Source organism: Pseudomonas sp. PDM04 (genome assembly GCF_014851765.1).
Lineage (GTDB): Bacteria > Pseudomonadota > Gammaproteobacteria > Pseudomonadales > Pseudomonadaceae > Aquipseudomonas.
The window spans coordinates 457,694-538,773 of the sequence record NZ_JACVAI010000006.1 but is presented as its reverse complement, the minus strand read 5'-3'; the positions used below and the strand labels follow the sequence as shown (position 1 = coordinate 538,773).

The following is an 81,080-nucleotide window of genomic DNA, read 5'->3' as shown; positions in this document are numbered from 1 at the left end:
GGGCAGGTCGAGGTTCATCTCGGGCCACACCAGTTGCGAGGCGATCCACACCCCCATTGCCATCCCCACCACGCCCCAGAACACGGTCGCGATGACGAATTGGCGGACGACCTTGTAGTTGTAGGCCGGGTTATTTATCACTGTGCTCATCGTGCATATCCATCCATCAGGTCACAGGATGGTCACGGCATTGCTCGACGTGCGCTCGTTAAGAGTTGTGAATCGTTGTTGTTTGCGCCGCTGGCAGGGGCGAACCGGTTGCGGGAGAGTCGGAGCAATAATTGCAAAAAACTCAGCAATATGTGCAAAGCCCGGGACGCCAAATTTGTTGATAGTGAAACGGGTTTTACGATTAAGTTGTTGATTGAAAGCGTATTTATGCCTGCTTGCCGGTGATTGTATGGTCGGGTAGCCGCGAATAATAAAAGTCGTCAGTGGCAAAAGGGTCGTGGAGAACTCCTGCCATGACTACGGAGGTATACGCCTTGAGTGCAGCAGCAGAAGACGGTTTCGACGTGGTGTGGAGTTTTGGGCCCTTCCGTTTGTATCCAGTAGAAAGGCGCCTGGAGCGCTCCGGGGAATCCATCGCTATTGGCAGTCGCGCACTGGATATCCTGGTTGTCCTGGTGAAGGAAGCGGGGAGTGTCATCAACAAGCGAACGTTGATGATCAAGGCCTGGAAGAACATCGTTGTTGATGAAAGCAACTTGCGGGTCAACATCGGGCTGCTGCGTAAAATTCTTGGGGAGGGGGAAAATGGCGCTCGCTACGTCGCCAATGTCCCGGGGCGTGGCTACAGTTTTGTGGCGAAAGTCACCCGCTTGAATGTGATGGCTCGCCTGGAACTGAAGACCGATCAACGTGCCTCGGGTGACGCCGTACCTCGCCGCTCAGGTCAGATGGTCGGGCGAGGCAGTGACCTTTGTTTATTGGCGAACGCGATCCTGCTGCATCGCTGTGTATCGATTATCGGCTCGGGCGGCCTGGGCAAATCGATGCTGGCCGCGGCGTGTGCCAGTCATCTGCAAGCCGAGTTCTCCACCGCTGTGCATTACCTTAATCTTGATTCGCTCGGCCAGGCGCAGCCCGTGGTGCCCGCGCTGTTGACGATGTTCGGACTTGAGCAGGACGGGGCCGACCCGGTCACGGCCATCGCGGCAAAATTCGTCGCAAGCCGTGCTGTCCTGATCCTGGACAATTGCGATGGTTTTCTAGAGAGCGTCGCGACCCTGGTCGAGGCGCTCAGCGAAAGCCGCACTGAGTTACATGTGCTGGTGACGATCCGTGAAGCCTTGCGGGTCGATGGTGAGTTCGCCTATCGCCTCGGTCCGCTGGATGTGCCTCCCAGGGAGCTGAAGCTGTCGGCCGTGGAGGCGCGGGCTTATTCGGCGGTCGAGCTTTTTATCGATAAATGCCTGGCGAACGGGCACCTGTGCGAGCTGCCAGACGAAGAGGTGGCGCAGATGATCGAGATCTGCCTGCGACTCGACGCCAATCCGCTGGCAATTACCCTGGCGGCTTCGCGTGTGGCGACCTTCGGACTCACCGGCACCCTCGCGCTGCTCGATAGCAGCTGCCGGCTGCACTGGACCGGGCGACGCAATGCGGTCTCCCGGCACCGGACGCTGGAAGCGCTGCTCGATTACAGCTTTCACGCCCTCAATGCCCAGGAGCAGGCGTTATTCCTGCGCCTGGCGGATTTTGTCGGGGTGTTCAGCTTGAGTGATGTTCAGGCCATGGATCATTCCGACTTGCCGGATTTCGCCATGCTGATGGGCGTACTCGATGCGCTGGTCGGCAAGTCACTGCTGGTGCCTCAATCCACCGCCAGCGGCACCATGGACTTTCGCTTGCTGGAAACCGTGCGGATCTATGCGCTTGAGAAAACCATCAAACGCGAGGGCGGAAAGCGCGAGGCCACCTTGCACTACGAACATTCCGGTCATGGCCAGAGTCCTTGGTGCAGCGCCGCCAAACCAGATTTGGAGCTGGAACCGTTCAACCTGTTTGGCAATGCAGCCTTGTAGATATTCGGTCTGGGTGTCATGCCTTGTGGCGCGAGTCGGCTCGCACCACAAGGCAATCCCGGTTTGGCGACGGACGTTGTCAGTGCCTTAGCCGAGCGCCGCCAACGCGCTCGCGACGCCTGCACCGTAACCGACATCAGCCTTGTTGCAGTTGGCAATGTGGCGCAATTGAACCTCCCGTGTCACCGATTGCAGTGAACGTGCGGTGTTTTCGAATAGCGCCTGTTTCTCCTGGTCGTTCATCTGTCGGAACAGATTGCCGGGTTGTTCATAGTGATCGTCGTCAACGCGGTGGTCCCAGTGACCGGCAGCACCGGAGAGCTCCAGTGGCGGCTCGCGCCATTCAGGCTGATCCAGCCATTCGCCCCGTCCGTTGGGTACGTAGGACAGCGTGCCGCCATGGTTGCCGTCGACACGCATGGCACCGTCACGATGGAAGCTGTGCACCGGGCACTGGGGTTGATTGACCGGGATCTGGTTGTGATTGACCCCCAGGCGATAGCGTGCAGCGTCGCCGTAGGAGAACAGGCGTGCCTGGAGCATGCGGTCCGGCGAAAAACCGATGCCGGGTACGATATTGGCCGGGCTGAACGCGGCTTGTTCAACGTCGGCAAAGACGTTTTGCGGGTTGCGATTGAGCTCGAAGAACCCAACTTCGATCAGCGGATAGTCGCCATGGGGCCAGACCTTGGTGAGGTCGAACGGGTTCACCGGATGGGCCTGTGCCTGGGCCGGCGTCATCACCTGTATGTACAGGGTCCAGCGTGGAAAGTCTCCCGCTTCGATGCTATCGAACAGGTCGCGGTGATGACTTTCACGATCTTCACCCACCAGCTGTCTGGCTTGTTCATCGCTCAGGTTTGCAATGCCTTGCTGGGTCTTGAAGGTGAACTTGACCCAGTGTCGTTCATTGTTGGCATTGATCAGGCTGAAGGTGTGGCTGCCAAAGCCGTGCATGTGTCGATAACTGCGAGGAATCCCGCGCTCGCTCATGACGATGGTCACCTGGTGCAGCGCTTCGGGCAGTGACGACCAGAAGTCCCAATTGTTCTGGGCGCTGCGCATGCCGGTGCGCGGATCGCGTTTGACGGCGTGGTTGAGGTCTGGGAAACGCAGCGGATCGCGAAAGAAAAACACTGGGGTGTTGTTGCCCACCAGATCCCAGTTGCCTTGTTCGGTATAGAACTTCATGGCGAAACCGCGAATGTCCCGTTCGGCATCGGCGGCACCGCGCTCGCCCGCTACCGTGGAGAATCGGGTGAACATTGGCGTTTGTTTGCCGACCGCACTGAACAGGTCGGCCCTGGTGTAACGGGTGATGTCGTGGGTCACGGTAAACGTGCCGAAAGCACCCGCGCCCTTGGCGTGCATGCGCCGTTCAGGGATCACCTCGCGATCGAAGTGCGCCAGTTTTTCCAGCAACCAGACGTCTTGCAGCAAGGCAGGACCGCGGGGGCCGGCGGTTTGGGTGTTGAAGTTGTCAACGACGGGAGCGCCGTTGGCCGTTGTCAGTTTGTGATTCGACATGGCGTAGCCTCTCGATGGTGCAATAAAAAGAGCTACGGATAACGACGACAGAGTCCGGGCTGAGGTGATCACCAGTCGCCATCAGAATCTCTCGGGTTCATCCGGCATAAGCGGTAAGAACCTGGCGTTACCCGTAGCTAAAGAGGGGGGAGCGTACTGAGGATGCGTTGGTTGAGGTCAGCTGCGCAGGAAGGCCAGCAGGTCCTGGTTGCACTGATCCTTATGGGTCTCGGTCAAGCCATGCGGGGCACCCGGATACACTTTCAACAGGGCGTGGGGCACCAGCTTCTTCGAGGCGCGGCCCGCCGCGTCGATCGGCACGATCTGGTCGTCATCGCCATGGATGATCAGCGTTGGTTTGTCGAATTTTTTCAGGTCTTCGGTGAAGTCGGTTTCCGAGAACGCCTTGACAGAGTCGAAAGTATTCTTGAACCCGCCTGCCATGCCCTGCATCCACCAGGCGTCAATCATGCCCTGGGAGGTCTTGGCGCCCGGGCGGTTGAACCCGTAGAACGGCCCGGCCGGGATGTCCTTGAAGATTTGCGAACGGTCGGCCAGCATGCCGTTGCGGATGCCGTCGAAGACTTCGATCGGCAGGCCGCCCGGGTTTTTCGCGGTTTTCAGCATCAGTGGCGGTACGGCTGAAATCAGGCCGATCTTCGCTACGCGGGAGGTGCCGTGGCGTCCGATGTAGCGCGCGACTTCACCGCCACCGGTCGAGAAACCGATCACGGTCACGTTACGCAGGTCCAGCGTATTGATCACGGTGGCCAGGTCATCGGCGTAGTGATCCATGTCGTTGCCGTCCCAGGGCTGGCTCGAGCGGCCATGACCGCGGCGGTCGTGGGCAATCACACGAAAGCCCTTGGATGCCAGGAAAAAAGCCTGGTAATCCCAGCTGTCAGCGTTCAATGGCCAACCATGGCTCAAGGTTACGACCGGGCCATCCTTCGGGCCCCAATCCTTGTAGTAAAGCTCAACACCTTCTTTGGTCGCGATGGTTGCCATGCCCTGGGTTCCTTTTGCATTGGAGGGAGCGGTTTTAACGGAGGCCGCTGAAGCGGAAGCCGGCAAGGCAGCCACGACCGCCGTCGCCAAGCCACCCAGCAACAAGTTTCGACGCACTGTTTCGTCAGGTGAAAGTGAGGAATCGTCTGCCATGGGAAATGCTCCTGATTAATCCGGATCAAGCTGAACAATTTGCCTGCTTACTATGGTTTAGTCCGTTGTAATGCGGTGTTAAAGGGTGCAAATAGTTGTGATGGCTTGTTGGCTTCAGGGGTAATTCGATGTTTTGCTGATAGGGTGTTAATTGCTGTATTAGCGGTATTTTTCAATATGGGTGGTGCACGGTATTTATAGCTAAAAAGGCTCTGTGCCGAGGGTTTCACGAAATGGAATGATTGCTCGGGTTGACTTCGAGTAATGGGTTCGTGTTCGCCGTTACATAACGGTATCCAAAGAAAAAATATAAATGAATAAACAGTCATGTACGGATGCGCGAGAAATAAACGCATGCCTTGGCATTCGACCGTATTGGCAAATTGAGGTGACATATGGGTGAATATCGAAAGTTATGGTGGTACCTGATCGGGATATTAGGCGTGACTTTTTGCCTGCTGGGCTGGTTCGGGCGTGAGATCTATCGCCAGGCCCCGCCGATTCCCGAGCGAGTGCAAAGTGCCAGCGGCCAATTGCTGTTTCAGTCCGTGGACATTCTTGATGGCCAAACCGCTTGGCAAAGTGTCGGCGGCATGCAGCTGGGCTCGATCTGGGGTCACGGTGCGTACCAGGCGCCGGACTGGACGGCCGACTGGCTGCACCGCGAACTGCTCGCCTGGCTGGACTTGGCCGCACAGCAGGGTTATGGCAAGGCCTACGCCGAGATCGATGGCGATCAGCAAGCCTTGCTGCGTCATCAACTCAAACGCGAATACCGCAGCAACCGCCTGGTCGATGGCACCCTGGTGCTCAGTGAACGCCGCATCCAGGCGATCCGGCAGACGGGCGCCTATTACGATGCGCTCTTCGGTGGCGATCCATCGCTGAGTAGCAGCCGCCAGAGTTTCGCGATGAAAGAGGTGACGATGCCTGACCCGGCCCGGCGTCAGCAGCTCACTCACTTTTTCTTCTGGACCGCCTGGGCCGCCGCCACTGAGCGTGACGGACTGAACGCGACCTACACCAACAACTGGCCCCACGAACCCCTGATCGATAACAACGCCACGGCCGAGAACATGGTCTGGTCGGTCATCAGCATCGTCGTACTGCTGGCGGGCATCGGCTTCCTGGTCTGGGGCTGGGCGTTCCTGCGTAACCACGAGGAGGGCTCACCCACGGTGCCTGCGCAGGATCCTCTGAGCCTGATCACCCTGACACCGTCGCAAAAAGCCCTTGGCAAATATTTGCTGCTGGTCGGTGCACTGTTCGGCTTCCAGGTCATGATGGGCGGCGTGACCGCGCACTACACCGTTGAGGGCCAGGATTTCTACGGCCTGCCGCTGTCGAAGTGGTTCCCCTATTCGCTGACCCGGACCTGGCATCTGCAGAGCGCGATGTTCTGGATTGCCACCGGTTTCCTCGCCGCCGGGCTGTTCCTGGCGCCATTCATCAACGGCGGCAAAGACCCCAAATACCAGAAGCTGGGCGTGGACCTGTTGTTCTGGGCCCTGGTGCTGGTGGTCGTGGGTTCCTACACCGGCAACTTCCTCGCCATCGCGCAACTGATGCCCGTCGAATGGAGTTTCTGGCTCGGTCACCAGGGTTACGAGTACGTCGACCTGGGCCGCCTGTGGCAGATCGCCAAGTTTGCCGGGATCGTGTTCTGGCTGGTGCTGATGCTGCGCGCGATGGTGCCTGCCCTGCGCCAGCCCGGTGACAAAAACCTGCTGGCGCTATTGGCCTGTTCGGTGATCGCCATCGGTCTGTTCTATGGCGCGGGCCTGTTCTACGGCGAACGCACCAACCTGTCGGTCATGGAATACTGGCGCTGGTGGGTCGTGCATCTGTGGGTCGAAGGCTTCTTCGAAGTGTTTGCCACCACCGCGCTGGCGTTCATCTTCACCAGCATGGGCCTGGTGTCCAAGCGCCTGGCGACGACCGCGACGCTGGGGTCGGCCTCGCTGTTCATGCTCGGTGGCGTGCCCGGCACCTTCCACCATATCTATTTTTCCGGCACCACCACACCGGTGATGGCGGTCGGCGCGACGTTCAGTGCACTGGAAGTGGTCCCGCTCATTTTGCTGGGTTATGAGGCCTGGGAAAACTGGCACCTCAAGGAACGCGCGGCGTGGATGACGAAAATTCGCTGGCCGCTGCAGTTTTTCATCGCCACCGCGTTCTGGAACATGCTCGGGGCCGGTGTCTTCGGGTTCCTGATCAACCCGCCGATTTCGCTGTATTACATCCAGGGCCTGAACACCACGCCACTGCACGCCCACGCCGCGTTGTTCGGCGTCTACGGCTCGTTGGCTCTGGGTTTCAGTCTGCTGATCCTGCGTTACCTGCGGCCGAACCTGCAGTTCAACGATCGCCTGATGAACACCGGTTTCTGGTGGCTCAACGGGGGGCTGGCGCTGATGATTTTCACCAGCCTGCTGCCCATCGGCATTCTGCAGTTCTACGCCAGCGCCAGCCAGGGCCTGTGGTACGCCCGCAGCGAGGCGTTCATGCAACAGGACCTGCTGCAAACCCTGCGCTGGGTGCGCACCTTCGGCGACATCGTGTTCCTGATCGGCGCGTTTGCGGTGATCTGGCAAATCACCAAAGGGTTGCTGGGAACCTCCGAGAGAGCAGGGGCCTCAGCGGTGGGGATCATCACTCGGCCTTAGCCAAGGCTCAAGACGGGCAACGCCAGGCGCATCGAACCGCCTGGCGTTTTTGTGTCGGCCATTCGCCTGCCGGTTGCCAGGAAGGCGCCCGGAGTGTGAGACTTCGCCGGACCCTTGAACGACTGGGCCAAGAGAAGTCTCGATGCCGCTCCTTCGCTATAAACTCGAAAAATACAGTTCATCCGGATTGCTGCTCTCGTCGGCAGACCGCAACTGGATGGGCCTGCTTGCCGAAGTGCGCAGCCATAGCGACGGTGTTATCGCCAAAAACACCCGCCAACCGACCACCGAACTGGTACTCGATGCCCGGGGCGACAGCGGCTCGGTGGTGACTCGCAAGGCCTACGATGTCGTCGAGCAGACGCCGACCCGGCGCGGAATGGCGTGGATCTGCCCCAAAGGCATTCAGGAAGACCTGGTCCTGCTTTCGGCTCGCATGCCCGACCTGTTGCACGTGCACCTGGGAGCCGAGCATTTTTCTGCCGAGGCGCTGGGTGAATGTTTCGATGGCAGCGAGTATTTGACGATGCGCTTTGAGCGCGGTTTTGAAGACGATCTGATCGCCAGTATCGGCAATGCCATCCTCATGGAGATGCAGCATTCGACGCCGTCGGGGAAGTTGCTGGTCGAGTCGCTGGCGTGCAGCGCCGCCGCCCGGCTCATTCAGCGATTTACCAGTACCGCGCCGGCTCGCCTGGCATCACTGGAGCGTGTGCCCAATCCAGGGGTCAAACGCATTCGCCAGGTGATGGATTACATCGAGGACAACATCGAGGCGAATATCAGCCTCGACGACCTGGCTGCCGTGGCGTATCTCAGCCGCTTTCATTTCGCCCGTTCTTTCAAGGCTGTCACCGGCAAGACGCCGCAGCGCTATGTCAACGAGCGGCGTATGGAGCGCGCGAGGTACCTGCTCACCTATAGCGCTCATTCTGTCGCCGAGGTGGCGATGATCCTGAGTTTTTCTTCCCAGGCGACCTTCAGCCGGGCTTTCCGCCAGCACACGGGAAGGACGCCAAACGAGTTCGCACGGCAGTCACGGGCCAGACACCCGACCGTTCGTTGAGTCAGACGCTCTGTTCGATGTACTCGAGCATCTTCTGGTTACCATCGAGGATGTCGCAGCAAATCGCCTTGCGCGCCGCTGCGCCGTCGCGCCGTTTCAGGGCATCGAGCACTTCCCAGTGATGGTCGATGGCCATCCGCTCGTTGAAGTTGCCATAGGCCCGCGCGATCAGCGGACCGGTGCGCATCCACAGGCTGTCCAGCAGACCGGCCAGCACAGGCATGCCGGCGATGGTGGTCAGCGCGTAGTGAAATTCCTGGTTGCACTTGAGCGCTGCCTGCAGGTCCTGGGCGTTGATGGCGGCGATGTTGCGTTCGATGCAGCCTTGCAGGTCGTCGAGCTGGCTGTCGGTGACCAGCGACGCGGCGGTTTCAGCCGCCAAGCCCTCGAGTGCCAACCGGATGCTGCGGATTTCGCCGTACTGCGCGGCCGTGAGGATCGGCACGCGGATGTCGCGCGGGGTCTTGAGGATCAACGCCTGTTCCTTCGCCAGTTGCAGGATCGCATCGCGTACCGGCGTGACGCTGGTGCCCAGTTGCTCCGCCAGGTCGCGGATGCGCAACCGGTCGTCGGGCTGGAAACGTCCCGTGATCAGGGCCTCGCGCAGCAGCTCATAGATGCCGCTGCCCAAGTAGGAATGCTTGAGGGTCTGAATGGGGTAGGGGTTGCTCATTGGTCGCTCGTCTACGGCGGATGCCCGGCCCGAATGATGGGAGTTTCCGGCCGGGATTTCCAGACTATTTCAAACGTGCTGGCCTCCGTTGACATGGATTTCCGAGCCATTGATATAGGACGCGCCGCGGGTGCATAGAAAATGCACCAGGGACGCGACTTCTTCGGGCTTTCCAAGGCGATGCATGGGGATTTGCTGGTCGACGATCAGCTCCGTCCCGGCCGACAGGATCGAGGTCTCGATTTCGCCCGGGGCAATCGCGTTGACCCGCACGCCGTGGGGTCCGAAGTCGTGCGCCATCTCTCGCGTCAACGCGGCCAGCGCCGCTTTCGAGCAGGCATAGGCAACCCCGGCAAAGGGGTGTACCCGGGAGCCGGCAATCGAGGTGACGTTGATCACCGAGCCCTGCGCAGCCTTGAGTTCATCGAACAGCCCCTGGGCGAGCAGGGCCGTGGAAAACAGGTTGACGTTGAAGACGCTGAGCCAGGTGGCGTAGTCGGACTCCAGCACGCCCAGTCGCGCGCCGGCCTCGCCCTTGGGTGAAATGCCTGCGTTGTTGACCAGCGCATCCAGACGCCCGCCGAGTTTTTCGCGGATGGCCGGGAGGCTGCGGCGGACCTCGTCGATGTCTTCCAGGTCCAGGTGGATGTGGTTCAGCAGCCCCTCCGCCCAGGGGCAGCCTTCGGTCCAGTCGTGTCGGGACGCGGTGAAGACGCGCCAGCCTGCGGCGTTGAAGTGCTTCACCGTGGCATGGCCGATACCGCGGCTCGCACCAGTGAGGAGGAGGGTTCGTTGCTCGGACATATTAAAGGCGCTCCCGGGGTTGGATGGCAGTGATCAGACTATACCAATAAAAATTATGATGCATCATATTCTAAATATGGTACTAATGAGCCGCGCCTCGGGATCGATCCCGGGTGCCGGCCACCAGGTGCATGACACCCGGCGCTGACCGAAACACTGCTGCCAAAAACAAAAAAACCACCTGCCATCCCTTAAAGCTGCCGCCAACGCACGTAGCGAATCGGAGAGACGCATGAACCGGAAAATTGCAGCTGTACTGATGCTTGGAGCCCTTGCCGGCCCTCTGAGCGCAGCCGAAAAACTCACCGTGGTGTCGTTCGGCGGCAACAACCGCCAGGCCCAGGAAAAAGCGTTCTACAAGCCGTTCACTGCACAGAAGAATGTGGCGGTCACCGCCGATGACTACAACGGCGAAATGGCCAAGATCAGGGTCATGGCCGACACCGGCAAAACCAGTTGGGACGTGGTTGAAGTCGAGTCACCCGAGCTGCTTCGCGGTTGCAGCGAAGGTCTGTTCGAGCCGCTGGACTGGTCTCGGATCGGCAAGAAAGAGGATTTCCTCCCGGCGGCCGTCAGCGATTGCGGCGTCGGTATCTTCATCTGGTCTACCGTACTGACCTACGATCCGAAAAAACTCGCCAGTGCACCGCAAGGCTGGGCGGATTTCTGGGATGTGAAGAAATACCCCGGCAAGCGTGGCCTGCGGCGTGGCGCCAAGTTCACCCTTGAGTTTGCCCTGCTGGCAGACGGCGTCGCCAAGGAAGACGTCTACACCTTGCTCGGAACCGAGGAGGGCGTTCAGCGGGCCTTCCGCAAGCTGGACCAGATCAAGCCCGATATCCAGTGGTGGGAGTCCGGCGCGCAGCCGTTGCAGTGGCTGGCGGCGGGCGACGTGGTGATGACCTCGGCCTATAACGGGCGTGTCACCTCGGCGCAGGCCGAGGGGCAGTCCTTCGAGATGCAGTGGAACGGCAGCCTGTACGACCTGGATCACTGGGCGATCGTCAAAGGCTCACCGAAGAAGGCGCTGGCTGAAAACTTCATCGCGTTCGCCAGTGCACCGGTCCAGCAAAAGAACTTCGTCGAGGCCATCCCCTATGGACCAAGCAACACAAACACCATCGCGCTGGTCGATGAAGCCGTGGGCAAGAAGTTGCCGACATCACCGGACAACCTGAAGAATGCACGGGCGACGGACGCCGAATTCTGGATCGATCACGGTGAAGACCTGGAAGAGCGCTTCATCGCTTGGGCCAACAAATAATGCAAGGGGCCTGTGCCTGTGCGCGCAGGCCCCAGTCACCGAGGCGAGGAGTCATCAATGCCGCTTGAGAATGTATTTGCTGAAGCCTGTCTGCTGGAGGCGGCACCTGCCCGGGTCAGCGAGGCGCAGGTCCATGAAGCCCTCCGGCAGCACTACGCGATCAGCGGGAAACTTGAGAGGCTGGGCGGCGAGCGCGACCTGAATTTCCGGGTCATCCTCGCGGACGGTTCGTCCCGTCTGTTCAAGCTTTCCCATCCGCTGGAAAACCCGGACGTCGTCGATTTCCATAACCAGGCCATGCGTCAGATCGAGCGTCACGATCCCGCATTGCCCGTGCAACGTGTCTATCCGTCGCTGAGTGGCGGGTTCGTCGAATCGGTCGAGATCGAGGGCCAACGCATGCTGGTACGCTTGCTGTCGTTCGTCGACGGCCTGCCACTGCACCGCGTCGCCTGCACCTGCGAGGCGTTCCGGCAGAACCTGGGGCAAGCACTGGCCCGTTTCGATCTGGCCTTGAGCGGCTTCAGCCATCCGGCTGCCGGGCATGTGCTGCTGTGGGACATGCAGCATGCACAACGCCTCAGGCCGTTGCTCGACTACATCGAGCCGGGGTTGCGTCGCGACAGGGTTGAACACAGCCTGGACCGGTTTGAAGAGCAGGTGCTGGCGAGCGCCCCCACGCTGCGCCAGCAGGTGATTCATAACGACATGAATCCGCACAACATCATTGTCGACCCCGAGCACCCGGATGTCCTGCGCAACATCCTGGATTTCGGTGACATGGTCCGGGCGCCGCTGGTCAACGAAGTCGCGGTGGCGGCCTCTTACCAATTGGGTGTGTCGGGTGATGTCCTGGCCCCGGCACTGGACATGATCCGCGCCTATCACCGGGTCAACCCGCTGCTGGGCGAAGAACTTGAACTGCTGCCGGTGTTGATCTCGACGCGCCTGGCGTTGTCGCTGTGCATCAATTTCTGGCGGGCGGACCTGCACCCGGATAACCGCGCGTACATTTTGCGCAATGCCCACCGCGCCCAGGAAAGCCTGGCAGGCCTGTCCTTGGTATCCCCGGCGCATATCCACGACCGAATACTGGCCGCTTGCACTCAGGAGGTTGGCGCATGAGCATGATCAACGGTTTCACGGCGGGGGATGCCGATCGTCTTTCAGACACGGAAAAACGCCTCATCGAACGCCGGGAGCGCCTGCTCGGGCCGGCTTACCGACTGTTTTACGAGCGACCGTTGCACACGGTGCGCGGCGAAGGCGTGTGGCTGTACGACGAACAGGGTCGCCGTTATCTCGATGCCTACAACAACGTGGCGTCCGTGGGGCATTGCCATCCACGGGTGGTCGAGGCGATGACCCGGCAAGCCGCGCAATTGAACACCCATACCCGCTACCTGCAGGAAGGCGTGCTGGATTACGCCGAACAGCTGCTGGACACTTTTCCCGAGGACCTCGAGCGGGTCATGTTCACCTGCACGGGCAGCGAAGCCAACGACCTGGCATTGCGCATCGCCAAACAGTTCACCGGCGGCACCGGCGTGATCATCACCCGGTTCGCCTACCACGGCGTCACGGGCGATATCGCCGAGTTGTCGCCGTCCCTGGGCCCGAGCATGATCCTGCCGCCGCACGTGCGCACGGTCCGTGCGCCCGATGCCTATCGGCTGGGGCAGGGGGCTGTCGCCTCGACTTTCGCCGCCGATGTGCGAGCGGCGATCGAAGACTTGCGCGCGCACGGTATCCGCCCGGCTGCGATCCTGCTCGATGGCATCTTCGCCAGCGACGGTGTCCTGGCGGACCCTGCCGGGTGCATTGCCGAGGGGATTGCGCTGGCCCAGGCCGAAGGGCTGTTGTACATCGCCGATGAAGTGCAGTCCGGTTTCGCCCGGACCGGCCTGAACCTGTGGGGCTTCGAGCGCCACAACGTGCGCCCCGATATCGTCACCATGGGCAAGCCGATGGGCAACGGCCAGCCCATTGCCGGCCTCGTCGGGCGGGCCGAAGTGGTCGATCATTTCGGCAAGAACATGCGCTATTTCAACACCTTTGGCGGCAACCCGGTGTCCTGCGCGGCAGGCCATGCGGTGCTGAACGTCATCCGTGACGAACAGCTGCAACAGCGCTCGCACACGATGGGCCAATACCTGCTGGCAGGTTTCCAGCAACTGGCCGAGCGTTACCCGATCATCGGCGACGTGCGCGGCGCAGGGCTGTTCCTGGGCGTCGAACTGGTGACCGACCGCACGACCCAAAGCCCGGCCGCCGCCCAGACCCGCCAGGTGGTCAACGTGATGCGCGAGCTGGGGGTGCTGATCAGCGCCGCCGGACCACTGGAAAACGTGCTGAAGATCCGTCCGCTGCTGGCGTTTGAACGCGAACATGCGGATTTGTTGCTGGAGGTCGCGGGCAAGGCGTTAGAGGGTGTCGAACCGTAAGCGGCGGGCCCAACGCCTGTCAGGTCAGGCGGCCATCGGCCGCTGCCGACCCGCCTGATGCCCGCGTCAGACAATATCGTCAATCAGGATATGGTGCTCCCCACGGCTGCAGCGCTCGATTCGCGCCTCGACCCTGTACACCTCGCGCAGCATTTGTTCGTTGATCACCTCGTGGCTCGGACCGCTGGCGCGGGCGGTGCCATCGGCGATGACCAGCACCTGATCGGCAAAGCGCAAGGCCTGGTTCAGGTCATGGATCGCGATAAACACAATCACCTGGCGTTTGCGGGCCAGGTCTCGCATAAAGGTCAGCACCTGGACCTGACGATGCATGTCCAGGGCGCTGGTGGGCTCGTCCATCAGCAGGATGTGCGGCTCGCGCACCAGCGTCTGGGCAATCGAAACCAGCTGCTGCTGGCCGCCGCTGAGTTCACCCAGGTTGCGGAACGACAGGGCGGTGATGCCCAAGGCATCGAGAATTTCATCGACCAGCTTGAGTTCGTCGTCGTGAACGGCCCAGCCGGGCGTCAGTTGCTTGCGCGCCAGCAGGACCGATTCGTACACCGTCAACCGGGCGCTGGCGTTCAAACCCTGGGGCATGTAGCTGATGGCTTGCGGGCCCTGTTCCACGCCTTGCACGTTGACCCGGCCGGGCCCGTCGATCAGCCCGGCCATGCGTTTGAACAGGGTGGATTTGCCAGCGGCATTGGGACCGACCACGGCGACGACCTGACCGCCGACAAAAGTCGCCGTGCTGACACCGCTGATGATGGTGCGCTGACCATAGCCGGCGCCGAGTTCCTCCAGCTGGATCGTTACCATGAGTTTTTCTTCCCGCTGAGAATCAGAGATATGAAGAACGGCACGCCGATCAGCGAGGTGACCACGCCGATGGGGAAAATCGCCCCGGGGATCAGGGTTTTGCTGACCACCGAACTGGCGGAAAGGATCAAGGCCCCCGTCAGTAACGAGGCCGGCAGAAAGAAGCGTTGATCTTCGCCAATCAGCATCCGGGCGATGTGCGGGCCGACCAGTCCGATGAAACCGATGGTGCCGACGAAGGCCACGGGAAACGCGGCCAGCAGGCTGACCATGATCAGCGTCTGGAAGCGCAGGCTGCGCACGTTGATGCCGAAACTGGCGGCCTTGTCATCGCCCAGTCTCAGCGCCGTGAGCGCCCAGGTTCGCCTGGCGAAGACGGGCAGGGTGATCAGGATCACCAGGCAGATCACGCCAAGCTTGGGCCAGGTGGCCTTGGTCAGGCTGCCCATGGTCCAGAACACCACCGCTGCCACGGCTTGCTCGGTGGCAAAAAACTGCACCAGGGCCAGCAATGCATTGAACGTGAACACCAGGGCGATGCCGAGCAAGACAATGGTTTCGGCGGTGACGCCGCGGCGCATGCTCAGAAAGTGGATCAGCAGGGCGGACAGCATGGCCATGATGAACGCGTTGACCGGCACCATGTACTGCGCCGCCAGCGGAAACAGCGCCACGCCGAACGCCAGCCCCATGGCCGCGCCGAAACTCGCTGCGGCGGAAATGCCCAGGGTGAAAGGGCTGGCCAGCGGGTTGTTGAGGATGGTCTGCATCTGCGCGCCGGCCAGCGATAACGCCGCGCCGACGGCAACCGCCATCAGCGCCACGGGCAAGCGGATGTCCCACATCACGACCCGTACTTGCGGCGCCGCGCTGTCGGGTGAAAGCAGGGCGCCGAGCACTTCGTCAAGGCCGTAGCTGGCCGGCCCCAGGGCCAGGTCAAGCAGCACGCTGCCCAACAGCAGCAGCGCCAGGACGCCGAGGATCAGGCGTTTGCGCACCACCAGGCGACGGTAGGTGTCGCGCTGGCCGGGCGCGACATCGTTGAGCGCGTTCATGGCGTGACCCCAGGCTCGCGCAGGCTGACGAAGTAGCCCGGCTCATAGGGCACCGGCAGGAAGCGCTCGTGCAGTTGACGAAAGGCGGCTTGCGGATCGAGGTCGGCAAATAGCGTGGGATGAAACCACTTTGCCAGTTGCTGGATAGCCACGAACTGGTAGGGGCTGTTGTAGAACTGGTGCCAGATGGCATGGAATGCCTGACTGTCCTGTGCCTTGATCCCGGCGTAGGCCGCACGCCCGGTGTACCACGCCAGTTTGTGGCGCGCTTGCGTCAGGTCCGCTCCCGGCCCCACCCCCACCCAGTGGCCACCCGGCGCGAAGGCTTCCCAGTTGGCGCTGGTCACAACCACCTGGTCCGGATTGGCGACGATCACCTGTTCGGCATTCAACTGACCGAAGGTAGTGGGGATGATGTCCTTGGCGATGTTGTTGCCGCCGGCCATTTCGACGAAGCGGCCGAAGTTTTCATTGCCGAAGCTCAGGCAGCAATCGTCGGTGTAGCCACCGATGCGCTCGATGAACACGTTGGGGCGGGCAGGGTGCTGCGCGGCAATCACGTCGGTGACCCGTCGGATCTGCTCGTTGCGAAACGCGATGAAGTCCTCGGCACGTTGCTCTTTGCCGAACAACTGGCCGAACAGGCGCATGGTCGGTTCGGTGTTCTGCATGGGGTTGTTGCGGAAGTCGACGTACACCACGGGGATGCCCAGGGCGTCGAGCTTCTCAATGTAACGCGCATCCTCGGTGGCATGCCGGGCCTCGATGTTGAGGATGATCACATCGGGGCGCTGGGAGATCGCTTGCTCGATGTCGAAGGTGCCGTCTTCAAATCCGCCGAAGGTGGGGATCCTGGCTATCTGGGGAAACATGCGCAGGTAGGCGTTGTAGGTGTCGGGGTCGGACTGGATCAGGTCCTTGCGCCAGCCCACGATGCGTTCGAGGGGATTCTGCGTATCCAGTGCGGCCACCAGATACAACTGGCGTCCTTCACCGAGAATGACCCGCTTGACCGGCAGGTGCACCTTGACCTGGCGGCCGAGCAAATCGGTGACGCTACTGAGCGGTGCACTCGCCTCGGACGCCGAGGACGGCAATGAAACCCCCAGCAATCCTGCAAACAACAGCGCGGCCAGGGCGTGGCTGCGTCGAACAATGGTGAGCATGATCAAGGCCTTTGCAAGTGTCAGAAGTCGACCGTGGCCGACAGTAGAAGGGTGCGCGGCGCCCCCTGGGAAAACGCGCCATAGGAGGCGACCCCCGACCAGTACTCGCGGTCGAACACGTTTTGCACCGTGGCGCGAAACGTCGTGGGGCGCTGTGCAATCTGCGTGGTGTATCGCGCACCGACATCGAAGCGAGTCCAGGGGTCCAGCTCCTGGGTATTGGCCTGGTTGACGTACTGGCTGGCGGTGTAGATCGCGCCGCTGGTGAGTGTCAGCCCCTCGACCCAGGGCAAGTCCCACTCGGCCCAGAGGTTGGCTTGAGCGTCCGGCACGCCCACCGGCGTGTTGCCTCGGTTGGCGGCCACGCTGGTTTTGGTCAGTTGCGCATCCAGCAGCGTCACGCCACCGAGCAGGCGCGTGCCTTGGGCGACTTCGCCCGACAGGCTCAGCTCCAGGCCACGGTTGCGCTGTTCGCCCTGGACCGAAAACACCCCGGATGACAATTCGCCGCTGGGCTTTTTGATCTGGAACAGGGCGAGGGTCGACATGAAATTGCCGTAGTCGAGCTTGACCCCGATCTCCTGTTGCCGGGAAACGTAAGGTGCGAAGGTTTCGCCGGCGTTCGAGGCGGTGCTCGGGGCGACGTCACCCTTGCTCAGCCCTTCAATGTAGTTGTAGTAGAACGACACGTGTTCCCAGGGCTTGAGCACCACCCCGAACAGCGGCGTGGCCTTGCCATTGTCGAAGGACGCCGTCACCGCACCGGCCGTGTTGTAGTTGTGCGACCGGATGTTCTGTTGGCGCACGCCGAGCGTGAGCTGCGCGCGTTGTTCGAGTATCGACAGGGTGTCGGCAAGGGCGATGCCGGACAATTCACTCGCGGACACTTTCGGCGTGGCCGGTTCGGCAATCGACGGCTTGGGGCGGTGGATCGGGTGATAGATGTTCGACAGCGTCGGTGGTCCGGACAGGATGCCGCGAGATAATTCATCCCGGTAACGCGTCGCCTGCAAGGCAGTGCTGTGGCTGATCGGCCCGGTATCGAAACGCAATCGGGCACCGGCGTCGACCGTGTAGCGCTGGACTTCGAACTTGTAATATCCGGGTATCGACGAAGTATCACCCGCAGCGTTGATGATGCTCGGGGTCTGATCGGACATGCGCGCCACGGTCGACTTGCCGCCACCGGCATGGGCGAAGACGGTCAGGCTGTCGGTGAGGTCGTACTCGCCGCCGAGCAACGCCGATTTGTCACGGGTTTTGGACCATCCCCAATCCTGGCTGACGTTGGTCCGGCCGTTGGCGGCCGAAGGAATGTCCACGCCCGGGGCGATCAGGAAGGGGCGGGAGGCGGCATCGAATTGTTCCTTCTGGCTGACCAGGTCGAGGGTGGTGCGCAGGCGCTCGCCTTGATAGTCCAGGGACAGCGCACCCACGCCGACCTCCCGCTCTTGATCGTCAATCACCGTATCGCCCTGTTGCACGCTGCCATTGAGGCGTACGCCGAATCGGCGCTCTTCGCCAAAGCGCCGACTGAGGTCGATATGGCCACCCAGCTGTGAATCCTGGACGTAGCTGGTGGTGAACCGGGTCAGGTCCTCATCGAGGGAACGCTTGGGCACCACGTTGATCACGCCACCCACGGCGCTGTTGGGCGACATGCCGTAGAGCAGGGCCCCAGGCCCCTTGACCACTTCAATGCGCTCGGCGTATTCGGTGAACACCCGGTAATTGGAGGCCACGCCGTAGACGCCGTCGAACGCCAACTCGCCAAGATTGCCTTCGCCCACGGGAAAGCCACGGATGAAGAACGAATCGACGATGCCGCCAGTCTGGCCGGTGGAGCGTACCGATGAGTCCCGCTCCAGCACATCGCCCACGGTCGTCGCCTGTTGATCCTTGATCAACGCGGCGGTGTAGGTGCTGACGCTGAACGGCGCATCCATCACATCGGTATTGCCCAGCATGCCGAGGCGGCTGCCGACGGCCACCTGGCCCCCCGAATACACCGGCGGCAGGTTGTCGCTGCGTCTGTCGATACCTTCGACCGTGGTTGGCGTCAGGGTGACCCGGCGCAGTACCAACGTGTAGCTGCCGTCGCTGCGCGGGACCATGTCCAGCCCGCTGCCGGCCAGCAAACGGGTCACGGCCTCCTGGGTCGAATACGCACCGGACAGCCCCGGGCTGATCAGGCCTTCCGTGACGGATGGCTCGAACGACAGCGCAATGCCGGCCTCGACGGCGAAGCTCGACAGCGTGGCGCCCAGTGGTCCGGAGGCAATGTGATAGGTGCGGATTTCGACCGAATCCAACTGCACCGGCACGTCCGCCAGAACCAACGGACAGGCAGCGCTGATCAGGGTCAGGCTGAGCAGTGCGTGGCGAATGACAGGCATGGACGGGGAACCCTGTGGACGTGAGGGATGAAGGTTTCTTTGTTTGCCAGTCGAGATCCGCAAAAGTATCAGCCTGCGGCACTTATTTTTTTTGGCTCAGGCAGGAGACAGGGTGACCCAGTAACCACTCAAGTGACCGGTGACCAGCACCGGGTAGGTTTGCACCAGCATGTTCAAGGTGCGCTGGGTATCGCTGATCGGAAAGGCGCCGGAAATGCGCAGCTCGGCAATGGCCGGGTCACACCGGACGAAGCCCCGGCGATAGCGCGTCAGTTCCGCGACGAAATCCGCCAGGCGCATTTTGTCGGCCATCAACATGCCCTGGGTCCAGGCGCCGGCATGGCGATTCGCCTGGGTCAGCGCACCCTGGGTCTGCGCGGTAAATTCGGTGCTTTGCCCGGCGTTGACGATCAGCGGCGTGGATTCGCGGTTATCGGCCAACACCACTTTCACGGCGCCTTCCAGCACGGCGAGGTGGGTGAACGGGTTCAGTTCGCGGACGATGAAACGTGTGCCCAGGGCCTGCATGTGGCCCTGACGGGTGCTGACCAGGAACGGCCGGGCCAGGGCGGAGGTGTCTGCGGCAGTCTGCACCAGTATCTCGCCTTCACGCAGGCGGATCAGTCGTTGCTGGCTGTCGAACAGCACATCGACGGCACTGTCGGTGTTCAGGGTGATGCGCGAGCCATCGGCCAGGGTCAGCTCTCGTCGCTCGCCGACGGCGGTACGGTAATCCGCCGTCCACTGCTGCGACTGCGTCAGTTTCCAGCTGCCCCAGCCTACCGGCATCACCGCGAGCAACAGCGCCAGTTTGCCCAGTGCCGCGCGGCGTTCCGGGCTGCTCGGCCGGTCAAGCGCCGACATCGCCAGGGAGGGCGGCAAGCCGCCCAGCTTGCTTTGCAGCAACTGCGCCCGAGCCCAGGCGCGATCACGCTCGGGGCTGCTGACCTTCCACAGCTCCCATTCGGCGCGTTCACTGTCGCTCAGGTCGTTTTCGCTCAGACGCATCAGCCATTCGGCGGCTTCTTCGAGCACTTCGGGGGACAGCGGTGGCTCTTTGCGCAGCGAGAGCATTCACTCCACCAGCATCAGGCATTGGACGAACGCCTGCTTCATGTAGCGCTTGACGGTAATCAGCGACACGTCCAGTTGATCGGCGATGTCCTGGTATTTGAGGCCGTTGAGCTGCGACAGCAGGAACGCCCGTTTGACCAGCGGTGGCAGGGCATCGAGCATCGCGTCGATTTCGTGCAGGGTTTCGAGCACCACGAAATGCGATTCCGGTGACGGGACCTCTTGCGCCGGCAGGTGGGTGAGGGCCTCCAGATAAGCGCGTTCGAGGGCCTTGCGCTGGTACCAGTTGACCAGGATGCCCTTGGCCACGCAGCTCAAATAGGCCCGTGGTTGCTCGATCACCGTGACCTGGGAGGCAAGGATGCGAGCGAACGTGTCTTGCGCCAGGTCTGCCGCATCCATGGCGTTGCCCAGTTTTCTTTTCAACATCGCGTACAGCCAGCCGTGATGACCGCTGTACAGGTCCTCAATCGCACGCAGGTGGTGATTTTGGTTCGCGGGAAGGGTTTCGCTCATGGCGGCAGGCTGGCTTGTAATTGAGAAGTATTCCCAATGCTAGATGAGTCGTCGGTGGGAAAGCAAGCGAGATCATTGCTGCGTTTTCACGCCCGCAGCCAATGGTCCGGGGCGCAACAGAACAAGGGCGACCCACGCGACCCCATACGCCAGGCAAACGTACAGGTAGGTGTACTGCAGGCCGTAAACCTGGCTGAGCAAGCCTCCTGTGCAGATGCCGGAGATCGAGGCAAACTGTGCTGTGCCCTGGGCGATACCCAGTACGTAGCCTTGTTGCGAGCCATCGACGGTCTTTGAGATCAGCGCCATCAGCACCGGTGTCGTCGCGCCCAGCAGCACGCCCCAGAGAAAGTAGACGACGATGAACACACCGGCATGATGGGTCACCCCGGCCAGGGCGGTCAGGGCAATGCAACCGATGACGACGTAGCGAATGCGCTGCAGTGATTGCTGCGGTGTGCGGTGTTCGAAATAGCGCGACCAGGTTGTCGCACAGAGGATGAAACCCAGTGCCAGCAGGCCATAACACAGTCCGACCACCGAGTTGCTGACATCAAAGATCGAGCTGACGTACAGCGGAAAAGCGGTCTGCGGCAGCATTCGCGCCAGCAGCAAAATGCCCATGACCAACAGCAGCGGCAGCAGCGCGGAGTGGCGCCAGGCCTGGGTACGTTGCGGCGTTGACGGGTCGGGATGGGCGGGCGCGGTTTTCTTCACCGGCGGTACGTCCGGCAAGTTCACGGCGGCAATCACCGTGCAGACGGCGCACAACGCCGAGGCGATGAGGTTGATCCAGAAGAAGGTCGCGTAATCGAGTATCAGGCCGCCAACGACGGCGCCCAGCAACGAGCCGACGTTGGTCGATATTTGCAGAATCGCAAACAGCCGTGCACGCCGGGTGGGTGCCTCGATGCTGACGCCGTAGGCCTGCGCCGGGGCGATGTACCCGGCAAAGACGCCTTGCAGGAATCGCAGCACCAGGATCACCCAGATGTCGCTCGCGAAGGCCAGGCCGAGCTGAGTCAGGGACAGGCCGGCGAGGGCGCGGATCATCATCAGCTTGTGGCCGTATCGATCACCGATGCGGCCCCAGAATGCACTGGTCAGCATGATGCCCAGCATCGGCCCGACGTACACGGCGATGCTGGCAAAGCTGAAAAACCCTGCCGAGTCCGTCAAGCCGCGCAGGTGCACCGGCCAGAAAGGCCCGCTCATTTCCATCGCGCCCATGGAGACCAACTGGATCGCGAACAGAAGATAAATCAGGACTCTGACGCTCGATCCCTGAATGGCGCCTGCGTTGGGCATGAGACAACCTCGGTAGTCGAATGGAAGCGGGGGGCGGAAAAAGATCACTGCATCGCCAAGCCAAACGGCGTGCATTTGACCCGGCTGCGCCGATTGCCGCAACCGCTGAATGATGGGCATGGGCAGGGCTCGGAAAAAATCCGGGGAGGGTGATACTTTTTTCGACGATGGCTGGCATTAGGAGTGATTCCCATTTCCCTCCTTCAAGGAACCTCTCGTCATGCCTGTTGCCAGTCGCCCCTGCGGTGAGCGCGCATTAACACTCGCCATCCGCACCGCCATGCTGAATGTTGTCCTGGTTGCCGGGGCCACCAGTGCCTGGGCTGTCACCCCCGAGCAATCGCAGAAGGCTGAAGATCATTCGGCCGGCACGTCGAACGACACGCCGAACCTGACCCTGGACACCACCAACATCAACGCCCGATACGCCGGGCCTACCGCGCTGCCGGCAGAGTTTGCCGGTGGCCAGGTGGCCCGTGGCGCGCGCCTGGGGATGCTCGGCAACAAGGATGTGATGGACACGCCGTTCAGTGTGACCAGCTACACCGCCAAGACCCTGGCCGACTTGCAGACGGTGACCGTGGCCGATGCCCTGCAACGCGATCCTTCGGTGCGTTCGACCGGGCAAACCGGCGGCATCGTCGACTCGTTTTTCATCCGGGGTTTTGCCATCGGTGAAGGAAACCTCGGCGAGCTGGCCTACGACGGTGTGTACGGTGTAGCGCCCAACTACCGGGCGTTCACCGAGTACACCGAGCGTGTGGAAGTCCTCAAGGGACCGGGTGCCCTGATGTACGGCCTCTCACCGAACAGCGGTGTGGGCGGCGTGATCAATATCGTGCCCAAGCGGCCACTGGCCGAAGACCTGACCCGCTTTACCGCCAGCTATGCCTCGGACTCCCAGGTCGGCGGCCATCTGGATATCAGCCGGCGGTTCGGCAGCGAGAACCAGTTTGGCGTGCGCTTCAACGGCAGTCTGCAGGGCGGCGATACCGCGGTGGACGATCAGAATCGCGCGGTGGATATCGGTGCCATCGCCCTGGATTATCAAGGGGAGCGCTTGCGCCTGAACCTCGATTTCATCAGCCAGAAAGAAAGCTTCGAGGGTGCGTCGCGGCCGTTCACCATCGCGCCGGGGGTCGAGGTGCCTTCCGCCGCCAATGGCCGGACCAACGTATCGCAGGACTGGGGCTGGTCGGACACCAGGGAGCAGTCGGCCTTGCTTGGCGGCGAGTATGACCTGAACGATGCACTGACCGTGTTCGCCCACGCCGGTGGCGGCAAGTCGGATGTGAAGCGGATGTCCGACCAGGTGCCGCGTATCCTCAATGACGCGGGTGACACCAGCAACATCCCGGGCTACTACAAATTCAATGTCGATCGCTCGACTGCCGACGTGGGCATTCGCGGGCTTTTCGCCACCGGCCCGGTGACTCACACCACAACGCTGATGGCGACCCGTTATCAGGATGAACTGTCCCGGGGCATCACCAACGGCACCGATATCCGCTCCAATATCTACCATCCGCTGGATGCGCCCAAGCAGTACCTCGCCGCGCCCCAGGTGCTGCGCATTTCCGAGTCGGAGTTGTCCGGCGTGGCACTGACCGACACCCTGGGCATGCTCGATGACCGTATCCAGCTGACCCTGGGCGTGCGTCGGCAAGACATTGAATCGCGTAACTACAATGCCGCAGGCGGGGTCAGCTCGCGCTATGACGACAGCGCCACGACCCCCTTGGTCGGCGTGGTGGTCAAACCCTGGGACGACGTTTCGCTGTACTACAACTATGTCGAGGGCCTGAGCAAAGGGGATATCGCGCCAGGCACGGCAGCCAACGCCGGCGAAACCTTCGCTCCTTATGAATCCAAGCAACACGAAATCGGCGTGAAGTACGAACACGGCACGTTCATGACCACCCTGGCCTTGTTCCAGATTGAAAAACCCAGTGGCGAGACAGGCGCCGGCAATGTGTTCTCGGTGCAGGCCGAGCAACGCAACCGCGGCGTCGAACTCAGCGTATTCGGCGAAGTGGCGCCCGGCACGCGCTTGATGGGGGGCGTGACCTTCCTCGATGGCGAGCTGACGGATTCGGCCACGGCAGCCAACCGTGGCAATAAACCGGTCGGCGTCCCCGACATCCAGGCCAACCTCTGGGCCGAGTGGGATACCCCGTGGCTCGAAGGCTTTACCCTCACCGGCGGGGCGATCTACACCGACAGCCAATACGTCAACCAGGCCAACACCCAGGAACTGGACGCCTGGACCCGCATCGATGCAGGCGTGCGCTACGCGACTAAAATCGAAGGTCGCCCGACGACATTGCGCGCCACCGTGCAAAACGTCTTCGACCGCGAGTACTGGTCGGGTGTCGCTTCGTATGGGGCGTTTTCCCAAGGGTACCCACGTACGCTGCAACTGTCGGCGACGGTGGATTTTTGAGGCCGCTGTGACGTCGGCCAACGATCAGGCAGGGTTCCCTGCCTGACCCGTTCAGCGACAACGTAAATTCCGCGCGCCATCACCCAAACGACGCACATGGCGAGATTTTGATACTAGACGTCGAGTCGGCGAGAGCCACCAGGCGCTGACGACGATTATTGTTTTCCCACAAAAGCGGGAAACAATCATCATGCTGCCTTCGACTGAAAGAATTGATAGCCACGTCCACTTTTACACTTCGGATGATCTTCATCGGGTGGCGGGTTTGCTGCCCTATGACTTACCTGCACCGCATCCACTGACGGCTTATCTGGATAAACTCATCGATGCCGGTATCGCTCCGACGGTCATTAACAATGTCCATCTGAGTATTCTGCCGGATTCTGAAAATGTGTTTGCTTCCTTTAACGAGCTCAAACAACTTCAGGTCGCCAATCCTCTGCGCTATGGCAACGTGAAGTTGGTGGGGACGATCAAGGCAGACCCTGTTTACGCCACCCGTGAACGGCTCTCGCACCCCCAGGTGGTCGGCGCCCGGATCGTCCTGCACGATGCCCAGCCGCAGACGGTGGGCGCTTCGGACTTCAGTGACAGCGCTTGGTCGGCATTTTATGCCCGCCTGCTGCCACACCAGCACGTGCACATCTACGCCAGGGAGGCCGAGACAAACCTGCGGGTTCTGCGGCAGGTTCCGGACGGTGTGCGGGTCATCATCGATCATCTGGGCAGTTGCCACGCCGAGCGTGGGCCTGCCGAACCGGCCTACGCTGCGCTGCTGGCAGAAGCGAAAAGGCGCGGCAACGTGTGGTTCAAGGGGCCGGGCTACCGCACCTCGGTGCAGCCGGCGCAAACCGCGTGTTTCGTCATGCAGATCGTTCATGCCGTCGGCGCCGGGAAGGTTCTTCTGGAAGCCACCGACGCACCCCATGTTGGAACCGATAACAACGGTGTGCCGTATTCCAGTCAATTCGATTTAAACAAGACTTTCAGTTTTGTTGATGCTGTTGCACGTCATGTTTCCAGTGAAACCCGAATCCCTGTTGGCCAACTTCTGCGCGCAGCGTCCGGCCAATGGGTAAGTTGATCTACGCCCACGCTTTAACTTCGAGATAACAAGCGATGACAAACATTACTACAAAAGAAATCGACTTTACCGTTAAGTATGAGGACGAGACCCTGCGTCTGAAAGGGACGGTATTTACCCCGGAGCACATGGATACTTCGCTGCCGCCAGTAGTCTTCAACTCCGGTTTCACCGGAGGGGTGTCGATGTACGGTCAACTGTTCGGCCGTGCCTTGGCGGCCCGGGGTTATCGCGTCATGACCTACGACGTGGCGGGCTTTTTCACCAACAAGCACATTCGCAACACGATCAAGTCTGGTGACCAGCTGATCACCAATGTCTCCCTGGAAGACCAGAAAGACGAAGTCCTGGGGGCCGTGCAATGGGCGCGCGAGCATTTTGGCGAGATGCCGGTGGTGGCGTCCTGGGCGATGGGGTCGGTGGCGAGTCTCGGTGCCGTGGCTGAGCTGGCGGCTGCCGGCGGTGAGCAGATCCGTTTCTGGGTGCCGATGAGCTACACCAACATCCGCAAGCTGCAAACCTTGCGTGCCGATCAGGCGGCCGCCGATAAGGCCATCCAGCAACTGGCCGACGACGCGCCTATTCCACCGTTCGACACCGGAACCGCAGCGACGCGCCTGGGTTACTATCCGCTCGATCCGGATACTCAGGCCTATGTCGACCAGCAATTGGGTGGCTACACCGAAGCGGGTGGGGCCGACCGCTGGCCGGGCTGCACCCACGTCACGGCAAAGTCCTACAAATCCTATGTGGCCTACGATCCCGAGCGGTCCATCGAAGGGGCCAAAGGTTTCCCGCCTGCGCTGATCATCCACGGCGCGGACAACACCCTGCACATGCCGGCGGAGTCCGAACGTCTGCACCGTCATTACCCGGGTGACGCAGGAGAGGGCGCCCTGATCATCGCCAACATGCAGCACGGCCAGCAGAATCAGGTCGACAGCCCGGTGTTTGCGTCGATCATCCAGAACATCGACGAGGCGATTCGCGCACGCAGCTGATATCCGCCATCGACAGCCTGCGGGATCTCGCAACGAGGTCTCGCAGGGCTTCCCTGCACACCCGATCCGTTCCCGAAACGGCTCGGGTTTGTTCGTTCGTCTGGCTCAATACAGACCCAGGCCCTAACATGGCGTGTCCACAGCCACTTCCCCGGGCTGGCTCGAGCCGAGCTCCCAGGCGGCAGGACCTTTCCCATGACAAGGATCTGGCGATGATTGGCCCCAGTGAACCCGCACCCTCAGTGAACAGCTACACCACCAAACGCATTGGCCTGCTCATTCTCCCTCAATTCTCGATGATGGCCCTCGCCGGTGCCAGCGAGCCATTGCGCGCGGCCAATCGGTTGTCCGGCAAGACGCTGTACGAATGGACCGTCCTCACCGAATCGGGCGGGCCTGTCAGCTCCAGCAGCGGGTTCGAGATCCAGACCCTGCCAATTGATGACGCCCCCGATTTTGATCGGGTGTTCGTGTTGGCAAGCCTGGACATCGAACACCAGAAACCGCCGAAGATGCTGCGCTTTCTGCAGCGCGCGGCGGCACGCGGGAAAACCGTCGGGGCGCTGAGCACCGGCACGTTTATCCTGGCCCGTGCCGGGTTGCTGGAAGGCAAGCGTTGCACGCTGCACTGGGAGTCCATCGGTCAATTCTCGGAAGAATTTCCCACGATCGAGGTGACCCGCGAGCTGTACGTCAACCATGAAAATCGCTGGACCTGTGCCGGCGGCACCGCCGCCATCGACCTGATGTTGGCGCAGATCGCCCTGGATTTCGGTAACCCGCTGGCCGCGAGCATTGCCGAACAGTTCCTCCATGCGCGGATCAGGGCGCCGGAAGAACACCAGCGGATGTCGATCCAGTGGCGATTCGGTATTCACGACAAGCGCCTCACGGCGGCCATTGCCTTCATGGAGAACAACCTGGAGAACATTGTCGGCATCGAAGAAATCGCCGACCGCTGCAACCTGTCCCATCGTCAACTCGAGCGCCTGTGGCACCAGCACTTCGGCATGACCCCGAAGCGGTTCTACCTGGAACTCAGGCTCAATGAAGCACGTCGCCTGTTGCGTGAAAGTACCCAGCCCATCGCGTCCATTGCCTACAGTTGCGGGTTCGTCTCGGCCTCTCACCTGGGCGCCGCCTACCGTCGGGTCTGGGGGTGCACGCCCGGAGAGGAGCGGCGGAAATTTGATGATGCGCACTCCTGAATCCCGTTCATGGACGCGTTGAACAATGAACGACCGTTCCTTGAAATCCCGATGAATCAGTCCTCGCCGGCAAACCACATAGCTAGCTAATGACTTGGCCGGCCAATGGCTGTGGGCCAGGCGCGGCTGCTGGGTGGGCGGCCTGACATTTTCCTTGGCGGTACACCTCCTTCAGATTGTTCCGAGCACTGACAGGCTTCGTGACGTCGATTTTTTGATAGAAATCGTCGCACTCGAAGCGCAGGCTCAGGGTGGGAGCGCGGTAATGTTTCCTACAGAAACGGCGCCCACTTCCAGATGCGCAGCCGACAAAAACAACAATGACGTACAGAAGGCCTCACAACCATGGAAACCTTGAGTTTCATTCTGGAAAACGGCGGGCTGATCAGCCTGCTACTCGGTCAGCACCTGCTCATCGTCGCGGTGGCGGTGGGCCTGGCGATCCTGACCGGCGTGCCTGTCGGGATCGCGATATCCCAGCACCCCAGGACTCGGCGTTGGGTGTTGGCCTTTGCCGCCGTCCTGATGACCATCCCGTCTGCGGCGCTGTTCGGTCTGATGATCCCGGCCCTGTCCCTGATTGGCTACGGGATCGGTGTAGTGCCTGCGGTCATTGCACTGTTTCTCTATTCGCAGCTGCCGATCATCCGCAACACCACGACGGCGATCTCCAACATCGATCCTGCGCTGCGCGAAGCAGCCATCGGCATGGGAATGTCGACCTGGCAGAGGCTGTGGCAGGTCGAGCTGCCCATTGCCGTCCCGCTGATCATGGCCGGCGTGCGGATGGCGACCGTGATCAACATCGGCATCGCCGCCATCGCGGCCTATATCGGTGCCGGTGGCCTGGGCAGCCTGATCATTCGCGGCATCGCCCAGTCCGATACCCGGCAACTGCTGGCCGGCGCCATCATCATCAGCATCATTGCAATCGCGGCCGATTATGCGCTGTACGCCCTGCAGCGCCTCCTGACCCCCAAAGGCCTGAACAAGAACAAAATGGCCACTGGCCAAATGAAGGAAGCGACGACGTGATCCAGATCGAAAACCTGAACAAACAATTTGGCTCAATCACCGCTGTGGAAGATGTCTCCTTCAACGTTGAAGAGGGACAGATCTGCGTACTGCTCGGGCCATCGGGCTGCGGCAAGACCACGACGCTGAAAATGATCAACCGCCTGATCGCACCCACGTCCGGCACCATCCGCATTGGCGGGCGCGATACGTCCGAACTGGACAGCGTGACACTCAAGCGTTCCATCGGCTATGTGATCCAGCAAGTCGGTTTGTTCCCGAACATGACCGTGGAAGAAAACATCTGCGTGGTCCCCAATTTGTTGGGCTGGGACAAAACCAAGAGCCGCAAGCGCGCTGCCGAGCTGCTGGAAGTCGTTGCGCTGGATCCGTCGCGGTTCCTCAAGCGTTACCCGTGCGAGCTCTCCGGAGGCCAGCAGCAGCGCGTCGGGGTTGCCCGCGCCCTGGCAGCGGACCCGCCCGTGATGCTGATGGATGAACCCTTTGGCGCCATCGACCCGATCAACCGCGACGTGATTCAGGATGAGTTCATGCGCATCCAGCGCCAGGTCGGCAAGACGGTGCTGTTTGTCAGCCACGACATCGACGAAGCGGTGAAGATGGCCGATTGCGTCGCGCTGTTTCACAACGGAAGAATCGAGCAGTTCGGCACCCCCGACGATCTGCTGGCCAGGCCCAACAGTGAGTTCGTGGCGAACTTCATGGGCAGCGACCGGATCATGAAGCGCCTGTACCTGCTGCGCGCCGCCGACATCGCCAGCAAGATCGCGCCACGGGAACAGATGCAGGTCGTGGGCGGCAACAGCGGCATCGCGACCCAGTCGCCGCTGATCGTCAAACCCGCCGATGACCTGCGCCAGGTGCTCTCGCAACTGCTCGGTCGCGGTCAGGACTGGGCGTTGTGCAATGACAGTGACGGGCGCTTTGTCGGGTATGTCCACCAGGCCGACATCCTGGCGCGGCTGGTTGAAAACATTACGCCGGTGGTGCATTGATCATGTCCGAGCTGATCAGCAGATTTTGGCAGGGGCTCCAGTATTACTGGGGCGATATCAGCTACCTGACGGTTCAGCACCTGCAGATCGTCGCCGTCAGCGGTGTGCTTGCGCTGGCCGTGGCACTGCCGTTGGGCGTGTGGATGAGCCGTCCCGCGAACCAGCGTTACGCCATGGCCAGCATGCAGTTTCTCAATGTCGGGCAGGCGATACCCAAGCTGGCGCTGCTGGCCCTGGCCATGAGCCTCATCGGCGTGGGCAGCGGCGCGGCCATCATCGGCTTGTTCGTCGCCACGCTGTTGCCGGTGGCCGTCAACACCTACGAAGGGTTGCGCTCGGTACCGGCGCATCTGATCGAAGCGGCGGAAGCCATGGGCATGACGCCCGCCGAAACGTTGTGGAAAGTTGAAATCCCCAATGCGATGAACGTCATATTCGCCGGCATCCGCACGGCGCTCGCCATCAACGTCGGGACTGCGCCGTTGGCGTTCCTGGTCGGTGGGGGAGGACTGGGCGAGTTGATCTTTACCGGCATCGACCTGAACGACTTCGGCATGATGCTGGCCGGAGCCGCCTCGACCGCCATTCTGGCCATCGCCGTGGACCTGGGTTGTGGCGTGATTCAAACGCTGGCGGTGTCGCGGGGCTTGCGGTTGGCCGGGCGCGATTGAGCGGCAAGACAATGTACATAAATCAATAATTACGAGGTGCATGATGACGGATCGAATCCTGGCCAGGCTGTTGTTTACGCTGAGTCTTGTTTTGGGGTTTATGGGCAGCGCTTCTGCCAACAGCACGATTGTGGTGGGCGGGAAAAAATTCACCGAGCAGCAACTGGTGGCTGAAATGACCTCCCAACTGTTGCGCGCCAATGGCTACAGTGTCGACAAGCGCGCGGACCTGGGTTCCTCCGTCCTGCGTGCAGCGCAGGAGAATGGTCAGGTCGATGTGTATTGGGAATACACCGGCACTTCGCTGGTGATCTACAACAAGGTGACCGACAAGCTCGATGCCGATGAAACCTACAAGCGGATCAGTACCCTTGATGCACAGAAGGGCATCACCTGGTTGAACCCTTCGAAAGCCAACAACACCTATGCTTTCGCGATGCGCAAGGATGAGGCTGAAAAAGAGGGCATTGCCTCGATCAGCGACCTGGCGAAAAACATCGGCGCCGGCAAAAGCTACAAGTTCGCATCCAACGCCGAGTTCTTTTCGCGCACCGACGGCTTGCGTCCTCTCCAGGAAATGTATCAGTTCGAGTTCGAGCGCAAGAATGTCGTACGAATGGACGGCGGCCTCACGTACCAGGCGCTCAGGGACGGTCAGGTGAATGTGGCCCTGGTGCTGTCGACCGATGGGCGGATTCCGGCCTTTGGATTCGTGGTGCTCAAGGACGACAAGGGCTTTTTCCCCAGCTACGCGCTGACGCCCGTCATTCGCACTGAAGTCTTCAAGGAGAACCCGAAGGTCGGCGAGTTGCTCAATGCTCTGTCTGCCAGGCTCGACGACGACACCATCGCCGGTCTCAACTCCCGCGTCGATGTCGGCCGCGAGTCGATCGAGAGCGTGTCCAGGGAATTCCTGCAGCAGAACAAGTTGATCCAGTGATTTGCCAGTGACGTTCCCGTCACTCAGGGCCAGCTGAATCCCGCTGGCCTTTTTTTCGATCCGTTCACAGCCCTGCGCCAACCCCGGGAGGCGTGGTCTCATTGCGTTCGCCTGTCGTTCTTCGGAGATATATCCCATGCAGTTGAATAAACAGTTTGTGGCTTGCTCGTTGCTGGTGTTGGCGGCCAGTGCCCATGCCGATAACGGCATCGATCGCATGACCCTGGCCGATATGCGCCAGGCACTGGACAAGGGCGACATCAGTTCCGAGCAATTGGTCAGGCACTATCTGGACAACATCCGGGCGAACAACCACCAGGGCCAGAACATCAATGCGCTGGTGACGGTCAATGAACAGGCCATCGAGCAGGCCCGCCAGTGGGATGCCCGGAGGCAGAAAACCCCCAATGCGCGATTCGCACCGCTGGCCGGCATTCCTTTCGTGGTCAAGGACAATTTCGATACCGCTGGCCTGGTCACTTCGGGAGGCTCCTACGTCCTGCGCTCGTCCGTGCCGAGCCAGGACGCATTCACGGTGAAGAAGCTGATCGACGGGCAGGCGATTCTGCTGGGCAAAGCCAACCTGTCGGAGCTGGCCGCGTCGTTCGGCTGGTTTGGCTACAGCTCGTTTGGCGGCCAGACGCTCAACCCGAAAAACACCCGGCGCGATGCTTCCGGCTCCAGCAGTGGCTCAGCCGCGTCCGTGGCGGCGGCGTTTGCGCCGTTTGCGCTGGGGTCGGACACCAGCGGTTCGATACGCGCTCCGGCGAGCGTCACCGGCACGGTCGGTTTCCGGCCGTCGCTGGGGCTGATCAGTCGCAGCGGCATCATTCCGCTGTCGCTGGCGTTCGATACCGGTGGCGTGATTACCAGCAGCGTTCTGGATCAGGCCATTGTGCTGGACGCGATCAAGGGCCCGGACAACCACGATGCCGCGACCCTGGACCTTGCGTCTGACACCATCAAATTCGAGCAAGCGCTGAAGGGGGCTTCGCTCAAGGGCAAGACCATCGGCGTGATCAGCAACTTCAAAGGCGCCAATCCCGAAGTGGATCAGGTGTTCCAGTCTGCGCAGGAAACCCTCGGCAAGCGCGGTGCCCGGGTGGTCGCCATCGAGTTGCCAAAGGCCTTTGAAACGCTCTGGAGCGATGTGCTCGGCCCGGTGGGGGAAAGCGAGTTCAAGCCGCAGTTCGAGCGCTACCTGGGCACCCTCGATGCGAGTCAGCCGCGCACGCTGGCGCAGTTTCTCGAGCGGGCCAGAAGCAACCAGGCCGAGAACGGCGCGCACGGCATGAACCCGGCACGCCTGGCCGGGCTGGAAGCGCTGGCGAAAACCGACAGCACCGATTCGCCGCAGTACATCTCGATCCTGTCGCGCAAGATCCCGCAGTTGCGTGCGCAGCTGACAGACATCATGCGCAGGAACAAGGTGGACAGCCTGTTCTTCGCGACCATCAATTGCCCGGCCTCGGTGGTGCATGGCGTGACCGATGACAGTTACGTCTGCCATGCCGGCGATACCTACGCCTCGTCTTACATTGCCTCGGCGACAGGGTTCCCCGAGATCACGGTTCCGGCCGGCACCATCAAGGGCAATCTGCCGGTCGGTGTGTCGTTCCTGGGCGGCTATGGCGAAGATGCCAAGGTTGTGAGCCTTGGCTACGCCTTCCTGGGCCGCTGACCCTGCGATTCAAATCTGCTCCAGCAGCCACGAACGAAACGCCACGAGCGAGGGCAGCATTTCGTTGCGTGGCGGGTAGGCCAGGTAGTAGCTGCGCTGGCTGGCGAACGGCAGGTCGAGGCTGATCAGCTCCGCGTTCGCCAGTTCGTCGGTCACCAGGATGCGTGGCACCAGGCCGATACCGATGCCGGCCCTGACCGCCTGGATCAGGTGTGAGGTGAGTTCGAAGCTTGGCCCCAGGCGCATCATGCGATGGGGCAGGCCGTGGTGGCTGAACCACTCGCCCCAGACGTTGGCGTTGTTCGCGACATTGAGCAAGGTCTGCCCGCCGATGCGCTCCGGGGTCCAGTTGTCCTGGGTTTCGGCCGCTTGCGGGGAAATGACCACCATCAGTTCTTCGGTGTGCAGGCGATGGCTGATCAAACCTGGCATGTCGGCCGAACCGACGACGATGGCGGCGTCGATGCCGCTGGATTCAAAGTCGACGGCGTCGATCCTGGAATGGATGTGCACCAGCACGCCCGGGTGATTCCTGTAGAAATCATGCAGACGCGGCAGCAACCATTTCGAACCGAACGTCGGCAAGGTGGCCAGGCGCAAGGTGCCGCTGCCGGATTGATACGCCATGGCCTGCAACGTGGCGCTGCGGATGCGTCCCAGCGCTTCGCTCATTTCCCGCTGGTAAAGACGCCCGACGTCGGTCAACTGCACCTGCCGGCCTTCGCGGCGGAACAAGGTCAGGCCCAATTGCTGCTCCAGCGCCTGGACCTGGCGGCTGACCGCACTCTGGGTCAGCGACAGTTCCATCGCGGCGCGGGTGTAGCTTTCATGCCGGGCGGCGGCCTCGAAGGCCAGCAGTAACGACATCGAAGGGGTGAGATGGCGGTAATTCATTCAAAAAAGTCATCGATAGCGGGGAATTTATCCGTTTGTCCTGCGCCGGAGCCTGCGGGATCATTGGCAAAACCAACGACCTGAGGCTGACCTATTAATGCTCAGGCGACAAGTATTTTGACAGTCCCGTGATGAGATCCGCCACGATGATCGCCCAACTGACGACCGTTACGCCCGCGCAGCACTACCCGGAATTTCTGCAGGCCCTGCAAGCCAGCGGCTTTCGCGGTCAAATCAGCGCCGACTACGCCACCCGCACCGTGCTGGCGACCGACAACTCGATCTACCAGCGCCTGCCGCAGGCGGCGGTGTTCCCGCTGGACGCGGACGACATCGTGCGTCTTGCGGCCCTGATGGCCGAACCGCGTTTTCAGCCGATCAAACTGACGCCACGGGGCGGCGGCACCGGGACCAACGGCCAGTCATTGACCGACGGCATCGTTGTCGACCTGTCGCGACACATGAACAAGGTGCTGGAAATCAACGTCGCCGAGCGCTGGGTCAGGGTGCAGGCGGGGGTGGTCAAGGACCAGCTCAACGCCGCGCTCAAGCCCCATGGGCTGTTCTTCGCCCCGGAGCTGTCGACGTCCAACCGCGCCACGGTGGGTGGCATGATCAACACCGACGCCAGCGGCCAGGGCAGCTGCACCTATGGCAAGACGCGTGACCACGTCCTCGAGTTGCACAGCGTGCTGCTCGGCGGGGAACAGTTGCACAGCCAGCCGCTGACCGAGGCCGAGCTTGCGGCGGCGTGCGCCCGGTCCGGTCGCATCGGCGAGGTGTACCGCACGGCGCGCCACATCCAGGAAACCCAGGCCGACCTGATCGAATCGGTGTTCCCCAAACTCAACCGCTGCCTCACCGGCTACGACCTGGCGCACCTGCGCGACGAGCAGGGCCGCTTCAACCTCAACAGTGTGCTGTGCGGCGCGGAAGGCTCGCTGGGCTACATCGTCGAAGCCAAGCTCAACGTATTGCCGATTCCCAAGTATTCGGTGTTGGTGAACGTGCGCTACAGCAGCTTCATGGATGCGCTGCGCGATGCCAACGCGTTGCTGGCGCACAAGCCGCTGTCCATTGAAACCGTGGACTCCAAGGTGTTGCTGCTGGCGATGAAGGACATCGTCTGGCACAGCGTCGCCGAGTATTTCCCGAGCGACGCCGAGCGCGCGACCCTGGGCATCAACCTGGTGGAGTTCAGCGGCGAAGACGTGGCGCAGGTGAATGCCGACGTGGCCGCATTCGTGGCGCACCTGCAAGCCGATACGACCATCGAGCGACTGGGCCACACCCTGGCCGAAGGCGCTGAAGCCGTGACCCGCGTCTACACCATGCGCAAGCGTTCGGTCGGGCTGCTGGGCAACGTCGAAGGCGAGGTTCGCCCGCAGCCGTTCGTGGAAGACACCGCGGTGCCGCCGGAAAAACTCGCCGACTACATTGCCGAGTTCCGCGCCTTGCTCGACAGCCATGGCCTGGCCTATGGCATGTTCGGTCACGTCGACGCCGGGGTGTTGCACGTGCGTCCGGCGCTGGACATGAAAGACCCGGCCCAGGCTGCACTGGTCAAGCCGATTTCCGATGCGGTGGCCGAGCTGACCCAGCGCTATGGCGGGCTGCTGTGGGGCGAGCACGGCAAGGGGCTGCGTTCGGAATACGTGCCGGCGTTTTTTGGTGAGCTGTACCCGGCCCTGCAAGCGCTCAAGGGCGCCTTCGATCCGCACAATCAGCTCAACCCCGGCAAGATCTGCACGCCGCCGGACGCTGCCCAGGGTTTGCTCAAAGTCAATGAAGTGACCTTGCGCGGCGATCTCGACCGGCAAATCGACGAGCGTGTCTGGCAAAGCTTCGGCAGCGCCGTGCACTGCAACGGCAATGGCGCCTGCTACAACTATGACCCCAACGACGCCATGTGCCCGTCGTGGAAAGCCACCCGAGAACGCCAGCATTCGCCCAAGGGCCGGGCGTCGTTGATTCGCGAGTGGTTGCGCCTGCAAGGCGCAGCCAACATTGACGTACTGGCGGCCGCACGGAGCAAGGTGTCGTGGCTGCGCGGCCTGCCCACCCGGCTGGCCAACAACCTGGCGCGTTCCCGTGGCCAGGCGGATTTTTCCCATGAAGTCTACGACGCCATGGCCGGCTGCCTAGCCTGTAAATCCTGTGCCGGGCAATGCCCGATCAAGGTCAACGTTCCGGAATTCCGTTCGCGCTTTCTCGAGCTTTACCACGGTCGCTACCAACGTCCGCTACGCGATTACCTGATCGGCTCGCTGGAATTCACCATCCCTTACATGGCTTACGCGCCCGGCCTGTACAACGCCGTGATGGGCTCGAAATGGATCAGCCGCTTGCTCGAGCGTCACGTCGGCATGGTCGACAGCCCGCTGCTTCATCGCTTCGACTTGCAGACCACGCTGACCCGTTGCAAGGTCGCAGTCGCCAGCGTACCGGCCCTGCGCGAGCTCACCGCCGCGCAACGTCAACGCAGCGTGGTACTGGTGCAGGATGCGTTCACCCGCTACTTCGAAACCCCGTTGCTGGCGAATTTCATCCAGCTTGCGCATCAACTGGGCTATCGGGTGTTCCTGGCGCCGTACAGTGCCAACGGCAAGCCGTTGCATGTTCAGGGGTTCCTCGGAGCCTTCGCCAAGGCGGCGATCCGCAACGGCAATCAGCTCAAGGCACTGGCCGATTGCGGCGTGCCGCTGGTGGGCCTGGACCCGGCGATGACCCTGGTCTACCGCCAGGAATACCAGAAAGTGCCGGGGCTTGAGGATTGCCCCAAGGTGTTGTTGCCCCAGGAATGGTTGCTGGACGCCTTGCCCGACAATCCCCGCCCGGTGAGCCAGACCTTCCGCTTGTTGGCCCATTGCACCGAGAAAACCAATGCCCCGGCCAGCACTTCGCAGTGGCAGGCGGTGTTCGCAAAACTGGGGCTCACACTGGTGGCGGAAGCGACCGGCTGCTGCGGCATGTCCGGCACTTACGGCCATGAGGCACGGAACCGGGACACTTCGCGAACCCTCTTCGAGCAGTCCTGGGCGAGCAAGCTGGACAAGCCCGGGGAGGCGCTGGCGACGGGTTATTCCTGCCGCAGCCAGGTCAAGCGCCAGGCGGACAGGCAATTGCGTCATCCGCTGGAGGCGTTGTTGGAGCATTGCGGGCGGGTAGGGGGCTGATCCGCATTTTTTTCTCCGGCCTGGTACTGTCGCCAGGGGCAGCAGGCTTCTAAAGTCGAGGGGTGTCTCTTCAGGGAAACCCCGCTCATGTACAGCCCATTCGCTGTTCCAGGCACCGCTCGGCCGTTCCACGACCGCATTTATGCCGGCGAGATCCTGCGCATCAGCGATTCGCCGTCCATGGCCGCGTTGGTCGGATACGCCCGGGAAATGCTGGAAGCCGCGCTGCATCCCTGGCTGCCGCAACACATTCATCGCCACTTGAGCCATGAACAGCAGACGGTGGTGTTCGCAAGGTGTCAGCAGCAGTTTGCTGATTCGCCTGAAATCCACAGGCTGTGGCGGGACGTCATCGAAAGCCTGGGGTTCGATCGACAGACACTGGCCTTCGACCGCTTGCACCTGCGTTTCCAGCCGCACCGCGAGCCTGATGCGCTCGGGCCGCGTGCGCGCACCACGGCGACCATCGCCTTCCACCGCGATACCTGGGGCTCGAACCTGTACGCGCAGACCAACTGGTGGGCGCCGATCTATCCGATCACGGCGGGGCGCACGTTTGCGCTGTACCCCGGGCTTTGGCAGCGGCCGCTGCACAATTCGAGCGCCGGTTTCGATATGCGCGCCATTCTCCAGCGCTCTCACCAGGACGGGCGCAACAGCGTGGACGCCGACGAGGCCATCCCGCATTTGTTGGAAGCGATTGCGGCACAGGAGGGGAATGCGGTGGAGATCGAACCGGGCAGCCTGATCGCCTTTTCCGGAGCCCATGCCCATGCCGGCGTCGGCAACAGCACCGGGCTGACCCGGCTCTCGTTCGAAACCCGTTCGGTGCTGATCGCCGATGTGCAGGCCGGCCTCGGCGCGCCGAACATCGACGGCCATGCCCCTTGGCAGACCCCGGGGTTGTTCCGCCGGATGAGCGACGGCAAACGCCTGAACGAAGTCCTGGGCTGTGGCTTCATCGAACCGTATCACCGGCCCTCAACCGTTGCCGATACCTGAGGGAGCGAGCCCGGATAACGCCAGACCAGTGGGAGCGAGCCTGCTCGCGATGGTCGCCAACGATGACGCTGGACATCTGACAGCCCGCGGTGCGCTTGTGTCATTCGCGAGCAAGCTCGCTCCTACAGGAAACAGGTGGGAAAAGGGTTGAGATGTTATAGGGTAACAATATAAGGTGCTCGCCCCTGTCCCGCCGTGCGAAATGCCCATGACCCTTGTACCACCCCGTCCCGCCGTTGACCGTCTCCTCAGCATCGATGCACTGAGGGGCCTGGTGATCCTGTTCATGTTGCTCGACCACGTGCGCGAGACCTTCTTCCTGCATCATCAGGTGGCCGATCCCATGAACATCGCCACCACCGAGCCTGCGCTGTTCTTCAGCCGCACCCTGGCGCATCTGTGCGCGCCGGTGTTCGTGCTGCTGACTGGGCTGTCGGCCTGGCTGTACGGCGAGAAATACGCCGGCAAGTCCGATGTCTGCGGTTTCCTGTTCAAGCGCGGGCTGTTCCTGGTGGTGCTGGAATTCACCCTGGTGAACTTCGCCTGGACCTTCCAGCTGCCTCCGACCGTCATTTACCTGCAGGTGATCTGGGCCATCGGCCTGAGCATGATCGCGCTGTCGGCACTGGTCTGGATGCCGCGTCCGATGCTGCTGCTCCTGAGCGTGGTGATCATCGCCGGGCACAACCTGCTGGACACGCTGCATTTTCCCGTCGAATCGGCGCTGCACGTGCCGTGGGCGGTCCTGCATGATCGCGGCTGGATCGAACTGTCCGAAGGCTTGCGGCTGCGCACTTCGTACCCGCTATTGCCGTGGATCGGGGTGATTGGCCTGGGCTACGCCATGGGGCCGTGGTTCGGGAAAATGGCCGATGCCGGCGTGCGCCAACGCGCCTTGCTGATGGGCGGTATCGTCGGATTGGCCGGGTTCCTGGCCCTGCGCTTTCTCAACGGCTACGGCGAAAAACCCTGGAGTGCGGGCGAGTCGTCCATGCAAACGCTGATGGGTTTTTTCAACATCACCAAGTACCCGCCATCGCTGCTGTTCCTGGCTCTGACCCTCAGCATCGGCTGCCTGCTGCTCCTGGGGTTCGAGCGGGCGCAGCAGCGTCGGTGGTTGCGTCCCCTGGCGGTATTCGGGTCGGCGCCGATGTTTTTCTACCTGCTGCACCTGTACGCGCTGAAGGTGCTGTACCTCATGGCGGTGGCTCTGTTCGGCCTGAACCAGGGCAACTGGTTTGGTTTCAGCTCGATCGGCGCGGTGTGGCTGGCCGCCGTGGTACTGGCCATCGCCCTGTATCGGCCGGTCAAGGCGTTCGCAGGCTTGAAAGCGCGTCGTCGGGACATTGCCTGGCTCAAATACCTGTGAACGTGCACTTTTATAAAGCCGCGTCGCCCGGTTTTGCACTATGCGAAGGCAAACGCGCCGGTGTTCTCGAGCGGATGCCTGAAGCCCGAATGCCCGTAGGACGGGGCGCTCAGGCACGGTTGGCGCGATCTGGCACAATCACTGCAATACACCTGGCAGGCCCACCACCAACGCAGTCGAGTGGGCAGCCCGCCCGGTCAACGACGATCGAATCGTGGGCAACATCGGTGGATCAGGCATAGCTGTCTGGGCTCAACACCGCAAAAGAACAGGCAAAGACGCCTGGAACCGCAAGGTTTCAGGCGTTTTTTTTTGCTTTTTGAACCGTTTTAGCCAGGTGCTCCTTATGAACTCCAATGTTGCCGCGTTGAACAAATTGCAAACGCTGGTCGTAATCGGCAATGGCATGGTCGGCCATCATTGCGTCGAGCAGTTGATCGAGAAGGGCGCGCTTGAGCATTACCGCATTCACGTCTTCAGCGAAGAACCGATGCGGGCCTATGATCGCGTGCACCTGTCCGAATACTTCACCGGCCGCGACGCCGAATCCCTGGCCCTCGGTGACGCCGCGCTGTATCAACGGCCGGGCGTGACCCTGCACCTGGGTGTGCCGGTCGTGGACATCGACCGCGCCGGTCGCCAGGTGGTGACCGCCGACGGCAACACCGCTTACGACAAACTGATCCTGGCCACCGGCTCCTATCCGTTCGTGCCGCCGGTCGAAGGCGCAGAGGGCGATTCGCGCCTGGTGTATCGCACCCTTGAAGACCTCGATGCGATCCGTGCAGCGGCGTCCAATGCGCGGCGGGGTGTGGTGGTCGGCGGCGGCCTGCTGGGCCTGGAAGCCGCCAACGCCCTGAAAAGCCTGGGTCTGGAAGCCCACGTGGTCGAATTCGCCCCGCGCCTGATGCCGGTGCAGCTGGACGAAATGGGCGGTTTGGCCCTCAAGGCGCAGATCGAACGGCTGGGCGTTGGTGTGCACCTGTCCCGTGCCACGCAGTCGATCAGCGCGGGCGAGGCCTATCGCTACCGGATGAATTTCGCCAACGAGCTATTCCTGGAAACCGACCTGATCGTGTTCTCGGCGGGCATCCGCGCCCAGGATGCGCTGGCCCGGCAATGCGCGCTGGAGATCGGCCCGCGGGGCGGGGCGGTCATCGACAACCATTGCCTGACCAGCGACCCCTCCATCTACGCCATCGGCGAATGCGCCTCGTGGAATGGCAGCCTGTTCGGCCTGGTCGCGCCGGGCTACCAGATGGCGCGCAATGTCGCGGCGCAACTGTGCAACGAAGTCGCGGAGCCGTTCATGGGCGCCGACATGTCGACCAAGCTCAAATTGCTGGGTGTCGACGTCGGCTCCATCGGTGATGCCCAAGGCAGTACGCCGGGCTCGCGCAGCTACCAGTTCATCGACGAAACCACCGCCAGCTACCGGCGCTTGGTGGTGGACGCGAGCGGCAAGCACGTCATCGGCGCGGTGCTGGTGGGCGACAACAGCTATTACGACACCCTGCTGCAGTACGCGCAGAACGCCATTGCCCTGCCGGCAGAACCCGCCGCCCTGATCCTGCCGTCTTCCGAAGGCGCACCGACCCTGGGCCCGGGCGCGCTGCCGCAGTCGGCCACCCTCTGCTCGTGCCACAACGTGACCAAGGGCGCCGTCTGTTCGGCCATCGACAGCGGTTGTACCGACCTGGGCGTGCTCAAGACGCAGACCAAGGCGGGCACCGGTTGCGGCGGTTGTGCCAGTTTGCTCAAGCAAGTTTTCGAGCATGAACTGACGGCGCGTGGCGTCAGTGTCGACAAGAGCCTGTGCGAACACTTCGCCTACACCCGCCAGGAGTTGTACGCGCTGGTGCGGGTCGAAGGGGTGATCAGTTTCGAAGAACTGCTGGCCAAACACGGCCGTGGTCACACTGGCTGCGATATCTGCAAACCCGCCGTGGGCAATATCCTCGCTTCCTGCTGGAACCAGCCGATCATGGATGCCTCGCTGGTGCCGCTGCAGGACACCAACGACACCTTCATGGCCAACATGCAGAAAAACGGCACCTATTCCGTGGTGCCGCGTATCCCCGGTGGCGAAATCACCGCCGACAAGCTGATCGCGATTGGCGTCGTGGCGAAGAAATACGACCTCTATACCAAGATCACCGGCGGCCAGCGCATCGACCTGTTCGGCGCCCAGTTGCACGAGTTGCCGGACATCTGGGCGGAGTTGATCGCCGCCGGTTTCGAGACCGGCCATGCCTATGGCAAGTCGACCCGCACGGTCAAATCCTGCGTCGGCAGCACCTGGTGCCGCTACGGTGTGCAGGACAGCGTGCAAATGGCCCTGACCCTCGAGGACCGCTACAAAGGCCTGCGCTCGCCGCACAAGCTCAAGTTCGCGGTGTCCGGTTGCACCCGTGAATGCGCCGAGGCGCAGAGCAAGGATGTCGGCGTGATTGCCACCGAGAAGGGCTGGAACCTCTACATCGCTGGCAATGGCGGCATGCGCCCGCGTCATGCGGAGTTGTTCGCCACCGACCTGGACGATGACACCCTGATCCGCTACATCGATCGCTTCCTGATGTTCTACATCCGCACCGCCGACAAACTGCAGCGCACCTCGGTGTGGCGCGAGAGCCTGGACGGCGGCCTCGATTACCTCAAGGACGTGATCATCCACGACAGCCTGGGGCTGGGTGCCGAACTCGAAGCGCAGATGCAATGGGTGGTGGACCGTTACGAATGCGAGTGGGCCAACGCCCTGCAAGACCCGGAAAAACTCAAGCGCTTCCGTACCTTCGTCAACGATAAACGCCCGGACCCGGACATCCACTTTGTCCAGGAACGCGGTCAGCGCCGGCCGATCATGGCCGCCGAACTCAACCTTATCCCGGTTACCGAGGAGACAGTCTGATGAGCCCACTCAATACCCAACGCGTACAGGCCCTGAACGACACCGACGCCTGGCAGGCCGTGTGTGCGCAACAGGACCTGGTCAGCAACTCCGGTGTGGTCGTCTGGCTCGACGGCGCCCAGGTGGCGCTGTTCTACCTGCCGGGTGCCGAGGGCAAGACCCTCTACGCCATCGACAACCATGACCCGCAATCCGGGGCGAACGTCATCGGCCGTGGCCTGGTGGGCAGCATCAAGGGTGATCTGGTGGTGGCTTCGCCTATCTACAAACAGCATTTCCGCCTGGAGGACGGCACCTGCCTGGAATACCCGCAACAGCGCCTGCGGGTGTGGCCGGTGCGGTTGAACGGCGACGCCGTGGAAGTCAGCGTTTATTGAAGGCAAGCGCCATGGCGCCGGCGCAGGAGAGACGTACATGAAAACAGCCGCACAGTTGCTCAAGACCAAGATCGTGCAGAACCAGCAGGTCCACAGCATCGCCCCCGACCAGATGGTGCTGGAGGCGCTGAAGCTGATGGCGGAAAAGAATGTCGGCGCCTTGCCGGTGATCGAGGCGGGGCAGGTGGTGGGCGTGGTCAGTGAACGCGATTACGCACGCAAGGTGGTGCTGCAGGGGCGTTCGTCGGTGGGCACGCCGGTGCGCGACATCATGAGCGCACCGGTGGTGACCGCCGACAGTCAGCAGAGCATCGAGCGCTGCATGGCGGTGATGACCGACAGCCATCTGCGCCATCTGCCGGTGCTGGAGGGTGGGGCACTGATCGGTCTGCTGTCGATCGGTGATCTGGTCAAGGAAGCCATCGTCGAGCAGACCGAGCTGGTCCGCCAGCTGGAGCATTACATTCGCGGGCATTAGCCGCCATGTCGCCAGGGTGGGGCTACCTGGAAATGATCCCGTGATCGATGGCGTATTTGACCAGCGCCGCCGGCTTGTCGATGTTGAGTTTGCGACGGATGCTCAGGCGGTGGGTTTCCACGGTGCGCACGCTGATGTCGAGGTCCCGGGCCATTTCTTTGTTGTTCATGCCCTGGGCCATTTTGTACAGCACCTGGCTTTCGCGCGGGGTCAACTCGTTGTCGGTGCTTTTGTCGGCGATCAGCCGTTGGGCGATCTCGGCGCTGTAGAAGGTCCCGCCGCTGGCAATCGCTTCGATGGCCGCGATGATTTCCCGTGACGGGGCGTTCTTCAGCACATAACCGCTGGCGCCCGAACGCACCGATTCGCTCACGTATTCGTAATTGTCGTACATGCTCAGCACCAGCACTTTCAGCGCCGGATACTGGTTGCGCAGCAGGCGGGTCAGCTCCAGGCCGTTGATGTCCTTGAGGCTGATATCGACCAGCAGCAGGTCCGGCTGGCAGCGCCCGACCATCTCGATGGCCTCGGCACCGTTCTCGGCCTCACCGACCACTTCCAGCGGGGCCATGACCGACAGCAACGCCCTGATGCCGTCGCGGACCAGCGAGTGATCGTCGACCAGGGCGACGCGGATCGGGGAGGGCAGGTTCATCACGGGCATCTCTCTCTTGTTGTCGAATCAGCGTTTGGTGCCGGGCATTTTCATGGGCAGCAGCACGTCCAGCCCGGTTCTGCCCGGAATCGAGATCAGCTCGAATCGCCCACCGAAATGTTCGACGCGTTCACGGATGTTGCGCAGGCCAATTCCGGCCTGATGGCGCTCGGCCTGGGCGACATTAAAGCCGACGCCGTCATCGATCACCGTCAGTTGAATGGATTGTGCCGTGCCGCGCAGGGTAATGGAGACGTTTTTTGCCTGCGCGTGCCGTTCGATGTTGGTCAGGCCTTCCTGCACGATGCGAAACAGGGCCACGGCGGCGCCGTCCACCAGGTGGCAATCGAACTCGTTGTCGTTGTAGGTCACGGTCAAGCCGCTGCGTTGCTCGAACTCTTCGGCAAGCTGGCCAATGGCAGCGGAGAGGCCGAGGGTGTCGAGCAGGGAGGAACGCAAGTCGTGGGAGAGGCTGCGAACTTCGCCAATCGCTTCGCCCAGGCGTTCGGTGGCCTCGCGCAAAATGCCCAGGCCCCGGTCCTGGCCCTTTTCCAGGACCAGGCTGGCCAGCTCGAACTGGAACTTGATGGAGACCAGCACCTGACTGATGCCGTCGTGCAGTTCCCGGGAAACCCGCGAGCGCTCTTCCTCCTGCAAGCTGACGATGCGCTGGGTCAGGCGTTGCAGCTTCTTGTCCGCCAAGCGGTGCTCGCTGACGTTGAGGGTCATGCCGCTGGCAAACACGAACAGCACCGCCACCAGTGCGACCGCCGCAATCGCCAGCATGGTGGTGCGGATGCCCTGGGCCACCTCGTCGCGCGCCTGTTGGGTGGCGCGCTCCACGTCTTCCAGGTAAATGCCGGTGCCGAGCATCCAGCCCCAGCGGTCGAGCATCACCACGTAGGCCAGTTTGTCGGTCACCTGGCCGGAGGAGGGTTTGTTCCAGGCATAACGCTGAAAGCCTTCGCCCGATTGCGCGCTTTTGAGCAGGGCCTGGATCACCGGCAGGCCATGCGGGTCTTTCATGTCCCAGAGGTACTGCCCGACGAGGTCCGATTGCCGCGCATGCATCAGGCTGCGGCCATCGCGGTCGTAGACAAAGAAGTAGCCATTGATGCCAAAGCTGAGCTTGCGCAGCTCCTCCAGCACCTGCTGCTGGGCGTGTGCGTCTCCGCGACCGTCGTCGTACAGCGGCGCGATCAGGCTCTGGGCCATCTCTACGTAGTTTTTCAGCTCGGCACGCTTGCTCGCCAGGATGCTGTCTTCGATCAGTTGCGCCTGTTGATCGCCCAGATGGCGATTGAGCGAAATCACCAGCGCGCAGATGACCGCGACCGCCAGCACCAGCGGCAGAATCCCGAGGGCGACGATTTTGTGTTTGAGCTGCATGTGTACTCCTGCCTGGCTCCTGCAGGGGACTGGGGCGGGGCGGCGGTGGGCGAAGGCCGGCATCATAGGCCAAAGATACGCTTCTGGAGTAGTGCTGCCGGGCGGAATGACCGATGGCTCGCCGTTGAAACACGGATCCCACAGGGTTTGTATTTCGAGGGGGATTAGAGGCTATCTACGTAGTACTACGTAGATGCCACGTACGTAGTAACGCGGATTTATTTGTAGACGCCATGCGCAGATATTGGGCCAGCTCCGCACAGCGGACACAATTATAAAAATTACCGCCGCAGTCACGAGCTGTCGGCAGGAGATCTTGTATGCCCCGTCTGGCTAAACACCTCGCCTGGTTTGCCGTGGCTGTTCTGGGAGCGTTCGCGCTGAGTGTCGTGGCCCTGCGCCGCGGCGAAGCGATCAACGCCCTCTGGATCGTAGTCGCCGCTGTCGCCATCTACCTAGTCGCCTACCGCTACTACAGCCTGTTCATCGCCAACAAGGTGATGCAACTGGACCCCAATCGAGCCACGCCCGCCGTGCTCAACAACGACGGTCTGGACTTCGTTCCAACCAACAAACACGTCCTGTTCGGTCACCACTTCGCAGCCATCGCCGGTGCGGGGCCGCTGGTCGGTCCGGTCCTGGCGGCGCAGATGGGCTACCTGCCCGGCACGCTGTGGCTGATTGCCGGCGTGGTGCTGGCCGGTGCGGTGCAGGACTTCATGGTCCTGTTCCTCTCCACTCGCCGCAACGGTCGCTCCCTGGGCGACATGGTGCGTGAAGAGATGGGTCGCATCCCCGGCACCATCGCGCTGTTTGGCTGCTTCCTGATCATGATCATCATCCTCGCGGTGCTGGCGCTGATTGTGGTCAAGGCTCTGGCCGAGAGCCCATGGGGCATGTTCACGGTGATGGCGACCCTCCCGATCGCGATGTTCATGGGCATTTACATGCGCTACATCCGTCCGGGCCGCATCGGTGAGATTTCCGTCATCGGCGTGTTGCTGTTGCTCGGTTCGATCTGGTTGGGCGGGCAGATTGCCGCCGATCCGGCCTGGGCCAAGGCGTTCAGCTTCACCGGCGTACAAATCACCTGGATGCTGATCGGTTACGGTTTCGTGGCCGCAGTATTGCCGGTGTGGCTGATCCTGGCTCCACGCGACTACCTCTCCACGTTCCTGAAAATCGGCACCATCATCGCCCTGGCGATCGGTATTCTGGTGACCATGCCCGAGCTGAAAATGCCGGCACTGACCCAGTTCATCGACGGCACCGGTCCGGTGTGGAAGGGCGGTCTGTTCCCGTTCCTGTTCATCACCATTGCCTGTGGCGCGGTGTCCGGTTTCCACGCGCTGATCTCGTCGGGCACCACGCCCAAGTTGCTGGCGAGCGAAGGTCATGCTCGCTACATCGGTTACGGCGGCATGCTGATGGAGTCCTTCGTCGCCATCATGGCCATGGTTGCCGCGTCGGTGATCGAGCCCGGCGTGTACTTCGCCATGAACAGCCCGGCCGCCATCGTCGGTTCCGATGCCGTGACCGTGGCTCAGACTGTCAGCAGCTGGGGCTTCGCCATTACCCCCGAAGCGCTGCAGGCCGTGGCCAAGGACATCGGTGAAACCACCATCCTGGCCCGTGCCGGCGGTGCGCCGACCCTGGCGGTCGGTATCGCGCAGATCCTGCACAGTGTCCTGCCGGGTGAAAACACCATGGCGTTCTGGTACCACTTCGCGATCCTGTTCGAAGCGCTGTTCATCCTGACCGCCGTGGATGCCGGCACCCGTGCCGGGCGTTTCATGCTTCAGGACCTGCTCGGCTCCTTCGTCCCGGCGCTGAAACGCACCGAATCCTGGACCGCCAACCTGATCGCCACCGCCGGTTGTGTGGCGATGTGGGGATACCTGCTGTACCAGGGCGTGATCGATCCGCTGGGTGGCATCAACACCCTGTGGCCACTGTTCGGCATCTCCAACCAGATGCTGGCGGGTATCGCGCTGATGTTGGCGACCGTGGTGCTGATCAAGATGAAGCGACAGCGCTATGTCTGGGTGACCATGCTGCCTGCGGTCTGGCTGCTGATCTGCACCACGACTGCCGGTTTCATCAAGCTGTTCGACGCCAACCCGGCGATCGGCTTCCTGTCGCTGGCGAAGAAATACAGCGATGCGCTGGCCAACGGTCAGGTGCTGGCACCTGCCAAGAACATCGATCAGATGCAGCACGTGATCTACAACGCCTACACCAACGCCACGCTGACCGCGCTGTTCCTGCTGGTGGTCTTCAGCATCCTGTTCTTCGCGCTCAAGGTCGGTGTCGCCGCCTGGGGCACCAAGGAGCGTACGGATAAAGAAGCACCGTTCCAGCCTGTACCGGATGCCTGATCGAGGAGTGCAGCATGTTCAATGACCTGAGTCGCCTGGGTAAATACCTCGGTCAGGCTGCACGCCTGATGGTCGGCATGCCCGACTACGACACCTACGTCGAGCACATGCAGAACAAACACCCGGACAAACCGGTGATGAGCTACGAGGTGTTCTTCCGCGAACGCCAGGAAGCCCGTTACGGCAGCAAGGCCGGGCCGAAGTGCTGTTGATCCGCTGAGCGGGTCATGATGCAAGGCAAAAAACTGTGGGAGCGAGCCTGCTCGCGATAACGATGTGTCAGTCGAGAGTGATGTCGACTGACATACCACCATCGCGAGCAGGCTCGCTCCCACATTGGTTTTGCTGGTTTGGTATCGACGCTCCCGTTACGGCAACTCCTCCCACCTGACCTTGGTCAAACCGGCCATTTGCGCGTGTTCGCGGAGTTCCGTGCTGCCATCCCCATACCAGATCCCGACATCCGCATGCAGGCACGCGTAGTACCACGCGTCGTCATCGGTCATGTGCGAGTCCGGCTGGACGAACAGTCGACGAGAATCGTTCAAACAGTAGGTGATTTCAAAATGCCGGGCGCGCATCGACCATATTCTCCAGGTGATACGCTTCCGACAGGGATGGCGTAGTGCCAGTTCCCTTTATTTTCGGTTGAGGGGTGTTCGCCAGGGCGATGGCGGTTTCTTGATTGGCATCAACCGGATGACTCAACGGGGCCGGTATGCTGCACGCAGGCCCGACTCGAGCGCCAGAACCCCATGCTTTATCCGCTGTTTCTCACCTTGCACCTGTTTGCCGCGCTGATCTTCATTGGCACGGTGTTCTTCGAAGTGCTGTTTCTGGAAAACATTCGCAAGAAGTTGCCCGCCAAAGTGATGCTGCTGGTCGAGGAGGGCGTGGCCCGCCGTGCCCGCCAGTTGATGCCCTGGGTGTTGCTGGTGTTGTTCGGCGCAGGCATCGGCATGGTCTGGTTGCGTTACCTGCCGCTGTTGGCCACGCCTCTGGCCTCGTCGTTCGGCACCTTGCTGATGCTGAAAATCCTCGCCGCCGTGAGCGTACTCGGGCATTTCCTGGCGGCCATGATCCTGTTCAAGACCGGGCGCATGAACGCCCGTTACGTGCATTTCATCCATGCCAGCGTGTTCTGCCACATGGTGGTCATCGTCTTGCTGGCCAAGGGCATGTTTTTCCTGACCTGGTGACCGGCGGTCCGCTCCTTTAAACCCGTGGCTTGCAGCTTGATACAAGTCAAGGAGCGTTGAACGGCAATCCCGGAAACTAAGGGCCTGCGACCCGTCTCGGAGACCCGTCATGCTCGATTTCTTTGCCAAACCCGGCGAGCCGGTCGCTCGCTGCGATCAGGGCGTACTCGACCCCAACTGTCATGCCGATACGCAAAAATTCCACGACGGCATCGGCTCCCTGGACCTGCTGCGCGCCGTGCGCGTCAGCCGCCAGAAGCGCCGGCCGTTGTCGCTGAACGTTCAACTGCCGTCGAACCTCACGTCATCCTGCTACACACCGCCCGAGACGCTCGGCGAGCACGCCGCCCTGGAGCAGTACCTGGAGCGCCTGAAGCGCGAGATCGATCTGGTCGGTTGTCACCTCAGCCCGGATCAGCGGGTCGAGCAGTTTCACCTGGGCGGTGGCACCCCGAGCATCGCCCATCTCCAGCAGTTGATGAATCATCTGCGTCGTCGATTTCATTTCCTCGAGCATGAGTGCGGCGACTACAGCGCCGAGGTCGACTTGCAGCACACCGATTGGTCGATCATGGGCGCGTTGCGCGAGCAGGGTTTCAACCACGTCAGCATCGGTGTCCCGGACATCGACGCCGAGTGCGAGCGGTCGGTGGCGTGCTACCAGGACCCGGCGCCGATCAATTCCCTGATCGATGCCGCACGCACCTTCGGTTTCCGCTCGGTCAATGTCGACCTGGGCTTCGGCCATGCCTGGCAGACACCGGACAGTTTTGCCGCGAAGCTCAGGACGATCATCGAGCTGGAGCCGGACCGGTTGATGGTATTCGACTATGCGCGGCCGCCACGCCGCTACCGGCCGATGATCGGTGACAAGGTCAGGGCGTTGTGCAGCCAGGAGGACAAGGGCGCGATGCGCCAGATCTGCTTCGAACAGTTGATCGCTGCCGGTTACCACTACATTGGCATGGGGCAGTTCGTGCGCCCCGACGATGACTTGGCCATCGCTCAGGAGCGCGGCCGCTTGCGTCGCACTTGCGACGGTTTTACCCGTCATGGCTTCTGTGACCACATTGGCTTCGGTGTGGGCGCCATCAGTCAGATCGATGACCTGTACACGCAGAACACCGAGGTGATCGAGCGTTATCAGCGCCAGTTGGACAACGATCAACTGCCGACGGCCCGGGGGTGGCGTTTCGAGTCGGGGGAGCAGATCCGTCACACGGTCACGGAACGGCTGGCGTGTGACCTGGAGTTGGATATCCGTGCCATCGAGCGACGCTACGGTCTGGTTTTTCCCCGCTACTTCGCCTCGGTCTGGCCACTGCTGGAGCAATTGAGTCGTGACGGCCTGATCGAGTTATCGGACCGTTTCATCAGCATTCTTCCTGCCGGTCGGCAAGAAGTGGACGGTATCTGCCATCTGTTTGAAAAGGAATCGGGCAGTGCAAGGCATTAACCCTATGTGTGAGTCGATTTGATGAAATCTTCGTTTGATTTCAATCGCGCCTTGGTCGAGAAGTACGACCGGCCGGGGCCGCGCTACACCTCTTACCCGACGGCGCCACAGTTTCATCAGGCGTTTGCCGTCGATGACTACCAGCAGGCGGCCCGGAGCAGCAATCAGGCCGCAGCGCCGAAACCGCTGTCGGTGTACATCCACATTCCGTTCTGCAAAAGTCTTTGCTACTACTGCGCCTGCAACAAAATCATCACCCAGAAGACCCATCGGGCCGTGGAGTACCTGACCTACCTCAAGCGTGAAATCGCCATGCAGTCGGCCCTGTTCGACAGCACGCGCAAGCTCACGCAACTGCACCTGGGTGGCGGGACCCCGACCTACCTGACCGGCGAGCAGTTGGCCGACCTGATGGACTGTCTGCACCAGTCTTTCGACATGGACGACAGTGACAATCACGAGTTTTCCATCGAAGTCGACCCGCGCACCATCAGCACCGAACGCATCGAGACCTTGCGCCAACTGGGTTTCAATCGCCTGAGTTTCGGCGTGCAGGACTTCGATCCCGACGTGCAGGCGGCGGTCAATCGCCAGCAAAGCGAAGAACAGATTCATGCGTTGGTCGCGGCGGCACGCCAGGCGCGCTTCAAGTCGGTCAGCGTCGACCTGATCTACGGTTTGCCACTGCAAACGGTGGAGAGTTTCGACGTCACTCTGGGCAAGATCATTGCCTTGCGCCCGGACCGCATCGCGGCCTACAGCTATGCACACCTGCCGGAGATGGTGCGTGCGCAACGCCTGATCCGTCCGCAGGACATGCCGCCACCGGAGCGCAAGCTCGAACTGCTCGAACTGACCATTCGCCGCCTGACCCAAGCCGGGTACGTCTACATCGGCATGGATCATTTCGCCTTGCCGGATGATGAGCTGGCACTGGCCCGCACGCGCGGCACCCTGCAACGTAATTTCCAGGGGTATTCGACCCATGCCGACTGCGACTTGATCGGCCTGGGTGTGTCGTCGATCGGCAAGGTCGGCGACAGCTACAGCCAGAGCGTCAAGGAGCTTTCGCAGTATTACGCGCGCATCGACCAGGGTTTGCTGCCGGTGCACCGCGGCTACCGCCTGAGCGCCGACGACCTGTTGCGCCGCGAAGTGATCAGCGACCTGATGTGCCATGGGCGTATCGACTTCGGCACGTTCGAGGCACGCCATGGCATTCGTTTTACCGAGTATTTCGCCGAGGCGCTGGCGCAGCTCGAAGAGCATGTGCGTGACGGACTGCTGCAGATTCACCCGACCGAACTGGTGCTGTTGCCCCAGGGCCATTTGATGATGCGCAGCGCCGCCATGGCGTTTGATGCGTACCTGGGTGGAGAACAGAAAGGCCGCTTTTCCCGCACCGTTTAAGCCCCGTACGCGCTCTGATACGGGGTTTTCTGTCGAGTTGATTTCAATCAAGGGCAAGTGGCCAATCGCTACCTAAGATGGCCGCAAGCCCCTTCGAAATCAGCCCATCCATGACAGCCTTCCAGCCTCCGCGACATGTCTTCCCACGCTATTGGAGTGTCGGGCTGGTGGTGCTGGTGCTGTTGATGATCGCGGTGTTCGCGACGGTGCAGGCCAAATCCTATGGCGACATCGAACGGCAGCGAATCGACAAGGTGTTCCCGCAGACCGATGCGGTGTCCGAGCCGCTGGGCCGGTTCAAGGTGCGCACGCTGTCTGCCGCCGGCAAGGTCATCGGCTATGTGTTCCAGAGCCTGGACGTGGTGGACATCCCGGCCTACTCGGGTAAACCGATCAATACCCAGGTGATTCTCGACACCGCCGGGGTCATCCAGGATGCCTATGTCCTGGAGCACCATGAGCCCATCCTGCTGATCGGCATTCCCGAAGAAAAACTCCATGGCTTCAGCGCCCGCTACAAAGGCATCAAGGTCACGCAGCGGGTGGTCGTCGGCCGTTCCAGCGACCAGAGCGCCGTCACCGTGGATGCGATCGCCGGCGCCACGGTCACCGCCATGGTGGTCAATGAAGTCATCATGCGGGCCGCCCATGATGTGGCGGTGTCGCTCAAGCTGATTGCCGAAACCCGTGGCGTGACGAAAAAACCGGCCATCGTCCGCCAGGACTTCTACCAGCCCGCCGACTGGGAGCAATTGACCGGTGACGGCTCCATCCGCCGGCTGCACCTGACCCGTGGCCAGGTCGATGCGGCCTTCAAGGGCACTGAGGCTGAAGGCGTGGAAAACGCCGGCCCCGACCAGGTCAACGACACCTTCATCGACCTGTACACCGCCGACCTCAACCCGCCGACCATCGGCCGCGCGCTGCTGGGCGACAACCAATACCGTTTCCTGACGCAGGCGCTCAAGCCCGGCGAGCAGGCCATCGCGGTGCTCGGGCGAGGGCAGTACTCCTTCAAGGGCTCGGGCTATGTGCGCGGCGGGATTTTCGACCGGGTGCAATTGCGCCAGTTCGGCAATGTCATCAGCTTCCGCGACATGGACCATCAGCGACTCTCCGACGTGTTTGCCCAGGGCATGCCCGAATTCGATGAGCTGTCCGTGTTCATCGTGCGCCAGGGGGCCGGGTTCGATCCGGGGTCGCCCTGGTCCCTGGAGTTGCTGGTGCGTCGCCAGACCGGTCCGGTCAACGGCATCTTCAGCAGCTTCGAAGTGGCTTACCAACTGCCCGAACCGTACATCGAACGTCCGGCGCCGACGGCCGAGGAACGGGCGGCCATCGAGGAAGCCAGCCGGCCGATGTGGTTGAACATCTGGTACCAGAAGCAGTTCCAGATCGCTGTGCTCGCCAGCGCCTTGTTGTTGCTGACGGCCATCCTGTTCCTGCAGGACACCTTCACACGCCAGCCACGGTTCCTGCACTGGCTGCGCCGTGGCTACCTGATCTTCACCGTGGTGTTCATGGGCTGGTATGCCCTGGGGCAGCTGTCGGTGGTCAACGTGCTGACGTTTGTCCATGCGCTGTTCCAGAACTTCCGCTGGGAGCTGTTCCTCACCGACCCGCTGATCTTCATGCTCTGGGTGTTCACCGCCGCCAGCATCCTGCTGTGGGGTCGTGGCGTGTTCTGCGGCTGGCTGTGCCCGTTTGGGGCCTTGCAGGAGCTGATCAACGAAGCCGCGCGCAAGTTGAAAATCCCCCAGTACGAGTTGCCCTTCGCCGTGCATGAACGACTCTGGGCGATCAAGTACATCATTTTGCTGTTGCTGTTCGGCCTCTCCCTGGAGTCGATGTCCACGGCCGAGCAGTTCGCCGAAGTGGAGCCGTTCAAGACGGCGATCACGCTGCGGTTCGACCGCCAGTGGTGGTTCGTGCTCTACGCGCTGGCGCTGCTGGTCATCAATGTGTTCACGCGCAAAGTCTATTGCCGCTACATCTGCCCGCTGGGCGCGGCGCTGGCGATCCCGACCCGATTGCGCCTGTTCGACTGGCTCAAGCGTCGCAAGGAATGCGGCAACCCCTGCCAGTTGTGCGCCAGGGAATGCGAGATCCAGGCCATTCACCCCGATGGCCGGATCAATGCCAACGAGTGCCACTACTGCCTCGATTGCCAGATGACTTACCACAACGACAACAAATGCCCGCCGCTGATCAACAAGCGCAAGAAGCGCAACAAAACGGCGCCCGTGGCCGCGCAACTGATACCCGTCGTGGAAGTGGCGGCTGCTGAATGAGTTCCACGCGCGCAGGTGCGCCGTGTCCGTTTTTCCCTTCAAGGAGTAACACAAGATGACCGACAAAGAATCCACCACAACCGGACAGGAAGAAGACCCGGCGGGCTTGAGCCGTCGCGGTTTCCTGGGTGGCAGCGCCATGACCGGGGCGGTACTGGCGGGCGCCACGGCCCTGGGTGGCATGGCATTCACCCGCGAGTCCTGGGCGGCGGCCGTCAAGGATGCGCAGTCGAAGATCCATGTCGCCCCCGGCGAGCTGGATGAATACTACGGCTTCTGGAGCGGCGGTCATCAGGGGGAGGTGCGGGTACTGGGCGTGCCGTCGATGCGCGAGTTGATGCGCATTCCGGTGTTCAACGTCGACTCTGCCACCGGTTGGGGCCTGACCAACGAGAGCAAGGCGATCCTGGGCGACAGCGCCAAGTTCCTCAACGGCGACTGCCACCACCCGCACATCTCCATGACCGACGGCAAGTACGACGGCAAGTACCTGTTCATCAACGACAAGGCCAACACCCGCGTCGCGCGTATCCGCCTGGACATCATGAAGTGCGACAAGATCCTCACCGTGCCGAACGTACAGGCGATCCACGGCCTGCGCCTGCAGAAAGTGCCCTACACCAAATACGTGTTCGCCAACGGCGAATTCGTCATCCCGCACCCGAATGACGGCCACACCTTCGACCTGCAGGACAAGAACAGTTTCACCCTGTTCAACGCCATCGACGCCGAGAAAATGGAAATGGCGTTCCAGGTGATCGTCGACGGCAACCTCGACAACACCGATGCCGATTTCACCGGCAAGTACGCGGCGGCCACCTGCTACAACTCGGAGAAGGCCTACGACCTCGGCGGCATGATGCGCAACGAACGCGACTGGGTCGTGGTGTTCAACATTCCGCGCATCGAGGCGGCGATCAAGGCCGGCAAGTTCATCACCCTGGACGGCTCGAAAACACCGGTGGTGGACGGCCGCAAAGTCGATGGCAAGGACTCCGAGTTCACCCGCTACATCCCGGTGCCGAAGAACCCGCACGGCTGTAACACGTCCCCCGACGGCAAATACTTCATTGCCAACGGCAAGCTCTCGCCCACGGTGTCGATCATCGAGATCGCCCGCCTGGACGACCTGTTTGCCGACAAGTACAAGGACCCGCGCGAGGTCATCGTCGCCGAGCCCGAGCTGGGCCTGGGCCCGCTGCACACCACCTACGACGGTCGCGGCAATGCCTACACCACGCTGTTCATCGACAGCCAGGTGGTGAAGTGGAACGTGGAAGAGGCGATCCGTGCCTACAAGGGCGAGAAGGTCAACTACATCAAGCAGAAGCTCGACGTGCATTACCAGCCGGGCCATAACCACGCCTCGCTGACCGAAACCAGCGACGCCGACGGCAAGTGGCTGGTGGTGTTGTGCAAGTTCTCCAAGGACCGCTTCCTGCCGACCGGACCGCTGCACCCGGAAAACGACCAGTTGATCGATATTTCCGGCGACGAAATGAAGCTGGTGCACGACGGTCCGACCTTTGCCGAACCCCACGACTGCATCCTCGCGCGCCGCGACCAGATCAAGACCAAGAAGATCTGGGACCGCAACGACCCGTTCTTCGCCGGCACCGTGGCGCGGGCCAAGAAGGACGGGATCAACCTGGAGACTGACAACAAGGTCATCCGCGACGGCAAGAAAGTGCGGGTCTACATGACCTCCATGGCGCCGGCGTACGGGCTGACCGAGTTCACCGTCAAGCAGGGCGATGAAGTGACGGTGACCATCACCAACATCGACCAGATCGAGGACGTGTCCCACGGCTTCGTCATGACCAATCACGGCGCGAGCATGGAGATCAGCCCGCAGCAGACCTCATCCATCACCTTCATCGCCGACAAGCCCGGCCTGCACTGGTACTACTGCAGCTGGTTCTGTCACGCCCTGCACATGGAAATGGTCGGCCGCATGATGGTCGAGCGGGCCTGACGGTTGGCCATCGACAGGAGCGCAGCGATGACCGCAATCAAGGGCTGTCCGATCAAGGTGATCGCGTTCGCGCTGCTGTCGATGTCCGGCAGCGCGCTGGCGGTGCAACCCATCACTGACCTGCCGTTGCAGGTGGACGCTGAACAACGCTGGCACCTGCCGGCGGGCGAGTACCGAGGCTCGTTCAGCGTCGACCGGCCGATGCACATTGTCTGTGCACCCGGCGCCGTGTTCCAGGCGCTGGGGCAGGGCAACGGGGTCATCGTCAGCGCCCCCGATGTCAGTATCGAAGGCTGCACCTTTCTCGATTGGGGGCACGATCTCACGGCCATGAACTCGGCCGTGTTCCTGCAACCCAAGGCCCGTGGCGCAGTGATCAGGGGCAATCGCATGCAAGGCCAGGGCTTTGGCATCTGGGTCGACAGCACCCGGGACGTGAGCCTGATCGACAACCGCATCCAGGGTGACCCCCAGATGCGTTCCCAGGACCGCGGCAACGGCATTCACCTGTATGCCGTGCGGGGTGCCCGGGTCATTGGCAACCACGTGCGCGACGCCCGTGACGGCATCTACATCGACACCTCCAATGGCAACCTGCTGCAAGGCAATACCCTGGAAGACCTGCGTTACGGCGTGCATTACATGTTCGCCAACGACAACCAGGTGCTCGACAACATCACCCGCCGCACCCGCACCGGCTACGCCCTGATGCAAAGCCGCAAGCTCACGGTGACCGGCAATCGCTCCGAGCAGGATCAGAATTACGGGATCCTGATGAACTACATCACCTATTCGACCCTGCGCGACAACTTCGTCACCGATGTGCGCGACGGCTCGACCGGCGACACCATGATCGCCGGTGCCGAAGGCAAGGCACTGTTCATCTACAACTCGCTGTTCAACAGCATCGAACACAACCACTTCGAGCGCAGTGCCGTGGGCATTCATCTCACCGCCGGCTCCGAAGACAACCGCATTGCCGACAACGCATTCGTCGGCAATCAGCGTCAGGTCAAGTACGTCGCGACCCGCTTGCAGGAATGGTCGCTCGACGGCCGTGGCAATTACTGGAGCGACTACCTGGGCTGGGACCGCAACAACGATGGCCTGGGCGATATCGCCTACGAACCCAATGACAACGTCGACCGCCTGTTGTGGCTGTACCCGCAGGTGCGCCTGCTGATGAACAGCCCGGGCATCGAATTGCTGCGCTGGGTGCAACGGGCGTTCCCGGTGATGAAGTCGCCGGGCGTCATGGACAGCCACCCGCTGATGAAACCGACCACAGAAAACCTGACCAAGGAGCCCATCGGATGAATGTCATCGACATCCAAGGCGTCAGCCAGCGCTATGGGCAGACCACCGTATTGCATGACCTGAACCTGAGCCTGGGCGAGGGCGAAGTGCTGGGCCTGTTCGGCCACAACGGCGCGGGCAAGACCACCAGCATGAAACTGGTGCTGGGCCTGCTCCAGCCCAGCGCAGGCCAGGTGCGGGTGTTCGACCGTTTGCCCAGCGATCCGCACGTACGGCAAATGCTCGGTTACCTGCCGGAGAACGTGACGTTCTACCCGCAGATGAGTGGCCTGGAAACCCTGCGCCATTTCGCCCGGCTCAAGGGCGCCTCGAATGCCCAGGTGGACCGGTTGCTGGAGGAGGTGGGCCTGGCGGCTGCGGCGCGTCGACGGGTCAAGACTTACTCCAAGGGCATGCGCCAACGTCTCGGGCTGGCGCAGGCATTGCTCGGCGAACCGCGCCTGCTGTTGCTCGACGAGCCGACCGTGGGCCTCGATCCGATCGCTACCCAGGATCTCTACCGCTTGCTCGACCGGCTGCGCAGCCAGGGCACCAGCATCATCATCTGTTCACACGTCTTGCCGGGGGTCGAGGCGCACATCAACCGTGCGGCGATCCTGACCCAGGGCCGGCTGCTGGCGCTTGGCAGCCTGCGCAAACTGCGCGAGGACGCCGGATTGCCGACGCTGCTGCGTGCCAATGGACTCAAGCGTGCCGGGCCGTTGCAGGCCTCCTGGAACCGCGCCGGGCACGTCACCCAGCGCTGGGGCGTGGAGGGGCTGGAAGTGGCGGCGCTCAATGGCAGCAAGCTGGACCTGTTGCGCCAGTTGCTCAACGAAGATGACCCCAGCGACGTGGAAATCGCCCCACCGTCGCTGGAAGACCTGTACCGCTACTACATGGGCCAGGCCGCTGCACACGGCAATGGAGAGACCGCATGAACCCGATCTGGAACATGGCCCGCAAGGAGTTCAGTGACGGCCTGCGCAATCGCTGGTTGTTGGCGATCAGCCTGTTGTTCGCGATCCTGGCCACCGGTATCGCCTGGCTGGGCGCAGCGGCGTCCGGGCAATTGGGCTTTACCTCGGTGCCCGCGACCATCGCCAGCCTGGCCAGCCTGGCAACCTTCCTGATGCCGCTGATTGCCTTGTTGCTGGCCTATGACGCCATCGTCGGCGAGGACGAGAGCGGCACCCTGTTGCTGTTGCTCACCTATCCGTTGGGGCGCGGGCACATCCTACTCGGCAAGTTCATCGGTCACGGCGGCATCCTCGCGCTGGCGACGCTGATCGGTTTCGGCTGCGCGATGCTGGCGATTGCGGTGCTGGTGGACGACGTCGAACTCAGCCTGCTGGTCTGGGCCTTTGCCCGCTTCATGCTGTCGTCGACGCTGCTGGGCTGGGGCTTCCTGGGCCTGGCATACGTGTTGAGCAGCATCTCCGCGGAAAAATCGACGGCCGCCGGCCTGGCCCTGGGGGTGTGGTTCTTCTTTGTGCTGGTGTTCGACCTGGTGCTGCTGGCGCTGCTGGTGCTCAGCGAAGGGCAGTTCAATCCCCGGGTGCTGCCGTGGTTGCTGCTGCTCAACCCGGCGGACATCTATCGCCTGATCAACCTCTCCGGTTTCGACGGCGGCGCCAGTACTGCCGGCGTGCTGAGCCTGGGCAGCGACCTGCCCGTGCCGGGCACGATGCTCTGGCTGTGCCTGTTGCTGTGGGTCGCGGCGCCGTTGGGCTCGGCCTGGCTGGTGTTCCGTCGCCGGGCGAGCTGAATTCCTGTCTTGAAAATGTCTGGAGCAGTTGACGATGAGTACGTTTACCCTGAAGGCGCTGGGCGCAGTGGCTGGCTTGATGGCCTGCCTGATGCTGACGGCCTGTGACAAACCCGTGCAAGCCCGCTATAGCGATAAGCCCACGGCGTTTCACCCCAGCGATGAATGCCACGTCTGCGGCATGATCATCGAAGGTTTTCCCGGACCCAAGGGCGAAGTGGTGGAGCGCAGCGGGGTGAAGAAATTCTGCTCCACGGCGGAGATGATCGGCTGGTGGCTGCAACCGGAAAACCAGCATGGCGATGCCAGGCTGTATGTGCACGACATGGGGCGCAGCCCGTGGGACAAGCCCGATGATGCCCATCTGATTGATGCCCGGGATGCCTTCTACGTGGTGGGCACCCGACTCAAGGGCGCGATGGGCGTGGTGTTGGCGTCGTTCTCCAGCAAGCACATGGCCGACAAACTGGCCGAGGAGCAGGGCGGTAGGGTGCTGCGTTTCAGCGAAATCGACCAGTCGGTGTTGCAGCAGCCGGCGATGTCGCATTCCACCCATTGATCGCACCACGCCATGGTGGGAGCGAGCCTGCTCGCGATGACGGCAGGGCAGACGACACTCCTGTCGAATGTGCCGCCGCTGTCGCGAGCGGGCTCGCTCCCACAGGCTCCACATACCGCCCCATTGTGAAAATCTGATCGCCGTCAAGTCGGTATTTCCACGCCTGTTCAAAGATAGCCTCCCGCAATGTGGCGAGTGCCCGGCATCGACGATGCCCAGGAGAACATGATGAAAACCGAGTTTCAGGATCGTTTGGCGGTGATCACCGGCGCCAGTTCCGGGATTGGCCTGGCCTTGTGCGCGGCGCTGTTGCCCCGTGGGGTGAAGGTGTTGGCAATGTCGCGAACGGCGGGTGATTTGCCGACCTTGCAGCAGATCTATGGCGAGCGGTTGCAATGGTTGGCCGGCGACGTCACCTGCGAGCAGGACCTGCAAGCGCTGGCGCAACGCGCGGCGGCATTGGGGCCGGTGGATTACCTGGTGCCCAACGCGGGGATTGCCGAAATGGCCGATAGCCTCGATTTGTCGGCCTTCCAGCGCCAATGGGCGGTCAACGGTGCCGGGGCGTTGAACACCCTGGCGGCGTTGCGCGGTGAGCTGGCGAGTCCGGCGTCGGTGGTGTTTGTCGGCAGTTTCCTCACCGGCTCGAGCTTTCCCGGCCTCGCCGCCTGCATCGCCAGCAAGGCCGCATTGGCGGCTCAGGCGCGGACGCTGGCGGTGGAATTTGCGCGCGTCGACGTGCGCATCAACCTGGTGTCACCGGGCCCCACCGCCACCTCGATGTGGGACAACCTGGGCCTGAGCGACGGCGAACTCGACGACGTTGCCGACAGCCTCGGCAAACGCCTGCTGCCCGGCCATTTCCTCGACGCCGGCGCGGTGGCCAACGTGATCGTCTTCCAACTGTCCCAGGGCGCGCGCGGCGTGTACGGCCAGGATTGGCGGGTCGATCATGGGTACACCCTGGCGTAAGCGCACGAAGTCGCCTGTGTACCTGTGGGAGCGGGCCTGCTCGCGAAAGCGTCCGGTCAGTCAACATCGATGTTGAATGGGTTGGCCTCTTCGCGAGCAAGCCCGCTCCCACAGGGGCCGAGGTGGAAATCTCTAGTGCGAAGTGCCTTCGGCAAACTCGATCTTGTTGCCGACGTTGTACTTGCCCGACGGTTTGTTCATCGGGATGCGCTTGATCTCCTCGAGGGTGTTGCTGTCGTAGACGATCAGTGCGCCGTCGGTGGCCCAGATGCTCAGCAGCAGGTGGCGGCCGTCGCGGGTGAACTCGACGTGCGCGGCGGTCTTGCCCGGCATCGGTCGCAGGGTATGGGCGATTTCCAGGGTCTGCTTGTCGATCAGGTGGATGGCATCGTTGTCTGGCCCGAAGAACACGTCGGTCCAGGCGTACCGCGAGTTGACATGGCTGCGCATGAAGAAACCCGGTCCGAGGGTCGGGATCTCCTTGATCAGTTTCCAGGTCTTGAAGTCAATCACCGAGATCAGCCCCTTGCTGATGTTCGGTGTGGCAAATACCCATTCACCGTTGCGCTTCCAGTAGGTCCCGGAGCCCAGGTGCGGCATGCCCGGCAGGGGGATGTCGGTGACCACCTTGCCGGTGTCGAGGTCGATGACCTGGCCACCCTTGGCCTTGCGCGAGGTGGCCAGCAATTGCTGGTAGTCGGGTGAGAAGGAGAAATCGTCGAGCATGTCCTCGGCGGGAATGCGTCGTGGCTGGAAATCCGGCGTGCCGGCACTGGAGATTTCCCAGACTTCCTTCACGTCCTTGAGCGCGACGATGAAACTGTCCCGTGGCGGAGCGGTGTAGACCGCGCTGACTCGCGAAGCCGTGCCGTCCTGGCCGATCGTGGCAATGGTTTTTACCAGCGACAGGTCGCGGGCATCGAGCACCACCAGGCTGCCCGGCAGGTAGTTGCCCACCAGCACCCAGCGTCCGTCCTTGCTCACCGCCAGGTTACGGGTGTTGAGGCCGGCGCGGACCTCGGCGACCAGTTTCAGGTTATTCAGGTCGTACAGGCTCACCCAGCCATCGCGCGAAGCCACATAGACGAAGCGTCCGTCCGGCGAAAACTTCGGCCCGCCATGCACGGCAAAGCGCGAGGCGAACCGCGCCAGGACGGTGAAGCGGTCGCCGTCGAGGATGTTGATGTGGTGATCGCCGGCTTCCACCACCACAAACAGGTTCAGCGGGTCGGCGCCATGCTGGGGTGTGGCGGGCAGTTTTCCGAGATCGGCAACCACGCTGTGACTGCGGCGAATGTCATCGTCGGTCCAGACCGGCGGGGTGGCGGGCGGTTGTTGCAGGTAATCCGCCAGGGCCTCGATTCGGGCCGGGTCGAACACGTTGGCGTAGCCGACCATCTGGCTGGCGGGACGTCCGTTGGCGATCACGTTGCGGATCTCGTCGGGCTTGATCCGGCTCAGGCTCTCCGGCAGCAACGCCGGCCCGGTCGCGCCGAATCGGTTGGCGCCGTGGCAACTCTGGCAATGTTGTCGATAGTCCCTCGCGGCCTCTGCCAGCGCGGCGGGGGTGGTCGCCGCACTCGCTTGGGCGACGCCGAGGCAGAGCAGCGGGACAAGCAGGCCGCGCTTCATAGCGCCACCTTGTTGCGGCGCTGCAGCGCCTGGACCGGATAGAAGCGTGCCGGGTGTTCCATGGGTTGCGCGGCGAACAGGTCGACCACCTGGCCAATCACCGTCAGCGTCGCAATCCCTGGTGGGCACGTCAGCGCCAGGGTCGGCAGTTGATGCAGCGGACCACGGATCACCTGCTGATCGGGGCGCGAGCCGTTGCTGATCAGGGCCGCCGGTGTGTCGGCCGACAGCCCGGCCTCGATCAGCTTGCGGGCGATAATTCCCAGGTTGGACAGCCCCATGTAGAACACCAGGGTTTGGCTGCCATCGGCCAGGTCGTGCCAGGGCAACTTCAACTCGCCGTCGTTATGCAGGTGACCGGTGATGAAGCGACAGGAGTTGACCAGCTCCCGATGCGTCAGCGGGATGCCGGCGTAGGCGCTGCAACCGGAGGCTGCGGTAATCCCGGGGACCACCTGGCAATCGACGTTGCGCGCCAGCAGGTACTCCAGTTCCTCGGCACCACGGCCGAAAATGAACGGGTCGCCCCCCTTGAGGCGGACCACCCGCTGGCCCTGATCGGCGAGGTCGACCAGCAACTGATTGATCTGATCCTGGGGCAGGCTGTGGCAGCCACTGGCCTTGCCGACATAGTGCCGAGCGCAGGTGAGGGGGATCAGGGTCAGCAGTTCGGGACTGATCAGACGGTCATAGACCACCGCATCGGCCTGCATCAACAGGCTCCAGGCGCGCAGGGTCAACAGCCGTGGATCGCCGGGGCCGGCGCCGACCAGGGCGACTTCGCCCGGTCTGAACAGGGACTCGAGTGTGGCCGGTAGAGCAATCGATAAAGGCATGGGACGTCCTTGGTGCTTCATCAGGTTGATCGGCCCCAACCTATTCAGATGGTTGGCCGAACGGGCAATTCAGTGGGTGACGCAAGCGATGGTCGTGACCGGCGGCCGGCCGATTTCTTCATCGCTGAGGTGGCAACCGGGGTCCTGGCCCCAGAGGTCGCCTTCGGCCCAGGCGCGGGTGCGGGTGTTGCCGTTGCAGATGGCCAGCCAGCGGCACTCGGCGCAGCGGCCACCGACGGCGCGCGGATGCACGCGCAGTTGCTGCAACAGGGCGTCGGGCTGTTCCAGCCAGAGGGTGCGGAAGGGCGTGCGTCGCACATTGCCCACCGAGTGCTGCCACCAATAGGTGTCAGGGTGAACTTCGCCGGTGTTGTCGATGTTGGCGATACCGCTGCCGGAGGCATTGCCGCCCCAGTCGCGCAGCATGCGCTCCAGGCGCGCCGTGTGCTGGGGCAGGTGCTGGTCCACCCAGTGCAGCAACAGGATGGCGTCGGCATCGTTGTTGCCGCTGACGAAATCGCTGTCCAGGCCCTGCAGGATGTCCGCCCAGGCCCGCTCGAAGATCAGTGTCATCGCTTCGCGGCTCATCTGTTGCCGGGCGTCGAGCTGGCGACTGCGTTTGCCGCGACCGCTGTAGTTGAGGTGCGACAGGTAGAACTTCTGCACGTCGTATTCGCGCATCAGCTCAAGCAAATGCGGCAGTTGCGCGTGGTTTTCCTGGGTGAGGGTGGTGCGCAGGCCGACGCGAATACCCTGTTCGCGACACAGCTGGATGCCACGCATGGAGCTGGCAAAGCTGCCCTTGAGTTGACGGAATTCATCATGGGTGGCCTCGAGGCCATCGATGCTGATCCCGACATAATCGAATTGCGCGGCGCGGATGTGCGCGATGTTCTGTTCGTCGATCAGCGTGCCATTGGTGGACAGGGCGACAAAGAACCCCTTGGAGCGGGCATAGGCGCTGAGCACGAACAGGTCGTGGCGCAACAGCGGTTCACCGCCGGACAGAATCAGCACCTTGACCCCTGCGTCGTGCAGGTCGTCGATCACGGCCATGGCCGTGGTGGTGTCCAGTTCGTCGCGAAACACACTGTCGGCCGAGGTGGCGTAACAGTGCTTGCAGGTCAGGTTGCAGCGCCTGAGCAGGTTCCAGATCACCACGGGGGCGCGGTGGCTGCCCGGTGGGCGGGTTCCGGGGGCAGGTGCCCCGCCTGTCAGCGCCCGCAGGTATTGGCTGATCCTCAACATGCAGCTCTCCTTGAGTCGGCGTGTGTCTAGAGTGAGGTGGGCGGCAGGCGCAGGCCGGTTTTCTTCAGGATGCGGCTGCTGACCAGCATTTCATCGGCGCTGCAGGCGTCGCCCAGCAGGTAGCGCAGGTGCTCGCGGTAGCTGTCGATTTCCTCGCTGCTGCGCCCGTGCACCATGGCGAACAGGTTGTAGCGCCAGTCGGTACGGCGTGGGCGGCGATAGCAATGACTGACGAAGGGTTGCGCACCGAGCAGCGCACCGAGGCGTGGCATCTCTGCGTCGCGCACATCCCAGACCGTCATGCCGTTGAAGCGATAGCCCAGGCGATAGTGGTTGGGCACGGCGGCGATGCGCCGGATGGCGCCCTCGGCTTGCAGGCGCTTGAGCAGCTCCAGGGTCGATTCGACGCTCAGGTCCAATTGTTCGGCGAGCCAGGCCCAAGGGTCTTCGAGCAGCGGCAGGCCGGCCTGGGTCAGTTCGATCAGGCGGTGGGCCAGGAGGTCTTCAGACCGGGAAATACAGACCGACATGGTAAGTCTCCTCTTTGGGCAGATTGAGCAACGGCAGGCCGGTCAGGGTTTCGATGTGCTGCAGGGTGTCGCCGAGGCGTTGTTCAGTGGCGCAGGCGAGGACGAACCACATGTTCCATGGGTGTTCGCGTCGATAGTTGTGCGCCACCTCGGGCAGGGCATGCAGTTGCTCGGCCACTTCGTCGAAGCGCTCCTCGGGCACCGCCAGCGCCGCGAGGGTGAAGGCGCCGCCCAACTGCTCGATGTCGAACATCGGCCCGAAACGGGTGAGCAAGCCGTCCTCGAGCAGCCGGTGCAGGCGGTCGAGCAACTCGCTGTCGCTGCTGTGCAGTTCGGCGGCCAGGGCTTTCCAGGGGTGGCGCACCAGTGGCAGGCCCAGTTGCAGGCGATTGATCAAGCGGCGGTCGAGATCATCCATGGGGATGGGTTCCTGGAATCGTGGGTGCGAAGCGCCCGCCGCATTGCTTGAACGCGTGGGTGCTGAACAGCAGTTGGTGGGGCAGGTCGCTCAGCAGGTGTTCGGCCAGCAGGGTCTGGATGTGCGCCTCGACACGCTCGCGTTGCCGACCGTGAACCATGCAGAACAGGTTGTAGCGCCATTGCGGCAAGCGCCGTGGCCGTTGATAGCAGAGGCTGACATCGGGCGTGCCACCCAGGCGCTGACCGACTTCGTCGATCAACGCGTCCGGCACATCCAGCACCAGCATGGCGTTGGCGGTGAACCCCAGGGCACGATGGTTGAGCACCAGGCCGACCCGGCGGAACAGCCCCTGCTCGTGCCACTGGCGCATTTGCTCGAGCACGCCCTGTTCGTCGGCGTTGATCCGTTCGGCGAGGGCCTGGTAGGGCCGCGAAACGTGCGGTAAGCCAGCCTCCAGGTGACGACGCAGGGCGGTTGCCTGCCGAGGGGTCAGACCCGCTTGCATGGGCTGTCTCCCAGGGCGAAACCGAGGTCGATGCGGTAGGCGGTGAGCATCGGCAGGTCCAGCGGGGTGAGGCCGGTGTCGCGCTCCAGTTCCTCGAGCACGCGCTCGATGTGTTGGCGGTTGGGGCCGGTCAGCACGAACCACAGGTTGTAGTGATGTTCGCGTGCGTAATTGTGATTGACCTCGGGGTACTGGCTGACGCGTTCGGCGACCTGGTGCAGGCGTTCGGCGGGCACGGCAAGGGCGGCGAGGGTACTGGCGCCGGCGCGGCTGTGTTCGAACACCGGGCCGATGCGCGACAGGGCCCCGGCCAGTTCCAGGCGTTGCAGACAGGCCATGACCTGGGCTTCGGTGCAACCCAGCACCTGGGCCATTGCTCGATAGGGTTCGGCGCACAGCGGCATGCCGTGCTGGAAACGGTCGATCAGTTGACGGCTGAGCAGGTCGAGGTCCATGTCAATAACCCATTTTTTGTGCACGGCTGCTGAAGAAAATGCCGCTCGGCGCGCTGGCGGGGAGGGTGCTGATCGGCTTAAGGCTGTAGGGGTCCCAGACCTGCACCTGATCGCCATCGCGCAGCGACAGCCACAACTGGTCGCCCCGCGCGGTGAACTCCATGTGCAGCACCGCAGGTCCTGGGCGCAGGTCGGCGACCACGGCGTGGGTTTCGGTGTCGATGACCTGGACCCGGTCGTTGTCCGGATAGGCGAAGTTGACCCACAGCTGCCGACCGTCGGGGCGCGAAGTCACGAATACCGGTTGGCCGGCGACGGCAATGGCGGCGGTCTGTTTCCAGGTGCGCGCATCCATCACCAGCACCTGGTGGCGCCCGACCGCCGGCACGAATGCCTGGTTGTCGGCGACCGCCCAGCCTTCCAGGTGCGGCATCTTGTAGACCGGCAGCTTCGCCTGGCCGCGCCCGTAGTCGCCGAGCACGCGTTGCACGCCGCGTTCGGGGTGCCAGAGGTCGAGTTGTGCCATGCCGTCTTCACCGAACAGTCCGGCCATGTAATAGCGGCCGTCCGGGGTGATCAGCGCGTCATAGGGTTGTTGGCCAATGCCGGTGTAACGACTGATCTGCGGCGTGGTGCCCTGGCTGAAGTCGGCGATCCAGATCTCGCCGGTATCGAACAGGCTGAACACGAATCGCTGCCCGGGCGCGTCCACCAGCCCGACGGTGCGTGAGCGTTTGCTGCCATCGCCCAGCGGCGTGGCCGGGATGTCCGCCACTTGCTCCAGGGTCCGGGCATCGAACACCTTGACCCCGCCGGGCACGTAGTTGGACACGGCGATCAGTTTGCCGTCCTGGCTGATGGCGCCGCCAATGGCGTTACCGCCCTGGATCACACGCTGCTCGATGCGCTGGGTCAACAGGTCGATCTTGCTCAACCCGCCGTCGCGACCGAATACATAGGCGTAGCGCTGGTCACGCGAATACACCACCGAGGCATGGGACAGGTCGCCCAGGCCCTCGAGCCGCGCCAGCGCCGTGCGGGTGTCGCTTTCGATGATCTGCACGCTGCCGGTGGCGCGTTCGACCACTACACCGAGATCGCCGGTGCCCCGCAGCGGTGGTTGGGCACAGCCGGACAACAGCAGACTGGCGGCTGCCGACAGCAGAAAGGTACGGATCATAGTGCGGGGTATCCCTGGAGTAGGAGGTCGACCAGCCAGCCGATGTCGTCGGGGCCGAGCAACGGGGCCCAGCCGGGCATGGCGGTGCCAGGCCGGCCTAGGGTGACGGTGGCAATCAGGCTGTCCCTGGATTTTCCGGCCAATGCCGAGCGTGTCAGCGCCGGGCCGAGTCCGCCGGTCATGTGCAGGCCATGGCAGGCGCCGCAATCCTGGACCAGCAGGTGTTCAAGTCGGGCCTGGCGCGGGGCGTCAGGCGAGGCAACCGAGGTTGCGCAAAAGAGCAGGAGGGCCGCCAGGACGACAATGTGTCGGTAGATGTTCATGACGCCCTCCCATTGGTTATTTGAGACTCAGTACCCAGTTCGCCAGGGTTTTCGCTTCTTCATCGGTCACCGGGTTGGCCGGCATCGGCATCGCGCCCCAGTTGCCTTGCGTACCGTTCTTGATGTGGTTGGCCAGGGTGTCCGCAGCACCGGCGACCCCGGCATTTTTCGCCGCGACGTCCTTGAGCGCCGGGCCGACCAGTTTGCTGTCGATCGAGTGGCAGGCCGCGCACGGCTTGCTCTTGAACAACGCCAGAGCGTCGTCTGCCATGGCCGGTTGCACGCTGAGCGCGGCGGTCAGGGCGAACAGTGAAAGCAGAGTATTTTTCATGGTGTTTCCTTGTATTGATGAAGCTCAATAGATGTCGTGTTGGGTGTTGTAAACGTTGAATTTTCCGGTCGGTGTGATCAGGCGCTTGTCCTTGATGACCGATTTCAGCTTCAGCGTTTTGTCGTCGATCACCACCAGTGCGGATTCATCCGACTGACCACTCCACACGGAGAACCAGACCTCGTCGCCGGCCTTGTTGTATTCCGGTTGCACGACGCGCATCGCGCCTTCCTTGATGCCCGACCATTCGGCAATCGGCAGCACGGTGAAGCCGGCATCGAGCTTGTCGATGTTGAACACCGCCACCGACTGACTGATCTTGGCGTCCGGGTTGAGGGTGGTGTCGACGTACAGGTGACGGGAGTTGGGGTGGGTCTTGATGAACAGCGAACCACCGCCCTGACCCTTGATCGAGGCCACTTGTTTCCAGGCGTATTGCGGGTGTTTGGCCGGGTCGGTGCCGATCAATGAAATGCCCTCGTCACCCAGGTGGCTGGTGGCCCACACCGGTCCGTAGGTCGGGTGGGTGAAGTTGGCGCCACGGCCCGGGTGCGGGATCTTGCCCACGTCCACCAGCGAGGTCAGCTTGCGATCCTTGGAGTCGATCACGGCGACCTTGTTGGAGTTGTTGGCGGCGGTCATGAAGTAGCGATGGGAGCTGTCCCAGCCACCGTCATGCAGGAACGGCGCGGCGTCGATGTAGGTGATGTTGAGGTTCTTGATGTCTTCGTAATTGACCAGCATGACCTTGCCGGTTTCCTTGACGTTGACGATGAACTCAGGCCATTCGTGGGAGGCGATGATCGCCGCGACCCTTGGCTCCGGGTGATATTCCTGCTTGTCGACGGTCATGCCTCGGGTCGAGACGATCTGTTTCGGCTCCAGGGTTTCGCCGTCCATGATGGTGAACTGCGGCGGCCAGTAGGAACCGGCGATGGTGTATTTGTCCTCGTAGCCCTTGAACTTGGAGGTCTCCACCGAGCGTGCTTCGATGCCCACCTTGACTTCCGCGACCTTGGTCGGCTCCGCCGGCCAGAGGTCGATCATGTCGATGCGGGCGTCGCGACCAATCACCAGCAGGTAGCGACCGGATGCGGAAATCCGCGAGATGTGCACCGCATACCCGGTCTCGATCAGCTTGACGATTTTCTTGCTGTCACCGTCGATCAGGGCGATCTTGCCGTCGTCGCGCAAGGTCACCGAGAACAGGTTGGGCAGGTTGAGTTTGCTCAACTGCTTCTTCGGCCGGTCTTCTGGCTTGACCAGCACTTTCCAGGTCTTCAGCGTCTCGGCCATGCCCCATTCCGGCGGAGTCGGCGGCGTGTGCTGGACGAACTTGGCCATGGAGGTGATCTGCTCCTTGGTCAGCGCATTGGACGTGCCCCAGTTCGGCATGCCCGCTGGCGAGCCGTAGGTGATCAGGGCTTCCAGGTACGCCTGGCCGCGAGACTGGGTAATGTCCGGCGTCAGTGGCTTGCCGGTGGCACCCTTGCGCAGCACGCCGTGGCAACCGGCGCAGCGCTGGAAGTAGATTTCCTTGGATGAGTCGAACTCGGCCTGGCTCATGTCCGGCGCGCCGGCGCTGGTCACCAGGGCCGCTTTCGCCACAGCGGGAGCGGCTTCGCCGGCCCCGACGGCGTGGCTCATGGCGAGTGTTGAAAACAGTGTGGCGGCAGTCACAGCTAACGTTTTTCTATTACTGATCAGCATTCCATTTCTCCTCAGGCTGGACCTCTTCTATGTGCCCAGACGACAGCACAGGACGCAGGTTCTTAGTGCGTTGCAAGGCTATGCCGGCGCACGCCAAAGGCTGCTTGACGGTGATCAAGTTTGCCGGCCGTGGTGCTTGCCAAGTTGTCGCAGGGGCTCGTAGCGTGTTCCTCGAATCCGTTGTCGAATCAGGTGCTTCATGGACCCCAGCCAGTCACGCGCAATCCACACCGAACCCTTCTACCAACCACTCAACAATGAGCAGGCGCTGTTCGAACAGGCCTGGCATCACGGCATGCCGGTGTTGATAAAAGGCCCGACCGGGTGCGGCAAGACCCGTTTCGTCCAGCACATGGCACACCGCTTGAACCTGCCGCTGTACACCGTTGCCTGCCACGACGATTTGAGCGCGGCCGACCTGATCGGCCGGCACCTGATCGGCGCCCAGGGCACCTGGTGGCAGGACGGGCCGCTGACCCGTGCGGTGCGCGAGGGCGGCATCTGCTACCTCGACGAAGTGGTCGAGGCGCGCCAGGACACGGCGGTGGTGTTGCACCCGCTGGCCGATGATCGTCGTGAGCTGTTCCTCGAACGCACCGGTGAAGTGCTGAAGGCGCCGCCGTCTTTCATGCTGGTGGTGTCGTACAACCCGGGTTACCAGAACCTGCTCAAGGGCATGAAGCCCAGCACCCGCCAGCGTTTCGTGGCGATGCGTTTCGACTATCCGCCGGTGGCCGAGGAAGAGCGCATCGTCGCCCGCGAAGCCCAGGTGGACAGCGCGCTGGCGGCGCAAGTGGTCAAGCTGGGGCAGGCGTTGCGCAGGCTCGACCAGCATGACCTGGAAGAAGTCGCCTCGACCCGCCTGCTGATTTTCACCGCGCGCATGATCCGCTCCGGCATGAGCCCGCGAGAGGCCTGCCTGGCCTGCCTGGCCGAACCGTTGAGCGACGATCCGCTGACCGTCGCGGCGTTGATGGGCGTGGTCGATGTCCACTTCGGTTGAATCCACCCCCGGGTCGCCCGGCCATCTGCCGGGCGACCTGGCGATGTGGTTTTTCATACTCGCCGAGCTGTCGGTGTTCGCCTTGTTGATCCTGGCGTTCGCCGTGACCCAGGCCATCAAGCCGCAACTGTTCGCCGACAGTCGCGCCTTGCTGGACGCCTCCACCGGGCTGGCGATGACCCTCAGCCTGCTCACCGCCGGCCTGTTTGCCGCGCTGGCGCAGGAGCAGGTCCGGCACTCGCAGCCCCGTCGCGGCGCGGTGCTCCTGCTGGCGGCGCTGCTGGCCGCCAGTGTCTATGTCGTGTTGAAACTCACCGAGTACCGGCATTTGCTGGCCACCGGGCTGGGCATGGAGCACAACACCTTTTTTACCCTCTACTGGATTCTCACCGGGTTTCATTTTGTCCACGTGCTGCTGGGCATGTGCATCCTTGGGTGGCTGGCCATGCGTTGCCGAAGAGGACTGTTCGGCGCGAGCAATCGCAGCGGTTTCGAATCCGGTGTGCTGTATTGGCACATGGTCGACCTGATCTGGGTGGTGCTGTTTCCACTGGTCTACGTACTGAATTGAGGCGAGGGCTTATGTCGGCTTCCCGGTTGTTGTGGCTCTGCTGGGCCGCGCTGGCCATATTGAGCGTGTGCACGGTGTTGCTGGCGCATTCCGGTGCCACCTGGCTGCTGTCGGTGGCCATCCTGCTGGTGGCGGTGGGCAAGGCCTGGCTGATCACCGAAGGCTTCATGGAGCTGCGCCGGGCGCCGCGCTTGTGGCGCCGGCTGATGCTGGCCTGGGCGTTGGTCCTGGCGGTCCTGGTCGGGCTGACGCTGGTGACCCTGCGCGGATAAGCGCAATGCTCTGCCTGGCCTATACCCGAGTAAAACCATCTGATTTTCTTGATTGCCATCAAGCGGGTTTGGACCCTCGGCTTCCTATCATGGACGGGCCAAGCAATGAGGAAGCGACCATGTCAGAGACCTTCACCAAGGGCATGGCCAGGAATATCTACTTCGGAGGAAGCGTGTTCTTCTTCCTGATATTCCTGGCCTTGACCTACCACACAGAGCAGACCTTTCCCCAACGAAGCAATGCCGATCAACTGACCGAGTCAGTGATACGCGGCAAGACGGTCTGGGAGCAAAACAACTGCATCGGCTGCCATACGCTGCTGGGCGAGGGTGCCTACTTTGCGCCCGAGCTGGGCAACGTGTTCCAGCGTCGCGGCGGCGAGGAGGGCTTCAAGCCGTTCCTCCAGGCGTGGATGAAAATGCAGCCGTTGGGCGTACCCGGTCGTCGAGCGATGCCTCAGTTCAACCTGAAGGAGCAGGAGGTCAATGACCTCTCCGAGTTCCTCAAGTGGAGCTCGAAGATCAATACCAATAACTGGCCGCCAAACAAGGAGGGCTGAGAGATGAGCATGGCTAATCCGCATCTGAAATTCGCCTCGCAAGCCGTGGCCAAACCGTACTTCGTGTTCGCCTTGATGCTGTTCCTCGGTCAGGTGCTGTTCGGTTTGATCATGGGCCTGCAATACGTGATCGGCGACTTCCTGTTCCCGGTCATTCCCTTCAACGTGGCGCGGATGGTTCACACCAACCTGTTGATCGTATGGCTGCTGTTCGGCTTCATGGGGGCGGCCTACTACCTGATTCCGGAAGAGGCCGACCGCGAGCTGCACAGCCCGAAACTGGCGATTCTGCTGTTCTGGGTGTTCGCCGTGGCGGGTGTGCTGACGATCCTCGGCTACCTGCTGGTGCCCTACGCGGGCCTGGCCCGGCTGACCCACAACGAGCTGTTGCCGACCATGGGGCGCGAGTTCCTGGAGCAGCCGACCATCACCAAGATGGGGATCGTGGTCGTCTGCCTGGGCTTCCTCTACAACATCGGCATGACCCTGCTCAAAGGTCGCAAGACCACGGTCAGCATGGTCATGATGACCGGGTTGATCGGCCTTGCGGTGTTCTTCCTGTTCTCCTTCTACAACCCTGAAAACCTGGCCCGCGACAAGTTCTACTGGTGGTGGGTGGTGCATCTGTGGGTGGAAGGCGTCTGGGAACTGATCATGGGTTCGATGCTCGCCTTCGTGCTGATCAAGATCACCGGCGTCGACCGCGAAGTGGTGGAGAAATGGCTGTACGTGATCATCGCGATGGCGCTGATTACCGGGATCATCGGCACCGGTCACCACTTCTTCTGGATCGGTGCACCCGAGGTCTGGCTGTGGGTCGGTTCGATCTTCTCTGCCATGGAGCCGCTGCCGTTCCTGGCCATGGTGATGTTCGCCTTCAGCATGGTGAAAAAACGTCGTCGGCAACACCCCAATCGTGCGGCCACCCTGTGGGCCAAGGGCACCACGGTCACCGCGTTTTTCGGGGCGGGCGTCTGGGGTTTCCTGCACACCCTGGCTCCGGTCAACTATTACACCCACGGTACGCAACTGACGGCGGCTCATGGTCACCTGGCGTTTTACGGTGCCTACGCGATGATTGTCATGACGCTGATCAGCTACGCCATGCCACGCTTGCGCGGCCTGGGTGAAGCCGGTGACGAACGATCGCAGACGCTGGAAATCTGGGGCTTCTGGCTGATGACACTGTCGATGGTGGCGATCACTCTGTTCCTCACCGCTGCCGGTGCCGTTCAGGTCTACCTGCAACGCTGGCAGGCCGATGGTCTGGCCATGCCGTTCATGGCCACGGTCGATCACCTGCAAGTGTTGTTCTGGGCCCGTCTGGGTTCGGGTGTCGGCTTCCTGGCCGGGCTGGTCTGCTACCTGTTCAGCTTCAGGCAGCGCGGTCGCGCCGCGTTGCGCGCCCCGGCTCCGGTTGTTCCTTCATGAGCCGGTGTCACGGCTAGAAAAGGTCGGCCCGGCTGGTACAGCGGGCCGTTTTTTGGTTTCACAAAGGGCACATTCAATGGCCTTTACCGTCGAACTGGAAGAGTGGGTCGGCAGTGTCTGGCACCGCTTCATCACCCGGCGCGCCAGCCCGGACTTTCCGGAGGCGCGCGTCGAGTTCGCCAGGCAGCAACGCGCGCTGGCGCTGTTGTTCCGTGCCATGGGCGGCGCCAGTGGTATCGGTGTCGAAGCTGCCAGCGACCGCGATCTGCTGCTGCGGCGCAACGTCCTGCAGCAGATTGCCGGCACCTGTAAACAGGTGCCGTTGGCCTGGCGGGATGACGCGACGCTGCGCCTGCCGTCGAGCCTGGCGGTGTTTCCCGAGGCCGCGCTGAACGAAGAACTGTATCGCTGGCTGGCCTTGCTGGCGGCACAGTCCGGGCAGATGCGCCACTGGGGGCGCGACAATCAACGCTGGACGCAACAGCTGTTGCAGCGCTTTCCGGCGTTGCGCGCGCGTTATGAGCGCCTGGTCGATGCGCACCTGCAACTGCGCCCCGATCCCGCCTCGCTGAACCGCAGCGAAGCGGCATTGGAGCGGGCGTTGTGCCAGGCACTGCGCGAACCGGGCAGTGTCGAGCATTTCCCACGCAGCGAGCGGGCGGCCTGGCCGCTGCCGTTGTGGCTGTACCCGCCGCAGAACCTTGTCAGTCCGCAGACGGCGGACCTGGGCGAGGAGTCCGAAGAGTCGCTTGCCACCGCGCCCGGCGAACAGAAGAGCGGGCGCAAGCGCGCCAAGCGAATCGATGACAGTACCCGTGACGGTGGCTTCCTGGTAGTGCGCCTGGAGAACCTGTTCAGCTGGAGCGAACATGTGGATCTGGATCGCTGGGAGGACGACAGCGAGGACGAGGATGCTTCGAAGGTCGCCGACGACCTGGATGAATTGACCCTCTCGCGCACACGCCTGCGCAAGGGCGGCGGGCTCAAGCTGCACCTGGATCTGCCGCCGGCGGATGTCGACGATGTGCCGCTGGGCGAGGGCATCAAGTTGCCGGAGTGGGACTACCGCAAGCAGCAATTGCAGGACGGCTTCGTCAACCTGCAAATGATGGTGCCCCGCGACTGTGAAGCGCAGCCTTTGCCGCAAAGGCTCAAGGCCTCGGCCCATCGTCTGCGGCGCCAGTTCGAGCACCTGCGCAACGATCGTCAATGGCTGCGTCAGCAAACCCAGGGCTCGGAACTGGACATGCAGGCCTGGCTGGACTTCCATGTCGAGCGCGCGCACGGTCAGTGTGTCGAGCGGGGCCTGTTCATGGAACAACGCCAGACCCGCCGCGACCTGGCGTGCCTGTTGCTGGCCGATGTGTCGATGTCCACCGACGCCCACCTGAACGATGAGCACCGAGTCATCGACGTCGTGCGCGACAGCCTGTTGTTGTTTGGCGAGACGTTGTCAGGGCTGGGGGATGAGTTTGCCCTGTACGGGTTTTCTTCCCTGCGACGCCAGCAGGTGCGCATGCAGGAGCTCAAGTCCTTCGACCAGCGTTATGACGACAACACCCGCGGGCGTATCCAGGGACTCAAGCCCGGTTACTACACTCGCATGGGCGCCGCCATTCGCCACGCAACGCACCTGCTGGGGCAGAGCAAACGGCGCAGCAAGCTGTTGTTGCTGGTGACCGACGGCAAACCCAACGACCTTGACCTGTATGAAGGGCGCTACGGTGTGGAAGACACCCGCGAAGCGGTCATGCAGGCACGCCGCCAGGGCTTGACGCCGTTCTGCATCACCATCGACCGCGAGGCCGGTGACTACCTGCCGTACATGTTCGGCGCCAACGGCTACACCCTGATCCGCCAGCCCGAACAACTGCCCCTGCGCCTGCCGCAGTTGTACCGGCAGCTGACCCAGCCGTGAAAGCCACCTGTGGGAGCGAGCCTGCTCGCGAGGGTCGCGAACGATAACGCGGGCCGTCAGAATGCCTGCGGTGCCTGGATGTTCATCGCGAGCAGGCTCGCTCCCACAGGGAGATCTCTGTTGAATGAAGATTCGGTGTTCACCTCGCTCCCCACAGCGCTTGCCCTGAGAGAACTCAGGTCATGCTGCGCGGCAACCAGAAGAACATCGCCACGCAGAACAGGCTTAGAACGACGCAGAACCACATGAACCGGCATTGCCGACGCTCCCCGGCGCCTGCGGCCGATGCCGGCAACGGCATGCCGCACTCGCGGCATTCGGCTTGGTGCGCCGGGTTGGCGTGTTGGCAATACAGGCAGACAGGCAGGTCGCTCATTCGAATTGTTCCAGGCGCAGGCGGTCGAGAATGGCGATCTGCCGACCGTCCTGGGTGATGATGTGTTCATCGATCAAGCGGCGAATGATCCGCGAAAAGGTTTCCGGCTGGATCGACAGGTGGCCGGCAATCAGTTGCTTGGCCATCGGCAGTTCGAACTGATCGTTCACCGTCTGCTGGCGCACCAGCTGCGTCAGCAGATACCGCACGACCCGGTGGGTGGCGTTTTTCAGCGACAGGGTTTCGATTTCGTTGACCCGCTGGTGCAGGCGGACGCACAGCTTGCCCAGCAGAGCGAAGGTCAGCCGGCTGTTGCTCTGCAGCAGGCGCATGTAAGTGCTGTTGGACAACCGGTAGAGCTGGGTCGGGCAGACGGCTTCCGCCGAGGCCACGTAGTTGGGCGTGTCCATCAGCATCATCGCTTCGGCGAAGGTCTGGCGGTCGCCAAGGACCTCGAACACCTTCTCCTGCCCATCGGGCGTCAGCCGGTAGATCTTCACTGCGCCGGCAATCACGAAGTAGAACGAGTCCGCCGGCTCACCCTGGCGGAACAGCGGCTCGCCCTTGTCGATGCTCAGCAACTGGCTGCTACCCATGAGTTCGTTCATCTGTTCGTCGTTCAGCGGTTCGAACAAATGATGACTGCGCAGAATCTGGTGGTGGACGCGGTGAAGCACCATGGAAGTTCATCCTGAAAATTGAGGAAAGGGCTGGCGATCCGCTCAGACGAGGCCTAAAGAAAGGCTGCTGGCCAGGGCAAGGACCGAGGTCAACACCACAAACCAGCCCAATGGCTGAATGATCTTTTTCATGATGACTCCAGGCAATCGTAGGTGAAGGATGACCCTGCTCAGCAAGACCCGGGCCATACTCAAAGCCCTTGTGTTCACTGGGTTCGCTGGTCGGCAGGGTTGAAAACACCTCGGTCGATGGGGTCTTAATGACCGCATAGGGTCATTTGCACCTGGTCTTAATGACTCGCTTGAGAGGCGATCGCCAGTCCCTGCACGGCGATGATAGTGGGCACAGCCCTTGCACTCTTGATTTGCGACAAAGGCGCTTGATGATTAATCCCTGATGATTGAGCCCGGATTGACCCAGGCGCTGCGTGCAGGCGCCGGGAAAGGCAGAGGAGTGGCTTCATGCAAGTTCTTGAGCGCAGTAAGGCGCTGGCGGTTCCACCGCTATTGCGGTTGGCGTTTCGGCCATTTTTTCTCGCCGGCTGCCTGTTGGCGCTGTTGGCGATCCCGCTGTGGCTGGCCGCTTTCAGCGGTTCGGTCGCCAGTTGGCAGCCCGCTGGCGGTTGGCTGGGCTGGCATCGACATGAATTGTTGTTCGGGTTCGGGTTGGCGATCATCGCCGGTTTCCTGCTGACCGCCGTGCAGACCTGGACCAGTCGCCCCGGCCTCAGCGGCCAGCCGTTGGCCCTGTTGGCGGTGGTGTGGTTGCTGGCGCGGGTGGCCTGGTTGGCCGATGCGCCCTGGGCGGTGCTGGCGGTTCTGGAGCTGGCGTTTCCGCTGGCGGTGGCCGTCCTCATGGGGTTCACCCTGTGGAAGGTGCGGCAGAAGCGCAACTACCCGATTGTGGTGGTCCTGTTGTTGCTGGCCGTGGCCGACGGCTTGTCGTTGTACGGGCTGCTCGCCGGTCATGAAGGCTGGCAACGTCAGGGTGTGCTGGCCGGCCTCTGGCTGGTGGCGGCAATGATGGGCCTGATCGGTGGGCGGGTCATTCCGTTCTTCACCCAGCGCGGCCTGGGGCGCAAGGACGCCGTGGCGCCATGGGCCTGGCTGGATTGGCTGCTGCTGATCGGCTCGCCGCTGGTGGCCGTGCTGTACGCCGTCGGGCCTGCGCTCTACGCCAACGTCTGGGTCGGCTTGCTGTTCGCCGCGCTGGGCGTCGGGCATCTGATCCGTCTGGTTCGCTGGCATGACCGGGGTTTGTGGCGGGTGCCGTTGTTGTGGTCGCTGCACCTGGCCTACGGCTGGTTGGCCATCGCCTGCCTGGGCATGGCGCTGTGGCACTTCGGTGCGCCGATCAATCCGAGCCTGGCGGTGCATTGCCTGACGATCGGTGCGATGGGCGGCCTGGTCCTGGCGATGATCGCCCGGGTCAGCCTTGGCCACACCGGGCGTCCGTTGGAACCGCCTCGCGGCATGACCCTGGCGTTCATCCTGCTCAACCTGGGTTGCCTGAGCCGCGTCGCCCTGGTCCCGCTGTTCCCGTTGCCGGCGTTGTGGCTCGCGGGCACCTGCTGGGCGCTGGCGTTTGCGCTGTACACCTGGCGTTATGCGCCGATGCTGCTGCGCGCCCGGGTTGACGGACATCCGGGCTAAGCCCCGGGGAGGTGAGCGTCGATGTACCCCTTTTTATTGGTGACACACCTGCTGGCGGCCATCGCCTTCATCGGGACGTTGTTTTTCGAGGTGCTGATCTGGCATCAGGCCCGTCTGCAAGCGGTGGGTGCGGCGACCGCTGACCGGGCGATTGCCGCGCGCTCGCGCAAGGTGCTGCACGGCGTGGTGTTGGCGTTGTACGGCGCCGGCATCGGTATGGCGTGGCAGTACCGGGGGGCGCTGAGCCAGCCATTCGCCAGTCAGTTTGGCACGCTGTTGAGCCTGAAGATCCTGTTGGCGCTGAGCATCATCGGCCACTACCTGGCGCTGGCCTTGCTGCTGACCAGGGGGCGGCTGAGCGACGCCCGTGCCCTGTGGATCCGCCGCAGCATCCTCGGGCATATGGTGTTGATCGTGATCCTCGCCAAGGCGATGTTCTATTGGCACGGTTGAACGTCGGGCGTTGCTGACAAACAAAACCCGCGTCGGCCGGATGACTGACGCGGGCTGGGTGGGGCTGATCGATCAACGTGGGTTGAGGGCGTTGACGAACAGGACGTTGTTTTCCAGGTGGATGTGCTGCATCAGGTCATCACGGAATTCCAGCAGGCCGCGATACAAGGCGCGCCAGGTATTACAGGCATCGGCCGGTGGCGTGATGTTGTTGGTCAGAACATTCAGTTTTTCCAGCGATTCGCCATGTTGATCATGCTCGAAACGCATGACCTGGATCGGCGGCGCAGCCTGGGGACCGAAGCCTTGTTGCAACATCGGGAAGAGCACCTGTTCTTCCTTGAGCATGTGGCTTTCGAGTTCCTGTTGCAGATCGTTCAGCAGATCGGCCAGGCCGTTGGGGCAGGTAGGGCGCGCACCGTGGACATGCTCGACGCGGCGTGCCAGGCGGATCAGTTCCGGCAGTTGTTCGCGATGGCGGGCGTGGTAGCGGGTCAGCAGGTGGGCAATCAGCTCTTGCGACGGTTCATGGCGCCAGTCGTACTGGCTTTCGCCGGTGTCTTGCAGGATGTGCAGGGCTTCGGCGATCACCACCGGGTCGAGCTCTTTGCTCAGCGCCGCTTCGCGCAGGCTTTTATGGCCGCCGCAGCAGAAGTCCAGCTTGAAGGTGTGAAAGATCCGGGTGGCACCGGGAATGTCGCAGGCCAGTTGGCCAAGGCTTTGTTCCAGCAAATTAAGGCTCATCAGGGGTTCCTTGTTGCGGTTTCAAACGGTTCCCCGGGGTCATTGCATTCGACGTGCCATAGTTAATTGACTGATAACTATGGATTATTTTTTTGGTGTGGTGGCAGGCACCCTGAAGACTCAGGGTCAATACCACCGTAGAGGGTGATGACTACCATGTTGCGTGAAAGCCTGGCGGCCGACCTGATTGTCGAGTTGCCCAATGCCGTGCGGTTGCAGCGTCTGGTGCAGACCTTGCGCGAGTACTTCAACAGTGGGGCCGTAGGGCTGCTGCGCCTGGATGAGGACAGCCTGCGACCGGTGGCCACCGTGGGCCTGGCCCATGAAGCGTTGGGGCGGCGCTTCGTCATCGCGCAACATCCACGCCTGGCCGCGATCATGGCGTCACGCGAACCGACCTGGTTCGAGCCCGACAGTCGCCTGCCGGACCCTTATGACGGCCTGGTCGATCATCAGGCCGGCGAGTCGCTGTCGGTGCATGACTGCATGGGCGTCAGCCTGTATGTGGAGGGGCGGATCTGGGGCGCGATCACCCTCGATGCGCTGCACCCCGGGACGTTTGACAGTCGTGCGCGGGATGAGCTCAAACGCTGCACGCTGCAGATCGAAGCGGCGGTGCGCGTCACGCGCCTGGAGCAGGAAAACCGCAGCCTGCGCCTGTCGCGCAGCGACCCCCAGGATTTGCACATGCCTGTCGAAGAGGGCGAGATCATCGGCCAGAGCGACGTTGTGCACCACTTGCTCAACGAACTGGATGTGCTCGCCGACTCCGACCTGCCGGTGCTGCTGCTGGGGGAGACCGGCGTTGGCAAGGAGCTGTTCGCCCGGCGCTTGCATCGTCTGTCGCGGCGCAGTCACAAGCCGCTGATCCAGGTCAACTGCGCGGCGTTGCCGGAGTCACTGGCCGAGAGTGAATTGTTTGGCCATGTCAAAGGGGCCTTTTCCGGTGCCACCAGTGACCGCGCCGGCCGCTTCGACGCCGCCAACGGCGGCACGCTGTTTCTCGATGAAGTCGGTGAGTTGCCCTTGAGCGTGCAGGCGAAACTGCTGCGCACCTTGCAGAACGGCGAGATCCAGCGCCTGGGCGCGGACCAGCCGCTGCATGTCGACGTGCGGATCATCGCCGCCACCAACCGCCACTTGCCGGACAGCATCCGCGACGGCCTGTTTCGCGCCGACCTGTACCACCGGCTCTCGGTGTACCCGGTGCCGATCCCGGCCTTGCGCGAACGTGGTAACGACGTGTTGATGCTGGCCGGGCATTTCCTCGAACTCAATCGGGCACGGCTCGGTCTGCGCGGCCTGCGCCTGTCACCCGCCGCTGAACGGGCGCTGCTGGCGTACAGCTGGCCGGGCAATGTGCGCGAGCTGGAGCACGTCATCAGCCGCGCCGCCTTGAAGGAACTCAGTCGTGGCACCAGTCGCGCGTTGATCATCACGCTGGAGCCCCAGGTGCTCGATCTTGACAGTGCAATGGGCACCCAAAGCGTGGTCGCCGAGCAGCCGCAGGAAGAGGCGAACGACGTGCCGTTCCAGGCCTTGAGCGACGCGGTGGACGAGTGCCAGCGACAGAAAATCCTGCATTCCCTGCGCCTGGCCGACGACAACTGGGCGCGTGCCGCGCGGATGCTGGAGGTCGACGCGAGCAACCTGCACAAGCTGGCCC

At 62.3% G+C, this 81,080-nt stretch carries 71 protein-coding genes and 1 pseudogene (1 of these 72 cut by a window edge); 42 read left to right on the top strand and 30 right to left on the bottom strand.

Translation table 11 applies throughout. The features are described 5' to 3' along the window. A pseudogene (locus tag IB249_RS24450) lies at positions 1-150 on the bottom strand (cytochrome C oxidase Cbb3); the annotation flags it as partial. 314 nt (positions 151-464) lie between these two features. Between IB249_RS24450 and IB249_RS24445 the strand changes: the two are divergent. After that, complete coding sequence (locus tag IB249_RS24445) at positions 465-2,027, top strand: ATP-binding protein (protein ID WP_192308305.1); 1,563 nt, start codon at positions 465-467, stop codon at positions 2,025-2,027. 87 nt (positions 2,028-2,114) lie between these two features. Here the strand turns inward: IB249_RS24445 and IB249_RS24440 are convergent, their stop codons facing one another. Continuing rightward, a complete protein-coding gene (locus tag IB249_RS24440; RefSeq protein WP_192308304.1) occupies positions 2,115-3,554 on the bottom strand; it encodes a catalase in 1,440 nt (479 codons plus the stop codon). 177 nt (positions 3,555-3,731) lie between these two features. Beyond that, positions 3,732-4,562, bottom strand: coding sequence for an alpha/beta fold hydrolase (locus IB249_RS24435; protein WP_225607168.1), 831 nt, complete (start codon positions 4,560-4,562; stop codon positions 3,732-3,734). A gap of 596 nt (positions 4,563-5,158) precedes the next feature. Here IB249_RS24435 and IB249_RS24430 point away from each other — a divergent pair. Together IB249_RS24430 and IB249_RS24425 are read left to right on the top strand one after the other, a co-directional pair. After that, positions 5,159-7,384, top strand: a complete 2,226-nt coding sequence (locus IB249_RS24430) for a nitric-oxide reductase large subunit (RefSeq protein WP_318653512.1) — start codon at positions 5,159-5,161, stop codon at positions 7,382-7,384. Positions 7,385-7,526: 142 nt separating this feature from the next. Next, complete coding sequence (locus IB249_RS24425; protein ID WP_192308301.1) at positions 7,527-8,450, top strand: helix-turn-helix domain-containing protein; 924 nt, start codon at positions 7,527-7,529, stop codon at positions 8,448-8,450. Position 8,451: 1 nt separating this feature from the next. On the opposite strand, the gene IB249_RS24420 is transcribed toward IB249_RS24425, so the two are convergent. Then, positions 8,452-9,123: a GntR family transcriptional regulator gene (locus IB249_RS24420; protein ID WP_192308300.1), complete on the bottom strand. Its 672-nt coding sequence runs from the start codon at positions 9,121-9,123 to the stop codon at positions 8,452-8,454. A gap of 69 nt (positions 9,124-9,192) precedes the next feature. Further along, positions 9,193-9,927: an SDR family NAD(P)-dependent oxidoreductase gene (locus IB249_RS24415; RefSeq protein ID WP_192308299.1), complete on the bottom strand. Its 735-nt coding sequence runs from the start codon at positions 9,925-9,927 to the stop codon at positions 9,193-9,195. 232 nt (positions 9,928-10,159) lie between these two features. Here IB249_RS24415 and IB249_RS24410 point away from each other — a divergent pair, with 232 nt between their 5' ends. Genes IB249_RS24410 through IB249_RS24400 form a run of 3 tightly spaced genes read left to right on the top strand, consistent with a single transcriptional unit; the run spans position 10,160 to position 13,635 of the window. Then, positions 10,160-11,191 carry an ABC transporter substrate-binding protein gene (locus IB249_RS24410; protein ID WP_192308298.1) on the top strand — a complete coding sequence of 344 codons (1,032 nt, stop codon included), beginning with the start codon at positions 10,160-10,162 and terminating at the stop codon, positions 11,189-11,191. Positions 11,192-11,248: 57 nt separating this feature from the next. Beyond that, positions 11,249-12,316: a phosphotransferase gene (locus tag IB249_RS24405; protein WP_192308297.1), complete on the top strand. Its 1,068-nt coding sequence runs from the start codon at positions 11,249-11,251 to the stop codon at positions 12,314-12,316. Then, positions 12,313-13,635, top strand: coding sequence for an aspartate aminotransferase family protein (locus tag IB249_RS24400; RefSeq protein ID WP_192308296.1), 1,323 nt, complete (start codon positions 12,313-12,315; stop codon positions 13,633-13,635). The genes IB249_RS24405 and IB249_RS24400 overlap by 4 nt, the downstream gene beginning before the upstream one ends. 66 nt (positions 13,636-13,701) lie before the next feature. Here IB249_RS24400 and IB249_RS24395 read toward each other — a convergent pair whose 3' ends face one another. The 7 genes from IB249_RS24395 to IB249_RS24365 all read right to left on the bottom strand — a co-directional run bounded on the left by IB249_RS24395 (position 13,702) and on the right by IB249_RS24365 (position 21,972). After that, a complete protein-coding gene (locus IB249_RS24395; RefSeq protein ID WP_192308295.1) occupies positions 13,702-14,457 on the bottom strand; it encodes an ABC transporter ATP-binding protein in 756 nt (251 codons plus the stop codon). Beyond that, on the bottom strand, positions 14,451-15,512 hold the full coding sequence (locus tag IB249_RS24390; RefSeq protein ID WP_192308294.1) for a FecCD family ABC transporter permease: 1,062 nt from the start codon (positions 15,510-15,512) through the stop codon (positions 14,451-14,453). Before IB249_RS24390 ends, IB249_RS24395 begins: the two co-directional genes overlap by 7 nt. Then, complete coding sequence (locus IB249_RS24385) at positions 15,509-16,678, bottom strand: ABC transporter substrate-binding protein (protein ID WP_192308293.1); 1,170 nt, start codon at positions 16,676-16,678, stop codon at positions 15,509-15,511. Before IB249_RS24385 ends, IB249_RS24390 begins: the two co-directional genes overlap by 4 nt. A 20-nt stretch (positions 16,679-16,698) precedes the next feature. Next, entirely contained in the window at positions 16,699-19,074 is a 2,376-nt protein-coding gene (locus IB249_RS24380) for a TonB-dependent receptor (protein ID WP_192308292.1), read from the bottom strand. 96 nt (positions 19,075-19,170) lie between these two features. Then, complete coding sequence (locus IB249_RS24375; RefSeq protein ID WP_192308291.1) at positions 19,171-20,148, bottom strand: FecR domain-containing protein; 978 nt, start codon at positions 20,146-20,148, stop codon at positions 19,171-19,173. Further along, positions 20,149-20,664, bottom strand: coding sequence for a sigma-70 family RNA polymerase sigma factor (locus IB249_RS24370; RefSeq protein WP_192308290.1), 516 nt, complete (start codon positions 20,662-20,664; stop codon positions 20,149-20,151). A 72-nt stretch (positions 20,665-20,736) separates the two neighbouring features. Continuing rightward, positions 20,737-21,972 carry an MFS transporter gene (locus tag IB249_RS24365; RefSeq protein WP_192308289.1) on the bottom strand — a complete coding sequence of 412 codons (1,236 nt, stop codon included), beginning with the start codon at positions 21,970-21,972 and terminating at the stop codon, positions 20,737-20,739. 220 nt (positions 21,973-22,192) lie between these two features. On the opposite strand from IB249_RS24365, the gene IB249_RS24360 reads away from it, so the two are divergent. The 9 genes from IB249_RS24360 (at position 22,193) to IB249_RS24320 (ending at position 33,030) form a co-directional block, all read left to right on the top strand. After that, a complete protein-coding gene (locus IB249_RS24360; RefSeq protein WP_192308288.1) occupies positions 22,193-24,415 on the top strand; it encodes a TonB-dependent receptor in 2,223 nt (740 codons plus the stop codon). A 190-nt stretch (positions 24,416-24,605) separates the two neighbouring features. After that, positions 24,606-25,499, top strand: coding sequence for an amidohydrolase family protein (locus IB249_RS24355; RefSeq protein WP_192308287.1), 894 nt, complete (start codon positions 24,606-24,608; stop codon positions 25,497-25,499). Positions 25,500-25,627: 128 nt separating this feature from the next. Further along, positions 25,628-26,500: an alpha/beta hydrolase gene (locus IB249_RS24350; RefSeq protein WP_225607167.1), complete on the top strand. Its 873-nt coding sequence runs from the start codon at positions 25,628-25,630 to the stop codon at positions 26,498-26,500. Between the two features lie 212 nt (positions 26,501-26,712). Further along, positions 26,713-27,708 (top strand): GlxA family transcriptional regulator, encoded by a 996-nt coding sequence (locus IB249_RS24345; RefSeq protein ID WP_192308285.1) that lies wholly within the window; start codon positions 26,713-26,715, stop codon positions 27,706-27,708. Between the two features lie 345 nt (positions 27,709-28,053). Continuing rightward, a complete protein-coding gene (locus IB249_RS24340) occupies positions 28,054-28,743 on the top strand; it encodes an ABC transporter permease (RefSeq protein ID WP_192308284.1) in 690 nt (229 codons plus the stop codon). Beyond that, positions 28,740-29,738, top strand: a complete 999-nt coding sequence (locus IB249_RS24335; RefSeq protein ID WP_192308283.1) for an ABC transporter ATP-binding protein — start codon at positions 28,740-28,742, stop codon at positions 29,736-29,738. The genes IB249_RS24340 and IB249_RS24335 overlap by 4 nt, the downstream gene beginning before the upstream one ends. A gap of 2 nt (positions 29,739-29,740) precedes the next feature. After that, positions 29,741-30,409, top strand: coding sequence for an ABC transporter permease (locus tag IB249_RS24330; protein WP_192308282.1), 669 nt, complete (start codon positions 29,741-29,743; stop codon positions 30,407-30,409). A 100-nt stretch (positions 30,410-30,509) separates the two neighbouring features. After that, a complete protein-coding gene (locus tag IB249_RS24325; protein WP_225607166.1) occupies positions 30,510-31,349 on the top strand; it encodes a glycine betaine ABC transporter substrate-binding protein in 840 nt (279 codons plus the stop codon). 136 nt (positions 31,350-31,485) lie between these two features. After that, positions 31,486-33,030, top strand: a complete 1,545-nt coding sequence (locus IB249_RS24320; protein ID WP_192308280.1) for an amidase family protein — start codon at positions 31,486-31,488, stop codon at positions 33,028-33,030. Positions 33,031-33,039: 9 nt separating this feature from the next. Here the strand turns inward: IB249_RS24320 and IB249_RS24315 are convergent, their stop codons facing one another. Further along, positions 33,040-33,924 (bottom strand): LysR substrate-binding domain-containing protein, encoded by an 885-nt coding sequence (locus tag IB249_RS24315; protein WP_192308279.1) that lies wholly within the window; start codon positions 33,922-33,924, stop codon positions 33,040-33,042. A 146-nt stretch (positions 33,925-34,070) separates the two neighbouring features. Here IB249_RS24315 and IB249_RS24310 point away from each other — a divergent pair, with 146 nt between their 5' ends. From IB249_RS24310 to IB249_RS24285, 6 genes are all read left to right on the top strand, one after another. Beyond that, the gene (locus IB249_RS24310; protein WP_192308278.1) at positions 34,071-37,100 is read left to right on the top strand and encodes an FAD-binding and (Fe-S)-binding domain-containing protein; all 3,030 of its coding nucleotides are present in this window, start codon (positions 34,071-34,073) and stop codon (positions 37,098-37,100) included. Between the two features lie 87 nt (positions 37,101-37,187). Then, positions 37,188-38,102, top strand: a complete 915-nt coding sequence (locus IB249_RS24305; RefSeq protein ID WP_192308277.1) for a hypothetical protein — start codon at positions 37,188-37,190, stop codon at positions 38,100-38,102. Positions 38,103-38,310: 208 nt separating this feature from the next. Next, a complete protein-coding gene (locus IB249_RS24300; protein WP_192308276.1) occupies positions 38,311-39,471 on the top strand; it encodes a DUF1624 domain-containing protein in 1,161 nt (386 codons plus the stop codon). 346 nt (positions 39,472-39,817) lie between these two features. Beyond that, positions 39,818-42,379, top strand: coding sequence for a nitrite reductase large subunit NirB (nirB, locus tag IB249_RS24295; protein ID WP_192308275.1), 2,562 nt, complete (start codon positions 39,818-39,820; stop codon positions 42,377-42,379). Beyond that, positions 42,379-42,756 (top strand): nitrite reductase small subunit NirD, encoded by a 378-nt coding sequence (gene nirD, locus IB249_RS24290; RefSeq protein WP_192308274.1) that lies wholly within the window; start codon positions 42,379-42,381, stop codon positions 42,754-42,756. Before nirB ends, nirD begins: the two co-directional genes overlap by 1 nt. Before the next feature lie 37 nt (positions 42,757-42,793). After that, positions 42,794-43,234, top strand: a complete 441-nt coding sequence (locus IB249_RS24285) for a CBS domain-containing protein (protein ID WP_192308273.1) — start codon at positions 42,794-42,796, stop codon at positions 43,232-43,234. A gap of 22 nt (positions 43,235-43,256) precedes the next feature. Here IB249_RS24285 and IB249_RS24280 read toward each other — a convergent pair whose 3' ends face one another. Continuing rightward, entirely contained in the window at positions 43,257-43,889 is a 633-nt protein-coding gene (locus tag IB249_RS24280; RefSeq protein ID WP_192308272.1) for a response regulator, read from the bottom strand. A gap of 27 nt (positions 43,890-43,916) precedes the next feature. Beyond that, the gene (locus IB249_RS24275; RefSeq protein ID WP_192308271.1) at positions 43,917-45,278 is read right to left on the bottom strand and encodes a cache domain-containing protein; all 1,362 of its coding nucleotides are present in this window, start codon (positions 45,276-45,278) and stop codon (positions 43,917-43,919) included. A gap of 320 nt (positions 45,279-45,598) precedes the next feature. Between IB249_RS24275 and IB249_RS24270 the strand changes: the two genes are divergently transcribed. After that, entirely contained in the window at positions 45,599-47,656 is a 2,058-nt protein-coding gene (locus tag IB249_RS24270) for a carbon starvation CstA family protein (RefSeq protein ID WP_192308270.1), read from the top strand. Positions 47,657-47,670: 14 nt separating this feature from the next. Continuing rightward, positions 47,671-47,868 (top strand): YbdD/YjiX family protein, encoded by a 198-nt coding sequence (locus tag IB249_RS24265; RefSeq protein ID WP_007949127.1) that lies wholly within the window; start codon positions 47,671-47,673, stop codon positions 47,866-47,868. Positions 47,869-48,024: 156 nt separating this feature from the next. On the opposite strand, the gene IB249_RS30030 is transcribed toward IB249_RS24265, so the two are convergent. Then, positions 48,025-48,237 (bottom strand): DUF6555 family protein, encoded by a 213-nt coding sequence (locus IB249_RS30030; RefSeq protein WP_192308269.1) that lies wholly within the window; start codon positions 48,235-48,237, stop codon positions 48,025-48,027. A 174-nt stretch (positions 48,238-48,411) separates the two neighbouring features. Here IB249_RS30030 and IB249_RS24255 point away from each other — a divergent pair, with 174 nt between their 5' ends. The 10 genes from IB249_RS24255 (at position 48,412) to IB249_RS24210 (ending at position 60,582) form a co-directional block, all read left to right on the top strand. Then, positions 48,412-48,855, top strand: a complete 444-nt coding sequence (locus IB249_RS24255; RefSeq protein WP_192308268.1) for a CopD family copper resistance protein — start codon at positions 48,412-48,414, stop codon at positions 48,853-48,855. 109 nt (positions 48,856-48,964) lie between these two features. After that, the gene (locus IB249_RS24250; RefSeq protein ID WP_192308267.1) at positions 48,965-50,311 is read left to right on the top strand and encodes a coproporphyrinogen dehydrogenase; all 1,347 of its coding nucleotides are present in this window, start codon (positions 48,965-48,967) and stop codon (positions 50,309-50,311) included. Between the two features lie 21 nt (positions 50,312-50,332). After that, positions 50,333-51,721, top strand: a complete 1,389-nt coding sequence (hemN, locus tag IB249_RS24245; protein ID WP_192308266.1) for an oxygen-independent coproporphyrinogen III oxidase — start codon at positions 50,333-50,335, stop codon at positions 51,719-51,721. Between the two features lie 110 nt (positions 51,722-51,831). After that, the gene (gene nosR, locus IB249_RS24240; RefSeq protein WP_192308265.1) at positions 51,832-54,012 is read left to right on the top strand and encodes a transcriptional regulator NosR; all 2,181 of its coding nucleotides are present in this window, start codon (positions 51,832-51,834) and stop codon (positions 54,010-54,012) included. A gap of 55 nt (positions 54,013-54,067) precedes the next feature. Next, complete coding sequence (gene nosZ, locus IB249_RS24235; RefSeq protein WP_192308264.1) at positions 54,068-55,987, top strand: TAT-dependent nitrous-oxide reductase; 1,920 nt, start codon at positions 54,068-54,070, stop codon at positions 55,985-55,987. 27 nt (positions 55,988-56,014) lie between these two features. Then, positions 56,015-57,304, top strand: a complete 1,290-nt coding sequence (locus tag IB249_RS24230) for a nitrous oxide reductase family maturation protein NosD (RefSeq protein WP_192308263.1) — start codon at positions 56,015-56,017, stop codon at positions 57,302-57,304. Continuing rightward, positions 57,301-58,224, top strand: coding sequence for an ABC transporter ATP-binding protein (locus tag IB249_RS24225; protein WP_192308262.1), 924 nt, complete (start codon positions 57,301-57,303; stop codon positions 58,222-58,224). The genes IB249_RS24230 and IB249_RS24225 overlap by 4 nt, the downstream gene beginning before the upstream one ends. After that, positions 58,221-59,051: an ABC transporter permease gene (locus IB249_RS24220; protein WP_192308261.1), complete on the top strand. Its 831-nt coding sequence runs from the start codon at positions 58,221-58,223 to the stop codon at positions 59,049-59,051. The genes IB249_RS24225 and IB249_RS24220 overlap by 4 nt, the downstream gene beginning before the upstream one ends. Positions 59,052-59,085: 34 nt before the next feature. After that, a complete protein-coding gene (locus tag IB249_RS24215) occupies positions 59,086-59,610 on the top strand; it encodes a nitrous oxide reductase accessory protein NosL (RefSeq protein ID WP_192308260.1) in 525 nt (174 codons plus the stop codon). A gap of 228 nt (positions 59,611-59,838) precedes the next feature. Beyond that, the gene (locus tag IB249_RS24210; protein ID WP_192308321.1) at positions 59,839-60,582 is read left to right on the top strand and encodes an SDR family oxidoreductase; all 744 of its coding nucleotides are present in this window, start codon (positions 59,839-59,841) and stop codon (positions 60,580-60,582) included. A gap of 132 nt (positions 60,583-60,714) precedes the next feature. Here IB249_RS24210 and IB249_RS24205 read toward each other — a convergent pair whose 3' ends face one another. The 11 genes from IB249_RS24205 to nirS form a co-directional block, all read right to left on the bottom strand. Next, positions 60,715-62,214 carry a cytochrome D1 domain-containing protein gene (locus IB249_RS24205; RefSeq protein ID WP_192308259.1) on the bottom strand — a complete coding sequence of 500 codons (1,500 nt, stop codon included), beginning with the start codon at positions 62,212-62,214 and terminating at the stop codon, positions 60,715-60,717. Further along, positions 62,211-63,050, bottom strand: a complete 840-nt coding sequence (cobA, locus tag IB249_RS24200; RefSeq protein WP_192308258.1) for a uroporphyrinogen-III C-methyltransferase — start codon at positions 63,048-63,050, stop codon at positions 62,211-62,213. Before cobA ends, IB249_RS24205 begins: the two co-directional genes overlap by 4 nt. Before the next feature lie 69 nt (positions 63,051-63,119). After that, complete coding sequence (nirJ, locus tag IB249_RS24195) at positions 63,120-64,298, bottom strand: heme d1 biosynthesis radical SAM protein NirJ (RefSeq protein WP_192308257.1); 1,179 nt, start codon at positions 64,296-64,298, stop codon at positions 63,120-63,122. A 26-nt stretch (positions 64,299-64,324) separates the two neighbouring features. Continuing rightward, the gene (locus tag IB249_RS24190) at positions 64,325-64,828 is read right to left on the bottom strand and encodes a nitrite reductase (protein ID WP_192308256.1); all 504 of its coding nucleotides are present in this window, start codon (positions 64,826-64,828) and stop codon (positions 64,325-64,327) included. Further along, on the bottom strand, positions 64,803-65,246 hold the full coding sequence (locus tag IB249_RS24185; RefSeq protein ID WP_192308255.1) for an Lrp/AsnC family transcriptional regulator: 444 nt from the start codon (positions 65,244-65,246) through the stop codon (positions 64,803-64,805). Before IB249_RS24185 ends, IB249_RS24190 begins: the two co-directional genes overlap by 26 nt. Beyond that, complete coding sequence (locus IB249_RS24180) at positions 65,239-65,754, bottom strand: AsnC family protein (RefSeq protein ID WP_192308254.1); 516 nt, start codon at positions 65,752-65,754, stop codon at positions 65,239-65,241. Before IB249_RS24180 ends, IB249_RS24185 begins: the two co-directional genes overlap by 8 nt. Beyond that, the gene (locus IB249_RS24175) at positions 65,739-66,209 is read right to left on the bottom strand and encodes an Lrp/AsnC family transcriptional regulator (protein WP_192308253.1); all 471 of its coding nucleotides are present in this window, start codon (positions 66,207-66,209) and stop codon (positions 65,739-65,741) included. Before IB249_RS24175 ends, IB249_RS24180 begins: the two co-directional genes overlap by 16 nt. A gap of 1 nt (position 66,210) precedes the next feature. Further along, positions 66,211-67,389, bottom strand: coding sequence for a cytochrome D1 domain-containing protein (locus tag IB249_RS24170; RefSeq protein WP_192308252.1), 1,179 nt, complete (start codon positions 67,387-67,389; stop codon positions 66,211-66,213). After that, positions 67,386-67,712 (bottom strand): c-type cytochrome, encoded by a 327-nt coding sequence (locus IB249_RS24165; RefSeq protein ID WP_192308251.1) that lies wholly within the window; start codon positions 67,710-67,712, stop codon positions 67,386-67,388. The genes IB249_RS24170 and IB249_RS24165 overlap by 4 nt, the downstream gene beginning before the upstream one ends. Before the next feature lie 16 nt (positions 67,713-67,728). Then, on the bottom strand, positions 67,729-68,043 hold the full coding sequence (locus tag IB249_RS24160; RefSeq protein WP_192308250.1) for a c-type cytochrome: 315 nt from the start codon (positions 68,041-68,043) through the stop codon (positions 67,729-67,731). Between the two features lie 24 nt (positions 68,044-68,067). Next, on the bottom strand, positions 68,068-69,690 hold the full coding sequence (gene nirS / locus IB249_RS24155) for a nitrite reductase (protein ID WP_225607164.1): 1,623 nt from the start codon (positions 69,688-69,690) through the stop codon (positions 68,068-68,070). A gap of 262 nt (positions 69,691-69,952) precedes the next feature. Here nirS and IB249_RS24150 point away from each other — a divergent pair, with 262 nt between their 5' ends. The 6 genes from IB249_RS24150 (at position 69,953) to IB249_RS24125 (ending at position 75,508) form a co-directional block, all read left to right on the top strand. Next, positions 69,953-70,756, top strand: a complete 804-nt coding sequence (locus tag IB249_RS24150) for a CbbQ/NirQ/NorQ/GpvN family protein (RefSeq protein ID WP_192308248.1) — start codon at positions 69,953-69,955, stop codon at positions 70,754-70,756. Beyond that, entirely contained in the window at positions 70,740-71,327 is a 588-nt protein-coding gene (locus IB249_RS24145) for a cytochrome c oxidase subunit 3 family protein (protein WP_192308247.1), read from the top strand. Before IB249_RS24150 ends, IB249_RS24145 begins: the two co-directional genes overlap by 17 nt. Before the next feature lie 11 nt (positions 71,328-71,338). Next, positions 71,339-71,599 (top strand): cytochrome C oxidase subunit IV family protein, encoded by a 261-nt coding sequence (locus tag IB249_RS24140; RefSeq protein ID WP_192308246.1) that lies wholly within the window; start codon positions 71,339-71,341, stop codon positions 71,597-71,599. Between the two features lie 119 nt (positions 71,600-71,718). Then, the gene (locus IB249_RS24135; protein ID WP_192308245.1) at positions 71,719-72,159 is read left to right on the top strand and encodes a c-type cytochrome; all 441 of its coding nucleotides are present in this window, start codon (positions 71,719-71,721) and stop codon (positions 72,157-72,159) included. A gap of 3 nt (positions 72,160-72,162) precedes the next feature. Further along, positions 72,163-73,590: a cbb3-type cytochrome c oxidase subunit I gene (locus tag IB249_RS24130; protein WP_192308244.1), complete on the top strand. Its 1,428-nt coding sequence runs from the start codon at positions 72,163-72,165 to the stop codon at positions 73,588-73,590. Between the two features lie 76 nt (positions 73,591-73,666). After that, positions 73,667-75,508 carry a nitric oxide reductase activation protein NorD gene (locus IB249_RS24125; protein WP_192308243.1) on the top strand — a complete coding sequence of 614 codons (1,842 nt, stop codon included), beginning with the start codon at positions 73,667-73,669 and terminating at the stop codon, positions 75,506-75,508. A 175-nt stretch (positions 75,509-75,683) separates the two neighbouring features. Here IB249_RS24125 and IB249_RS24120 read toward each other — a convergent pair whose 3' ends face one another. Then, a complete protein-coding gene (locus IB249_RS24120) occupies positions 75,684-75,884 on the bottom strand; it encodes a protein DnrP (RefSeq protein WP_192308242.1) in 201 nt (66 codons plus the stop codon). Further along, a complete protein-coding gene (locus IB249_RS24115; RefSeq protein WP_192308241.1) occupies positions 75,881-76,564 on the bottom strand; it encodes a Crp/Fnr family transcriptional regulator in 684 nt (227 codons plus the stop codon). The genes IB249_RS24120 and IB249_RS24115 overlap by 4 nt, the downstream gene beginning before the upstream one ends. Before the next feature lie 462 nt (positions 76,565-77,026). On the opposite strand from IB249_RS24115, the gene IB249_RS24110 reads away from it, so the two are divergent. Together IB249_RS24110 and IB249_RS24105 are read left to right on the top strand one after the other, a co-directional pair. Then, positions 77,027-78,217, top strand: coding sequence for an NnrS family protein (locus IB249_RS24110; RefSeq protein WP_192308240.1), 1,191 nt, complete (start codon positions 77,027-77,029; stop codon positions 78,215-78,217). Positions 78,218-78,238: 21 nt separating this feature from the next. Further along, on the top strand, positions 78,239-78,670 hold the full coding sequence (locus tag IB249_RS24105; protein ID WP_192308239.1) for a hypothetical protein: 432 nt from the start codon (positions 78,239-78,241) through the stop codon (positions 78,668-78,670). Between the two features lie 72 nt (positions 78,671-78,742). Here IB249_RS24105 and ytfE read toward each other — a convergent pair whose 3' ends face one another. After that, entirely contained in the window at positions 78,743-79,414 is a 672-nt protein-coding gene (gene ytfE, locus IB249_RS24100; protein WP_192308238.1) for an iron-sulfur cluster repair protein YtfE, read from the bottom strand. A gap of 156 nt (positions 79,415-79,570) precedes the next feature. Here ytfE and norR point away from each other — a divergent pair, with 156 nt between their 5' ends. Continuing rightward, positions 79,571-81,080, top strand: the 5' portion of a protein-coding gene (gene norR / locus IB249_RS24095) for a nitric oxide reductase transcriptional regulator NorR (protein WP_192308320.1). 20 nt of this gene lie beyond the right edge of the window; 1,510 of the gene's 1,530 nt are visible here — the first part of the coding sequence; its start codon is at positions 79,571-79,573; the stop codon falls past the right edge of the window.

What these genes read in the sequence shown, in the direction of transcription:
- IB249_RS24445 (WP_192308305.1), top strand. Translation starts at nt 465, where the DNA reads ATGACTACGGAGGTATACGCCTTGAGTGCAGCAGCAGAAGACGGTTTC.
- IB249_RS24440 (WP_192308304.1), bottom strand. Translation starts at nt 3,554, where the DNA reads ATGTCGAATCACAAACTGACAACGGCCAACGGCGCTCCCGTCGTTGAC.
- IB249_RS24435 (WP_225607168.1), bottom strand. Translation starts at nt 4,562, where the DNA reads ATGGCAACCATCGCGACCAAAGAAGGTGTTGAGCTTTACTACAAGGAT.
- IB249_RS24425 (WP_192308301.1), top strand. Translation starts at nt 7,527, where the DNA reads ATGCCGCTCCTTCGCTATAAACTCGAAAAATACAGTTCATCCGGATTG.
- IB249_RS24420 (WP_192308300.1), bottom strand. Translation starts at nt 9,123, where the DNA reads ATGAGCAACCCCTACCCCATTCAGACCCTCAAGCATTCCTACTTGGGC.
- IB249_RS24415 (WP_192308299.1), bottom strand. Translation starts at nt 9,927, where the DNA reads ATGTCCGAGCAACGAACCCTCCTCCTCACTGGTGCGAGCCGCGGTATC.
- IB249_RS24410 (WP_192308298.1), top strand. Translation starts at nt 10,160, where the DNA reads ATGAACCGGAAAATTGCAGCTGTACTGATGCTTGGAGCCCTTGCCGGC.
- IB249_RS24405 (WP_192308297.1), top strand. Translation starts at nt 11,249, where the DNA reads ATGCCGCTTGAGAATGTATTTGCTGAAGCCTGTCTGCTGGAGGCGGCA.
- IB249_RS24400 (WP_192308296.1), top strand. Translation starts at nt 12,313, where the DNA reads ATGAGCATGATCAACGGTTTCACGGCGGGGGATGCCGATCGTCTTTCA.
- IB249_RS24395 (WP_192308295.1), bottom strand. Translation starts at nt 14,457, where the DNA reads ATGGTAACGATCCAGCTGGAGGAACTCGGCGCCGGCTATGGTCAGCGC.
- IB249_RS24390 (WP_192308294.1), bottom strand. Translation starts at nt 15,512, where the DNA reads ATGAACGCGCTCAACGATGTCGCGCCCGGCCAGCGCGACACCTACCGT.
- IB249_RS24385 (WP_192308293.1), bottom strand. Translation starts at nt 16,678, where the DNA reads ATGCTCACCATTGTTCGACGCAGCCACGCCCTGGCCGCGCTGTTGTTT.
- IB249_RS24380 (WP_192308292.1), bottom strand. Translation starts at nt 19,074, where the DNA reads ATGCCTGTCATTCGCCACGCACTGCTCAGCCTGACCCTGATCAGCGCT.
- IB249_RS24375 (WP_192308291.1), bottom strand. Translation starts at nt 20,148, where the DNA reads ATGCTCTCGCTGCGCAAAGAGCCACCGCTGTCCCCCGAAGTGCTCGAA.
- IB249_RS24370 (WP_192308290.1), bottom strand. Translation starts at nt 20,664, where the DNA reads ATGAGCGAAACCCTTCCCGCGAACCAAAATCACCACCTGCGTGCGATT.
- IB249_RS24365 (WP_192308289.1), bottom strand. Translation starts at nt 21,972, where the DNA reads ATGCCCAACGCAGGCGCCATTCAGGGATCGAGCGTCAGAGTCCTGATT.
- IB249_RS24360 (WP_192308288.1), top strand. Translation starts at nt 22,193, where the DNA reads ATGCCTGTTGCCAGTCGCCCCTGCGGTGAGCGCGCATTAACACTCGCC.
- IB249_RS24355 (WP_192308287.1), top strand. Translation starts at nt 24,606, where the DNA reads ATGCTGCCTTCGACTGAAAGAATTGATAGCCACGTCCACTTTTACACT.
- IB249_RS24350 (WP_225607167.1), top strand. Translation starts at nt 25,628, where the DNA reads ATGGATACTTCGCTGCCGCCAGTAGTCTTCAACTCCGGTTTCACCGGA.
- IB249_RS24345 (WP_192308285.1), top strand. Translation starts at nt 26,713, where the DNA reads ATGATTGGCCCCAGTGAACCCGCACCCTCAGTGAACAGCTACACCACC.
- IB249_RS24340 (WP_192308284.1), top strand. Translation starts at nt 28,054, where the DNA reads ATGGAAACCTTGAGTTTCATTCTGGAAAACGGCGGGCTGATCAGCCTG.
- IB249_RS24330 (WP_192308282.1), top strand. Translation starts at nt 29,741, where the DNA reads ATGTCCGAGCTGATCAGCAGATTTTGGCAGGGGCTCCAGTATTACTGG.
- IB249_RS24325 (WP_225607166.1), top strand. Translation starts at nt 30,510, where the DNA reads ATGGGCAGCGCTTCTGCCAACAGCACGATTGTGGTGGGCGGGAAAAAA.
- IB249_RS24320 (WP_192308280.1), top strand. Translation starts at nt 31,486, where the DNA reads ATGCAGTTGAATAAACAGTTTGTGGCTTGCTCGTTGCTGGTGTTGGCG.
- IB249_RS24315 (WP_192308279.1), bottom strand. Translation starts at nt 33,924, where the DNA reads ATGAATTACCGCCATCTCACCCCTTCGATGTCGTTACTGCTGGCCTTC.
- IB249_RS24310 (WP_192308278.1), top strand. Translation starts at nt 34,071, where the DNA reads ATGATCGCCCAACTGACGACCGTTACGCCCGCGCAGCACTACCCGGAA.
- IB249_RS24305 (WP_192308277.1), top strand. Translation starts at nt 37,188, where the DNA reads ATGTACAGCCCATTCGCTGTTCCAGGCACCGCTCGGCCGTTCCACGAC.
- IB249_RS24300 (WP_192308276.1), top strand. Translation starts at nt 38,311, where the DNA reads ATGACCCTTGTACCACCCCGTCCCGCCGTTGACCGTCTCCTCAGCATC.
- nirB (WP_192308275.1), top strand. Translation starts at nt 39,818, where the DNA reads ATGAACTCCAATGTTGCCGCGTTGAACAAATTGCAAACGCTGGTCGTA.
- nirD (WP_192308274.1), top strand. Translation starts at nt 42,379, where the DNA reads ATGAGCCCACTCAATACCCAACGCGTACAGGCCCTGAACGACACCGAC.
- IB249_RS24285 (WP_192308273.1), top strand. Translation starts at nt 42,794, where the DNA reads ATGAAAACAGCCGCACAGTTGCTCAAGACCAAGATCGTGCAGAACCAG.
- IB249_RS24280 (WP_192308272.1), bottom strand. Translation starts at nt 43,889, where the DNA reads ATGAACCTGCCCTCCCCGATCCGCGTCGCCCTGGTCGACGATCACTCG.
- IB249_RS24275 (WP_192308271.1), bottom strand. Translation starts at nt 45,278, where the DNA reads ATGCAGCTCAAACACAAAATCGTCGCCCTCGGGATTCTGCCGCTGGTG.
- IB249_RS24270 (WP_192308270.1), top strand. Translation starts at nt 45,599, where the DNA reads ATGCCCCGTCTGGCTAAACACCTCGCCTGGTTTGCCGTGGCTGTTCTG.
- IB249_RS24265 (WP_007949127.1), top strand. Translation starts at nt 47,671, where the DNA reads ATGTTCAATGACCTGAGTCGCCTGGGTAAATACCTCGGTCAGGCTGCA.
- IB249_RS30030 (WP_192308269.1), bottom strand. Translation starts at nt 48,237, where the DNA reads ATGCGCGCCCGGCATTTTGAAATCACCTACTGTTTGAACGATTCTCGT.
- IB249_RS24255 (WP_192308268.1), top strand. Translation starts at nt 48,412, where the DNA reads ATGCTTTATCCGCTGTTTCTCACCTTGCACCTGTTTGCCGCGCTGATC.
- IB249_RS24250 (WP_192308267.1), top strand. Translation starts at nt 48,965, where the DNA reads ATGCTCGATTTCTTTGCCAAACCCGGCGAGCCGGTCGCTCGCTGCGAT.
- hemN (WP_192308266.1), top strand. Translation starts at nt 50,333, where the DNA reads ATGAAATCTTCGTTTGATTTCAATCGCGCCTTGGTCGAGAAGTACGAC.
- nosR (WP_192308265.1), top strand. Translation starts at nt 51,832, where the DNA reads ATGACAGCCTTCCAGCCTCCGCGACATGTCTTCCCACGCTATTGGAGT.
- nosZ (WP_192308264.1), top strand. Translation starts at nt 54,068, where the DNA reads ATGACCGACAAAGAATCCACCACAACCGGACAGGAAGAAGACCCGGCG.
- IB249_RS24230 (WP_192308263.1), top strand. Translation starts at nt 56,015, where the DNA reads ATGACCGCAATCAAGGGCTGTCCGATCAAGGTGATCGCGTTCGCGCTG.
- IB249_RS24225 (WP_192308262.1), top strand. Translation starts at nt 57,301, where the DNA reads ATGAATGTCATCGACATCCAAGGCGTCAGCCAGCGCTATGGGCAGACC.
- IB249_RS24220 (WP_192308261.1), top strand. Translation starts at nt 58,221, where the DNA reads ATGAACCCGATCTGGAACATGGCCCGCAAGGAGTTCAGTGACGGCCTG.
- IB249_RS24215 (WP_192308260.1), top strand. Translation starts at nt 59,086, where the DNA reads ATGAGTACGTTTACCCTGAAGGCGCTGGGCGCAGTGGCTGGCTTGATG.
- IB249_RS24210 (WP_192308321.1), top strand. Translation starts at nt 59,839, where the DNA reads ATGAAAACCGAGTTTCAGGATCGTTTGGCGGTGATCACCGGCGCCAGT.
- IB249_RS24205 (WP_192308259.1), bottom strand. Translation starts at nt 62,214, where the DNA reads ATGAAGCGCGGCCTGCTTGTCCCGCTGCTCTGCCTCGGCGTCGCCCAA.
- cobA (WP_192308258.1), bottom strand. Translation starts at nt 63,050, where the DNA reads ATGCCTTTATCGATTGCTCTACCGGCCACACTCGAGTCCCTGTTCAGA.
- nirJ (WP_192308257.1), bottom strand. Translation starts at nt 64,298, where the DNA reads ATGTTGAGGATCAGCCAATACCTGCGGGCGCTGACAGGCGGGGCACCT.
- IB249_RS24190 (WP_192308256.1), bottom strand. Translation starts at nt 64,828, where the DNA reads ATGTCGGTCTGTATTTCCCGGTCTGAAGACCTCCTGGCCCACCGCCTG.
- IB249_RS24185 (WP_192308255.1), bottom strand. Translation starts at nt 65,246, where the DNA reads ATGGATGATCTCGACCGCCGCTTGATCAATCGCCTGCAACTGGGCCTG.
- IB249_RS24180 (WP_192308254.1), bottom strand. Translation starts at nt 65,754, where the DNA reads ATGCAAGCGGGTCTGACCCCTCGGCAGGCAACCGCCCTGCGTCGTCAC.
- IB249_RS24175 (WP_192308253.1), bottom strand. Translation starts at nt 66,209, where the DNA reads ATGGACCTCGACCTGCTCAGCCGTCAACTGATCGACCGTTTCCAGCAC.
- IB249_RS24170 (WP_192308252.1), bottom strand. Translation starts at nt 67,389, where the DNA reads ATGATCCGTACCTTTCTGCTGTCGGCAGCCGCCAGTCTGCTGTTGTCC.
- IB249_RS24165 (WP_192308251.1), bottom strand. Translation starts at nt 67,712, where the DNA reads ATGAACATCTACCGACACATTGTCGTCCTGGCGGCCCTCCTGCTCTTT.
- IB249_RS24160 (WP_192308250.1), bottom strand. Translation starts at nt 68,043, where the DNA reads ATGAAAAATACTCTGCTTTCACTGTTCGCCCTGACCGCCGCGCTCAGC.
- nirS (WP_225607164.1), bottom strand. Translation starts at nt 69,690, where the DNA reads ATGAGCCACGCCGTCGGGGCCGGCGAAGCCGCTCCCGCTGTGGCGAAA.
- IB249_RS24150 (WP_192308248.1), top strand. Translation starts at nt 69,953, where the DNA reads ATGGACCCCAGCCAGTCACGCGCAATCCACACCGAACCCTTCTACCAA.
- IB249_RS24145 (WP_192308247.1), top strand. Translation starts at nt 70,740, where the DNA reads ATGTCCACTTCGGTTGAATCCACCCCCGGGTCGCCCGGCCATCTGCCG.
- IB249_RS24140 (WP_192308246.1), top strand. Translation starts at nt 71,339, where the DNA reads ATGTCGGCTTCCCGGTTGTTGTGGCTCTGCTGGGCCGCGCTGGCCATA.
- IB249_RS24135 (WP_192308245.1), top strand. Translation starts at nt 71,719, where the DNA reads ATGTCAGAGACCTTCACCAAGGGCATGGCCAGGAATATCTACTTCGGA.
- IB249_RS24130 (WP_192308244.1), top strand. Translation starts at nt 72,163, where the DNA reads ATGAGCATGGCTAATCCGCATCTGAAATTCGCCTCGCAAGCCGTGGCC.
- IB249_RS24125 (WP_192308243.1), top strand. Translation starts at nt 73,667, where the DNA reads ATGGCCTTTACCGTCGAACTGGAAGAGTGGGTCGGCAGTGTCTGGCAC.
- IB249_RS24120 (WP_192308242.1), bottom strand. Translation starts at nt 75,884, where the DNA reads ATGAGCGACCTGCCTGTCTGCCTGTATTGCCAACACGCCAACCCGGCG.
- IB249_RS24115 (WP_192308241.1), bottom strand. Translation starts at nt 76,564, where the DNA reads ATGGTGCTTCACCGCGTCCACCACCAGATTCTGCGCAGTCATCATTTG.
- IB249_RS24110 (WP_192308240.1), top strand. Translation starts at nt 77,027, where the DNA reads ATGCAAGTTCTTGAGCGCAGTAAGGCGCTGGCGGTTCCACCGCTATTG.
- IB249_RS24105 (WP_192308239.1), top strand. Translation starts at nt 78,239, where the DNA reads ATGTACCCCTTTTTATTGGTGACACACCTGCTGGCGGCCATCGCCTTC.
- ytfE (WP_192308238.1), bottom strand. Translation starts at nt 79,414, where the DNA reads ATGAGCCTTAATTTGCTGGAACAAAGCCTTGGCCAACTGGCCTGCGAC.